An 81560-nucleotide genomic window follows, 5' to 3' on the forward strand; every position below is an offset into this window, starting at 1 on the left:
TTGAGTGGAAGCATGTGATGTAGGTCGTAGCCGGTTCGATCAGGATCACTTCAAGTGTGTCCGCCGCATCCTTGGCAATATATTTTGCCGCCGTCGCTCCACCGGCGCCACCGCCGACAACAACGATTTTGGCCTTCTTGTTGCCAAGCGCAACCGACGGAATACCGAACGCAGCAGCTACCGCCGCAGCTTGACCGAGCTTTGCGTTGAACTGACGACGTGTAAGAGACATGCGCGACGTCCTCCCTGCTATTTCAGCACTGTTGTTCTTGAGACGACGACGCCTGTAGGCATGGCGTCGATGTCGGAAGAGAGGAAAAATATTCGGTCAAAGCCAGCATCTCGTCCTCAGCGAGCCTCGCAGCGATGTTCTGCATTACTGGGCTCGCACGCTGGCCGCTTTTGAAAGCCCTCAATGCCTCGAGAAGATCGCTCCGGGATCGCCCCGCGAGCAGCGGCGGCCCACTGCCGGTGTTCGTTGAACGATGACAAGTGACGCACTCACCCGACAAGTAGGCGCCGTACTCGGTCATCTCATCGGCGACAACATTCGAAGGTGGTGTCGCTGCTATAGAGCCCAAAAGAAGCGTCGCAAAAGCGGGGCGCCTGATCATGTCCTGCAACCTCGCTCAATCCACACTCGGAGCCGATTTCGAATCAGGTGTAACGTCGAGGATCGCTGCCTCCGCCGTCACTGCGACGGCACTCTTGCAGTTCGTCATGCACGCTTGCGCGCTCCAGAACTTACGCTCCGTTGTTTCCCGGTCATCGTCGTAGAAGCCATCCGCATTCGGCATCTTGATCGTCGTGAAGTTGTCTTGGTTGAGCTCGAACTCAGGGTCCTTGATCACGTCATTCATGTTGAGGAGAAACGCTGTCAGCGCATAGAGATCGTCGTGACTTAGCGATTGCGCATTCCCGAAAGGCATCGCCCGCCGCACGTAGTCGAAAATCGTCGATGCAGACTCCCAATAGGAGCCAATAGTTTTTTCCGGTCTGTCCGCCTTGAGTGAGCCGTGCCCGCCGGTGAGAACCGGCCACCGGTCGCGACCCTCCGCGAAATCCCCGTGACACGCGGCACATTGCTCGAGAAAAATGGCTTCGCCTTCGGACGCCGTGCCCTTGCCAAGCGGCAGCCCCTTGCCGTCGGGACGCACATCGATATCCCAACCTTCGATCTGCTCTGGCGTCGCCGTTGTCCCGAGCCCCAACGGTTTGCCTGCCTGCGCAGTCGTAGCCGTGTGAACCGTGAGCAAGAGCGCGCCAAGCGCTACTTTCAGGACCAGGATCCGCACCTCAGGAGATCTCCACATTCTCTGTTTCCCCATTGGCGCGCACCAACCAGGTTTGGATTCCGTTGTTGTGGTAGATCGAGTTCACGCCACGTATGGCTCGCAACTCGTTCTTTGTGGGCTGCAGATATCCCGTCGAGTCGTGACAGCGCGATTGGATGAGGAGCTCCTCGCCCTGCCAATCGAAGTCGACGTAGAAGCGCGTGACCGAACGCTCTAACACCGGGCCGTCTATACGGGCTTCTCGCCAGTTCCGGCCGCCGTCCAAGGTTACATCCACCCGGGTGATTGCACCGCGTCCCGACCAAGCAATGCCTGTCAGCACGTTCTGTCCTCGGAACCGCAACGGCGCCTGGGGCGACGGATTCGTAATGACCGACTTGGCGTCCATCACGAACGTAAAGCGACGCGCGCGCCCGTCCGCCATCAAATCCGTGTATTTCGACGTCTCCTCGCGCGCGAGCCAGGGTTTGTCGCCAACCTCGATGCGACGAAGCCATTTGACCCAGATGTTGCCTTCCCAGCCCGGCACGACGAGACGGAGCGGATAGCCCTGCTCCGGTCGCAACGCCTCTCCGTTCATCTTGAAGGCGAGCAAGCAGTCATCAAGCGCCTTCTCCATCGGAAGCGAACGGTTCATACCCGCCGCATCACCGCCTTCAACGAGCAGCCACTTGGCGTTGGGCTTGAGCCCCACCTCGTTGAGCACCACCTTCAGCGGTACCCCCGTGTACATCACGTTGTGAATCATGCCGTGGGTGAACTGGCAGCCATTGAGCTGCGGTCCGCGCCATTCCATCCCACTGTTGGCCGCGCATTCGAGAAAGAACACGCGATTAACACGCGGCATGCGGAGGATGTCGCTCATTGAGAAAATGAGTGGCTTGTCCACCAAGCCATGGATCATGAGGCGGTGGTCGGCGGGGCTGATATCTGGAGCGCCACCGTGATGACGCTCAAAGCAAAGGCCGTTGGGCGTAATGATGCCGTCCAGCTCGTGCCACGGCGTAAAGTTGACTGAACTCTGTCGCGTCGCCGTCAGCCATTCGACGTCGCGACGCACGACATGCGCTTCGAACTTGGACGGTTTTCCGTATGGCCGGTCGGCTACGCCCTGTCCCGGATACTTTGACCAATCCGCTACATGCGGCGGCAGATTTTCAGGGTTCGACTCGGCGTTGGCCGCTTGCGACCAAGCCGATCTCGCCCCTGCTGCCATGACCGCACCAGTCAATCCTGCCGACTTGAGAAATTGACGACGGGAACTGGACCTTGTCTCTGGCGCGCCTTTTTTGCTCATATCTTTCCCCACCGCTCACGCGCCTTTGACGTTGACTGCCGTGCTGGTGCGGGCACTCACGACTTTCTTGCTCGAGATGTAGTCGGACACGACGTCCCAGATCGGGGGACCTTCGGTCCCTTCGTTGACGCTCGCCCACCCCCCAACGGTGTAGGACTTTGACGCGTCAAGCGGCTCTCCGGTCCTCAGCAGGGTCAGGTTCGAGATACGGCGGCCGATGGGTTGGGCGATATCGATCGTGTAGCCAAGCCCGCCACAGCGAACCATGTCGCCACCCTGCTGAAGATATGGATCCGGGTTGAAGATATTGTCGGCGACATCCTCAAAGACCTCCTTGAGCCGCGCACCGGTCATTGTCATTCGGTAGCAAGCCGGATAGCTCATTGCGGTGGCGTTGGTGATGTCCTCGAACGTGATGGGGCTATCGGGCAGGAAGCTCGGCCCCCAACGTACGCCCGGAGACAATGAAATCTCCACGTCGCGCTGCTCGGAAATGGCATCGCAAATCAACGTGTCTAGTGTGCCGTCGAAGTTCCCGCGGCGATAGAACAGACCATCCGTATGGCCAAGCACCCGCGCGAGTTCGTTTGCGTACGGCGCTCTCGCGGCCTCGATATGCGCCTTCATCTCCGCATCCGGCGTTATGACATCGGCAAAGACGGGAATTAGCCGATAGCGGAATCCGGCGATGCGTTTCGACTGTACGTCGAGATCCAGGCGCGAGACGAATTTGCCGTTCGAACCGGACGCGACGAGAAGCGTTTTCCCAACGAGGGTGACTTCCGGCACTGCGTCATGCGTATGACCCGACAGAATGACGTCCAGTCCCTGCACGCGCTCCGCTAATTTCCGGTCGACATCGAAGCCGTTGTGGGAAAGGAGAACGACAAGATCGGCGCCCTGGGCGCGCAGCGATTCAATCTCGGACGCAAGCTCCTTCTCCCGAAGGCCAAACGTCCAGTCGGGGAACATCCAGCGCGGGTTTGAGATGGGGGTATAGGGAAACGATTGTCCAATAACGCCGATCTTTGCACCGCCCCGCTCGAAGATGCGCGATCCGTCGAAGACCTTTTCCTCGAACTCCTTTTCGCGCACATTCTGGGCCAGCAATGGATAATCGAGCCCACCTACGAGCTCTCGCACGCGCTCTGCGCCAAGCGTGAACTCCCAATGAGCGGTCATCGCATCCGGCTTCAGCAAAGCCATCGCCTCGACCACGTCCTGCCCTTTGGTTTTGAGCGACGTCCAGCTGTTGGTCCAAGTATCGCCACCATCAAGAAGCAGGACGCGATCGCCCCGCTCGGCTCGGATCGCCTTGATAACCGTCGCGACGCGATCGAGGCCGCCCATGGCGCCATACCCACGTGCAAGACCATCGAAGTCATCGGCGGTGAGCGCGTAGGCCATCGCCGATCCATCGCTCAGCTTGAACGCTTTCCGAAACTCTCCGCCCGTGAGATGCGGAACGCGCCCCTTCGAGTCGCCGACACCGAGATTGACGGATGGCTCCCGAAAATAGATCGGCACGAGCTGGGCGTGCAGGTCCGTGAGGTGGATCAGGGTGACATTGCCGGTAGCATCAAACGACAGGAGATTGTCCTGGGTCAGACGCCCCTCCGCCGCGAGACGCCCGAGCGGAACACCGCTACCCGCGAGCAACGCCGCCGTGGCCGAAGCCGCTGTCATGAATTCGCGTCGCGAGATCATCTAGGTGTTCTCTTGCATTCCGTGGCCCATCTCCGCTCACACATCAGGACACCGTGATCTGGTGCTCGGAGGTGTAGACGGAACCGTCGTCATCAAACCAACTGAAGACGAATTTTCCCGATTGCGTCGCCCGCACGGAAAACGACTGGTAGGGATTGGCGGAGATTGCCGGATGCCAATCGGCACTCAGAATTTCCTGACCGTTGAACGTCGCGGTGAACTTGTTGATGATGTGCCGTGGAATAATCTTGCCGGCGGCATCTTTGCGCTGACCACTTTCCATCTCGTGGCTGATCAGCGTTTTCACTTCAATGATTTCGCCCGTTTTCGCCGTAGCCGGCATCCGCACGCGCGGCGTAACCTTCGATGTCATGTGTAGGTATCCCTGGTCTACCGATCCGATCGCGAGTTCCTCGCCGAGCGCTAACCGCCGCAGCCGCCGATCGTGACCTTCACTTCTTTTTTGGTGGAAAACACTTCACCGCTGGACATGATTGCGAGCGCGGTGATGGTTTGCGTTTTCGCCAATCGAATTCTCAGTTGCGCCGCTGCCTTTGGGCTTAGGGGCGTAAAAGTGTAATCCGCCACCTGGGGATTTGGATTTCCGTCGGCGAAGAAATGAACGGATTTGACGTAGTCGTCCGCCGTCATCGGGCTTTCGACCGAGAAATTCAAAGGCACAACCAAACCGTTCTCGGCGATGCCGGGGAGATCCAGCGAAATTCGACCTTCGCTAATTTTCGAATCGCCCGCGACTTTTTTGATCAGAGCATCGACTTCGCCGCTTGCAGCCAAGCTCGGCGTCCACGGAAGCGCGGCGAGCGCTGCAGCCCCGGCACCAGCGACGAGAACTTCGCGACGCGTTCGCACAACTTGTTCAATCTGCATCCCAACAGCACCCCTTGGATTTCCCTTGCCCGGCTCTGACGCGTTGGCACGTCAATTTCCGCAGCATTTGTCGCGCCCGAAGAGGCCGGCCGACCCTTGGATCGGCACGACACAAACTCGTTGAAATGAGAGTTACCTTTCTAAGGCGCGTTACGAGAACATTAGCTGGAACGCACTGTTTCTTGATATTTTTATTGCGAATTTGTCAGGCAAAAATATTCAGCTCGCACAGCCATACATTCAAAATTTGAATGATTGAATAGACGCATCTCGCGCACAACGGAGCGCACGGCGCACCGCAAGCAGCGGGGCACCGTGCGCATGACACGTCCTTCCAGGAGGTGAGAGCGGGGCTTTCTACCGGTAGCCCGCGTGCTTCGCCTGGTCTTCTGGCGTCGTCAGAGATTTGAGAAAGGCGACAAGGTCTGCTTTTTCCTTGTCTGTCAGACCCAGCGGCTTGAGCACGCGCTCCCCGTCGTGTTCGATCCCACCTTTGTCGTAGAAGGCCACAACGTCTTCCAACGTCGAGAGGGAGCCGTCGTGCATGTAGGGATACGTCAGTTCAACGTTGCGCAACCCCGGCGTCTTGTATGCCCAGCGGTCTTTTGGATCCAGCGTGAGCGCAAAGCGACCAATATCGTTGATCCGGGGAGCGCTAAAGGACTTCATGTCCTCATGCTTCATTTCGATGAACTCACCCGGAGCAAGCTCCACTTTGGAAACCCGAGGCCCTGCTCCGATCGCGTTGTAATACCCGATGCCCGTGACATAGAAGTTGTCGTCTGTGAACAAGGCCGACTTTTCACCGACCGTGTGGCAGGTGGCGCAACTTCCTTTGCCCATGAAGACCTCGAAGCCGTGCTTCTCCTCGGGGCTCAGCGCATCCTGTTGCTTTCCATAGTACCAACGGTCGAAGCGTGAATTCCCGGATAGCAACGTGCGTTGATAGGAAGCCAGTGCATCGCCAATGGTCTGCATGGAAGCTTGATGACCACCAAAGGCTGCTTCGAAGAGTCCGGCGTAATCCTCAAGCGCGCGAATCTTGTCGACGACATGCCCGATGGATGGGTTGGCCATCTCGAGGGGCGACAACAACGGAGCCCAGGCTTGCTGCGCAAGATCGGACTCGCGGCCGTCGTGGAACAAGGATGTCTGATAGGCCACGTTGTAGAGGGCAGGTGCGTTGCGGCTCAGACTGCGCCCCTCCATGCCAATCGCCGTCGCGGATTGATTGGTGGTGAGACCCTGAGACTCGATGTGGCACATTGCACACGAGTTCGTATTGTTGAATGCGAGCCGGCGATCGAAGAAGAGTTTGCGTCCGAGCTCAACCTGGCTCTTCACCGGTCGCTGGTGAACTTCAAGGGGAGGTAGGCCAAGCGGAACGGGCGTTTCAGAGTCGCCCGACGCAGGAATTGACCAGAAGTGGCCAATCAGCAGAATGCCGAAAACAGAAGTGCATATGGGAACTGCAAGTGGGAGTCGTCGCTTTCTGCTCATTTCCATCCCTGTTAGGTTGTCACTCTTCTTCGAGCAGGAGTGTGCCTATGTCAGCCAGGATCACATCAGAATCCAGGAAGTTCGTCGTGTAGATTTCTCGCACCCATGACTCCTTGTCGATCAGAAACACCTTTACAAGGTGATTGATGACGTCAGTCGGCTTTCCAGCCTCATCGAACTCACGGGATGCGGGAACGTACATGTCGTTGAGAATTGGAGCGAGGTAGGACTCGGACCATGTCGTCAGGAACGACCACGGCGCTTCGGGCGTGCTTATCGAGCCTTTGAAGAACGACATCTGCTCCGGTGTGTCGGCCTTGGGATCAAGGCTTAGAAACACCAATCGCACCTTGTTGTGCAGCGCCGGATTCTTCTTCACCGCATCATGAACGGCGTAGAAGGCATCCCAAGCCTTCGGACAGCCCTCGGGATCCCGGCACGTGCCATAGAAGAACGAGAACAGCGTGATCTTGCCTTTGGTGTAGCTGGAAAGGCGGTGAGGAATCCACACGCTGTCTTCGAGGACCCAGCCGGACGTAGCCGGCTGGATCTTGTGCAGTTTGTAGGTTCCGGCCTTGGGATGCAGAGGACCGGCTATGCCTTGCTCATTCCCCGTGACGGAGACTGATGAAGCAAACAGAGAGATCAAGACACAGCCGGCCTGCACGCGGCGCGAACGCCGCAGGAGGAACTGCCAAACGTTGCTAAGGTGCAGCAACACTATTCTCCGAGCGCCGCAGCTTTGGTCTTGGCAGAGAACTTCATATGATGGGCCCGGCCCAGCTTCTCAGCATGGAAATCGACCGTGAACTTTTCGACGAGCTCCTTTCCATCCCAATCATAGGCCTTGAGCCACTGCTCATTGTCGTCGCCCTTCTTGTCCCAGTTTGCAAGCAACGACGTGGTGAAATACACCCGCTTGCCGTCGAAGCTCTGCGAAACCATGTTGACCTGGCTACCCATCTTCTTGGTGTAGACCTCCTTCGCCACCTCGGGGTTCGAGATATCGAAGTAGCGGGTTGTTCCGTCCAAGAAGGTGTTGACCCAAAGACCCTTCGCGTCTGCGGTGATCGAAATGTCAACCGGCAGCGGGATCTTCGAAGGGTCACCGATCGTGCCCGTCTCCTTGGCCACCCACTCGCCCTTCTCATCCTGCTTGATGAGCCAGAGCTTGGAGGTCAGCGCCGTCGCGGTATAGGCCCAGTTGTGCTCAGGCTTCAACGACCAGCGGATCTCGAGCGGCGCACCGGGCACCTCCATGGTCTTGATGGGCTTCATGGACTTGAAGTCCCACATGATCATGGACTTGCCGAATTTCTTCATGGCTTCGGGGTCTTTGACCATCTGACCCATGTCCATCATGTAGTTCGTCCAGCCTGTGAAGCTCGACGTCAACATGACGTTCTTGGCCGGATTGATGCCAATGTCGTAGCCGTAGCCGTCTCCACCGTTCTCGAGCGGCATCTTGTGCACTGAAACGAGATCGCCCGAGTTGTTGTAGACAACGATGCCAGTCTGCCCGTCGTGCGTATCCTTGTTGGACAGGGCCTGAATCATCATCCGACCAGGCGTCGCGTAAAACGTGTGCGGCCCGACAAAGCCGGTTTTGTCTGCGAAATCGGTGATGGTCTTCACGACCTTCGGCTTGGACGGATCGATGAGATCGAAGATGAAAATCTTATTGTCGTCGAGCCGACCAGCCCAGAGGAAGCGGCGATCGTCCGTGAAGCCAGTGTGGTGGGCCTCACCACGGCCGCCAACTGACACTGAGTGAATGACCTTGCCGTAATTCGAAGAATTTGGCTGAACGTCGATGGTGACGAGCTTGTCAGATTCATCGCCAACGCCAACTTCGCCGAGTGTCCAGACGTGCAGAAAGTCTTCCTGGCCCTTAATCAGAGCGGACGTGAACGGCGAGTTGCAGGTCTCGTCCGCGATAGAGAGCGACGGCCCCGCTGCAAGCATGGCCAATACACAGACGCTTGATTTAAGTAGCTTTTTCACTTCGTTTCCTCCTCGACCGTTGCTAGCGAACGGTTCCTGTCTTCAAACGTGGTCGAAGCTACCCTCGTGGCCCTGGTTAAGTGAAATTCTATTTGCCAATGTCGACCATTCAGCGGTTCTATAGATGGCCGCAACACAGGAACGTCGTACCGTTGCGAACCAAATACGTAGGTTTTCAATCCCCAAAAATGCGTGTATCGTAGCATATCCATCCGACGAAGGCAGGGGCGTTTCTATGAATCTTCAGCAACTTAGATATGTTCGCGCGCTTGTGGATGAAGGCTCGTTCGTTGCCGCAGCCTCCAGGTGCGCAGTCACACAACCGACCTTGTCGAATGGAATCGCCCAACTTGAGGCCGACCTCGGTCATCGCATCTTTCGGCGCACCACACGCAGCGTTGCGCTCACGGCGTACGGCGAACGCATGTTGCCCGCCATCCTCGAAGCCCTGAAGGCATTTGAACGCGTCCGTGATCTCGCAAAGCAGACCGGAAAAGCGCTCCACGTAAGCATCGGCATCTCGCCCTGTGTCGGAATCCGCATGGCCGAGATCGCGTTCGAGCTGGCCAAAACCCAGCGACCAGACATCGAAATCGTCTATCGCGAAAGCAACCTCACCGATCTCTGCGATCAGATGAAGCGTGCGCAAATCGATATCATTCTTGCGCCGCTGGACCTCCGATCTCACTCCCTCCCCGATTGCATGCTCCAACACATCTACAGCGAGCCTCTGCTTTTCGTTCCCAGAAAAGCAGATATTGCGCGATGGGCGCCTGCGAACCGAGTCACGGTGAGGGACATCGCGAGCGAGCAATTCGTTCTGGTTCCGAGCGGATGTGGGCTGGCGCAGGTCACCAAGCGGCTATTCGACGACAACGGGTGTGAGTTGAACAGGTACCTTGGCGAAGCGAGCAGCTATGCCGCCGTAGAGGATTGGGCCGATATGGGGCTCGGCTCCGGCATCCTGCCGGCTTCGAAAGTTTCCGATTTGGCGAGAAACATCGCTGTCCCCATTGTCGACAATGGTCAATCTGCCAAGATCGACTATTTCGCCATCGGCAAGCCTAATACGATCCCGTCAGCCGTCTTCACGGACATCTGGGAAACGTTGGAGGTTGGGAGCGTGCCGCCGGTTAGCACCGCGAGCGCGGATACGGCCTCGGCAGCGTACGATTGGTGCCTATAAGGAATGCGGCGGCGCCTCGAGCGCCGTCCATATTCCGAAAAGGCCAGTTAGGATGCAGCCGCGGAGCCTTTGGGCAAGCGCCACCTTACCGCTTGTGATTGGCGGGACGTCCAAAGCGCAAAAAGCTGTTTCGCATTACAGTGCGATACGTCAGCAAATCCTCGTCGCGCAGGGCGTATCGCGTCGTTGGACCCGCATCAGCACGTGGGTTGGCTCCCAACCCAATCGTCGCGCCCGCACCGGCATAAAGGCTATGATCGCCGAAACGCCTTAAGAGCGCAGCAAACGCGGGTTCTCCCGTGCAATGACCCGCTGCAATCCACGCAACGCCATAGGTCTTGCGCAACGCCTCAAGTTGGCGATCAATCTCCGCGTCCGGCGTGGTAACAAGGTGAAGTCCACCTGCGATGAGATGAATTCTCTGATCGATCGCCTTCGCCGCCTCGACGATGCGCTCAATGCCGGGGTGGGAGCAACCAACCACGACCACCACGCCCTCGGGCGTCTCGATCGCAAGCGACAACTCTCTCATTTCGAGGGTGCCGGGCTTGTCCGAAACCAGGGAGATCACGTGCACGCCGGGAGCGATTTGCATCGTTTGCTCCACCAACGTGAGTTTGGCACTCGGCCACGCCTTTCCAAACTTCAAAACGTCGGGAGGCGCCCCCCCGAAGTATCGCATGTCCTGCGGCAGGCTCTCATCCTTGCGGTAAAACGTTGAAGGCAGAGACGAACCGAACACACCGAAATTCTCCTTCGGCGCGTAGATCTGAACGTTCGGATTAACGGACAGCAGATACGACAAGCCTGTCGTGTGATCGCCGTGGCGATGCGACAAGACGACAAAATCCAACGTCGTCAAGTCGATGCCGAGGGCTTCGACGTTGTGCTTGAAGATTTCAGCATCGTTGCCGGTGTCAAAGAGAATTCTGCGTCCTGCAATCTCAATCAGCGCGGCGTAACCCCAGTCCTTCTTGAGGGCGGGATTTCTTCCGAAGGCGTCGAACAGGACAGTGAGCTGAGCAGGTTTGCGCACGCTCTCTACCATTCGTGTGCCAACTGCGTCAGAGGCCGCGGAAGCCGGAAGCTCAAAAGCAACAATGGCGATCAGCAGGATTGCAATTTGTCTCAGTGGCAGCATGGCGTTCCCAAACATGGTCGGACCTCCCAAGACGGCGCGGCACGCGCCGAGTTACAGACACTCCGCTGCCCGCTTCGGTATGATTTAATCGGTTGCGCTAGATTGGGCACATTCGCAGTGCGAATGATTTTCATTCGTCGATCCTATTTGTGCTGTGGCGCCTCGGACGATTAACTCGCGTGGTGGAACGTCGGTCGCTCGTGCGTGCACATTCCATGTAAGCAACCGCCCTCTATCATTCGAGTCGATAAAGCATGAAACGAAGCGTTGCCTCTGCTCTGGTCATGACACTTGGCGTGCTCTGTTGGGTAACCGGGGGGCTCAACGCGGCCGACCCCGAGGACGAAATTCGGCGATATCGGGAAATGATCGACGACCCGATGGCCAACCCGGCCTATCTGAATGTCGATCGCGGCGAAGCGCTATGGAACTTGCCGAGAGGTGAGAAGAATGCCTCGCTCGCAACCTGCGATCTCGGCAAGGGACCGGGAACGCTCGAAGGAGCCTACGCGGAGCTTCCTCGATACTTCGCCGACGCCGACAAAGTCATGGATCTCGAGCAGCGCCTGCTGTGGTGCATGGAGACCGTGCAAGCGCTCGACACGCATGACGTGTTGTCGCGAAAATTCGGAGCGCCAGGCTCGACGTCCGACATGGAAGACCTCGTTGCCTATATTGCGAACAAATCGAGCGGCATGACCTATCATATCCCGTTGGACGATGTGCAGGAACGGGATGCCTATGCCATCGGTGAGGAGCTGTTCTATCGGCGCGGATCGCTCCTCGACTTTTCATGCGCGACCTGCCACAGCGCAGATGGCGCTCGAATACGCACCACGCAGCTGCCCAACCTAACCAAACCCGGCGGTGACGCGCGCAACACCATGGGATCGTGGCCGACGTATCGCGTATCTCAGAGCCAGATGCGAACCATGCAGAACCGCCTCTGGGATTGCTATCGGCAAATGCGCATGCCGCCGCCGGACTACGGCTCAGCGGGGCTGACGGCCCTGATGATTTATTTGGCAAAGCAGGCCGATGGTGGATCGATCAATGTCCCTTCAATCAAACGCTAACAGACCCGCCCGATATGCTGCGATCATCGTGGCACTCGTCGCCGCGACATCTGCACTTGCAGAGAGCGCAACACCGAAGGGGCCGGCCGAGGGCACCGCTGGTGTCGAACGATACGTGCGCGAAATGTGGGCCAGTTCCGATGCCAAATGGAAGGATCGCCTGAAGCAGGACGAGACGCAGGTCCTGTGCTCGCGATTCCGCAACAATCCGCCTGAGCCTTTGGCTCAATCCATTCAAACACGAGAAGCCGCAACCATCGTCTTTCCCAAGGACAATCAAGTGCTGGGACGCTGGCAGGAGGGTGAGAAACTCGCGCAAAACGGACGCGGCGGTCAGTTCAGCGACGCCCCGGATACCGTGAACGGTGGCAACTGTTACGCCTGCCATCAAATGGCCAAGTCCGAGCTTTCGTTCGGCACGCTGGGGCCCAGCCTGTCGGAGTACGGAAAGATTCGCAACTTCAGCGCCGAAGCCGCCAGGGATACGTTCGCAAAGATCTACAATTCACAAGCCACATTGGCGTGTTCGAGCATGCCGCGGTTTGGCGCTCACGGCTTCTTGACCGAACAACAAATCAAAGACGTCGTGGCCTATTTGTTTGACCCGGATAGTCCCATAAACAAATGAGGCTGGAGTGCATACTTCTCGTTTGCAGGGCCGTGCTCGCTGCAACACTCTCACGCCAACGACCCGTCGCCGCAGCGCTCGTGATGCTCATGGTCACAAACAGCGCGGGCGCAGCCGAACTCATCATGGTCCGGCAAGCCGGATGCCCATGGTGCACTCTCTGGGATCGTGAGATCGGCTCTGTTTATCCGAAATCAGATGAAGGCCGCTTCGCTCCTCTCAGACACCTTGATATCCGCGCGCCGTTGCCGGCGTTCGTGAAGGAACCCGTTACCGTCACGCCAACGTTCATTCTCGTCGAAGGCAGCCGCGAGGTCGGGAGAATAACAGGATACCCTGGTGAGAGCTTCTTCTGGGAAATGCTTTCCGAAATCCTCGTACTCTCATCGTTCACGCGTGGGCATCCGCCCTGACGGGCGTTGTTCGCGCTAGTCGACCATCTGTGTCAATTGCGCGAGGTTGGCCTTGCGCTCGATCTCATCCAAGCGGAACTCCAGAGCATCGCGCATACTGATTACGCCAGCCAAGCGCCCGGCGTCTTGCACCGGAATGTGGCGAATGTGGTGCACCTTCATCAGCTCCATCACATAAGACATGGTGTCTTGCGGCGAACAGGTGATGACACGGCGAACCATCAATGCAGACACTGGAAGCAAATGCAGTTCCCCGCGACGCTCGGCCAAACTATAGGCGATATCGCGCTCCGAAATGATGCCGTCGATAGCGTGCCCGTTGTCGCTCACCACCATGACGCCAATCCGATGCCTCTGAAGTTGCCGAGCTAGATATCCGATCGACTCCGAGGTTTTGACGGTAAACACGCGCCGCCCGCGCTTTTCAAGAAACTCAACTACCCTCATGAACGCCTCCTAGATTGCGCAGCTCTTCTGTTCCCGGGCTTAGCGTGATCGGTGATAATCACAGAGTGCCAGCCGAGAGCCTTGCGCGAGCAAAATCGATCCTTCGGCGCCAATGAAAACATCGGTGATCAAGCGCGAGGAGCTGCAGACATGTCGCGCGGCATCTTGGATGCGCACGTTGCGCGCCGTTCTGGCGCCGGCTATTTGCCACAAGTGTCACCGGAACAATCGGTCCAACTTGGGAGGTGGCGTAGCGCTTCTCGACACGGCGTCGATCAACGATCCAGCACTGGCTCGCGCCTCATTCCGCCAAGCGGGCGCCAGATTTAACTCATCGAGCATCGTCGCAACGTCGCCGCTCAATTCTCTATGGAATGATGTCAGTGCGTGGCACATCGAATCTGTGACTGGGCTTGCTTGGGTGGCCCAAGACAATCAATTGGTTCACGTCGCTCAGCTTTTTCTCTAGAAGCGCCCGAATTGCGTTGGCGATACGCTGACGTTCGCTCGGCGCGCGCGCCACGCTGATACGATTGGACCAACTCGATAGTTTGTTCCGTCGAGTTTCCAATGTTCGAGCGATGTCGCACTGCCTGATCCCTGAGTTTAGGGCAATGTCGAGAAGCATATGGAAGTCTTGCGCGCTGTTGATGTCCGCGTCTGAAAGCTGCTCAAGCAACGACTTCAGATGCCCAGCACGCATCTCGAGAACGGCACGCATAAATGCTGTTGGGCGGCGACTGGGCATTATCGTCATGTAGGGCGCTTGATCCTGCAGCCATAGCTCGTATCGAGTTGCCCGCCCCGCCACGCGGGGAGATGCAGCTAGAGGCTAACATCACCGTTTCCCGGCCATAAATTGCTATTTCCGATCAGACCTATCGGGAAAATCCATTGGTTCACATCACGCCCGAACGCATTGGGCGTAGTAGGCGAGCATGAAACCAACCCGGTTCCGGCGGATACCGGTTGAGGCCCTACCTTGTAGTAGGTCGGAATACATCAGGCTCTCCGTCACGCTTGCTTAGGACACAGAAAAAGAGCTTGGGCCCATGGTTTGAGCCTCTCGAACCTTAGTCGCGCTCAGCATCCAAGATCTCTCGCGTTCCGTGACGGCGGTTTGATTTGGCGATCCCATCAAGGTTCACCATTCCGGGACAAACTTCGCTGCTGCGCGGTCATTGGCGTTCTCGCTCGCCGCTAAGCCTTCGATGACGCCAGCCCGATCGGCAGCACTTCGATTTTGGCTCATCTTACGCTTGCTGTCGAAGCGCGATATCGGCATGCGCAGTCCCACAATGCCCTTGAGCTGAGACTTGATGAAGTCCGCAGGTGCATCATCGACAGCCCAAGGATTGGCGCGCTCGCGCTCATGCACGTTCGTCAATCTGGTGATGACGTCGAGCAGGCGACTATCGTCATCGAAGAACTCGACGTTGCCATAGGCGTGGATCGCTATGTAGTTCCAGGTCGGAACGACCTTCCCGGTTTCCTGCTTGGTCGCGTACCAGCTGGGCGTGATGTAGGCGTCCGGCCCCATGAATATCGCCATGCCCTCCCCAACAGGCGGGTTCTTCCATTGCGAGTTGGCGCGCGCGACATGCGCATACAGCGTTCCGAATTCTCCTTCTTGTTCGGCAAGGAACATCGGCAACGGCGTGGCAATCAGGCCCTCGGCGGTGGCGGTGACCAGGCTGGCGAGCCGAGCCGCTTTGACCGTCGCAATGATGTTGGTGATGTCGTCGTCGCGAAAAGCTGGCGGAATATACATTGTGAAAGCTCGTCCATTCGTTATCGCTGCACCAGCACAACGCCGACAACCAGCAATAGCGCTCCAAGAATTCGCGCCGAACTAGCCGTGTGTTGTTGGACGCCAAGAAGGCTGAATTGTCTAGGGCCACAGCACCCAACATCTTTCCAAGAACGGCGAAAGCTGATGTCGTGGCGTATCCGCGACGACGCCCCTTCAAAATCGACCGGAGGAGGGATAGGCCACGTCCCCTGTTCATCGCGGGTAAAGTCTTTGCAGACTAGCCCGCTGGGGAAGCAGCCTATCCATTCCATTCGCAGAAGAAGTGAGACAGGAACACATTCGACTTCTGCTTCGGGATCACCTTGCGGTCCGTCAGCCGACCCTGACGCTCATTCCTCCGTCCGCCATCACCACAGACCCGACGATGAAGCTAGCCCTGTCAGACGCCAAAAAGGCCACGATCTCTGCAATCTCTTCAGGCTCTGCTGCGCGACCGATTGGAGCTTTCCGGGCATGATCAGCCAGGAACTCCCGGCCTTGGTCCATTTTTCCAACCCAGATGTTCGTCACTACATCGCCCGACCCGACGGCATTGACACGAATACCGTGCTCGATGCCCTCGAGTGCAAGCGTACGCGTCAATTGCACAAGCGCGCCCTTTGAAGCGGTGTAAGCGGCGATGCCTGGAAAAGCGAAATAGGCTGCGTACGAGGCGATGTTGACGATTGCACCTGACCTCCGAGGGATCATTGCCTTCATCGCCTCGCGTGAGTGAAGGAATGCACCCGTTGCATTCACCGACAATATGGATTGCCAGTCGGCAAGCGTCATCTCGACGACTGGCTTGCTCAGGATGCGCGCCGCATTGTTGACGAGGATATCGAGGTGTCCGAATTCCTTCAGCGCGAGTTGCACCGCGCGTTCTGCGCTGCCTTCTTCGGAGATATCCGCCACGAGGGTCGAAACTCCGCGTTTGGCGAGCCCCTTCACTTCAGGATTGATATCCTCGGCGACGACGTGAGCGCCGCGCGCGTGGAACAGCTCGACAATCGAACGGCCGATGCCACTCGCCGCTCCGGTAACGAGCGCAACCTTCCCTTCCATTTCTCTAGTCATAGTGGTGTCTCTCCAAGGTTGGTGGCCCAGCGGGTGCCTCGCTGGGCCCAGAGGTCAAAACTGGCTTGTCGTCGGGCGCACAATGATTTCATTGACGTCGACGTCATCGGGCTGCTCCACCGCGTAGGCGATGGCCCGAGCGATTGCATCGGGTGTGAATGCCGCCTTGCGAAGACCGGTGAGGAACTCCTTGGCGTTCGCGTCTGAGATGTCGTCGCCGAGTTCCGTCGCGACGACGCCGGGCGATATGATCGTCACGCGGAGATCAGGGTTCTCCTGGCGCAGGCCTTCCGAGATCGCCCACACGGCATATTTCGTCGCGCAATAGACTGCTCCGGTCGGCACCACGACGTGCGCACCGATGGACGCGACGTTGACAATCTGACCTGAACCACGCGCCTTCATCTCCGGCAGAACGGCTGCAACACCGTTCAACACGCCGCGAATGTTGACGTCGATCATTCGGTCCCACTCGTCGACTTTCAGTTCAGCCATCGGCGAAAGGGGCATGACGCCCGCATTGTTCACGATGACATCAACGCGACCGAATTCGGCGCGGGCGAAGTCGATGAAGGACCGGACATCCTGACGATTGGCGACGTCGACGGCGCGGGCCTTCGCGGCGCCGCCCTCTGCCACGATGCCGTCCACGAGTGACTTCAGGCGGTCGGTCCTGCGCGCGCCAACCACGACCTTGGCACCGCGCGCGGCCAGGAGTTTCGCTGTTGCTTCGCCGATGCCGCTCGACGCGCCGGTGATGGCGATGACTTTGCCTTCGATGCTGCTCACGATCATTCTCCCTGTATCACCCGGCGCGACTGTCGCTTGGGTGCGGGAGGAACATGGGCCAGGCGGCCTCTGGAGCGGTAGACCGCGACTCCGCGCTTCTTGCCTAATTGTCCAATCCGTCTGGAGAGGGGTCGGCAGCGGCGCAGACTTCAGCTAATCTGGCGCTAATGATCACGGGATTTTTGGATGCAAATCAATGACTGCCATGGAAGAGCTGGCCGACCTGATTGACCAATACTCCGGGGAAGACGGCGCCCACGCGACGGCGATTCCGCGCGTTTTTCTGCATCGGGCGTCGCACGTGAGTCTGCCGCTCCATACCGTCTACGAGCCGGCCGTCTGCTTCGTCGCCCGAGGCAGAAAACAGGCGATGGCTGGCGACAAGCTCTACACCTACAGCCAAGGCGACTACCTCATCGTGTCCGTCGATGTTCCCATCGTCAGCCAGATTCTGGACGCTAGCACCAAGGACCCATTTCTGTGTCTCCGTCTCGACCTCGATCCGGGAGCCATTGGCGCCCTGATGCTGGAAAGCGATGCGGAGCGTGCCGCCCGGGAACCGCCGGTATCATCGCTCTCCGTGAGCCCCATGGGCGACAAACTGATCGATGCAGCGGTTCGGCTGCTGAGATTGCTCGGGACCCCGGGCGACATCCCGATCCTGGCGCCTCTTGCCGAGCGTGAGATTTTGTACCGGCTTTTGCGCGGACAACAGAGCTCGCGCATGAGCCAGATCGCCTTTGCCGAAAGCAAATTGCAGCAAGTGAACCGGGCGATTGGCTGGATCAAGACATACTACCGGGACCCTTTCAGCGTCGAGACGCTGGCCGCCGAGGCACGCATGAGCACGTCGGCCCTGCATCAGCATTTCAAGACCGTCACGGGCATGAGCCCGCTCCAATACCAGAAACAACTTCGTCTGCAGGAAGCGCGTCGGCTGATCCTGACACAATCCATCGACTCGGCCTCAGCCGGCCATACTGTCGGCTACGACAGCCCTTCGCAATTCAGTCGCGAGTACCGGCGGTTGTTCGGCGCGCCTCCGGGCCGCGACATTGCGCGACTTCGCGCTTCCGCAATCGGTACCTCGGTTGCATGAGAGGAGGTTCGCGACCGAAGGGCCGTGTCTGCAGTGCTGGATGACGGATTGTGTTCCAGCTCAGCCCAGACTTCCCGCGAAGCGCTCCGCCAGGCGATCGCGGCGAAAGCCATCAATGACAAAGTCGACGAAGGCGCGGGTCTTGGCGGGAAGCAATGTTCGAGTGGGATAATAGATCGAGATCGATCCTGCATCCGCGTACCACTGTGGTACCAATCGTACGAGTGCGCGCTTTTCGAGGTGCGGCAGAGCGTGGGGCACGGCGATGAGCGTCACGCCGAGATCCAGCAATGCTGCCCGACACATCGCTTCCGGGTCGTCGAGGACGATCGTCTCCTTCAGTGTCGCAGCGACCTCCGCGCCGGCGGCGTTGCGCATGATGCGCTCGCGGATTCGCCCCGTCCGTGTGGAGCGCATGACAATTCCGTCGTAGGCGGTCAGCCCCGAAGGATCAACCGGCCGCCTCTTTCCTTTCAGATAGGCTGGTGAGGCGACGGCGATGATGTGCAAGGGAGCAAGCGTGCGTGTCACCAAACCTGGAGCCAACTCGATACCGCCACCGATCGCCGCATCATACCCCTCTGCAATCAGATCGACTTGCCGGCTCTCAAACCGCCAGTCCGGGCGAATGTCGGGATAGCGCGCGAGGAAGGCAGGCAACATTGGCAGGATGTAATCGGCGCCAAACGTCAGCCCCATGCTGACTTTGAGCACGCCGGCGGGCTCACCGCGATCGCTGGCAGCGTCCGCGATCGCCGCCTGTAGTCCCTGCATGTGATCCTGCATTGCGAGCAAGAAGCGCTCTCCGGCCTCGGTCAGAGTCAACTTCCGGGTCGTTCGCTGAAAGAGCCGGACTCCGAGATTGCGTTCCAGCATCGCTACGTTTCGGCTGACCGCCGCCGGGGTGAGGGAAAGCCTGCGCGCTGCAACGGAGAAGCTGCCGGCTTCCGCGCTGCGGGCGAAGGATTCGAGGTTGGCCAGAGTCTCCATAGACCTTCTTTCAAGTGATGCTTGTAAGCATTACCAATCATTGCCCTCTAATTTTAGACCAATAAACGGCCGATAGGTAGGTGACGGAGCACACCTAGCCATCGGAGCCTGTCATGACCGGAAAAAGCCCAAGCGAAGCCGCAAAAGCAGTCATTCGCCGTAACACCGAAGAAGTTCAGGGTGGCGGCAATTTCGCGGTGTTCGATGAACTGTTCGCCGATGACTTCGTCGACCACACACCGCAACCGGGCCGCACGCCCGACAAGGCCGGTGCGAGAGAACTGTACGAAGTTCTCCGCGCCGCTTTCCCCGACTTCCACGCCGAAATCCATTGGCAGATTGCCGATGGCGACCGGGTGACGACCTACAAGACTTACCACGGGACGCATCTGGGAGAATTTTTCGGCGTCGCGCCGACGGGCCGAAAGATCCAATTCGAGACCGTCGACGTCATGCGCGTGCGTGACGGGCAGATCGCCGAGCACTGGGGCGTCGCCAATCTCTTCTCCCTGATGCAGCAGCTCGGTGCCGAACCAATCAACTGAAATCCACTGAGAGCAAGCGCCGGTACGTTCAACCGCGTCCAGGCTCCGACCTTGAAAGGACCATCGCATGACCATCGGTATCATTGGCTCGGGCGCGATCGGCACCGCTTTCGCCCGCACGCTCGGCCGGGCGGGTGTCGAGGCGACCATCTCAAACAGCCGTGGCCCGGAGTCACTCAACGATCTGGTCCGCGATCTTGGGCCATCCATCAAGGCTGGCACCCGCGAGGAAGCGGCACGCGCAGACATCGTCTTCGTGGCCGTGAATTGGACAAAGCTCCCGGCCGCGATGGCAGGCCTTCCAGATTGGAACGGGCGCATTGTCATCGATGCCAACAATCCGGTCGAGGCACCACTGTTCAAGCCCGCAGACCTCGGTGGCCGCGTGTCGAGCGCGGTGTTTGGTGATCTCGTGCCCGGAGCCCGCGTCGTGAAGGCTTTCAATCACCTTCGCGCAGACGTCCTGGCCAGCGATCCGAGCGGGGACGGCGGACGGCGCGTGCTGTTCTATTCCGGCGAGGACGCTGCAGCCAAGGGGACGATCGCCACGCTTATCGAGCGCATTGGTTTCGCCGGCATCGATCTTGGATCGCTGGAAGTCGGCGGCAAGCTTGCGCAGTTTCCCGGTGGACCACTCCCGAACCAGAACCTCGTTAGGATTTCCTGAGCTTCTTGCGGCGACGCCGCACAGGCATCATTGCCGCATACGGACAATAAATAATGCACTGATATTACAGCGCTCTATTCTCTGGTTTGGAGACATACCGCCCTCCACTTTTCTCGGCTCATTTTTCCGGGTTGGTGATCGGCCAGCGGGCGGAATCGGGCAACGGCTTCACCCATGCTAGTCTTCACAAATCGAGTCGGGGCTGTAGGGCGTCGACGGCTCATGTTCGCAGGCCGCGGGGTGGCTGATGAACGAGCGCGTGAAGGCAATCCTGGTGACGGCTTTGAAGCTCTCGCCCGACGAGCGGGCTGAGCTTGCGCAAACACTGATGGACACGCTCGGCACGGCCGAAGCCGAAGCCGATCATATTCTGGCGGACGACGCGTCAGGCAGCGCGGACGAAGGCGCGCCGCAGCGGCCCACCTCCGACGTTCTCGCCAAGTACCTCGACATCTGACGGCAGGTGCACAGGCGGCAACGGAGGCGTTGCAGTCACCTTCGCGAGAGCATTCTCGGCGATCAACACACGAAGCTGCTCCATCTCATATTCGACGGAGGCCAGCGTCTCTTCGCTGGTCGCAAGCCCGGCGCGGGCGCGGCCGATGTCGGCCGTGAACTCGTCGAGCGCCTGCTGGATGACCGTGAAGGCAATATCTGCGTCCATGGAGTTATCCCCCTAATCCACAGATCTCGGCGTAACCGATTCCTTGGGCGCAATCGGCGCACGGCAAGGTTTTGCGCAACTTTACGAGTTGCACCGGCCAATTTCCGTGAACGGAATTAAAGGTTTAACCTGCGCGCGGCACGGCTCAGCCGAGAAGCGCCTGCGCCTCGGCTGCGTCGCCGTACATGGTCATCATCGGCTCGTCGTCGAGGATGGCTTCCTCATACTTGCCGTAGCCGTTGAAGTCGCCCGCGATGGCACGGCCATAGGCGCCGACGTTGCCGATCTCGAGATAGTCGCCTTCCTTGACGCACGACGGCAGCAGGAAGGGCCCCTTCATGTGATCGATCGAGTCACACGTGGGACCCCACAGCTCGTACGGGATCAGGGCGTCGGCCTTGGCCGCCACGCGGCCGATGAGGCGCGCTGGATATATCCAGCCGAGATGCGCAGCGTCGAACAGTACGCCGTAGCCGCCGTCGTTTATGAAGAGGTCGTTTCCGCGACGCGCTTCGACGCGCACGATAAGCGTCTCGGCCTCGGCAACGAGCGCGCGACCCGGCTCGCACATGAGGCGCACGTTCTCGCGCACCGGCAGCTTGTTCACGCCTTCCTCGATGGCTGCGATGAAACGCTTGAGAGGCGCGGGCTGCATGCCGGGGTAGATCGACGGGAAGCCGCCGCCGACATCGAGCCGATCTACAACAACGCCCGCCTTGCCGATCAGGCGCTGCACTTCGGCGAGCGCGTTGACGTAGGCGTCCGGCGTCATGGTCTGGGACCCGACGTGGAAGGTAATGCCGAGCTCGGCCGCCACCTGCCGTGCCTTGACGAGCAGGCGCGCGGCTTTCTGGCCGGTCGTGCCGAACTTGCGCTCGAGCGGAATGCGGCTGTTGATCGCCGGAACGACGATGCGAACGAACAGCACGAGGTCGCGCGCAACGCCTTCGGGTCCGCGGGTCTCCTCGAGGATTTTTTTCAGCTCGTCCTCTGTATCGAGGGAGAAGCTGCGAATCCCATGCTCGTGATAGGCGCGATTGATCGCCTCGCGCGACTTCACCGGATGCATGAAATGCAGATGCGCGCCGGGAATGGTGGCCGCATCCTCGATCTCGGGCAACGAAGCGACATCGAAATGGCGGATGCCCGCGCCGAACAGCGCGCCGATCAGGAAGACCGAGCTGTTCGCCTTGTAAGCGTAGGCGACGTCGCCAGGAAAATTGTCGATGAACCAGCGTGCAGCGCGAGCGGCTGCGTGCGGACGGGCGCAAACGACTGGCCGTTCGGGCTTGCGGGCGGCGACAAGTTCAGCCGCTGAGGCATAACGCTCCATTTCAACGGACCTCCACCAACAATGGGTTGGACAAGAAGCGCCGTGCGAAGCGAAACCGCCGCCGTGCGTGGGCTGCATTTAGGGCCTGACGGCCGCGATGTAAAGACCCTTCCCGGCAAATGGGTTAGATCATTTCCACGCGGCCGGTTTGTGACGGAAATTTGAACCCGGTTCGGTGCCTTTGAGCCATACCCAATTCGCGGTTGGGAATCGTGGCTACTTCCGCTCCTGAGCGCGGCGTAGCGCGGCGGCCAAAGCGCTTTCGCCGGCGGGCTCGGGGCCCTTTTTCGGAGGCGGCGCATAGTTGCGGCTCTGCTGCTGCGATCCTCCCGACGGGCGCGCGGACGGCCCCGGCGCGCTGCGCTCGATGGCACCTGAGCGCATGGTCAGCGCGATGCGCTTGCGCTCGGCGTCGACCTCCTTCACGCGGACGTTCACGACATCACCCACCTTCACCACCTCGCGGGGATCCTTCACGAAGCGGTCCGCCAACTCGGAGATGTGGACGAGACCGTCCTGATGAACGCCGACATCGACGAAGGCGCCGAAGGCCGCCACGTTGGTCACCGTGCCTTCGAGTTGCATGCCGATCTTTAGGTCGGAGATCTTCTCGACGCCCTCGGTGAAGGTGGCGGTCTTGAACTCGGGACGCGGGTCGCGGCCCGGCTTCTCTAATTCGGCGATGATGTCGGTGACGGTTGGGATGCCGAAGTTGGTATCCGCGAATTCGGCGGGCCGCAGCGCCTTCAGGAAGGTGCGGTCACCGATCATGGACTTCAGAGGCCGGCTGGTTTTCTCAGAGATGCGCTCGACGACCTCGTAGGCTTCGGGATGGACGGCCGAGGCATCGAGCGGGTTGGTGCCGTTCATGATGCGCAGGAAGCCGGCCGCCTGCTCGAAGGCCTTCGGCCCGAGGCGCGGCACCTTTTTCAGGGAGGCGCGCGTCTTGAAGGCGCCGTTCTCGTTGCGGAAGGCGACGATGTTGGAGGCGAGCGTCTGGTTCAGACCCGACACGCGGGTCAGCAGTGGCACGGATGCCGTGTTCACGTCGACGCCGACGGAGTTCACGCAATCCTCGACGACGGCATCGAGTGAGCGGGCGAGCCCGGTCTGGTCGACGTCGTGCTGGTACTGGCCAACGCCGATCGCTTTCGGCTCGATCTTGACCAGCTCGGCGAGCGGATCCTGGAGGCGGCGTGCAATCGAGACGGCGCCGCGCAGCGAAACGTCAAGCTCTGGGAACTCCTTCGCGGCTAGCTCGGACGCGGAATAGACCGAAGCACCGGCCTCCGAGACCATGACCTTGGTGAGCTTGAGCTGAGGCATCTTGCTCATCAACTCGGCGACGAGCTTGTCCGTCTCTCGGCTGCCGGTGCCGTTGCCAACACTAACGAGATCGACCTTGTGCTTTGCCGCGAGCATGGCGAGCGCGGCCAGCGAGCCCTGCCAATCGCGTTTCGGCTCGTGCGGGTAGATCGTGCTCGTGTCGACCAGCTTGCCGGTGGCATCGACGACGGCGACCTTGACGCCGGTGCGCAAACCGGGATCGAGCCCCATGGTTACGCGCGGGCCAGCGGGTGCAGCAAGCAGCAGATCCTTGAGGTTCGACGAGAAGACCGTGATGGCCTCGGTGTCGGCACGCTCCTTCAGGCGCGTCAGCAGATCGGACGTGATGGTCGTCGCGAGCCGCGCCTTCCAGGCGAGACGCACAGTCTCTCCGAGCCAGGCGTCGGCCGCGCGGCCCTTATCGGCGATGCCGAACGCGGCGCGGATTTTTGCTTCAGCTGGGTGTGCTTTGGTCTCGTCGCGCTCGACGTCGAGATCGATATCGAGCACGCCTTCGTTGACGCCGCGCAGCAATGCCAACGCGCGATGGCTCGGCATGTCCTTGATTGCCTGTCCGAAGTCGAAATAGTCGGAGAACTTGGCGCCCTCCGCTTCCTTCCCCTTCTTGACCTTGGAGGACAGGCGGCCTTCGCTCCATTCCCATTCGCGAAGGTTCTGCACCACCTCGGCGCGTTCGGAGATGCGCTCAATCAGGATGTGGCGCGCGCCTTCGAGGGCCACCTTCTGATCAGCGACGCCCTTGTCGGCTGAGACGAACTTCTCAGCCTCGGCGGCCGGATCGAGTGCGGGATTGGCAAGCAGCGCATCGGCGAGCGGCTCGAGCCCAGCTTCGCGCGCGATTTGCGCCTTCGTGCGGCGCTTCGGCTTATAGGGGGCGTAGAGGTCTTCCAGCTCGACCTTCGTCCCGGCTGCATTGAGCGAGCGGGCCAGCTCCGGCGTGAGCTTCCCTTGCTCATCGACACTCTTCAATATCGACGCGCGGCGATCTTCTAGCTCGCGCAGGTAGACGAGACGCTCAGCCAGCGTGCGAAGCTGCGTATCGTCGAGCCCGCCCGTCTTCTCCTTGCGGTAGCGCGCGATGAACGGCACCGTCGCGCCTTCGTCGAGAAGCCCTACGGCTGCTGCCACCTGGCCAGACGCCACGCGCAGTTCATCGGCAATACGCTGATTGATCTTGTCCATGGAAGTGCCTTCGGTTTTAGGAGGCGCGCGACGTCAATTGCGCGGCCGCTGGGGCGCCCTGGGGCGCTGTTTCATCCTCGAGATCGAGGGCTGTCAAGCGTTCGCCGCGCACGCCGATGCGGGACGCGGACGTCTGGACCTTTTGCAACGCCTTGCCGGACAAGCCGAAATGGCGTTCGAGATCGGTGACATGCTCGACAAGGCGCGTCACCTCGCCAAGGAGCAATCCTACCTCGCGCTGGATGAGCCCAGCCTGATCGCGCATCTTGGCATCCTTGATGACGGCCTGGACTGTCTGCACGGCGAGCATCAGGATATTCGGCGCCACAATCACCACGCGGGAGCGATGCGCGCGCTGCACCAGATCCGCGAAGTGCTCATGCAGGTCGCCGTAAACAGATTCCGAGGGGACGAACATCAGCGCCGTGTCCTGGGTCTCGCCTGGGATCAGATATTTCTCGGCGATATCGTCGATATGGTGGCCGACTGCAGTGCGGATCGCGTCACGGGCCGCCTTGACCTCGTCGGACGCGCGGGCCGTGCGCAGGGCCTCGAACCCTTCGAGGGGAAACTTGGAATCGACGACCAGGGCTGCCGGGGTGTTCGGCAACCGGATTACGCAATCCGGGCGCTTGCCGTTCGACAGCGTAGGCTGGAACTCATAGGTGCCCGCGGGAAGCGCATCTCGAATAATGGCTTCCATGCGCACTTGCCCGAAGGCACCGCGCGCCTGCTTGTTGGCCAGCACGCCCGAGAGCGATGTTACCTCGGTGGAAAGATCGGCGAGGCTTTGCTTTGCCTCTGCAATGACGGCGAGGCGCTCGTTCAAATTCGAGAGGCTTTCCGTCGTGCGGCGTCCCGCTTCAGCGAGATTGTCGCCGAGGCGCGTCGAGACGGTATCGAGGCTCGCCGACATATGGCGCGCGAGCGTGTCGACGCGTTCGGCCAGCCGCGCGACCGTATCGCCGCTCTGTCGCTGCGTTTCGGAGAGGCTTTCGGACAGGCGCCGGCTCACACCGTCGAGCGCCGTGTTCAGGCGGGCCGAGACCTGCTCGACGCGCTCATCCAAAGCGCGCGCTTCCTCGGACTGGCGGCGCACCGTCATCTCGCTCATGGCGGTGAGGCGGCCCTTGATTTCGGCGAACTCCGCCGCCGCCGCAGCCTCGCGATCCCGCGTACCGGACTTGCTGCGCAAGCCCAGCGCAATTAGCGGTAGAAGCACCAAAAACCCAACGACCGCGGCGACCAGCAACGGGTCCAGGCCGCTCACGGCGGCGCTCAGCGCCTCGCGCGGTGCGGCGAGCCATTGGGAGAGGCGATCGGGGGCTTGTTCGATCATGTCCCTGCGATACCCGATTCGAGCGCCCAAAATTCGTCAGGAATGGGAGGATCTCTGAACAAGCCGGGCAGTCATCCAGGAGCTTCAGCGTGCGCGCCCTATTCGCAGCCCTTTTCCTGCTCGTGAGCCCAGTGGCCGTTGCCGAGGAGCCTCACGCCAAATCCGACGAGACCGCCATCCGCGAGGTGATCGCCACTTGGTATGGCGAGTTGCAGCAGCGCGGGACGGCGCCGACGACGCTAGGCCGGCACGGCTACAGGAACCTCTACGCGCCAGGAGCCATCGACGGCGGCCCACACGACACAGAGACCAATCCGAAAAGTGCAAGGCTGAGCCCGACGATCTCGCATGAGCTTGCGGCGCAGGCGTTGAAGTTCTCCTACGAGATCGACGTCCTCAAGATCGATGCGCGTTTCGCGAAAGCCATCGTGTGGGAGCGAGGCTATTTCTATGCCTGGGCTGCTCAGCAAACTTATGAGACCGCAGCTTCCGCCCTTTTCATCTTTGAAAGGCAGCCGGAGGGGCATTGGCTGATCCTCGCCCACGAGGCGAACTCACAGGGAATTCCGCCGACAAAGCGCACCGATCCGATGCCCGACCTCCGCGAGCTATTCTACGCAACGCAGGGCAAGGAGCGTGATCCGGAAACCGACACTCTCAACAAGCAGAAGTTCTGATCTAGGGCCCTCCCGCGGGATCTATCGGCACCACGATGGCAGCGCGCCCCTCGACAGCTGGACCATTCGGGTCAATGGCGGCTGGCCCGACTGGCGGAGACGGGCGCTCGCCCCTGCGCTTGCGACGGGCCACCTCGGCCTCCTCACGTGCGCGAGCCTCCTGCTCCCGCAGCGAAGCGGTTCTGAGAAACGTGCGCCAGTCTCCCAGTATCTCGAAACGTTGTTTTTCGTAGTCGTAGTCGATCCCGTCGGGATGGCGTGACGTTCGCTGGCAGATGGCAACGATCTGCTCTTCGCCGCTGCGGTCGAAGCGGAACTGATAACTCGCGTCCGTACCCGGCACACGGATCGTCACGCCCGGAGCGACCAGATTGTCCTGGTCGATATCATTGGGAAACAGAACGACTGCTTTTCCATCGCGGTCGACGTTGATCAGCGTCAAGTGGCAGGCCTTGCTGACGGACGCATGGATCGTGACGAGATCGCGCGGCCAATACCGGGGCTTATCTGTCCAGAGTATGACCTCGATCTCGGTGTCGGGGATGGTGCGCTTCGCAGGAGGTGTGTCCAGCGTGTCGTCATCGAGCGCGCGCGATAGTGCATCCCACTCTGCGCGGCTCAGCGCGCCATGTATCAGCTTTCGAGCCGCGTAGAGCGCGTCGCCGTCAACCGCCGAGAGCCGATCGGCCAACGCGCGTGCCGTGATGCCCCGTTCCGCCGCCGCGCGCACCAAGTCGACATCCTTCGTCCACGATCTGGCGAGAGCAGATACGACCCTTTGCGCAGCACCGTCCAGGTCGACGGGAATGGCGCGTTCTCCGCTCCCTTCTTTTGGGCGCGAAAGCGCAAGAAACTGGGCTGCGAACCAGTCTACCGGGATCGCTTCGGTTCCCCCAACGGCGGGCGCCGAATCCGTCAGAAGCTCCTCCTCCCCTTCTGGGCTTTGAAGGTCGCCTTCCCGGAAAGCGAGAATGGCGCTCTCATCGCCAAGGGTCTGCAGGGCAATCGGCTCGCTCCGGCGAGCCAAGGCGGTCAGCAGAATTGCCGCTGCCTCTCGGTACTCTTTCAGGCGGGCCGGAGAGGCGCACGCGTTCCAAAGATGGACCAGTGAAACGAAGCGTGTGTCGGCCGCCTCCGAAGGCCCCACCATTTCCGCCCAATGATCGATTTGCGCTTCGACAGTTTCCGGCGTGATGCGGGCACGATCGCGACACTCCGCGTCGCGTGCGGGCAGGCTCTCGATCCAGTCGCGCACCGTTTCGATTTCCGCGGGTGTCGGGGCGGACGGTGCAGGACTGGTCCTGAGCAGCATCTGGTAGATGCGAGATGCGTCAGGGCGCTTGGGCACGACGAGAGCGGGATCGTCTGCGACGGTATCGAGATCTACGGCGCCCCCATTGCTCCGGCATTCGGTGCAATGGGTTTCCAACGCTGCCCGCGCGCGCTCCGGCAACGGCACAGGTGGGGACACGCCGGCAACGGTTTGCGCCAACGCAACGGCGGCGCTGCCCAGCGCTGCCGTCAGGATGCTCAGCGCTATAGCGCACACGCGCCGTCCTGCTCTTCTCATCGACCCCGCCTTCAGCCCTCAGCCCGGCCAAGACTACCGGTTATTCCCATCTCCGGACTAGCGGCCCTTGCGCCACCGGTAGCCAAAATCCATTTCGCGATCAGCCAATGCAATCCGCACCAATCCTTAACCACCGTATCAGGCCCCCGAAAGTAGCCTTGGGACGCAGGCTATCCTATCTGTGCTACAGCCTTTGCAACCTCGGCTCATCGCGAGCCACATCAATGGACCGACAAGACCCTCATGGCGCACGGTGGAAAGCTCCTGATCGATCAGCTTGCTGCACATGGCGTGCCGCGCATCTTCGAGGTCCCAGGAGAGAGTTTCCTCGCCGCGCTCGACGGGCTTTATGACACGACCGCGATGCGAACCATCGTGTGCCGTCATGAGGGCGGTGCGGCGATGATGGCGGAGGCGACCGGCAAGCTTTTGGGGCGGCCGGGCGTGGCCTTCGCGACGCGCGGACCCGGCGTCGTCAACGCCGTATCCGGCGTGTACGTCGCGCAGCAAGACGCGACACCGATGATCCTGTTCGTTGGCCTGCCGACGACCCCGCTCGATGAGCGCGCGCCATTTCAGGAAATCAACATCGAGGCGCTGTTCGCCTCGGTCGCGAAGTGGACGGCCGTCGTCCGTTCGGCAGACCGTATTCCCGAATACGTCGCGCGCGCCGTTCGCGTTGCCATGTCAGGCCGGCCCGGCCCAGTGGTGATTGGTTTGCCGGAGAACGTGCTGTCGGCTCAGACTTCGGCTTCCGTCGTCGTGCCAGCGACGCTCGCGGGGGCTGCCCCGACAGCGCGTGACATGAGCGATCTCGCGCAGCGTCTCAGCGCAGCAGAACGCCCCCTGATCGTGGTGGGCGGGCCGGGCTGGACCCAATCCGTCAAAGACGCGGTTGAAGATCTGGCGCGCACCTTCGATCTTCCCGTTGCGTCCTCTTTCCGATGCCAGGACTACGTCGACAACCGGCATGACTGCTACGTCGGCCATCTCGGCTTCACGACCGACAAAAAGCTCAAGGCAGGCCTCAAGGCGGCCGATCTCGTCATCGCAATCGGTGCGGAAATTGCTGATATCGCAACCGACGGCTATGCCCTGCTGGGTGGCGAAAACCAGACGTTCGTTCAGGTCCATCCCGAACCCAGCGCAATTCTTGGCTTCCGCGAGGCGTCGCTGTCCATCGCCGCCAATTCGGAAGCCTTCGCCGAAGCGCTTGCGGATTTCGCGCCCAATCTGCGCGGCGCTACAAAAAAGGGCCGTCCTGCGGAGCGCCCGTGGAGCCGCTACAGGCACGACCTCCGCGAAGCCTACGAGGCGACGCTCGTCCCGCGCGCAACACCCGGCGCTGTCCGCATGGAGGATGTGGTCTCGACCGTCTCGGCCGTGCTGCCGGAAGACGGATTGATCACCAATGGTGCGGGCAACTATTCGCAGTGGGTGCACCGCTACTTTCAATTCAAGCGTTTCCGGAGCGGTCTCGCGCCGACGTCCGGCTCGATGGGATATGGGTTACCGGCGGCCATTGCAGCGAAGCTCGCGAATCCGAGATCGCCCGTCGTCTGCTTCGCGGGTGACGGATGCTTCGCGATGACATCGAACGAGCTCGGCACTGCGGTTCAATATGGGCTCGCGATGCCGATCCTCATTGCCAACAATGGCATGTTCGGCACCATCCGCATGCACCAGGAACGCAACTATCCCGGGCGGACCAGCGGAACGAGCCTCGTCAATCCTGACTTCGCCGCGCTCGCAAGGGCGCACGGCGCGGACGGCGCGGTGGTAACTCGGAGCGAGGATTTCGAGGCCGTCTTCAGGGAGGCTCTTGCGGCCGACGTGCCATTCGTGATCGACCTCCGGACCGATCCCGAGGCCATCACACCGATGGAGACGCTTTCGGGGGTGCGCCAGTCAGCGGCGCCGAAGGCCCGCAAATAGCTCAGCTCACTTCCAGAGCCGATCGTAGAGACCGAGCACCACTTCGAGCAGGATCAGCGCGATGATGTACCATTCTAGGCGGTGGCTCGTTCGCGTGCTCACGAGGTCAGTGAGGGTGGCCGACGTCTCCTGAATAGCTTCGAGCTTGCGCGCGATGGCCCGGCTTCTGACAGTGAGATCGTATTCATCGACGAGGCGAGTCCACAGCCGCTCCAGCTCCGGATGATCCCAAAGCACGTCTGGCTTCTCGTCGAGATCGACACGTCCTGCGAGCCGCTGCTGGATCAGAAGTGCGTCTCCGATCTGACCCAACAGTTCCGCCTGTGGCTGTTCCGGCAAGCGCCCGCCCTTCAAACGTTCGGCCAGGGGCGCGATGCGCTCGAAGGCCTGGGCGATACGCCGTTCGTCGAAAGCCATGGCCACACTCGTGGCAAGCGCCTGCGCGACCAGCACGATGCGGTTCGGATCCAGGCTCTTCACGTGGAGGGTACCGGCGGGGCCTGCAAGATCATCCGCTTCCGGCTTGACCACCAAGTAAGCCATTTCGCTTTCCCGCTCGCTCGCTTCCAGCGGCTGCACAATGCGCCCGGCTAAGCTCGCGATCAGGGCGTCCTCTGCAACGGGGGTAAGCCCTATGAAAGCGGCGCTCCCGCTCTTGAACAGGACGACCGCCCCGCCCTCAGGCGTACGGAACCCCAGCGGGCTTGTCGAGAACATGTCCTCGCGCTCAAGGCCCCTGAGATCGATCCGCTCGCCGAGTTGTAGGGCGCGGACGGTGACAGGCTTTTCCATCGGGGTCCCTGCGGAGTTATTGCGTCAGCGGCCTGCGCCGGATCTGGGTCTGCTGGTCAGGCGCAGCGCCGTGAGGACCGCGAACACGATGCCGAGGCCCAGGCCAACTGCGGGACCAATGACAAGGCCATAGGCCATAGCGCCGCCACCGTCCTGGTCGTGAGCCCCGAACAACTCGGTTTGCACGATGTAGGCCCCCATTGCGAGGCCCCATCCCACCACAGCGCCAACGACAAAGGCGAGCACTACCAAGGCTAAGATGCGCATTCCGTGGTCCCCATCAGTCCGTCAGCAAGCTTACGATGCGCCCCTCCCTCGGGAAAGAGTTGCCGATTTTGGCCTTGGCACAGGATGCGCACGGTAGCGGCGCGCCGCGGGAGCGACGCTTTCGCCCACCATATCCTGTCATAAATCGACATTAGCGTTCGGACGTCATCAAAACGCGCGGTCAGCTTCCCATGTCCATTCGCCTTCAGCACGCGATCGCAGCCGGATTGCTGCTAGCCCTGCCTTCGCCCGCTAGATCGGAAACATCGCCCGACGACCTGATGGCTGCTACTCTTGCCTACGCCTACGCCCATCGTCGCGCCTGACCGTTTGGCGCCAAAAGCTTGCCAATCCTAGGATTTGCAGTTAGACAGCGCCCATCTCACACGCGCGCCTCATGCGCCCGGCGGATTAAAAGCCCCGCCAGGTCGCTCCGGTGGATGAGCTAACCTCCTCAAAAGACTAGCTTTTCTTCTCAAGGTGCGCGGAGGATTAACCGGAAAAGGATAGATACGCACATGTCCGTGCCGCAATTCAACATGCGCCAGCTCCTGGAAGCAGGCGTGCACTTCGGTCACCAGTCGCACCGCTGGAACCCCAAGATGGCGCCCTTCATCTACGGCGCCCGCAACAACATCCACATTCTCGACCTGACCCAGACCGTGCCGATGTTGCATCAGGCGCTCAACAAGGTCTCCGATACCGTCGCCGGCGGCGGCCGCGTGCTGTTCGTCGCCACGAAGCGCCAGGCTTCGGACTCGATCGCCGAAGCCGCCAAGCGCTCGGCCCAGTACTTCATCAACCATCGCTGGCTCGGCGGCACGCTGACCAACTGGAAGACGATCTCGACCTCGATCCGCCGTCTGCGCCAGCTCGACGACATTCTCGCCGACCCGCAGGGCCGCACGAAGAAGGAAGTTCTCAACATCCAGCGCGAGCGCGACAAGCTCAACCAGGCGCTCGGCGGCATCAAGGACATGGGCGGCGTGCCGGACCTCCTGTTCGTCATCGACACGAACAAGGAAGGCATCGCCATCAAGGAAGCCCGCAAGCTCGGCATTCCGATCGTCGCCATCGTCGACACGAACTGCGATCCGGACGGCATCGACTTCCCGGTTCCGGGCAATGACGACGCTGGCCGCGCCATCACGCTTTACTGCGATCTCATTGCACGCGCGGCTCTCGACGGCCTTGAGCGCGGCCAGGGTCTCTCCGGCGTCGACGTCGGCGCTTCGGCTGAGCCGCCGGCCGAGAACCTGCCCGAGGTCAAGGTCTTCAAGGGCATTGATGGACCGCGCGGCGATGCTGACGATCTCAAGCGGATCACCGGAATCACCGTCAAGCTCGAGCAGAAGCTCAACGACGCCGGCGTGTTCCATTTCTGGCAGATTGCCGACCTCGACGCCGACAACCTCGCTTCGCTCGACCGCAAGCTCAAGCTCAAGGGCCAGATCGCGCAGGAGAACTGGGTCGCCCAGGCCAAGAAGCTGGTCGACGCGTCAGCGGCCTGATCCAACACGCGGTGCCTTGACACACCGCGCCGCTAGATAACGCACGTGCGGGCCTTACAAACGGCCCGCACTTTGCCATTTCAAAATCGGCACTTCTCCCCCAGATGCTGGGGACCTAGTGCGAAAGGAGCAGTCATGAGCACGATTTCCGCCGCAACCGTCAAAGAGCTGCGCGACAAGACTGGCGCCGGCATGATGGACTGCAAGCAGGCACTGCAGGAGACCAACGGCGACATGGAAGCCGCCGTCGACCTTCTGCGCAAAAAGGGCCTGTCGAAGGCCGCGAAGAAGTCAGACCGTGTTGCGGCCCAGGGCCTCGTCGGTGTCGTCTCGCAGGTCAAGTCCGGCGCTGCTATCGAGGTCAACTCGGAGACGGACTTCGTCGCGCGCAATCCGCAGTTCCAGGAGATGGTCCAGAAGATCACCTCGCTCGCTCTTGCAGCCGGTGGCGACCTCTCGAAGCTGCTCGCAGCCAGCTATCCCGGCACGGGCAACACCGTCGAAGCGCAAATCAAGGATGCGGTCGCCACAATCGGCGAGAACATGGGCCTGCGCCGCACGGCTGCTCTTTCCGTCAAGGAAGGTGTGGTTGCCGACTACGTGCACAACAAGGCCGCCGATGGCCTCGGCAAGATCGGCGTGCTCGTCGCGCTCGAGAGCGCCGGCGATACGGACTCGCTGATGACGCTTGGCCGACAGCTGGCCATGCACATCGCCGCCTCAAACCCGCAGGTCGTGAACGTCGAGGATCTCTCCAAGGAGGCAATCGACCGCGAGCGTGCGATCTATCTCGAGCAGGCGAAGGCCGAGCCGAAGAACGCCGGCAAGTCGGACGAAATCCTGCTCAAGGCGGGCGAGGGACGCCTGCAGAAGGAGTTCGTCAGCCAGGCCGTTCTCCTGAAGCAGGTGTTCGTCATTGACGGCAAGGCAACGGTCGCCGAGATCCTGAAGCAGGCCGAGAAGGACGTCGGTGCGCCGGTCAAGGTTGCGGGCTTCGTCCGCTACCAGCTCGGCGAGGGCATCGAAAAGAAGGTCGAAGACTTCGCCGCTGAGGTGGCGAAGACGGTCGGAGCGGCCCAAAAGAGCTAATCAAACCGGAAAAGCCGGCGAAACTGCCGGCTTTTTTTTGCCCGAACGCATCTCCGGCCCGATTGTTTTTGCTCTGCTCTGCGTCTTGAATGAGATCAAATGATTCATGCTCGAACTGACAGGGAGACCGGCATGACGACGGACGGTGGATCGCTCAAGTACAAGCGGCTGCTCGTCAAACTGTCAGGCGAAGCCCTGATGGGCCGGAACGGCTACGGCATCGACAACAGCGTCGTAGAGCGCCTGGCTGCCGATCTCGCAGAGGCACGGGCTGCCGGATGCGCGATTTCCGTCGTGGTCGGCGGCGGCAACATTTTCCGTGGGCTCCAGGGCGCCGCCAAGGGCATGGACCGCGCGACGGCCGACTATATGGGCATGCTGGCGACGGTCATGAACGCGCTGGCGCTGCAAAGTGCCCTCGAAGCCGCCAAAGCGCCGGCCCGCGTGCTCTCGGCCATTCCGATGCCGACCGTGTGCGAGCCCTACGTCCGCCATCGCGCTCTTTATCATCTTGAACGCGAGCGGATCGTCATTTTCGCGGCGGGCACAGGCAACCCCTTCTTTACCACGGACACGGCGGCCACGCTGCGCGCCGTCGAGATGGGTTGCGATGCCGTTGCCAAGGCGACGCAGGTCGACGGCGTCTACTCGGCGGACCCGAAGAAGGATCCCTCAGCGCAGCGCTTCGACCAGCTCACCTACTCGGAAGTTCTGGCGCGTGACCTCCGGGTCATGGACGGTGCGGCGATCGCCCTTGCCCGCGACAATCATCTTCCGGTAATTGTGTTTTCTATCGACGAGCCGGGCAATGTGATCAAGCTTCTCACCGGATCCGCCCGCGCCACGGTCATTCACGGCTAATCCGCACGGTCCGGCCTATCGCAACGCGGAGGCTCAAGCCGTATTGGACCAGCGGAGAAAAAGGAGAAAAGCCCGGTGTCCCTCACGACGTTCGATCTCAAGGAAATCGAGAACCGCATGCGCGCTTCGCTCGATGCGCTGAAGCGCGAGCTCGCCGGCCTGCGGACGGGACGCGCGAGCGCCCACCTTCTGGATCCCGTCCAGGTCAACGTTTACGGCGCGCGTATGCCCATCAACCAAGTGGCGACGGTCACCGTCCCCGAGCCCCGCATGATCTCGGTGCAGGTCTGGGACAAAGGCAACGTCCAGTCCGTCGACAAGGCTATCCGCGAAGCCAACCTCGGTGTGAACCCTGTCGTGGACGGAACGATGATCCGCCTGCCGATCCCGGCTCCCACGGCGGAGCGCCGTCAGGAGCTTGCAAAGCAGGCCCACAAGTATGCCGAAGCTCATCGTATTGCGGTACGCAACGTTCGTCGCGACGGCATGGACCTTCTCAAGAAACTCGAGAAGGACGGCAAGATGAGCGAAGACGATCACCACAAGAACTCGGCCAAGGTCCAGGAGCTGACCGACAAGCTGATCAAGGAGATTGATCAGACGCTCGCGACCAAAGAAGCTGAGATTCACAAGGTGTAAGAGCGCGATCGTCTTTGGTGAGATCAATCAAAGATGTGACTCGCGCTTAGAATCTCATGTTTTGAGCGCCATTGGCGTGCGAGACTGGGGGAATACGGTACGAAACTAGCCTGACGCGCGGACCGAAACTCGCTTTCGGCTCGCGCGTTCGCCCAACAAAAGCCCACGACGACCCGACATTTCCATCACGCCAACCGCAGCAAAGCTCGAAGCCCGTGGCAGACAGATCGAAATCCTCGGAGGGCGCACACGGCGCCGAGATCATGCCGCGTCACGTCGCCATTATCATGGACGGCAACGGCCGATGGGCTGCGGAACGCGGATTGCCGAGGGCTCTCGGACACCGCTCGGGCGTCGAAGCGGTGCGGCGCACCGTTCAGGCCGCAATCGACCTGTCGATCCCTTATCTCACGCTCTACAGCTTCTCGTCGGAAAACTGGTCGCGTCCGCAAGACGAGATCGACGACCTGATGGGACTCATGAAGCGGTTCATCCGCCGCGATCTCGCCGAGCTGCATCAAAACAACGTTCGCGTCATGGTCATCGGAGAACGCGACAACGTCGACCACGAACTGCAAGTCCTGATCGACGAGGCTTGCGAGCTGACCCGCGAAAATACGCGTCTCAACCTTGTCATTGCCTTCAACTATGGCTCCCGCAGCGAGATCACGCGTGCGGCGCGGCGGCTCGCCGAAGAGGTCGCGGCAGGGCGCCTCTCGTCGGCGGACATCACCACCGATCTCATGACGCGCGCGCTCGATACCAAAGGCGTTCCGGATCCGGATGTGCTGATCCGGACCAGTGGAGAGTGTCGTCTTTCCAACTTCCTCCTCTGGCAATGCGCCTACACGGAGTTTGTCTTTCTCGACGCCTACTGGCCGGACTTCGGCCGCGAGCTGCTTCTGGAAGCGATCACCCAGTTCAGGGGGCGCGAGCGCCGGTTTGGCGGCCTGTCGTGCCGTTCGACCGCCTGAGGATGACGCCGATGGAGGAGAACCCAACGCTCGCCCCGCCACCTGTGCCTGCGCCGCCGTCGCCGTCGCTTGCATCGAACGTCTGGCTTCGCATTCTCTCGGCAGCCGGCCTCGCCGCCGTTTCGTTCGCCCTCGCGTGGGCCGGCGTGCTTCCGTTCGCAGTCCTCGTCTTGCTCATCGCGCTGGTCATGAGCTGGGAATGGTCCAGGGTCGTTCGTGGCGAGGGCATAGACCTGTCCTTGCTCGTGCACGGTGTGTCGGTCTTCGCCGCAGTCGCTCTCGCGGCGTTCGGATTTGCAGCGCTCGGCGTAGCGGTTCTGATCATTGGCACTATTATCGTCCTGGCGCTCGAGTTCGGGGCGCACCCGATGCTTTCGAGCGCAGGGGTGCTCTATGCGGGTCTTCCCGCCGTCGCTTTGCTCTGGCTGCGCGGCAATGAACCTTCCGGTTTTCATGCGGTGCTTTTCATCGTCCTCGTCGTAGCGGCGACGGACACGGCTGCTTTCGCCGCAGGGCGACTGATCGGAGGACCGCGGTTGGCGCCGCGGATTTCTCCGAACAAGACTTGGAGTGGGCTCCTCGGTGGCCTCGCCGCAGCCGGTCTCGTTGCAGCGGCTTTCGCCTACGCGATCCAAGCGCCGCCCATCGCCCTTGCAATCACGGGCGTCCTGATGGGCGTGATCGCACAAGCCGGCGACCTGGCGGAGTCGGCGCTGAAGCGGGCTTTCGACGTCAAGGACGTCAGCCAGCTCTTGCCCGGACACGGCGGCTTCATGGACCGGATGGATGGGATCGTCGCGGTGGCCGTAGCGGTCGCATTGTTTGCGCTGTTTCTCGATCCGCAGGCCCCGGCCGAAGCGCTTCTTGCCGGAATGCCCGGCGCAGGGCCTTAAAGCGCAATCGCAACTGGCGCAGTGAGCCGAGGGGGCGCATAAAGGCCCTCCAGGCTTGGGGCCTTTTGGGGCACCACGCACATTGGATGGAGAACAGTTTACTATGGCGCAGGCGGTTAGCGTATCGAACGACGCGGAGCGCCCGAGCGACATACGTCACGAAACTCCCAACCACGCGCTCGATCCAACAGGCAAACCGCTGCGTCTCTCGGTTCTAGGCGCCACCGGATCGATCGGCACCAGCACACTCGACCTCGTCGCCCGCAATCCAGAGCGCTTCGAGATCGTCGCCGTCACCGCTCAATGCAATGCCAAACGCCTCGCGGAGCTGGCCTTGCGCCATCGTGCGCGGCTCGCCGTGATCGGGGAAGCGGTCCATTACGAGGAGCTAAAGACCCTTCTGGCCGGGTCGGGCATTCGGGTCGCAGCGGGGCCCGAGGCCATCGAAGCTGCCGCAGAAGAGCCTGCCGACTGCGTCATGGCTGCGATCGTCGGTGCCGCAGGATTAAGACCGACTTTTGCGGCTGCTCGCCAAGGTTGCCGGGTGGCTTTGGCAAACAAGGAATGCCTCGTCTCGGCTGGCGAAGTTTTCGTGAAGCATGTCGGACAGAGTGGCGCCGAACTTCTCCCGGTCGACAGCGAGCACTCCGCCGCCTTCCAGGCCATTGGCCAAACGCCCGCCCGTTCCATCGAGAAGATCATCCTCACGGCTTCGGGGGGACCCTTTCGCACGTTCGACAAGGACCGGCTGCAACGCGTCACGCCGGAAGAGGCGCTCAAGCACCCGAATTGGTCGATGGGCGCGAAGGTGACGATCGATTCCGCGACGCTGATGAACAAAGGGCTCGAGCTGATTGAAGCGTTTCATCTTTTTCCGGTGGAGGCGCATCAGCTCGACGCCATCGTGCATCCTCAGTCCGTAGTGCACTGCCTGGTGATGCTGGAGGACGGATCGGTGATGGCGCAGATGTCGCAGCCGGACATGCGCACGCCGATCGCCCTGGCCCTCGCGTGGCCCCAGCGCCTTCCGACGCCGGTGAAGCGGCTTGACCTCCTGGCTCTCAAGACCCTGTCCTTTGAAGCCCCTGATTATGAACGGTTTCCGGCGCTCAAAATCGCGATCGACGCGCTTCATCGCGGGGGCGCCGCGCCTGCTGTCCTGAACGCGGCCAACGAAGTTGCCGTTCAAGCCTTCCTCGACCGGCGGATTGGGTTTGCGGATATCGCGCGCACTGTCGCTTCGTGTCTTGAAATCGCCGAAGGTCGGGGCCTTCTTAACCGTGTCAGCTCGCTGGACGACGTGCTCGCCGTCGATAGCGAAGCGCGAAGCGTGGCACGAATGATGCTTCCGGGCTAGAATTGCCGGACAGCGCTGCCCGTTCCCAATCTCCTCTACCGAGCTCTCAGTCGACAGGATTTATTCAGAATGTTCGAAGGGTTACTCAGTCAGGTGTTCTCGTGGACCCTCTCGGGCCTCGCCTTCCTGTTCGTGCTCAGCGTGGTCGTGTTTTTCCATGAGCTGGGACACTTTCTGGTGGCCCGCTGGTGCGGGGTTACGGTTACCACCTTCTCGATCGGTTTCGGCCGCGAGCTGGGCGGCTTCTATGACCGGCATGGTACCCGCTGGCGGATCGCTGCGATCCCGCTCGGCGGCTACGTCAAATTCCTCGACGATGCGAACGCGGCGAGTGCCCCCGGTACGGCTGAGCCCCTCCCCCCTGAAAAGGCCGCTGGGGCGTTTCATACGAAGCCCGTCTGGCAGCGCGCGCTCGTCGTCGCGGCGGGTCCGCTGGCCAACTTCCTTGTCGCCGCCCTCATCTACACGGCCGTGAACGCAACCTACGGTGTCTCGATGGTCACCGCCCGCGTGGACGAGGTCGTGCCCGGAATGGCCGCCGAGAAGGCCGGTATCAAACCGGGCGATCTCATCACCGAGATCGACGGCTGGTCGATCGAGACGCTGGATGACGTGGTCCGCATCGTGACCGCCAGCAGCGGCCGCACCCTCAAGATCACTGTCGATCGGAATGGGCAGGCGCAAACGTTCTCGGTCAATCCGGACATGAGAGATCACAAGGATGATCTAGGGGTTACGGTCCGCCTCGGAGACATCGGCATTCGCAGGTCGCTGCCGGCCCGGATTGGCGCGATCATGCCGGACTCACCGGCGGCGAAAGCAGGTTTCAAGCCCGGCGACGTCATCACGGCCATCAACGGTGCGCGCGTCGGTTCCTTCGACGATGTTATCGCCATGGTCGGGCCAGCCGCGGGCAAAACTCTGGCGATCACAGTCGACCGCAAGGGCGGGCAACAGACGATCGACGTCGTTCCCGAGGCAAAAAGCGCCGCCAATCCGGACGGCACGACGGTCGAGAAAGGACGCATCGGCGTCGCACCGGATCGTCCGGAGCCGGTTTCCGTATCCCTGCTCGAAGCTGCCCGGCTCGGCGCGCGCGAAACTTACGCGAATATCGTTCAGACGATCACGGGCATCACGGATATCGTGACCCAGCGCCAGTCGGCCGATCAAGTTGGTGGGCCAATTCTGATGGCCGAGGTGACCGCCCGCGTTGTCGAGATGGGCTGGGAGCCGCTTCTGCGCTGGACCGCCCTGATCTCCGCCAACATTGGCCTATTGAATTTGCTACCGATTCCGGTGCTCGACGGCGGCCATCTGGTTTTCTACGCGATCGAGGCCATACGGCGCCGGCCGCTGAGTCAGCGGATGCAGGAAATCGGCTTCCAGGTGGGCATCGCGCTGGTGCTGATGCTGGTCGTATTCGTGAACCTCAACGACCTGCTGCGCGTGGGAAAACGACTTTTTGGTGGCGGCTAGAATCCCTCTTGGGTGACGTAAACTTGCCACTTCCCAATGCCTTACCCAGAAGTTAAGAATGGCCGAAGTGAGCGGTACTGGCCGGCGCGATTCGAGGCAGGGGGCTTCGGATTGGTTGTTTTTTGCGCTGAATCAGGGCCTTCATGAGGGGGAGTTCCACCTCGAGTTTCGAATAAAAAGACGACGGCTCGGGATCCTTGCCGACAGGTCCTAAGAGCCGAGGGGGATCGGCACAAATAAGGCGAGGCAGATCCGCACATGGTGCAGTTTCGGATCATGTCGACTAGGGGGATACGTCTGCTGATGTGGCTCGTTGCAGCGGTTCCCGCTGTATACGCCGCGCAGCTCGTGACTCTACCCGCTCAAGCTCAGAGCGTCGTTCGCGACATTCGCGTTGAAGGTAACCGGCGCGTCGAGCCGGAAACCGTGCGCTCCTATCTCCAATTCTCGGTCGGTCAGCCGTACGACGCGGGCAAGGTGGACGCCTCGCTCCAGGCGTTGTTCGCGACAGGCCTCTTCGCCGACGTCTCGATCGATCAGGATGGACAGGCCGTCGTCGTCCACGTGGTCGAGAACCCGGTGATCAACCAGGTGGCCTTCGAGGGCAACAGCGAGGTCGACACCGACACGCTCAAGGCCGAAGTCCAGCTGAAGCCGCGCTCCGTCTACACCCGCGCTCGCGTGCAGGGTGACGTGCAGCGCATCCTCGACGTTTACCGCCGCCAGGGCCGTTACGCGGCAACGGTTGAGCCCAAGATCATCGAGCTCGAGCAGAGCCGCGTGAACCTCGTCTTCGAAATCAACGAAGGCGGTGCGACCAAGGTTCAGGGCATCAACTTTACGGGTAACCACGCCTTCTCGGACGCCCAGCTCCGCGACATCATCTCGACCACCCAGAGCGGCTGGTTCGACTTCCTCAAGGGAACCGCCTTCTACGATCCGGACCGCATGAATCTCGACCGCGAGCTTCTGCGTCAGTTCTACCTCAAGAACGGCTATGCCGACGTGCGCGTCGTCGCGGCGAACGCAGAGCTCAATCGCGAAGGTTCCGGTTTCTATGTGAACTTCGCCATCGACGAGGGTGAGCTTTACACCTTCGGCGCGGTGACGATTGAAAGCTCGCTCCCTGGTGCCGATCCGCAGAGCCTCGTCGGTGAGATCCTCACCCACCAGGGTGACACCTACAATGGCAACGACGTCGAAAAGAGCACCGAGAAGCTGACGCTGCTCACTGCCGAGCAGGGCTTCGCCTTCGCCCGCGTGCGTCCGCGCGCCGTGCCCGATCCGGTCAACCGGACGATGTCACTCACCTACCTTATCGACGAAGGTCCGCGCATTTACATCGAGCGCATCAACGTCAGCGGCAACCTGCGTACGAAGGACTACGTCATTCGCCGCGAGTTCCGCTTGGCCGAAGGCGACGCCTATAATCCGCTGCTCGTCGATCGCGCAAAGAAGCGCCTCCAGAGCCTCGGCTTCTTCAAATCCGTCGACATCAAGCGCCGTCCGGGTTCGTCTCAGGATCGTGTCGTGCTTGACGTGGATCTCGTCGAACAGTCGACCGGCGAGCTGTCGTTCGGTGCCGGCTACTCGACCTCTGAAGGCGTCATCGGTGACGTGAGCATCACGGAACGCAACCTGCTCGGTAACGGCCAGTTCTTGCGCCTCAAGTTCGCCGGCTCGTTCGAGCGCATGCAGGTGGATCTGTCGTTCACCGAGCCGCGCTTCCTCGATCAGAACCTGGCTGCCGGCTTCGACCTCTTCCACAAGGAGGTCGACCAGACGGAAGAGTCCGGCTTCAACTCGACGCGTACGGGTGGCACAGCCCGCCTCGGCTTCCCGCTCTCCGAGAGCCTCTGGATGCAGACGGGCTACACGCTCGAGTACACGACGATGGACGTCGAGAGCAAATACATGCAGCGTGTCTCGAACTTGGTGAAGGAGGACATCGCAATAAACGGCGACGCCTCGCTCGCCTCGTCGATCGGCACCTCTCTCACCTACGACAAACGCAACATTCCCAAGAACCCGACCAGCGGTTACTACCTGCAGCTCTCGACCGATATGGCTGGCTTGGGTGGCGACGTGCAGTACGTTCGCGTCAACGGCGAAGGCCGCGCCTACTACCCGATCACGGAGAAGATCACCTTTGTTGGCCGCGCCATCGGCGGTCATATCGAAGGCTGGGGCGGCGACGACATTCGTCTGACGGACCTCTACTATCGTGGCGGCGAGACGATCCGTGGCTTCGACCGCGGCGGCTTCGGACCGCGCGATCTTACGCCCGGCGGGCGTAAGGATGCGGTGGGCGGCAAGAGCTACTGGGCGACCACAGCGGAAATTCGCTTCCCGCTGCCGTTCGTGCCGGATGACCTTGGCCTCTCGGGTGCGGTGTTCGCAGATGCCGGTTCGCTGTGGGATGCCAACGATCTCGCGAAGAGCCTTAACGGGAAAACAAACGGCATCATACTCGTGGGGGATGACGCCTCGGTCCGCGCGTCGATTGGCGCCAGCATCATGTGGAACTCGCCGGTCGGTCCGATCCGCATGGACTTCGCCAAAGCGATCGCCAAAGAGAAGTTCGACGAGGAGCAGTTCTTCCGCTTCGGTGCTTCGACCAAGTTCTAAGTTTTCGACCTCAAATGAGAGCCCGGCAGACCCTTCTGCCGGGCTTTTTCATTTCTCCCGCCAGATCAACGGCAAGGCACTGCCTGACTGGAAGTGGATTTGTCAGTCGATCAGCTGGACCGCCCGTGCGTCTGGTCTTAAGAAAAGGACAGGCGACCTTACGCGGAAGCTCGTTTCGGCGGGCAAATGCGGAACGAAGGCACGCCGCGCCCAGCGCTTCGCCGTCACGGCTCAGCAGGATTTCGAAAGCACGCTCTCATGAACCATCCCGGTTTCTTCAACACCGCCGGGCCCTTCGCGCTCGCTGAGGTGGCGGCCGCGACCGAGTCTGAAGTTCGGGGTGACGCAGGCCGTAAAGTCAATGGCGTGCAGCCCTTGTCGGAGGCGACGCCGCTACACCTCTCCTTCTTCGACAACCGCAAGTACCTGCCGCAACTTCTCAGTACGCGGGCGGGGGCTTGTCTGGTTGCGGCCCAATTTGCAGATCGCGTGCCCGAGGGCACCGTGGCGCTCGTCACCAAGGCCCCGTACCGCGCCTTCGCCCAGGCCCTTGCGCTGTTCTATCCCGAAGGAATGCGCAGCAAGGCGGCCGAGGCGGGATCGGATCATCGGATCTCTCCTTCGGCCATCATTGAGGAAGGCGCCGAGATCGAGCCAGGTGCCATTATCGGGCCAGAAGCGCGCATTGGCGCCGGGACGCGTATCGCCGCTGGGGCCGTGATCGGCTACCGGTGCAGCATCGGCCGGGGCTGCTATATCGGCCCCCTCTGCTCGGTCGTGCACGCTTTGATCGGCGACCGGGTCATCCTGCATGCCGGAGTGCGCATCGGTCAGGATGGGTTCGGTTTCGCCATGGGGCGCCAGGGCCACCTCAAAGTGCCGCAGATCGGCCGCGTTATCATCCAGGACGACGTGGAAATCGGGGCAAACTCAACCGTCGATCGAGGGGCGCTTAAGGATACCATCATCGGCGAGGGCACAAAAATTGATAATCTCGTCCAGATCGGGCACAACGTGGTGATCGGACGGCACTGCGTCATCGTTGGCCAGGTGGGCATTTCCGGCTCGACCGAGCTCGGTGACCATGTGGTCATGGGCGGCCAATCAGGCGCCGTCGGGCACATCAAGATCGGCAACGGAGCGCAGATTGCAGGCGGCTCCCACCCGAAGGATGACGTTCCGCCGGGAGCTGTGCTCGCAGGTACTCCTGCGCGACCTTTCAAGCAGTGGGCGCGCGAAGTCGCCGCCGTGACACGGCTGGCGCGCCGTGGTGGCGACCGCCCCGAAGACGAATGAGGCTGAGCCTCAACATTAGAACAATGCCCGAGGCGGATTCTGCCGGGCGAAATGGAGTGTGATCGGGATGGACGACACGACGAAGAAGGTTTCGGCGACGACGGCAGATATCGCGACGATCCTGAGGCTGCTGCCCCATCGCTACCCCTTCCTCCTGCTCGACCGCATCTATGACATCAACGGGGACGAGACCTGTGTTGGTGTCAAGAACGTGACAATCAACGAGCCGTTCTTCCAGGGCCACTTTCCGCAGTACCCGGTCATGCCCGGCGTCCTGATCATCGAAGGGCTGGCACAAACGGCCGGCGCGCTCTGCGTGCACAGCCTTGGCGAAGACTACAAGACCGAGCTCGTCTACTTCATGGCGATCGACAAGGCGAAGTTCCGCAAGCCGGTGCTGCCGGGCGACCAGCTCCACTATCACGTGCGCAAGATCCGGAACCGCGGACGCGTCTGGCGCTTCTATGGAGAAGCGAAGGTCGATGGAAAGACCGTCGCCGAGGCCGAGATCAGTGCGATGCTCGCCGATACCGCAGAAGCTCGGGCATTTGCGGCTAGCAACAAGAATGGCTAATCCTAAAATTCACCCGACCGCCATCATCGAGGACGGCGCCAAGCTTTCAGATGGCGTGACGGTTGGCCCCTACTCCATCGTTGGCGCCTACGCCACGCTTGGCGAGGGCGTGGAGCTCGCCAGCCATGTGGTCGTGACGGGGCGGACCACTGTTGGAGCGCGCACGCGGATCTTCCCGTTCGCCTCCATCGGCCATCAGCCCCAGGACCTCAAGTACAAGGGCGAGCCGTCGACACTCGATATCGGCTCCGATTGCCTGATCCGCGAAGGTGTGACGATCAATCCCGGCACGGAGGGCGGCGGGATGCGGACCACCATCGGCAACGGGTGCGCCTTTCTCGCCAATTCTCACGTTGGCCACGACTGCCATGTCGGCAACAACGTCATCTTTTCCAACAACGTCATGCTGGCGGGCCATTGCGAGGTTGGCGATTTCGTCATTATCGGCGGCGGGGCCGCGGTCATTCAGTTCGCGCGCGTTGGATCACACGCTTTCCTTGGCGGCATGAGCGGCCTCGAGCAGGACCTCATTCCCTACGGCATGGCGCTCGGCAACCGCGCCTATCTCTCCGGCCTCAACATCGTCGGCCTGCAGCGCCGCGGGTTCTCTCGCAACGAGATCCACGACCTGCGCCGGGCCTACCGCGCGCTCTTCGCACAGGAAGGAACGCTTCTCGAACGCGTCGCCGACGTCACCGAGGAGTTCAAGGATCATCCGACGGTTATGGAGATCGTGGCCTTCATCAAGGCCGGGGGTAAGCGCTCGATGTGCACCCCAAAGAACGGCGACGAGGCGTAGGCAGCCTCGCGGCTGCTATTGCCCTTCGGATCCGCCGTTCGCTCCGCTGCCCGTATCGGAGAACTTGGTCTTCGTCGAAGCGTGCTTCGAGATCATGTCGAAATAGGCCGTGTCGTCACCGATGGTCAGCGTCGGCGAGCAGTTCGGCGTGCAGCTATAGGACTGACGCAGGCCGCCCTTGGTCAGGTTCACCGTGCGAACCTCATCGCGTTGCACGACGACACGCTGATCCTGGATGATGTTGCGCTCCGCATCGAGCGCAATGATGTTGGTCACCCCGAATGTCTTGCCCGTCACGACAAGCAGGTTGCCACCCTGAATGGCCACGTCCGCTATCGAGGGATTGCCGATGATCACACTCGCGGCAGGACGCGGCAGGCGCAGAAGCTGCGACTGGTCATAGGCGACCACGAGATCAGCGGCTCTGACCTTTCCGCAGAAGAGAAGCGCGAGCGCGACGACAAGGCTCGCCATGACCATAGCGGCACGATTGACCGCCTCGTTCTTCGCGGCTGAGCGCGCGGCAACGGCTGCTTTCGAGGCCATGAGCCAATCTCCTGACTTTGTAGGTCTTAGCCATTTGGCGCCGATTGCGTAAATGAATCCCTAACGGAGCACCTCTCCGCTATTGCCGGGGCCGGAACTTCGCGTGCGTATCGCGCGTTCTACGCCCATTCGGTTTTCAGGAATTGAACGGAGTTCTCTGATGACACGCGGCACGCTGCTCGTGATTATTGCTGCTTTCGTTCTCGTGGGCGGCGCCGTACTTCTTGCGCAAAACGCCGGTACGAAAACTTACGGTATCGCTGACGACGAAACACGCATTGAGGCGCCGGGCACGCGCATCGAGAGCGACAACGACAAAACTCGCATCCAAGCACCGGGCGTCGACATCACCGTCCCGCGAGGTAAAGACGGCGATTGATAAGCGCGTATTGTCCGTTTCTCTGTCGCGCGAATTGACATATCGTCATCTACAATACTTTCTCGTTGGAGATTTGGCGCGGTGAACTCCCTCGAATTGCTCTCTCCAACAGGCTCGCTCGCCCATTTCGAGGTGATGTTGCGTCTTGTGATGGCGGTGGCACTCGCAGGGCTGCTCGGCTGGGACCGTGAAGAGAAGAACCTGCCCGCCGGATTGCGCACCTATATGCTCGTGGCGCTCGCGGCAGCCGTTTTCACAGTGCTGACATTCGAGATTTTTGAGACGGTCAGGCAATCCTCTGGGGGAAATGCCGATCCTATCCGCATTATCGAAGCTGTGACCGCGGGCGTGGCCTTTCTAGCTGCCGGCACCATTATTCAAGGTCGCGATTCCGTGCGCGGCCTTACGACGGGTGCTGGCATGTGGATGGCCGGTGCGCTCGGAGTTGCCGCTGGCGCGGGGCACTATCTGCTCGCGATTTTCGCAGCGCTGCTGTCTTTTGCCATCCTGCGCTTGGTGAACATGTTGGCGCAGAGCAGTTCGCAGAGTTCGACTAGGTCGGTCCTTATCGACGAGACTGAAGCAGACGAAGGCAGCGGCTAGCCGCCGTAAACTCCGCCAAGCGCAGAGCTGCCTGCGCTTCAGCTTCCGCGTCCCTACCCCATTGCTCCTTCTGCCAGGTTTCGTCGACTGTGGCGGCGTTCCAGGCCTCTTCCACCGATAGATGTCCCCGGTGATGCGCGAGCGCCAGCAGCGCGGAGCCACTGATCGTCGTCAGCACGTGGAGGGCGGAAAGGCTCAGGGGGTCGAGATCGGCCAGCGCACGCCTCATGGCGTCGAGCGTCTCCGGGGGCTGTTCGATGGGCATGAGACCCTCGCGCAGGCGGAAGTCCGCACCGAGATCACGTTTGGCCCAAACCAGGACCGGGTCCCAGGCGTCCGCTTGCCTGCGCACCAGCCCCTCAGGCGCTTCGGCGCGGTAGCAGAGCAGATCGCTGCCGGAAAAGGCGGCGATGTCATCGGCGACTTCCTGCATGCGGCTGGATACGGCGTCGATCGCCGAGTTCGCGAGCTTCGTCAGCGGCATTGTCGCCGGGTCGATGAACTCGCCCTGAGCTTCCCATTCGGCAGCGATGGCATCCGCCAGCTCGCGGACGGGCAGGATCAAATCCTGCTTCGCGGGCGTTTTGATCCCACGCCCATCCAGCAGGACCCTGTACCCGCCATCGCGCGGCTCGACCGTTGCCGCCTTGTAGAAGCGCTTTGGGAGCGGCGGACGCAACGAGTCCTTGGGCGGGACTTTCAGTCCTCCCTGTCCGTTGCCATTGCCCGAGGTGGTGTCGTCATCGCTCATCCGCTTCACTTCCGAAACATGATCTGATCAAGCGTCTGCTCGAGTTCGGCACAATCGGCTGCCACATGGTGGGCCCCCGCCGCGTGGAGCGCTTCTGCCGGATGATAACCCCAACTCACCCCGATTGCGGTCGTCCCAGCGCCGCGCGCCATCTCGATGTCGAATGTCGTATCGCCGATCATCGCCGTGTCGGCAGCTTCCGCCGCCGTTTCGCTCATGGCGCTCAAGATCATCGACGGGTGCGGCTTCGAGGGGTGAGTGTCCGCAGTCTGGATGGTCGCGAACAGATCGTTCCAGCCCTCGCGCTCCAGCACGGCGTTGACCCCGCGGCGTGATTTGCCGGTCGCAATACCGAGGACCACGTCGTCACGTGCCGAGAGTTTCGCTAGCGCTTCGCGAACACCCGGATAAAGCGGCTCTGCGTGGTCCGGCCGACGGCGACGCTCCGCGAATGCGGCCTTGTAAGCTTCGGTCAGGCGGTCGACCTGGTCGAGGTCGGCGCCATCCGGCACAAGCCGCGCAACAGCAATTCCGAGCGACAGACCGACAACACCGATCACGCGCTCGCGCTCCGGCGTAACGAGCCCTTCCGATTGAAAGGCGTCGCTCATGGCGGCAACGATCACATGCTGGCTGTCGACCAGCGTGCCATCGCAATCGAATATGACGAGCTTTACCGGTGTCATCCTGTCAGCCGTCATCCTTGTCGAACCGGCGGGGGTCGAGACCCAGCAGGTCCCACGTTCCGAGCATGTGCGCCGGAAGGGGCGCCGAAACGTCGATCTTCGCTTTGCCCGCCGGGTGCGGGATGATCAGCCTGCGCGCGTGGAGATGCAGCTTCGGCTCGATGTTCTCCGCGGGCAGTTCCATGCCGCCGTCGTACTTGTTGTCGCCGACAATGGGGTGGCCAATCATTTCCATGTGCGCGCGCAGCTGGTGCTGGCGGCCCGTGACCGGTTTCAGCGAGACCCACGCCGCCTTGTGCGCGACGCGATCCACCACGGAATAATGGGTGGTCGCATGCATTGCCTCCTTCTGCTCGCCAGGGCGAGCCTTGCGGATGCGATCTCCCTCCGGGCCCGACGCCTTGACGAGCGCGGCCTCGATCTTTCCTTGCGGCGGCTTCGGCACACCTCTGACTAGCGCCCAGTATGTTTTCGCCGCAGAGCGCGTCTGGAAAATACGGCCGAGCTTGGCGGCTGCGCTGCGATGCTTGGCGACGAGCAAGACGCCTGTCGTGTCGCGGTCAAGACGGTGCACGAGACGCGGACGGTCGCCGAAGCGATCGACCATGCCCGCGAGGATGCCGTCGATGTGGCGGCGTGTTCCCGTGCCGCCTTGGACGGCGATCCCGAACGGCTTGTTGAGTACGAGAACGTCGTCGTCCTCGAACAGGATCATGCTCTCGATGAGTTCGCGGTCCGCCTTCGAAGCCGACGGCGTCGCGGCTGTCTTTGCTGCAGGGCTCCCTTCGCGCGGAGTGCGCGCTGCTTTGGGAACGCGAATCTTGGCGCCCGCTTCCAGGCGCTCCTTGGCTTCGACACGGCGCGCGTCCACCCTCACCTGCCCGGAGCGGAGCAGCTTCTGCAGATAGCCGTGGTTGATCTCGGGAAAATGCACGCGGAACCAACGGTCGAGGCGCATGCCGGCTTCGCGCTCGGCAACCTCAATGGTCTCCACGCGCTCTTGTGCGCGGTCAGTCATTTGTCATCACGGGGTTCGGTTCACGCCGGATCGCCAGCGCGGACATTGGCAATTCAGTTGGGACGGGCGCCGCCACGGAGCGGGCCGCCGATCACCCATCCGATGGTCCAGCCGACGATGAGGCCGGCCAGATTTACGACCATAAACGCAAGCTGGTTGATATTCTCGGCTTCGTCGGAACTCTCGAACTTGAACTGAAGCGCTGCCCAGTTTGCGACCGGGCCGCTCAGGAAGTGCATGGCCAGCGCGGCACCGACGATGGCGAAAACGATCGCAACGAGATAGCGCATTCTATCCTCCGGCAGCCTTTCGGGCGCTCTATGACGTCTCGTCCGAAGCAGGTGGACTTCGGCTTCTATTTCACTTCCCAGAACCAGATTTCTCCGGCGTTGGCATAGTTCGAGTAGTAGCCGAGCCAGGAGAACCACTCCATGAGCCATTTTGCCGACGAGCGATAGCCGTTCCAGACGTCGATGTGATCACCGGTCGGACGGCCGCTGTCCGACGAGCGGCGCCAGTAATCCTGGATGTATATGATGCCAGTGCGCCCAAAGATCTTCGGATAGAACTCGGCCGCGTCGGCACCGATGAACTTCTCTGTCGGTCCGATGCCCGCGATGTTGGCGCGTGCGATGCCGTTGGCAAGCTGGCTCGCGTTGATGAAGTGCATCTCGTCACGGGGATGCACCGAGCAATGGGAAATTCCGGACAGCTGGGATGGCTGAACGCCGGCGCGCCGGAGGGCGACGCCCATGCGGATGGCACACTGGTTGGAGAAGACCGGGAACCCCATGAGCACGGTGTTGCCCTCGAGGTTGGTCAGGTTGTGGGGGGCAATGCAGGGCGTCTGGACGCTTTCATTGATCGGATGCCCGCGCCATAGATCTTTGAATTCAATCATGAAACGCTTCCCTACTACGATCCGCCCGTAAGCGCCGGCCAAGCCCCGTAAACCCGCCGTCTGTCGCGCGAGCGGACTATAGGATGCCGGACGAAAGTTGGCCAGATGGCCGGGGTGCCCGGCGCTACGGCCCCAATAGTTAAGGCCGCGGGTGTGGCTCAGCGCTTCTTGCGCAGACCGTCCCAGTACGCGAGCCGCTTGGCCAGCTCCCGCTCGAACCCGCGCTCGGGCGGGTCGTAGAACTTGGGTCGTGTCCTCATCTCGTCGGGGAAGTAGTTCTGGCCGGAGAAGGCATCCGGCTGGTCGTGATCGTAGAGGTAGCCGTCGCCGTAGCCTTCCTCCTCCATGAGCTTGGTGGGCGCGTTGAGGATAACCTTCGGCGGCGAGAGCGAGCCATGTTCCTTGGCGGCGCGCATGGCTGCCTTGTAGGCCACATAGTTGGCGTTCGATTTCGGTGCCGTGGCGACGTAGATCACGGCTTCCGCCAGCGCCAATTCTCCTTCGGGGCTACCGAGAAAATCGAACGCTTCTTTCGCGGCATTGGCGATCACAAGCGCCTGGGGATCGGCCAAGCCGATGTCTTCCACCGCCATGCGGACGATGCGGCGCGCAATGAAGAGCCGATCCTCGCCGCCATCCAGCATGCGGCAGAAGTAGTAGAGCGCCGCATCCGGATCGGAGCCCCGTACGGCCTTGTGCAAGGCAGAGATGAGGTTGTAGTGCCCGTCGCGGCCCTTGTCGTAGAGCGGCGCGCGGCGCTGCACGAGCTTCACGAGCGCGGCGCGATCCAACGGCTTTGCGCCAGGCTTCACCGTGGCGAAGACTTCCTCGGCGAGATTGATGACGGCGCGGCCGTCTCCGTCGGCCATGGACTTCAGGGCTTCGCGCGCGTCTGTATCGAGAGGCAGCGGCCTGCCGTCCTCGGATTCGGCGCGCTTCAGGAGATCTTCGAGCGCGTCATCGTCGAGACGATTCAGCGTCAGCACGCTTGCGCGCGACAGGACGGCGGCGTTGATCTCGAATGACGGGTTTTCCGTCGTGGCGCCGACCAGCGTGATCGTCCCGTCCTCCATGTACGGAAGGAAGCTATCCTGCTGGGAGCGGTTGAAGCGGTGGATCTCGTCGATGAAAAGCAGCGTGCCCCGCCCCTGCTCGCGACGGGCCTTGGCACGATCGAACGCCTTCCTCAACTCAGCGACGCCGGAGAAAATCGCGGACAGCTGCTCGAACTCGAGCTTCGTCTCGTGGGCCAGCAAGCGCGCTATCGTGGTCTTGCCGCAGCCTGGAGGGCCCCAGAGGACGAGGCTCGGCAGGCGACCGCTGGCGAGAAAACGCGTCAGAGTTCCGTCAGGACCAACAAGATGCGGCTGCCCCGCGACCTCCGATAGCGTCTTCGGACGCAGTCGGTCAGCCAACGGACGCGGCGCGCCCTTCTCCAATCCAGCGGCTTCAAAAAGATTGCTCATCGGGGGATGTTAGCGTGGGAGATCACTCCCGTCCTCCTATCCGGGGACTTGCAGGTTGAAAACCTTGTCACCGCGGCGCACGGCCACGAGCCACATACGTTGGCGCGTGCCCAACAGGCCTTCCAGATCGCGCACGCTGGCGACCTTCGTTCCGCCGATCTCGGCGATGACGTCGCCCGGCAGGAAGCCGAGGCGTGCGGCGGTCGACGACCGGCGAACGGAGACGACGACCACACCATCGGTTTCATCGATGCCGAGCTCGTCCGCGACGGCCGGACCGATGTTCGACACGCGCGCGCCGTCGAGGGGATGCTGGCCGGCAAGATTGCGGACGTCGTCGCGGCCGGGCTTCGGCGCGCCAACGAGGGTGAGATCCACCGTGACCGGCTGTCCCTTGCGGATAACTCCGATCTTCACCGTACTGCCGATGCCGCGCGTCGTGAGACGATACTGAACCCCGCGCGCGTCTGCGACCTCGAAGCCATCGATGTTTACGACAACGTCACCGGCGGTCAGTCCTGCGCCTGCCGCGGGGCCGCTGTTCGAGACCCGCGCCACGACAGCTCCCGCGACGCGATCGAGCCCAAGGGCCTCGGCGGTATCACGGGTCACGGTTTCGAGCCGTGCGCCGAGCCATGGCCGTTCGACCTTCCGGCCCTCCGCGGCGCCCTGCACGTAGAGCCGCACAAGATTGGAGGGGATCGCAAATCCGATGCCCTGCGAGCCGCCAGACTGCGAGAAGATCATCGTGTTGATGCCGACCAGCTTTCCGGACATGTCGACGAGCGCGCCGCCGGAGTTGCCGGGGTTGATCGCTGCGTCGGTCTGAACGAACACTTGCGAATCCGAATTGCCGATCTCGCTGCGGGCCAAAGCCGAGACGATGCCGCTGGTCACGGTCTGGCCGACGCCGAATGGGTTGCCGATGGCCAGCACCATATCCCCCACCTCGAGGGTATCGGAGTCTTCAAGCTCAAGCGTCGGAAAACGCTGATCGTTGCTCTCGATCTTGAGAATGGCGATATCCGTCTTGTCGTCCTGGGTCAGCACCTTGGCGTCGAATTCGCGTTTGTCGGCGAGGGCGATGCGGATCTCCGTTTCGCCGCGGCCTCGGATGACGTGCGTGTTGGTGACCACGATGCCTTCCGGACTCACAATGACGCCGGAGCCGAGAGAGCTCTGGATACGCTCGGAGGGCTGGCCGAACGCGTCGCCGAAGAACTGGCGGAAGAAGGGATCGTTGGCGAAGGGCGACGAAAATGTCTGCACGCGACGCTGGACGTAGACGTTGACGACTGCCGGAGCCGCCCGGCGCACGATCGGCGAGAACGAATACTGAGCGACCTCGCGCGACGGCGGGACCACGCGGGCGGCTGGCGCGTTATCCTGCGCGGTTGCCTGACGGCGCTCTACCGCTGACGACACCAGAACGCCGAGCAAGCCGGCGACCGCCAACGCGGCGAACTCCTTGACGTAACGAGGCATGAACTGGATCCCTGTCCCTAGTCACGCGGGAGGATATAGGACAGGGCGCGAGCGGGCGGAAGGGCGTCACAGACGCCCCTTCCGGCTGAGGGGACCGGATTCGCGCTTAGCGGGAAGTCTGGCCCTTCCTGTAAGCATCCGGCGACCAAGCTGCTGCGTCATAGCGCGCGTCCGCGTAGTTTTGGCGGGCCGGCTGCGGAGGGCGGTAAGGTTCCGGCATTGGTTGGCGCTCGACCGATGCGACCGGGCCCGGGTTGCCACGCGGACGCCAATCCTGGGGCGGCCCCGGCTGCCTGCCGTAGGGTGCCCATTCCTGCATCGACTCCGTGCGTTCGAGCGCCACGATATCCGCTCCGCCGGTCCAAGGCCGGCTGGCCAAGAATTGACGCTCGCGGCGGTCATTTCCGTCGATAGGCGCAGGGCCGGCGTAGCGAACGCGGACCTTGCCGGTGCCGCCCGACAGGAGCCCCAACGAGCGGGCAGACTCTTTCGAAAGGTCGACCATGCGCTCGCCCACGTAGGGCCCGCGATCGTTGACGCGCACGAGAATGGTGCGGTTGTTCGAGAGGTTCGTTACGTACGCATAGCTCGGAAGCGGCAGCGTCGGATGGGCGGCCGTCAATGCATTCATGTCGAACACTTCGCCGTTGGCAGTGTGGCGGCCGTGAAAATCGCTGCCATACCAAGAGGCGACGCCAACCCGGTCGTATTCGGGCTGCTCGCGCGGGTTGTACCAGCGTCCACCGACCTGGTAGGGCTCGCCGACCTTGTAGGTGCCGCCGCCCTTCGGAATGCGCTCGTCATGGCTGGCCACGCGCCGACTCGCCGACACGCCCCACTTGGATTCTGGGAACATCGGTTCGCGGGCTGAGGACTCTTTCGAGGACGAAAGACCCGAAACGACGCTTTGGCTGCTGGCACAACCGCCCAAAGCGGCGGTTGCAATAGCGATCAAGGGCAGCGTGCCCCGCGCGCCGCGCGTTCCGATACGGAATTTCGATTGCCGCGGTGCATCTGCGCCCGCGCCACACATACGCATTACCATAAACGCCATCCCACGGCCCCTTACGGGGCCTTCCTGCCTAGCCGCTCGCGGGCGCCGCTGTTTGGTGCGGTCTTCACCGATGAGCCTTGGCAGCATGGCAGAAGGCGATTGCGATCCCGTTAAGCGCGGCGTTCCGCCCTTAACCGGTTCTTGAGGGTGAGGCGCGGACTGTGTAGGTTCCAGCGCTTCTCCGCTTCGCGCGGAGGCTTTCCGGAGAGATGGTCGAGTGGTTTAAGGCACCGGTCTTGAAAACCGGCGTGGGTGCAAGCCCACCGTGGGTTCGAATCCCACTCTCTCCGCCACTTCGGTATAAAACCGGGAACGCCGATTTCCGCCGTTTTCCCTCCCTTAGTGGCTACCAGCGTCCTCAACAGGGTGCTTTTGCTGCCTTTGATGTAGATTGCGTCGTCCGCGACCTCGACGTGCTGGGCGAAGGCCCGGACGTGTTCCCGCCGATAGCCGCCCTTTCCAAGCCGGAGTCGGGTGCGGGCTTCACTCGCCAGTTCCCGCACGGCTGCCCCTGTGAGGCCCTGATGGGCCGAGCTTTTCAGCATGGCCTCGGTTCTTTCGGCGTCGGCGCGTGCCTGATCCCGTAGCGCGGTAAGGCCCGCTATCCGCTCGCCGAGGGCGGCTTCGGCCGGGTCGAGCGAACCAGCCTCGATAGCGTCGTAAAGCCGCTTGAGGCGCATGTCGGCCTCGGCCGCGCGCTGGTTCAGCTCTGCAATGTGCTGGCTGCGCCGCTCGACGCTCTCCTGCCGGCGGTCGAGCAGCGAGGCGAGCACATCTTCGATCCTCTCGGGGTCCAGCACCCTTTCCTCGATATGGCTGACCACTATGCGATCGAGCTTGTCCATGGGGATCGCGCGGCCTTTGCAGCCGGTCTCGCCCTGCCGCGCCCGGATCGAGCAGGCATAATAGCGATAACGGCCGTTCTTGCCGGTGCGCAGCGTCATCGCACCTCCGCAATTGCCGCAATGGCAAATGCCGGTCAGCAGATTTGGGCCGCTGACCACGCGCGGCGGCGTCACCTTCGGATTATTGACCTGCAAGCGCCTCTGCACCGCCTCGAAGGTCTCAAGGTCGATCAGCGGTGGCACCGCGACGGTGACGATTTCCTCCTCGGGCTTCACGTCACCCTTTTTGGAACGGCGATTGAACCGATGCTCGCCGATATAGGTGCGCCGGGTCAGGATACGGTGGAGCTGGCCGATGCCCCAACGCCCGCCGCTGCGGGTGAACATGTGGTTCCTGTTGAGGTAGCTGACGATGTTCTTGACGCCCATGGGGCCGGACGTGCCGTCGCCTTCCGTTGCAAGGCGGAAGATCAGCCGCACGGTGTCGGCGTGCAGCGGGTCGATTTCCAGCTTCTTCTTCATCTTCGCGCCGCGCTGCTCGGCATCGACGACGCGGTAGCCGATGGGCGGAAGCGAACCGTTCCAGAAGCCTTGGCGGGCGTTCTCCTTCAAGGCGCGCAGGACGTGCTTGGCGTTCTCCTTCGACTGGTATTCGTCGAACAGCGCCATGATCTGCCGCATCATGACGTGCATGGGGTCGTCGCCCATTTCCTGTGTGATGGACACCAGCCGGACGCCATTCTTGGCGAGCTTCCTGACGTTGAACTCCAGCTCGAAGTGATCGCGGAAGAAACGCGAGAAGCTGTGAACCACCACCAGGTCGAACGGCGCGGGCTTGCTGGTGCCGGCCTCGATCATCCGTTGGAACTCGGGGCGACGGTCGTTGGTCGCCGATGCTCCGGCCTCGACGAAGGTTTCGACAAGCTGGTAGCCGCGCGAAGCGCAATAGGCTTCGCCCTGTTTGCGCTGGTCGGGGATCGACACGTCATGCTCGGCCTGCCGGGCGGTCGAGACGCGCAGATAGAGCGCGGCGCGCAGGGCGACGTGTGGGGACTGAATGCTCATCATTGGCCTCCTTTCGCCGCGCGGCGTTCGAGCAAGGGCAACGCCAGCTCCACGCGATCATGCAGCACCTTGGGCACGAGCTTCTGGCCCTCGCCGGGGTCCATGCGGATCAGGCCGTAGCGCGCCATTTTCTTGAGGGTTCGGGACAGGTTGGGCTTCGCCCGCCCCGTGATCCGCGACAGTTCCTCCAGCGAGCCGGGCGACTGCTCGTCGATGACGCGCAGCAGCTCGCGGTTCCCGCTGGAAAGGAGCTGCGCGAAGGATTCCATGGATGTGAACCACACCTTCGGATCGTCGGCCGCCGGCTTTTCTTCGCCGCGCGCGATCCGCATGGTGCGGGCCTTCATCTCATCGTAGCCGGCAATCCCGACTTTCAATGTGGTCATAGCACGCCTCGCTCCTTCAACACCGCGTCCACCGCCTGCCAGAAGTCGGCCAGCAGCGTGGCCGCATCCTCGTAGGCGTAAGGCTTCACGGTCTGGAGACGGTGCCGATGGTCCATCGGCCCGCCACGCCTGCCCCGGCCGACCGGATGGGCGTTGTCGAAGCCGACCAGCCGCTCGCCCGAAGGCCCGTGAAGCGTGAGCGAGTAATCGAGGCCGTGCGGCTTCTCCGGCGAGACCGGAACGCGGGTGACGACGAACTTTACCCAATGGCCGCTCTCGGGATCGACAACGAGCACCTGACCGTCGAGGTCCAGAAGCGTGTCGAGGCTCGGGTCACGATCCTCGCTCATGACTTACTGTTATCATCAGAGGATAACGATTTCAAGCCCTGATTGTCAGGATCGTCGATGGGGCCGAACAGCCGGTCGAGCACGTCGCCGAAATACCGCTCGAAGATTTGCAGTTCTTCCTCGGTGACCGGCACCTTCTCGGGCCAGTCGTCGAAGACAGGCAACGACTCCACATCGACGATGCGAAGCGGCGACCTTCGGCGCTCCCGCCCGTCCGACGTGGGTTCGTCGGCATAGTCGAAAAGATCGTCGGGAAGTGTCTCGGGAACCGGCTGTCGCGGTCGCCCTTTGCGGGCGCGGCGGCGCTCTGCGCACATGGAATCCTCCTTGGCTCTGGTGGATTCCGGGGCACTCACGGTCCCGGAATTAAGCGAACCATGGAGGGCAGTCGGCGGCCTGTAGCGTGCCGCATTTGCGCCTATGCGCTGGCGGCACCCCTGCGTCAGTTGCAGAGACACTAGCGGATAACCAGCAACATCCGGGGCCGCGTTGCGGCCCCGGATGCCTCTTGGCTTAGAACGTCAGCCTACATGCCTGACGGATGGCGATCTGGACCGGCGATGGAGGTAGCGCCGGATCAAACTCGTCCTTCGGCAGCAGCGGCGGCTGTGCCATGAAACGCGGCTGCTCCCCTCGATGAGGTTGCGCCGCATGGACGATGAATGGGTGACATAGGTAGACGGTGCCCGCCGCACCTGTTGCCAACGCAACATCGCAACCTTCCGTAGAGGCGTAGCCATTCTCGGAAAGTTGCCTGAGTGTCGCGCCTGCATTGCCGTAGGGCAGCAACTCACGTGCAATCGCCGCATGTGACCCTTTTCGTATTTTCGTAGGCGCGTCATTGGGACCAACATCCGAAAACAGAAACAGCATCAACAAGGCGCGTCCGCTACTCTTAACGTTGGCCCGCCACTCCATGAAATCTGGATTGTCGGTGCCAAAGCTCACGTCCACATGCCAGCCGTCGTCACCGGGAGATTCTGGTGACGGAAAGCGGATGGGAAAGGTTCCAACACCTTTGGGGGCAAGCCATCGGCCTTCCCCAACGAGTTGGTCGTAGGCTTTGTGCAGTTGCGGCGTGTTAGCAGCTTCGATGAAGGGGGGCGACGACTTGAACCCCACTCGAACAACGGGTTGAGTCCAGTTTTCAGGTTCGTCCGGTGACAGACCTATATCCGCCCACAACTCGTCCCTCCCTTGCTTTGCAAGGTTGGCGCTGAAGGCATTTTCGATTTTGACAAACCCATCGTCAATGAAGCTCTGGACCTGACCAGAAGTCAGGCCGACATGCTTAGATTTAGGCATTACAAACACATTCTCCGTTCGGCCTCCGCGTCAGCAGGGCCGTCTTAATCTGAACGGCGCAGGTGCGCCGGCACGACTTTCAGTCGTTCAGATCAGCGGGAAGAATGTGGAAATGAACATCATGGGTGTAACGTATGCTCCGTAGCGGATGGTTTCAAGGGCGCATGACGAAGCACATGCCGCGTCGCAGGATGCTTGATGGTTAGCATATCCCCGTCATGGAAAACAGGTAGCTGCGTACAATTTTTTGCTCTTGCCACGCACATATACCAACTCAAGCTCATGTTTTTATGGTCTGTCCTGCTTCCCGCCGTGCCTTTGCGAAACCGCGATCCGTGGCGATGAACCGCTCCAGCATGGGCACGATCAGCCTGACGGGATCGGCGGCGGACTGGCCGCTCTCGCGGGCCAGCACCTCGGCATAGGCGACCAGATCGCGGTGAAGCGGCGCGGGCAGCTCTACCGTCACCTTGACGGGCTTGTCGTCGGGCAGCGGGCCGAGTTTCAGCTTGGTCATTGTCAACCTCCTGCCGGCTCGAACACAAGGTCGCGGGTGACGATGATCCTGACCGGGAAGCCGGGCCGGATGGTGAGCGTCGGCGCGACCTGCAACTGGCGCTGAACGATCTGCTGGCCCGCCTGATTGACGGTATCCTGCGCACCGTCGCGGATGGCCCGGATAAGCCGGTCCTCGTCGCTGGTCGCCAACTCCGTCCCGACCGCGAGCAGCGTGGACAGTCCGGCCGCCTTCATCAGATCCCACCAATGATAATCGACGCCATCCTCAAGGCCGGCGTAACCGCTGGCGTCCGCGCCCGGCAGGCGCTCAAGGACGATGGAACGGCCGCCCGGCAGGATCAGGCGATTCCAGACAAGCAGGACGCGGCGCTGGCCGAAGGTCACGCCGTCATCGTATTGGCCGATGATGCGCGTGCCCTGCGGGATCAGGAGCAGCGAGCCGGTCGGGCTGTCATAGACGTTCTCGGTGACTTGCGCCGTGATCTGGCCGGGAAGGTCTGAACGGATGCCCGTTATCAAAGCGGCCGGGATCACGGCCCCGGCCTGAAGGATATAGGGCGATGCCGGCGGCGCGACACGATCCGGCGCGACGGTCTGCCGGTCCACGGGTCCATTGAGGAAAGCCGTGTGCCGATCCTGCGTCGCAGGCTGTCCACCAAGGCCAAGACCGGCAAGGCCGGGCATGGCCGTTCCTGCTGGTGCTCCCGTGCGCGGGCCGGACTGGAAAAACAGGTTGCTCAAGCGCGCGGCTTCTTCCTCGGCGCGGCGGCGTTCTTCCTCTGGATCGACGGCGGGCGTCGCCATGACGGGCGGTGCAACCGGCTGGCCCCTGTTCTGCGCATCGAGGATGGGGCGGCCCAAATCTCCGGGCAGCGCGGGGCCGAGAACCGGGCCGGTATAGTCGCGCGGCAAGCCCGACAGGCCGTCCGCCGTGGGCCGGTTCTCGGTAGAATAGAGTTCCTCGCCGCCCGGTCCTGCATCGCGGGTCTGGAGAGCGTAGATGAGCGCCCCGCCGATGCCGAGCAAGGCGACGGCACCGACGCCTGCCAGCATCTTGCGGGACAGGCGGGTGACGCGGGGCGTTTCGGCGCGTAGCCGCATGGGCGCGGCGGTGTCGGTGATAGTGGTGTCTGTCATGACGGGGAGTCTCCGGTCGCGCTGGCGGGCTGCGCGGCGGCGGCCTGCGGCGGGTTGATGCGGACGATCCTGACCGTCTGCTGGCGGCTGCCGCTGCCAAGGCGCAGCTCGGCCGCGCCGAACAGGCGGTCCACGATCAGGATGTTCTGATGGACGCGGCTGTTGACGATCTGCGGCTCGCCATCGGAGCCGAGCACGAAGATCGGCGGCATCTCGCCCTGCACGATCCCGGCCGGGAAGACGACATAGACGCGGCGGCCATCGTCGAAGACGGAGATGGGTCGCCATGGCGGGCTATCGCCTGTCAGGCCGTAGCGGTAGTTCCTCGCAGCCTCGGCCGGGATGATCGGCGCGGCCGGGACGGTCTGGCGCTGGCCTGCTGGCGGTGTGGGATAGGCCCATGCCACGGCCGGCATGTAGAGCGTTTCCCGCGCGCGCAGCTCGATCATGTAAGTGCGCCGGTCGGTGGTGACGACAAGGTTGGTGGAAATGTCCGTGCGTGTCGGCTTCACAAGGATATGGACGCGGCGGTTCGCACCGCTGCCGCTCTCGGTGTCGCCGATGATCCAACGCGCGGTGTCGCCGGCCGCGATCGGCCCCGCGCCGGTCAGGCTCTCGCCCGGCTCCAGCGCAATGGTCGTGATCTGCCCAACTGCGGCATAGACCTGATAGAGCGCGCCTTCGCTCCACGGATAAATCTGGATCGCGTTGTAGTAGCCTTCGCGGCGCGGCTCGACGCGGGCGGCGGCGTTGGCATTCTCGACGCGGCCGGTCGGCGTGCCGGCAGCCTCGCCGCCCCGCGCCACGGTCCATGCCGGCGGGACATGCAGCGGCCGGGGCGTGTCGTTGGTGACGGCCGCCTGCACGGTCGGCAGCGGCGGCACGGTATCGTCATAGCTCCATTGCTGGGCGCGATTGGTGGCGCAGCCCGCAAGCATGGTGGCCGAAAGCAGCATGGCGGCAACGGCCGGGGTGCGGGTGATCGTCCTCATTGGCTCATCTCCCGCGACCATGAAATTGCGTTGACGTAGATTCCGAGCGGATTGGCGCGCAGGCGCTCGGCATTGCGCGGTGGCTGGATCACGATGGTCAGGATCGCGGTCCAGCGTTCGGTCGTGGCGAGCTGGCCGCTCTCGAAATGGCGTTCGGTCCACGCTACCCGAAAGCTGTTGGGGGATGCGCGGATGACGCTCGAGACCTCGACGGCGACCTGCTGACGGCCGACCTTGGCAAAGGGATCATTGGCGCGGGCGTAGTCGTTCAAGGCAGCCGCGCCGCGATCCGTGGTCCACTCATAAGCCCGAAGCCAATTCTGGCGGACGATGATGGCGTCGGCCGGGATCGCGCGGACCTGCTCGATGAAGCGGCCGAGATGGAAAGCGATCTGCGGGTCAGTCGGGCGATAATCCGCGTTCGCGGGCGCGACGGTCTGCGCCTGTCCGAGATTATCGACCTGCACCACCCAAGGCACCACGGTCCCCCGTGCGGATTGCCAGACCAGCGCCGAGGCGAAGCCGGCGGAAAGGATCAGAGAACCGAAGGCCATGAGCCGCCAGTTCCTCGCCTGCACGCGGGCCGAGCCGATACGCTCGTCCCACGCCTGCGCGGCCTTCTGATATGGCGTCTCGGGTTCGGGTGATTTGCCGTAATGGGTTGCGGGTCGTTTGAAGATGCTCATGAGCGGTCACTTTCGGAAAGGTTGACGGAGGAACCGGAGCCGTGGCTGTCGCCGGAGCGAACGGCATGTGCTGACATGGTGGTGCCGTGATTGAGGGCCTGCCGGCGCTGCATCCGCTGCGCCCAAGCCGGAGGACCAGCGGGGGAAGTCGGCGGCGCGGCTGCCGCAGTGGCGCTGGCGCTGGCGCTGCCTACCGTGCCCATGGAGGACGCGCCGCCCGTCGCACCGAAACCGGCGCGCACGCCATCGGCGAAGCTGGACTTGACGCTTTCGCTTACTTGGGATGTTGCATTAGAGGCAGCGCGTTTTAGCGGCGAGATGGCGGCCGAGCCTGCGGCGCGTGCAACACCGCCGAGGCCGGAAGCAACGCCTGCCGCTCCGGTCTGGCCGAGTGAGCCTAGGCTATATGCAGCGGTCGCCGCTCCCGCGGCCGTCGCGCCGCCGCGAACGGCCGCGGCCCCACCGGACAGGGCAGCAGCGCCGCCCTTCGCGGCCAGCATGGCCCCGCCGCCAGCCGCCGCGCCGCCCGCAAGCACCATGCCGCCGGCAGCGAGGCCCGTGCCTACGGCAGCACCCGCCCCGAGCTGCGGGCCGCCCGAGACGATGCCGTTGGCGATGCCGGGGCCGAAGATGCCGAGGCCGAGCAGCGACAGCGCGGCGAGCACAATCGCCATGGCGTCGTCGATACTCGGGGTCTGGCCACCGAAACCGGCCGTGAACTGCGAAAACAAGGTGCTGCCGATACCGATGATAACGGCGAGCACCAGAACCTTGATGCCGGAGGACACCACGTTGCCCAAGACCTTCTCGGCCATGAAGGCGGTCTTGCCGAACAGGCCGAAGGGGATGAGGACGAAGCCGGCAAGCGTGGTCAGCTTGAACTCGATGAGGGTCACGAAAAGCTGGATGGCGAGGATGAAGAAGGCCAACACCACGAGCGCCCATGCGAACAGCAGGCACGCGATCTGGATGAAGTTCTCAAAGAAGGCGATCCAGCCCATCAGGTCGGAAATGGAATCGAGCAGCGGGCGGCCGGCGTCGAGGCCGGTCTGCGCCACGCGGCCCGGCCGCATCAGGTCCGCAACCGAAAAGCTGGTGCCCGACGCCAGGAGGCCGAGGCCGGCGAAGCTCTCGAAGACGATGCGCGCGAGATTGTTCCAGTTGGAAATGATGTAGGCGAATACCCCGACAAACAGGGTCTTCCTGACCAAGCGCGCGATGATGTCGTCATCCGCGCCCCATGCCCAAAAGAGCGCGGCGAGCGTCACGTCGATGACAATGAGCGTCGTGGCGATGAAGGCGACCTCGCCGCCGAGCAGGCCGAAACCGCTGTCGATGTAGGAGGTGAATACGCCGAGGAAATTGTCGATGACGCCCGTGTTGCCCATGGTCAGCGCGCCTCGCTGCGATCACGGCCGAGGAAGCGGTCGCGGGATTCAGCCCATGCGGCGAGGCAGCCGGCGTCACTTGCCGCCGCCTCGCCGAGCTGCTGGCAGTGGCGCAGGGTTTCGCGCAACGGGTCGGCCGGGGGCTGGAAGGCCGGCGCAGGGGGTGGCGCGGAAGGTTCATCCTTCCGCGCCATGTCGATTGCGGTCGCCGTGACGGCGATGGCGATGAACACCACGGCCCCGAGCCGGGCCAGCATCTTGCCGTCCATGGCGAGCCTCCCGGTCAGTTGTTGCCGTTGTTGAACATCTGCGCGTTGCCCGGCTGGTAGCCGGTGCCGGGCGTGAGGAAGCGACGGCGCTGCTCGCGGCCTTGTTCGGCGGCGGTCGCACGCTCGGCCTCGGTCAGCGCGTCGGCCCGCCCGTTCGCCGAGATGAGCGCGATCAGGTCGGAAAGCTGCAGCGACTGGAGGGCAAGGAGCTGGTTGCCGGCCTGCGTGGCTTGCAGCGCGCCGGTCGCGCCTTGGCTCTGGCCGACAAGCGCGGCCATCTCGGCGCGATTGCTGTCGATGTTGCCGACGACGCCAGCCTGCACGCGCATGGCGTCCTGCAAACCGCCAACCGTATTTTCCCAACGGCCGCGCGCATCGGCGACAAGCTGGGCGTCGGTCGCGGACAGCGAGACATTGCCGTATTGGCTCTGGAACGCTTGGTCGATCTGGCCGACCTCGAACGCGAGATTTTGAGCCTGCCCGAGAAGCTGCTGCGTGCGCTGGACGTTCTGCTGGAGCTGCTGGAGCGAGCTATGCGGCAGGCTCGCAAGGTTGCGGGCCTGATTGATGAGCATCTGCGCCTCGTTCTGGAGGCTCTGAATCTGGTTGTTGATCTGCTCCAGCGTGCGCGCGGCCGTGAGCACGTTCTGCGCATAGTTGGACGGGTCATAGACGATCCGGCCGAAAAGCTGGGCATGGGCCGGGCTTGCCAGCATGGGCGAAAGCGTGACGGGCACGGCGAGCGCCAGCGCGAGGGCCGAGGCCCCGACGATCTTGGGATAGGTCATGGAAGAATCTCCTGTGTGGGGTGGGTATCGAGCCGGGCCGGCGCGGCGGATTCCGGCCGGTCGGCAAGATTGGTGAGGTTCGGGATCAGGTCGGCCGCCCAATCGACGCCGCGCTCGCGCAGCCATGCGGCGAGGAAGCCGTCGCGTCCGTGCTCGGCGAGGATTTGTGCAATGAGCGTCTGGTCGGATTTGGCGGATGCGGCGCAAAGCGCGAGGCCGACTTCGGACAGGCCAAGCTCGAACAGGCGATTGCCCCTGCGGCTTTGGCAGTAATAATCCCGCTTGGGCGTGGCCCTTGCGAGGATTTCTATCTGGCGGTCATTGAGGCCGAAGCGGCGATAGATGGCTGTAATCTGCGGCTCGATGGCGCGCTCGTTCGGCAGCAAGAGCCGCGTCGGGCAGCTCTCGATGATGGCGGGCGCGATGTTGCTCCCATCAATGTCGGACAGGCTTTGCGTGGCGAAAATGACGCTAGCGTTTTTCTTGCGGAGCGTTTTCAGCCATTCGCGGAGCTGGCCGGCGAATGCCTCATCGTCCAGCGCAAGCCAGCCCTCGTCGATGATGAGCAGCGTGGGCCGCCCGTCGAGCCGGTCACCGATGCGATGGAACAGATAGGCGAGCACGGCGGGGGCCGCGCCGGTCCCGACAAGGCCCTCGATCTCGAAGGCTTGCACATCGGCCGAGCCGAGATGTTCCGCCTCGGCGTCGAGCAGCCGGCCATAGGCACCTCCGACGCAGAACGGGCGCAATGCCTGCTTCAAGTCGTTCGACTGGAGCAGCACGGCAAGGCCGGTGATGGTGCGTTCTTCAACCGGCGCGGACGCAAGCGAAGTCAGCGCCGTCCAAAGATACTCTTTGACCTCGGGTGTGATGGCGACGCCCGCGCGTATGAGGATGGCGGCAATCCAGTCCGCCGCCCATGCGCGTTCATAGGTGTCGTGGATGCGGGCGAGCGGCTGGAGCGAGACGGACGCCTCGGCCCCTTCTGTCAGCCCGCCGCCGAGGTCGTGCCAGTCGCCGCCCATGGCGAGCGACGCGGCCCGGATCGAACCGCCGAAGTCAAAGGCGAAGACCTGCGATCCTGCATAGCGGCGGAACTGCAAGGCCATGAGCGCGAGCAGGACGGACTTCCCCGCGCCGGTCGGGCCAACGACAAGGGTGTGTCCTACGTCGCCGACATGGAGACTTAGCCGGAACGGGGTTGAGCCTTCAGTCTTTCCAAAGAGCAAAGGGGGTGCACCGAAATGCTCGTCCCGTTCCGGCCCCGCCCACACCGCTGAAAGCGGGATCATGTGGGCGAGATTCAAAGTGCTGATGGGCGGCTGGCGGACATTGGCGTAGGCGTGTCCGGGCAGACTGCCGAGCCATGCGTCAACCGCGTTGACGCTCTCGGGCATGACGGTGAAGTCACGGCCCTGAACGATCTTCTCGACCAGGCGCAGCTTCTCTTGCGCCACGCGCGGGTCGGCATCCCATACGGTGACGGTCGCCGTGACGTAGGCCATGCCCGCCACGTCTGCCCCAAGCTCCTGCAACGCCATGTCGGCGTCGAGCGCCTTGTTCGCCGCGTCGGTGTCCACAAGGGCGGACGCCTCGTTGGTCATCACCTCTTTCAAGATCGCCGCGATGCTCTTGCGCTTAGCGAACCATTGGCGACGGATGCGGGTCAGCAACCGGGTCGCATCGGTCTTGTCGAGCAGGATCGCGCGCGTGCCCCACCTGTAGGGGAACGGCAGCCGGTTCATCTCGTCGAGCAGGCCCGGCATCGTTGCGGTCGGGAATCCCACGATGGTCAGGACGCGCAGATGTGTGTCGCCAAGGCGCGGCTCCAGCCCGCCAGTCAACGGCTGGTCGGCGAGCAGCGCGTCGAGGTGCATCGGCACCTCGGGCACGCGCACGCGATGGCGGTTGGTTGAGATGGTGGAATGGAGGTAGGTCAGCGTTGCGCCGTCATCCATCCAACGGCACTCGGGCATGAAGCCGTCGAGCAGCGCCAGCACGCGGTCGGTGCGGTCGATGAAGCCGCGCATCAGCTCCCACGGGTCCACGCCGGTTTTCTCGCGGCCCTCATAGAGCCATGCCTCAGTGCGGGCGGCTTCCTCGGCCGGGGGCAGCCAGAGGAAGGTGAGGAAGTAGCCGGACACGAAATGCGCGTCCGCTTCCTCGAAATCAGCCTTCCGTTCCGCATCGACCAGCGCCGACGCGGGATCAGGAAAGATGCTATCGGGATAGGTCGCCGCCTCGCTGCGCTGTGCCTCGACGAAGATGCTCCAGCCGGAGCCGAGACGGCGCACGGCGTTGTTGATGCGGCCGGCGACGGCGACCAGCTCGGCCGCGACGGCGGAATCCAGATCGGGGCCGCGAAACTTCGCGGTCCTCTGAAAACTCCCATCCTTGTTCAAGACGACGCCGGAGCCGACCAGTGCCGCCCATGGCAGATAGTCGGCGAGTCGGGTGGCGGTGCTGCGGTATTCGGCAAGGTTCATCATCGACGCGCCTCCCTCACACCGCCAGATGGCCGGGGATGCGCAGATGCCGCCGCCCGACCTCGACAAAGAGGGGATCGCGCTTTGCCGCCCACACGGCCGCGAAATGACCGATGGCCCAGATGGCGATGCCGACCAGCCAGAGGCGCAGGCCGAGGCCCACGGCCCCGGCCAGCGTGCCGTTCAGAATCGCGATGGAGCGCGGTGCGCCGCCGAGCAAAATATGCTCGGTCAGCGCCCGATGGACCGGGACCGTGAACCCCGGCACCGCGTCGAGCTGTTCGAGGCCGCCCGCCATCAGATGAGCGCCCCGCCGCCGAACGAGAAGAACGACAGGAAGAAGCTCGACGCCGCGAAGGCGATGGACAGGCCGAACACGATCTGGATCAGCTTGCGAAAGCCGCCGCCCGTATCGCCGAAGGCCAAAGTCAGGCCGGTCACGATGATGATGATGACGGCGATGATCTTGGCGACCGGCCCTTCGATGGACTGGAGGATGCTTTGGAGCGGTGCTTCCCACGGCATCGACGAACCGGACGCATGGGCGGCCGGGGCGAGCATGAAGCTGATGACAAGGGTGGATGCGGCGGTCGCGGCGAAGCGATAGCCGCGCGAAATCGTGCGGATCATGAAGATTCTCCTGTGCTGGTGGGGATTGCCAAAGGGATGGGATGCGTGATGCGGTAGTCGCCGTCCGGTCCCAGCCCTTCGACGCGGGCGAGTTCGGCCAGCCGGCGCGCGGAACCGCGCCCGGAAAGGACGGCAACGAGGTCGATTGTCTCGGCGATCAGGGCGCGCTGGACGGTGACGACAGCCTCTTGGATGAGCTGTTCAAGGCGGCGCAGCGCGCCGATGCCGGTGCCTGCATGAATGGTGCCGATCCCGCCCGGATGGCCCGTGCCCCATGCTTTGAGCAGGTCGAGGGCTTCCGATCCGCGCACCTCGCCGATAGGGATGCGGTCGGGGCGCAGGCGCAGCGAGGACCGGACCAGATCGGAAAGCGTCGCCACGCCGTCTTTCGTCCGCATGGCGACAAGGTTGGGCGCGGCGCATTGCAGCTCGCGCGTGTCCTCGATGATGACGACGCGATCCGCCGTCTTCGCCACCTCGGCGAGCAGCGCATTGGTCAGCGTGGTTTTGCCGGTGCTGGTGCCGCCCGCTACCAAGATATTGGCGCGGGATGCGACGGCTTCGCGCAGCGTTTCCGCCTGATCGGTGGACATGATGCCCGCCGCCACATAGTCGTCGAGCGTGAACACCGCGACGGCGGGCTTGCGGATGGCGAAGGTCGGGGCAGCGACCACGGGCGGCAATAGCCCTTCAAACCGCTCCCCGCTCTCGGGCAGTTCGGCCGAGACGCGGGGGCTGCGGGCATGAACCTCCGCGCCGACATGATGCGCGACTAGCCGAACGATGCGTTCGCCATCGGCGGCGGACAGTCGCTCGCCCGTGTCGGAAAGCCCTTCGGATAGCCGGTCCACCCAAAGGCGACCGTCCGGGTTCAGCATCACCTCGACGACGGCCGGGTCTTCGAGCAGCCGGGCAATGGCGGGGCCGAGCGCGGTGCGCAACATGCGCGCGCCGCGCGCGATGGATTCCGGTTTTTGGTGGTTGGTGGTCATGTCGGCCCCGTTTCTTCATGGGGCGCGACAGGCAATCCCCAGATCGGGGTCGATTAAGAGAGACCGAAATGCGGCCGGTTCAACAAGTATCTATGAGGCGGCGGTGATCGGCGGCGAACGGCGGTAAATAGGATGGGTCCGAATACTCATTCTTGATCGCCGTTGCTCTCGGACTCGTCCGGCAACTGATCGTCGGGAAGTGAGTCGAGGTCACGCGACAGCTCCTTGAGGAACCTGTCGCCCGTCGCCAGACGCCGGCCGAGATTTTGCATGAAGCCCTCGAACCGCTCCGCGCCTTTCGCTCGGGCAGCGGATTGTGCGGCTCCCGTAAGCGGCGGTGTGATGGTCATCCAGAAATGGATGAACTGCGCGACCGTCTCGCCGAGGACGGCGAGATCCAGGTCGAGCGTGTCGATCTGGCGGCCGAGCTTGTCCATGCGGCGCGACATGGCGGCTTCAAGCTGGTCGTCGGCATCGCCGGACAGGTAAGATATGACCGCCGCCTCCACGATGGCGGATTTTGAGACATTACGGCGCAGCGCCACCGAGCGGCGCAGCGCCATCGCTTCGATCTGCGGAATGAGCGCGGGGTCGAAATAGAGATTCAGGCGGGTTCTGGTTGCCATGGTCGTGTCCTCAAAGGTCGATTCCGTCATCGGGGTTCAATGCGACCTGCCGCGCGACCATCCTCATACGTTGGCGCATGGCGCGGGCCTTGGCCGCGTCAACGTCCGGCTCGTCGTCCACAAACTCGAACTCCTGTTCGGGTGATGGCGGCGGGGCGACGATTTCCTCATGCTCAGGCAGCTCCGGCTCGCGGCGGATGCCAGCATTGGCCGGATCGCCCTCGGCCCCGTGTGCGGCGTCGGTCGCGGAATGGCTTTCCGCCGCGACCACACGGCCGGACCAATCATCGGCGGATGGACTGGGCGCCAGCGGAGCGGCGACCAGATCGGGCGGGGTCAGGATGCGTTCCTGCAACCGCGCGTCCTCGAAATAGCGGGCCTTGGTCGCGCGGATCGGCGGTGTGCCCGCGACCATCACGATTTCATCGGTGGGCGGAAGCTGCATGATTTCGCCCGGCGTGAGTAGCGGGCGGGCCGTCTCCTGCCGTGAAACCATGAGATGCCCAAGCCACGGGGCCAATCTGTGCCCGGCGTAGTTGGTGGAGTCGCGCAGTTCGGTCGCGGTGCCGAGTGCGTCGCTCACCCGCTTGGCCGTCCTTTCGTCGTTCGTGGCGAAGCTGACGCGCACATGGCAGTTGTCGAGGATCGCGTTGTTCGGGCCATAGGCGCGCTCGATCTGGTTGAGGCTCTGCGCGATCAGGAAGCCTTTGATTCCATACCCCGCCATGAAGGCGAGCGCCGATTCAAAGAAGTCGAGCCGGCCGAGCGCCGGAAACTCGTCCAGCATCAACAGCAGCCGATGGCGCTTGCCGGAGGTGGTCAGTTCCTCGGTCAACCGCCTGCCGATCTGGTTGAGGATCAGGCGAATGAGCGGCTTGGTGCGGTTTATGTCGGATGGCGGCACGACCAGATAGAGCGTGACGGGCTGGCGGCTGCCGACCAGGTCGGCAATGCGCCAGTCGCACCGCGCCGTCACCCGCGCCACCACGGGATCGCGGTAGAGGCCGAGAAACGACATGGCGGTGGAGAGCACGCCCGACCGCTCGTTCTCGGATTTGTTCAACAGTTCGCGGGCGGACGACGCGATGACGGGATGAGCGCCTGCTTCGCCGAGATGCGGCGTGTCCATCATCGCGCGCAAGGTTGCCTCGACCGGGCGGCGGGGATCGGACAGGAAGTTGGCGACGCCCGCCAAGGTCTTGTCCTTCTCCGCATAGAGAACATGCAGGATCGCGCCGACCAGCAAGCTATGGCTGGTCTTTTCCCAATGGTTGCGCTTGTCGAGACTGCCTTCGGGATCGACCAGAATATCCGCGATATTCTGCACGTCGCGGACTTCCCATTCGCCTTGCCGGACTTCGAGCAACGGATTGTAGGCGGACGATCTGGCGTTCGTGGGATCGAACAGCAGCACACGGCCATGCTTCGCGCGAAAGCCCGCTGTCAGGGTCCAGTTCTCGCCCTTTATGTCGTGAACGATGGCGGATGCCGGCCATGTCAGCAGCGTCGGCACCACCAGCCCGACACCTTTGCCGCTGCGCGTCGGGGCGAAGCATAGGACATGCTCAGGACCATCATGGCGCAGATAGTCCCGGTCGTATCGGCCGAGCAGGACGCCATCGGGGCCGAGCAATCCGGCCGCATGGATTTCCTTGCCCTCGGCCCATCGCGCCGATCCATAGGTGGCGACGTTGCGCGCTTCCCGCGCCCGGATGATCGACATGAAGATGGCGGCGGCGATGGCGAGGAAGCCGCCCGATACCGCGATGATGCCGCCCTCGACGAAGATCGCGGGCGCGTAGGCGTCGAACGAAAACCACCACCAGAAGAAGGCGGGCGGATAATAGACCGGCAGGCCCGCCAGCTCGAACCATGGTGCTCCAAGCTGCGGCTGGAAGCCGAGGCGGAACGCCGTCCATTGCGTCGCTGCCCACACCATCACCAGAACGATGGTGAAGACGGCACCAATCTGCCCCCAAAGGATTCGGCCTCCGCGCATACAGGCTCCAGTCGGCAAAAAAAGACGGAGCCGATCAGAGAGTAGGCAAAATCGGGACGGGCAACAGGAAAGAGGATGCCGGAGGGCTGCCGGATACTATCGGCGGCAAATAGGACGGGTCGCCTTTGCCGTTATCGTGCCGGTCGAGTGCCATCTAGGAAACGATTGGGCGAATCGCCGTCACGCTTCATTTTGCCTGCGAGGTTGAGTAGATTTTTCAGTGCGGAGCTGCGATTGAACGGCGACCAGACGGCTGTAAAGGCAACCGGCTCCGGTTCATCGAGGAAGGGCAGGAAGACGATGCCGGTCGTCGGCAATAATGACGTGGCCTCGCCGACGATAGTGATGCCGAAGCCTTGTCCGACCATAGATAGCAGCGTGCCGCGCCCCACATCAAAGCGCAGGATCGACGGTGCGGGCCAACGCCCGGCAAGGCGCAGCACGATATGGTCATGGACCTGCGGGCCGGTGCCACCATAGCGAACAATGAAAGTCTCGCCGACCAGATCGGACCAAGTGATTGCGGACTGCCCGGCGAGGCGATGCCCATCCGATAGCACCACCACCAGCGGTTCGGTCCAGATCGGTCGGGTATGGCAGTCGGGCATCTCGGGCTTGCCCGCGACGAACGCCACGTCGAGCTGGTCAGCACGAAGCTGCATCACCGCATCGCGGGCCGTGCCTTCGGTTATCTCGACCTCAATGCCGGTATGGGCTTCCCGATAATGACGGATCAGCTCCGTGAGAAAGCTGCGTGGGATCAAGGCATGGATGCCGATGCGAAGCCGGCCACATTCTCCTTGAGCTGTCATGCCGGCGGTCTTCACCGCGTGATCGAGTTGATCGACACCCGCCGTGACACGCTCCATGAAGTGCCTGCCTGCGTCTGTTAGCCGAACGCCCCGCGCATGGCGCTCAAACAGCAGGATACCAAGGTTATCCTCCAGCGCTTTCACACGCGCGCTGACGCTCGACTGGCTGACGCCGAGTGCCTTGGCCGCATGCCGAAAATTCAGATGCTCGGCGACGGCGATGAACTGAACAAGGGAAATGAGCGGTATCCTGCCAGACAGGATACCGCCATTCACGAGGTTTCGATGGTTAGTGCGCCGCATCGGAGCGGGCCTGCCACCAGTCGTCGGTTAGACGACTGGCGACTTCTCGGTGGCAGTCCCACGGAGCCGAAGGAGCGCCAGCCCCAACGACACCAGCACTGCCATCGCCGTGGCGAAACAGATCACCGGCCACGCTGTGTCACCGTTTAACAGCGTCACCGCCAATGTCCCGACAATGCTGACTATCAGGCTTTGAACGCAGAAGTAGAACGCGACCGCTGATCCTGCGATGTCGTCGAACTCTGCCAAAGCGCCGTTCGCGGTAACGGACACAGTGAAGACAATGGCGACCGCCATGAGCCACATCGGCACGATGAAGGTGAGGAATGACGGCGAACCGAAGAGTTCGCCGATCCCCAACAGGACCGCCCCGAAAACGAGCAACGCCATTCCACGCGCTACGCATCCCGCGATGCCCCATCTGGTGACAAAGGACTTCGCGAAACGAGTTGTCACGATCATTACAAGCGCGACAGTGGCGAAGGCAAAGCTGAATCCGATCTCGGAATATTCCGCTTGGCCTATGAGCACACGGGGAGCCGTCGAGAAGAAGACGAAGAAGGTGCCCATACCGGCGCTAAAGCCGATGGTGTAAACCCAAAAAGCCGGACTCGCGAAGATCGGCAAAACAGATCGGCGCGTCTTCGCTTGATCCAGAGGGCGGGTTTCGTGCCACCTGAAACCCGCATTTAGGAGTGCGAGCATCGCCAGTATAGCCAAAGCAATGAATATCGCCTGCCATCCCAAGAACTCGCCGATCAACGCTCCGGCGATAGGGCCGAGCGCAGGTACGAACGCCAGCATCGAACTGAAAAGGCCGTAGATGACGACACCCTCAGGACGACTGGCATAAACGTCGCGAACCGTCGCGAACGTCGCCACCAGCATGGCCGACGCGCCGACTGCTTGAAGCAGACGGAAAGCGACAAAGGCTGGTGCAGTTGAAGACCAAGCTGCTCCCAGAGACGCAATGACGAAAGCCGTTGCGCCCGCAAGTAGAATTGGCCGTCGCCCGATGCGGTCTGAGAGCGGACCAAAAATCACCTGGCCCACACCGAGCATCACAATATAGAGGCTCAACGTGAGTTGGATCATGGCGGGCGTCGTGTTCAGGATGCCGGGCATCGCTGGAACGACGGGGAGATAAATATCCATCGCCAGTGAAGCGAGGATGTCGAAGGGAGCCATCAGCAGTAGGGCTGCCGGCAGCGTATAGGCCCATGCAGGGCGTGTGATGGTCATGATAAGTCAACCGCTCGATTAAGAAATCTCGGGCGGCGTCTGCACATCAGCAATCACATGGGATTGGTCTCACAGAGCGCCGCAACAACAATTTTGCTGTTGCGGCTTACTTGTCTGCTGACTTTGGATTTCCCATGCTGACCACTCCACGATCACAAATTTGACTAGCTATCACTTATACGATCAGCTGTTGCCTCGCAATGCCGTATCGCTGGCTCGTAGCCACCCAATCCCCCGCTGTTGACGTTCCCGTCATTCTTGGCCGTATGAAACCCCTATGCCTTGCTTTGGCGGTTGGCTGGAACGGCAGAGGTTCAGTCGACGCGGATCAGCCGACCCATTTCTTTTGCGAGAGAGAGCAGATCACGGAGCGCGGCGCTTCGATTGAACGGCGACCAGACGGCGGTAAAGGCAACCGGCTCTGGCTCATCGGCGAAAGGCAGGAAGGTGATGCCGGCAGTCGGCAGCAGTGCCGTCGCTGCCCCGACGATGGTAATGCCGAATCCCTGTCCGACCATGGATAGTAGCGTGCCACGTCCTACGTCGAAGCGCAGTATCGAAGGCGCGGGCCAGCGCCCGGCAAGGCGCAGCACGATATGGTCATGAACCTGCGGGCCAGTGCCACCATAGCGGACAAGGAAGGTTTCGCCGACCAGATCGGCCCAAGTGATTGCCGGCTGCCCGGCAAGACGATGCCTATCCGGTAGCACCGCTACCAGCGATTCAGTCCAGACCGGCCGTGTATGGCAGTCGGGCAGCTCTGGTGTGCCAGCGACGAACGCCACGTCCAGCCGGTCGGCACGAAGCTGCATGACCGCATCGCGGGCCGTGCCTTCGGTGATTTCGACCTCGATGCCGGGATGGTTTTCCCGATACTGCCCGATCAGATCGGCGAGGAAGCTGCGCGGAATCAAGGCATGGACGCCGATGCGCAGGCGGCCCCATTCCCCCGTCGCCGCCATGCCTGCGGTCTTCACCGCATGGTCGAGTTGATCGACGCCGGCTGCGATCCGCTCGACGAAGTGGCGTCCGGCTTCGGTCAACCGAACGCCACGCGCACGACGCTCGAACAGGAGGATGCCAAGGTCTTCTTCCAGCGCCTTCACGCGGGCGCTGACGCTGGATTGTGCAACCCCGAGTGCGTTCGCTGCGTGGCGGAAGTTGAGATATTCAGCGACCGCAAGCGTCTGGATCAGCGACAAGAGAGGTATGCGCGACCCGAGCAGCGTTTCACTTGATCGGAAGGCATCGTTCGCATGTCTTTTCGAACGCCGCATCCTATGCTCCCGCTAGGCGGCCTTTTTTGTGGCTCCGCGTTTTTCGACCGGGATTCCGCGCAGATCGCGCAACCAGAGCTGACCGCATGCCGCCGAAATATCCCGCCCCTGTGTATCCCGCACCACGACCGGCACACCGGCGCGATCCAGCACTTCACGGAAAAGTCCGAGGCTGCGGTCGCCGGTTCGATCAAGCGCGATGCCATCGACAGGATTCCAGCGCATAAGGTTCACACGCGCCCTTCGCTTGTTCATGAGACCGGCAAGCCGTTTCGCATCAGCAAGCGTGTCGTTGATGCCGGGGAGGACCAGATAGACAAAGGTGACGATCCGGTTGTGCCGTTCCGCCCATGACGAAGCGCGCGCGATGACCTCCTTGATGTCGTGCTTACGCGATCCGGGGATGAGACGGTCGCGAACTTCCTGCGTCGTCGCATGCAGCGATATAGTCAGATTGATCGCCAGATGCTCTTCTCGCAATTGCGCTAGAGCCTTCGGTATGCCGATGGTCGAAAGCGTGATTCCCGTGGTGGGAAAATTCATCCCTCGCCGGTCGCGCAGGATACGAATCGCCTTCATCACCTGCTCGTAGTTGTTCAAAGGCTCGCCGATGCCCATGAACACGATCCGGTTGACCTTCGGCCCGAGTTGAACGACCTGTTCGACAATCTCGCCCGCCGAAAGGTTGCGCTTGAGGCCGGCTTGGCCGGAAGCGCAGAACTGGCAGGCGAAGGCACATCCAACCTGTGACGAAATACAGGCGGTGTGTCCGTCGTGACGACGGATCAGAACGCTTTCAACGGCATAACCGTCATGAAGGCCGAAAAGCACCTTCTGCGACCGACCGCCGCGCTCATGCGTGATTTTGCGAAGGCTCCGCAACTGGACGCCCCGAGCCTCTGACCAGTTCCGCAAGGCGCGCGGCAGGTCCATGTGTGGGCAGAACAGGTCGCGATAGGCGATTTGCGGCCCGCTGCTCGCGTTCAACGCATCGAACTCGTCGGCCATGAGGTTCAGCGCCAAGGTTGGCGCAGGCAGTGCTTTTTGTCGTTCGGCCCCCAACGGGCTGGGTTCTTGTATAGGCATGATAGTCGTTCCGGGTTTCCGTGCCCGGCGATACCGTGGCGCATGCCTTATAAATAATCGACACGACTGTTATAAACAACCCTCCAGATGGTGTTACCCGAACACATGGTCGGGATAGAGGACGGACAGAAGCATGTGGGTGCGCTTGGTCATGAAAGCCGCTAGCTCGCCTTCCGGCTCAACGAGCCATTGCATGCAAGACCCCTGAATGACCGTCTGAATCAAGCCGGCGGTATGCTCGGGTGGGCGCGGCCCGGCGGGCAGTCGTGCCTCGATAGCTTTCAGGACCAGTCTGTTCCGCTCCGCCGCAAGGGCGCGAAGCGACGGCTCCTGAACGTCTCCCCACAATAGAAGAAGGTAGCCTTCCGTTCCGGCACCGTCACCCATACCGGCGATGAGGTCCTTGAGCATCGCCCACAGCGGATCGAGGCCCTTTTCGGGACTCGCACCCGCGAAATAGTCGCGCACCTCCTGCGTGTTGCGCTCCATGACCTTTAGATGCAGCGTCGCCTTGTCTTTGAACCGCTGGATCAGTGCAGCCCGCGAGATGCCGACCGCTTCCGCAACATCGGAGAGGGTGAAGGCCGATGGACCTTTCTGAAGAAGGATGCCTAGCGCGGTATCTAGAATGAACTCATCGCTATGAAGTTTCGGTCTCGGCATATCTTCTTTTCTACTGCTCGCTTGAATGATGGCCCCTACAATAGCCGGCATCCAGCGTGAGATACACGGGGCATGATAGATACCGGATGAAACACGCGTATGTGCTAAAGGCCAAGGTCATGCCTTCGCCCCAACTGCCACGACACCGATCCGCCCTGCACGACGCCAGTGATCTCGCGGCCGAGCTGGCGGTCGATCACCGGCCGCCACGGGACAAGCGTGAACTCATGGCTCTTTTCCACCACGGCGAACTTGCCGCTCGATAGCTGAACGGTCCCGGTGAACTTGCCGCTGACGTTCTCGCCGTCCGTGGCGGCACGGAACGGCAACCCCTTGCCCTCGGCCATCTCCGCGCCAATGCGGGCAACCTCCCGCTCGCGCAAGGTGGCGAGAAGGCTGCGCCGGTAGAAGATGCGGCCGTTCCGTGCTCGGGTGGCATCGCCCTGTTCGATGTGATGCTCGCGCCGCTGGTCCATCGCCTCACGCACCTGCTGGCCGAAGCCGGCCGGCGCAAGGTCGGCCGTTTCGCCATGGACCAATCGCCGGTCCAGCCATGTCGTGCCGTCCGATCCGATCTGCTTGCCTAGATCGACCGGGGAAAGGATGCGAACGCTGGCCTGCCGGTCACGGCCGGCGTCATAGGCGGCGGCGCGGCTGACCAGATCATCGGGGATGCGCCATTGGTCGGCGTCGATCCTCTCGACGATCCCGGCGCGGCGCAATGCCTCCAGTCGCCGGACATGGGCATCGACATAGCCCTCATAATCGCCGCCCGGAACGCGGCCCTCGAACTTCGCCTGCTCCAGATGGCGGCTCGGACGATAGATGCCGTCCTCGGTGATGGCGGCAATGGCGCGTTCGGACGGTCGGGCGGTCGCCTCGGCCGGGCCGATCTGGACGACGCTGCAAACGCGGGCGTCCTCCAGCCGCTCGGGCGCGATGCCTGCGATGTGGTGCGTCCTGCCGTCGATCCCGTCCACCACAATGGTCAGGTTCTCGCCCAGCTCGTCCGACAGGTGCTTGTCCACGACGCGGCCGACGATGGGTGTCTCTGGCGCTCCGTCATGGATTTGAAAGCTCATGGGATCGCGTTCGCCTCCCTGCGGGCCGAGCGCCTTCTGCATGGTGCGGATAATGTCGCCGCGCTCGCCCAACTCGCGCAGGGCCGGCTCCATGTCCTTGCTCAACTCCCAAACGCCGGGCGCGTGCTCGGTCGCCAGTCCCATCTTCTCCAGCTTGGCGAGACGGCGCAGGCGTAAGGTGCGCTCGAACTGGCGGCGCGGTGCGGCCGGTTCATGGCGCAGGTCGAGGAACCGGGCATCGGCTTCCTCGGCCATGGCGCGGTCAATCCGGGTGAAGCGGTCCTGGTCTATCTCGGCCGACAGCTTGCGGGTCTGCTCGATTTCGGTGACGGGGCCGAGTTCCAGACTGGCAAGCTCGCTGGCGCGCTCCCGTAGGCCGTTGGCGAGGTAGTCGCCATTGATGATTAGATCCTCGCCCATCTCGTCGCGGCCGTTGACGATGACATGCACATGGGGATGGCCGGTGTTGTAGTGGTTGACGGCGACCCAATCGAGTTTCGTGCCGAGGTCGGCTTCCACCTGCTTCATGAAATCGCGGGTGTAGGCCGTGAGGTCCGATAGCTCCGCGCCATCCTCGGGCGAGACGATGAATCTGAACTGGTGGCGGTCGTCCTTGCCGCGATCAAGGAAGGCGTCGCCATCGGCGCGGTCCTCGGTCGCCGAATAGAGCCGGCCCCGCTCGCCGTCGCGTGACGTGCCGTCGCGCTGGACATAGCGCAGATGCGCGCGGGCGCGTGCGCCCTTCCACGCGGCCCGAACGCTGCGCTGCTTGACGATCACGCGGCGGCTGCCGGGCTGGCGATGATGCCATTGGCCGGAGATGTTCCGAGCGCGCACGAAGCTCGCGCCCCGGCCGCGCTTCACGCCCTTGCCGCTGGCGACCACGGCACGGGACCGCCCCGGCGATGACGGGCGAGCGGATGACGGCATGGAAGGATCGCGGGAGGCTGCTGCCTGATGCTGCCGGGTGATCTTCTTGACCTGCGTGAAAAAGCTCTTGGTCTTGCCGGCCTTCGGTGTGTCGGATCGGATACGGCCCGGCTTCGGACGGAAGCGGTTTTCATCGTCGGCGCTCATGGGCGCGACTCCTGATAAAACCACCGAAAAACGGCTGATATGGGCCTATGGTGCCGCTCGAAACCCAGCAAAGCCAAGGCTTTGTGCGAAATCGCGGCACGCGACCCCTCAAAACCATGGTGCCGGAACCGGCCACCTAACCAGTGTGCAGACAACAACAATTTCCAGAAGCGGCCCGATATGGTGCCGTCTTCTTTAATCTTGCCCTCCGCCCTTTCTGCCTTTTCTGCCCCTCCTGCCGGGAATCCAGCCGGGCAAAAACCTGCCTGACTGGACACCGGAATGAGCGCCGCCGAGCGCGGGAACGCCGCCCTCATGGCGTTCCCGAACCGCTCGCGTCGGCGACGAAAATGCTGTCGCCCTGCGACTCTGCATCGGCGGGATCGCGCGCCGGAACGGTCGCGCGGGCGTCGCCGGATTGTGCGTCGGACGGCGGCGCGGCGACGGCCCGCGTGTCGCCCGGACGCATGACGAACAGCGGTGCCTCGCGCCAATCAGGCGGCGGTGGCGGTGCCGATGACGGCGGTTCGGTTGCAGCCGCGCCGCCGAGGATCGGCGCGAGCGCGGCGACATAGGCCCGCGTTTCGGCCGGCAGGGTGCGGCCGGTCGCAAGGTATTCGTCATAGCGGCCGGGGCCGGCGTTATATGCCGCGAGCATCGCCGCGACATTGCCGTAGCGATCCCACATTTCGCGCAGGTAGGCCGTGCCAGCCATTATGTTGTCGCGCGAGTCGTAGGGGTCGCGGCCGAGGCCGTAGCGGATGCGCAGGCCCGTCCATGTGTCGGGCATCACCTGCATCAATCCCATCGCGCCGGCCGACGAAACCGCACGCACGTCGCCCGCGCTTTCGGCGCGCAGCACGGCACGAATCCATTGCTCGGGGATGCCGAAACGCTGCGACGCCTCGGCGATGTGGACCGCATAAGGATGGGCGGCGGCCGGGCGCTCGACGGGCGCGGATTGTGCAACCGCGACGCCCGATCCCGCGCAAACGGAAAGCGCGTCGGCCAGTATCAGGACGGCATAGTGCCATGCAGTCCTGTCTCCGCTTCGACACCAGCCTGCCAGCGTGCGCGCTGCGGTCAAGGGCAAGGCGCTAGCGCCGGCCGATGGCCGCCCCTGACCTTCGCTGTGCGCGCCGGCCGTCCGGTGGCCGAGCGGGACGAAGGGATGAGACGGCTTTTCCGCGAACAAAGGGATGACGATCCTGGACCGGATGGCGGGCCGGACGCGCGCGGCCGTCATTCCTCGTCCTCGACTTTCCGGGGGTGCTTCCAACGCAGCGTCCAGACCGAAGGATCGTCGTTGGACTGGAACAGCTTGGCGCGGATCGGGAACGGGAAGATCGGTCCCTCCAGCCTCATCGACACGAAGTCGCCGGCATTTTCGCTGGCGTCCTTCCATGTCGGGCCGGCGTCCGGGCCGTCCTCGCTATCGAGGCGCACGCGATAGTCGGGCGCGTTTTTCACGTCGCTTGGCTTGGCCGGGACTATGAACAGCTTTTCGTGCAGGCCGAACGAATGAAGCTCCCCGGCATAGCCGGTTTCGGTGCGGGTGAAGGTGCCTATTTCTGCCATGGGAAATCTCCTGCGGTTGGCTTTCGGGGGATGGTTTCAATGCGTCGGTGCGCGCCACTCGTAGCGGCCGACGCCTTCCTCATCGGTCCAGAGCGGGACCGCTCGGCCGATGACGGAAGCTGCGGGGGTGGGTCCGAAATAGCGGCCGTCGAGGCTGTCGCGGACTTCCCAATTCATGAGGAAAAGCTGGCCGTCGCCGATCACTCGGCAGCCCCGCCAGACGGGCAGATCACGGCCGAGGCTGTCGCGCTCCAGCGCCTCGCCCATCTCGATCCCGTTCACCGTGATCGTGCGGCCGGTGCGGCAAACCCGCTGTCCCGGCAAGCCCAAGACGCGCTTCAACAGCGGGACGCCGCGCGTGATATAGCCGCGCTCGGCCATGAAGGCGGCGAGCGGTTCGGGCGGCATGACGGCGACCATCTCGGGCACCTCGATCCGCTCGGCCGGTGCGATGGTGTAGAAGCCGATGGGTGCGCTGGCCGTCGCGTTCCAGATGAGTTTCACGGGCCAATCGACGGCGCTGGCGGCGGCGATGCCGATGGCGGCGAGCGCCGTCACCGTGAGGGTGCGGCGGCGCGTCATGGGTCGATCCTTCGGCGATGAAGCCAAGCGGCATGTCGCTCGGGGGTGTAGGCGTGCGGCTCCAGATTGGCGGTCAAACGGTTATGGACGTGCCGCCAATGCTCCGGTGAGGCGTCGGCCGGATCGAGGCCGAGCGCATCCACGGCGTCGATAGCGACAAGCGCACGCTGCACCTTCGGCCAGCCGTCGAGGCGCAACAGGATTTCGCCGCCGGGACGCACGAACGGCAATGTCTGGAACGGCTCGCCCCGGCCGATGGCGCGCACAATGTCGATGCGGGAAACGACAGTGCCGTGCTCGCCCTTCGCCCATCGCACGAAGGCAAAGACGCTGCCCGGCGCGAAACCGACGACGCTGCGGCGGCGGTCGATGATCTGCTTGTAGCTCTTGCGGCCGAAGCGTATCCAGTGCTCGACCTTGCGTTTCTCGAAGGTCAGCTCGACCAATGTTGTGAAGGGCGCAGGCCCGTCCGGCAGCGGACGGCCGTGCGCGCTGCGGTGGGCGCGACGGGTCATTGTTTGTCTCCGGTGATGTGCTGGGGGCTGCGCGGGCGCAGCGCGTCGAGCGCGGCCGTCATGGCTCGCCCCTTCGGGCAGAACCGGCACCACGCTTCGGGTGCGCGCGCGTCAAAGAAAAAGAGTTAGCTGGGGTAACTGTTTCTGTTCTCGTCGCGTGTGGAGAAAGCGCCTCTTGCCATACCGTAAACGGTGATCTGGCTGGCTTATGCCGGTCCACCATCAACCGGAATGGAGAGAGACC

Annotated in this window: 83 protein-coding genes, 1 tRNA gene and 2 pseudogenes (1 of these 86 running past the window's edge); 25 read left to right on the forward strand and 61 right to left on the reverse strand. The window is 62.5% G+C overall.

What is annotated here, in order from left to right:
• The 9 genes from VHO05_RS08245 to VHO05_RS08285 all read right to left on the reverse strand — a co-directional run.
• Positions 1 to 232, reverse strand: partial view of an NAD(P)/FAD-dependent oxidoreductase gene (locus VHO05_RS08245; RefSeq protein WP_329646122.1) — the 5' portion only. The gene continues 1052 nt to the left of window position 1, outside the view; the window shows 232 of its 1284 coding nt (coding positions 1-232); it begins with the start codon at positions 230 to 232; its stop codon lies beyond the left edge, outside the window.
• A 397-nt stretch (positions 233 to 629) separates the two neighbouring features.
• Positions 630 to 1313 (reverse strand): cytochrome c, encoded by a 684-nt coding sequence (locus tag VHO05_RS08250; RefSeq protein WP_329646123.1) that lies wholly within the window; start codon positions 1311 to 1313, stop codon positions 630 to 632.
• Entirely contained in the window at positions 1297 to 2592 is a 1296-nt protein-coding gene (gene soxC / locus VHO05_RS08255) for a sulfite dehydrogenase (RefSeq protein WP_329646124.1), read from the reverse strand. The genes VHO05_RS08250 and soxC overlap by 17 nt, the downstream gene beginning before the upstream one ends.
• Positions 2593 to 2607: 15 nt before the next feature.
• The gene (soxB, locus tag VHO05_RS08260) at positions 2608 to 4299 is read right to left on the reverse strand and encodes a thiosulfohydrolase SoxB (RefSeq protein WP_329646125.1); all 1692 of its coding nucleotides are present in this window, start codon (positions 4297 to 4299) and stop codon (positions 2608 to 2610) included.
• Between the two features lie 43 nt (positions 4300 to 4342).
• Positions 4343 to 4672, reverse strand: a complete 330-nt coding sequence (soxZ, locus tag VHO05_RS08265) for a thiosulfate oxidation carrier complex protein SoxZ (protein ID WP_329646126.1) — start codon at positions 4670 to 4672, stop codon at positions 4343 to 4345.
• Between the two features lie 50 nt (positions 4673 to 4722).
• Positions 4723 to 5187, reverse strand: a complete 465-nt coding sequence (gene soxY / locus VHO05_RS08270; protein WP_329646127.1) for a thiosulfate oxidation carrier protein SoxY — start codon at positions 5185 to 5187, stop codon at positions 4723 to 4725.
• 357 nt (positions 5188 to 5544) lie between these two features.
• A complete protein-coding gene (locus VHO05_RS08275; RefSeq protein WP_329646128.1) occupies positions 5545 to 6531 on the reverse strand; it encodes a cytochrome-c peroxidase in 987 nt (328 codons plus the stop codon).
• A 175-nt stretch (positions 6532 to 6706) separates the two neighbouring features.
• Entirely contained in the window at positions 6707 to 7405 is a 699-nt protein-coding gene (locus VHO05_RS08280; protein ID WP_329646129.1) for an SCO family protein, read from the reverse strand.
• Positions 7406 to 7407: 2 nt separating this feature from the next.
• Complete coding sequence (locus VHO05_RS08285; RefSeq protein WP_329646130.1) at positions 7408 to 8691, reverse strand: selenium-binding protein SBP56-related protein; 1284 nt, start codon at positions 8689 to 8691, stop codon at positions 7408 to 7410.
• A 235-nt stretch (positions 8692 to 8926) separates the two neighbouring features.
• Here VHO05_RS08285 and VHO05_RS08290 point away from each other — a divergent pair, with 235 nt between their 5' ends.
• A complete protein-coding gene (locus tag VHO05_RS08290) occupies positions 8927 to 9877 on the forward strand; it encodes a LysR family transcriptional regulator (RefSeq protein WP_329646131.1) in 951 nt (316 codons plus the stop codon).
• Positions 9878 to 9962: 85 nt separating this feature from the next.
• On the opposite strand, the gene VHO05_RS08295 is transcribed toward VHO05_RS08290, so the two are convergent.
• Entirely contained in the window at positions 9963 to 11033 is a 1071-nt protein-coding gene (locus VHO05_RS08295; protein ID WP_329646132.1) for an MBL fold metallo-hydrolase, read from the reverse strand.
• Between the two features lie 269 nt (positions 11034 to 11302).
• Between VHO05_RS08295 and soxA the strand changes: the two genes are divergently transcribed.
• From soxA to VHO05_RS08310, 3 genes are all read left to right on the forward strand, one after another.
• The gene (gene soxA / locus VHO05_RS08300; protein WP_329646190.1) at positions 11303 to 12094 is read left to right on the forward strand and encodes a sulfur oxidation c-type cytochrome SoxA; all 792 of its coding nucleotides are present in this window, start codon (positions 11303 to 11305) and stop codon (positions 12092 to 12094) included.
• On the forward strand, positions 12072 to 12722 hold the full coding sequence (gene soxX, locus VHO05_RS08305; protein WP_329646133.1) for a sulfur oxidation c-type cytochrome SoxX: 651 nt from the start codon (positions 12072 to 12074) through the stop codon (positions 12720 to 12722). The genes soxA and soxX overlap by 23 nt, the downstream gene beginning before the upstream one ends.
• Positions 12723 to 12811: 89 nt before the next feature.
• The gene (locus tag VHO05_RS08310; protein ID WP_329646134.1) at positions 12812 to 13135 is read left to right on the forward strand and encodes a thioredoxin; all 324 of its coding nucleotides are present in this window, start codon (positions 12812 to 12814) and stop codon (positions 13133 to 13135) included.
• 15 nt (positions 13136 to 13150) lie between these two features.
• Here the strand turns inward: VHO05_RS08310 and VHO05_RS08315 are convergent, their stop codons facing one another.
• The 5 genes from VHO05_RS08315 to VHO05_RS08335 form a co-directional block, all read right to left on the reverse strand.
• Complete coding sequence (locus VHO05_RS08315) at positions 13151 to 13582, reverse strand: CBS domain-containing protein (protein WP_329646135.1); 432 nt, start codon at positions 13580 to 13582, stop codon at positions 13151 to 13153.
• Between the two features lie 367 nt (positions 13583 to 13949).
• Complete coding sequence (locus VHO05_RS08320) at positions 13950 to 14339, reverse strand: hypothetical protein (protein WP_329646136.1); 390 nt, start codon at positions 14337 to 14339, stop codon at positions 13950 to 13952.
• A gap of 387 nt (positions 14340 to 14726) precedes the next feature.
• A complete protein-coding gene (locus tag VHO05_RS08325; protein ID WP_329646137.1) occupies positions 14727 to 15353 on the reverse strand; it encodes an FMN-binding negative transcriptional regulator in 627 nt (208 codons plus the stop codon).
• A 354-nt stretch (positions 15354 to 15707) separates the two neighbouring features.
• The gene (locus tag VHO05_RS08330) at positions 15708 to 16451 is read right to left on the reverse strand and encodes an SDR family oxidoreductase (RefSeq protein WP_329646138.1); all 744 of its coding nucleotides are present in this window, start codon (positions 16449 to 16451) and stop codon (positions 15708 to 15710) included.
• 54 nt (positions 16452 to 16505) lie between these two features.
• On the reverse strand, positions 16506 to 17240 hold the full coding sequence (locus VHO05_RS08335; protein WP_329646139.1) for an SDR family oxidoreductase: 735 nt from the start codon (positions 17238 to 17240) through the stop codon (positions 16506 to 16508).
• Positions 17241 to 17436: 196 nt separating this feature from the next.
• Here VHO05_RS08335 and VHO05_RS08340 point away from each other — a divergent pair, with 196 nt between their 5' ends.
• Positions 17437 to 18339: an AraC family transcriptional regulator gene (locus VHO05_RS08340; RefSeq protein ID WP_329646140.1), complete on the forward strand. Its 903-nt coding sequence runs from the start codon at positions 17437 to 17439 to the stop codon at positions 18337 to 18339.
• A 60-nt stretch (positions 18340 to 18399) separates the two neighbouring features.
• Here VHO05_RS08340 and VHO05_RS08345 read toward each other — a convergent pair whose 3' ends face one another.
• Positions 18400 to 19329 carry a LysR family transcriptional regulator gene (locus tag VHO05_RS08345; RefSeq protein ID WP_329646141.1) on the reverse strand — a complete coding sequence of 310 codons (930 nt, stop codon included), beginning with the start codon at positions 19327 to 19329 and terminating at the stop codon, positions 18400 to 18402.
• Between the two features lie 113 nt (positions 19330 to 19442).
• Between VHO05_RS08345 and VHO05_RS08350 the strand changes: the two genes are divergently transcribed.
• The 3 genes from VHO05_RS08350 (at position 19443) to VHO05_RS08360 (ending at position 20998) form a co-directional block, all read left to right on the forward strand.
• The gene (locus VHO05_RS08350; protein ID WP_329646142.1) at positions 19443 to 19874 is read left to right on the forward strand and encodes an ester cyclase; all 432 of its coding nucleotides are present in this window, start codon (positions 19443 to 19445) and stop codon (positions 19872 to 19874) included.
• Positions 19875 to 19941: 67 nt separating this feature from the next.
• Positions 19942 to 20541, forward strand: a complete 600-nt coding sequence (locus VHO05_RS08355) for an NADPH-dependent F420 reductase (protein ID WP_329646143.1) — start codon at positions 19942 to 19944, stop codon at positions 20539 to 20541.
• A gap of 247 nt (positions 20542 to 20788) precedes the next feature.
• Complete coding sequence (locus tag VHO05_RS08360; protein ID WP_329646144.1) at positions 20789 to 20998, forward strand: hypothetical protein; 210 nt, start codon at positions 20789 to 20791, stop codon at positions 20996 to 20998.
• On the opposite strand, the gene VHO05_RS08365 is transcribed toward VHO05_RS08360, so the two are convergent.
• The 4 genes from VHO05_RS08365 to VHO05_RS08380 all read right to left on the reverse strand — a co-directional run bounded on the left by VHO05_RS08365 (position 20927) and on the right by VHO05_RS08380 (position 26406).
• Positions 20927 to 21205 (reverse strand): hypothetical protein, encoded by a 279-nt coding sequence (locus VHO05_RS08365; protein WP_329646145.1) that lies wholly within the window; start codon positions 21203 to 21205, stop codon positions 20927 to 20929. The genes VHO05_RS08360 and VHO05_RS08365 overlap by 72 nt on opposite strands.
• Before the next feature lie 145 nt (positions 21206 to 21350).
• The gene (locus tag VHO05_RS08370; protein WP_329646146.1) at positions 21351 to 22538 is read right to left on the reverse strand and encodes a type III PLP-dependent enzyme; all 1188 of its coding nucleotides are present in this window, start codon (positions 22536 to 22538) and stop codon (positions 21351 to 21353) included.
• Positions 22539 to 22754: 216 nt separating this feature from the next.
• On the reverse strand, positions 22755 to 25067 hold the full coding sequence (locus tag VHO05_RS08375; RefSeq protein ID WP_329646147.1) for a Tex family protein: 2313 nt from the start codon (positions 25065 to 25067) through the stop codon (positions 22755 to 22757).
• A 16-nt stretch (positions 25068 to 25083) separates the two neighbouring features.
• Complete coding sequence (locus tag VHO05_RS08380) at positions 25084 to 26406, reverse strand: DNA recombination protein RmuC (RefSeq protein WP_329646148.1); 1323 nt, start codon at positions 26404 to 26406, stop codon at positions 25084 to 25086.
• Positions 26407 to 26495: 89 nt separating this feature from the next.
• On the opposite strand from VHO05_RS08380, the gene VHO05_RS08385 reads away from it, so the two are divergent.
• Positions 26496 to 27083, forward strand: a complete 588-nt coding sequence (locus VHO05_RS08385) for a hypothetical protein (protein WP_329646149.1) — start codon at positions 26496 to 26498, stop codon at positions 27081 to 27083.
• 1 nt (position 27084) lies between these two features.
• On the opposite strand, the gene VHO05_RS08390 is transcribed toward VHO05_RS08385, so the two are convergent.
• Positions 27085 to 28653: a DUF4384 domain-containing protein gene (locus tag VHO05_RS08390; protein WP_329646150.1), complete on the reverse strand. Its 1569-nt coding sequence runs from the start codon at positions 28651 to 28653 to the stop codon at positions 27085 to 27087.
• 243 nt (positions 28654 to 28896) lie between these two features.
• Between VHO05_RS08390 and VHO05_RS08395 the strand changes: the two genes are divergently transcribed.
• A complete protein-coding gene (locus tag VHO05_RS08395; RefSeq protein ID WP_329646151.1) occupies positions 28897 to 30588 on the forward strand; it encodes a thiamine pyrophosphate-dependent enzyme in 1692 nt (563 codons plus the stop codon).
• A 6-nt stretch (positions 30589 to 30594) separates the two neighbouring features.
• Here VHO05_RS08395 and VHO05_RS08400 read toward each other — a convergent pair whose 3' ends face one another.
• Both VHO05_RS08400 and VHO05_RS08405 read right to left on the reverse strand, forming a co-directional pair.
• Positions 30595 to 31380 carry an RMD1 family protein gene (locus VHO05_RS08400; RefSeq protein ID WP_329646152.1) on the reverse strand — a complete coding sequence of 262 codons (786 nt, stop codon included), beginning with the start codon at positions 31378 to 31380 and terminating at the stop codon, positions 30595 to 30597.
• A 24-nt stretch (positions 31381 to 31404) separates the two neighbouring features.
• A complete protein-coding gene (locus VHO05_RS08405; RefSeq protein WP_329646153.1) occupies positions 31405 to 31647 on the reverse strand; it encodes a hypothetical protein in 243 nt (80 codons plus the stop codon).
• Between the two features lie 518 nt (positions 31648 to 32165).
• On the opposite strand from VHO05_RS08405, the gene VHO05_RS08410 reads away from it, so the two are divergent.
• The 12 genes from VHO05_RS08410 (at position 32166) to lpxA (ending at position 45747) form a co-directional block, all read left to right on the forward strand.
• Complete coding sequence (locus VHO05_RS08410) at positions 32166 to 33158, forward strand: 30S ribosomal protein S2 (RefSeq protein ID WP_329646154.1); 993 nt, start codon at positions 32166 to 32168, stop codon at positions 33156 to 33158.
• A gap of 135 nt (positions 33159 to 33293) precedes the next feature.
• Complete coding sequence (gene tsf / locus VHO05_RS08415; RefSeq protein ID WP_329646155.1) at positions 33294 to 34247, forward strand: translation elongation factor Ts; 954 nt, start codon at positions 33294 to 33296, stop codon at positions 34245 to 34247.
• A 132-nt stretch (positions 34248 to 34379) separates the two neighbouring features.
• A complete protein-coding gene (pyrH, locus tag VHO05_RS08420; protein WP_329646156.1) occupies positions 34380 to 35108 on the forward strand; it encodes a UMP kinase in 729 nt (242 codons plus the stop codon).
• Positions 35109 to 35183: 75 nt separating this feature from the next.
• Positions 35184 to 35747 (forward strand): ribosome recycling factor, encoded by a 564-nt coding sequence (gene frr, locus VHO05_RS08425; protein WP_329646157.1) that lies wholly within the window; start codon positions 35184 to 35186, stop codon positions 35745 to 35747.
• A gap of 215 nt (positions 35748 to 35962) precedes the next feature.
• Positions 35963 to 36721 (forward strand): isoprenyl transferase, encoded by a 759-nt coding sequence (locus VHO05_RS08430; RefSeq protein ID WP_329646158.1) that lies wholly within the window; start codon positions 35963 to 35965, stop codon positions 36719 to 36721.
• An 11-nt stretch (positions 36722 to 36732) separates the two neighbouring features.
• Positions 36733 to 37614 carry a phosphatidate cytidylyltransferase gene (locus VHO05_RS08435; protein ID WP_329646159.1) on the forward strand — a complete coding sequence of 294 codons (882 nt, stop codon included), beginning with the start codon at positions 36733 to 36735 and terminating at the stop codon, positions 37612 to 37614.
• Positions 37615 to 37717: 103 nt separating this feature from the next.
• Positions 37718 to 38971: a 1-deoxy-D-xylulose-5-phosphate reductoisomerase gene (locus VHO05_RS08440; protein ID WP_329646160.1), complete on the forward strand. Its 1254-nt coding sequence runs from the start codon at positions 37718 to 37720 to the stop codon at positions 38969 to 38971.
• A 69-nt stretch (positions 38972 to 39040) separates the two neighbouring features.
• On the forward strand, positions 39041 to 40450 hold the full coding sequence (gene rseP / locus VHO05_RS08445; protein ID WP_329646161.1) for an RIP metalloprotease RseP: 1410 nt from the start codon (positions 39041 to 39043) through the stop codon (positions 40448 to 40450).
• A gap of 303 nt (positions 40451 to 40753) precedes the next feature.
• Complete coding sequence (gene bamA / locus VHO05_RS08450) at positions 40754 to 43078, forward strand: outer membrane protein assembly factor BamA (RefSeq protein ID WP_329646162.1); 2325 nt, start codon at positions 40754 to 40756, stop codon at positions 43076 to 43078.
• Between the two features lie 258 nt (positions 43079 to 43336).
• Positions 43337 to 44374 carry a UDP-3-O-(3-hydroxymyristoyl)glucosamine N-acyltransferase gene (gene lpxD / locus VHO05_RS08455; protein WP_329646163.1) on the forward strand — a complete coding sequence of 346 codons (1038 nt, stop codon included), beginning with the start codon at positions 43337 to 43339 and terminating at the stop codon, positions 44372 to 44374.
• A 67-nt stretch (positions 44375 to 44441) separates the two neighbouring features.
• Positions 44442 to 44948, forward strand: coding sequence for a 3-hydroxyacyl-ACP dehydratase FabZ (gene fabZ / locus VHO05_RS08460; protein WP_329646164.1), 507 nt, complete (start codon positions 44442 to 44444; stop codon positions 44946 to 44948).
• Positions 44941 to 45747 carry an acyl-ACP--UDP-N-acetylglucosamine O-acyltransferase gene (gene lpxA, locus VHO05_RS08465; RefSeq protein WP_329646165.1) on the forward strand — a complete coding sequence of 269 codons (807 nt, stop codon included), beginning with the start codon at positions 44941 to 44943 and terminating at the stop codon, positions 45745 to 45747. The genes fabZ and lpxA overlap by 8 nt, the downstream gene beginning before the upstream one ends.
• A 15-nt stretch (positions 45748 to 45762) precedes the next feature.
• Here lpxA and VHO05_RS08470 read toward each other — a convergent pair whose 3' ends face one another.
• Positions 45763 to 46293: a pilus assembly protein N-terminal domain-containing protein gene (locus VHO05_RS08470; protein ID WP_329646166.1), complete on the reverse strand. Its 531-nt coding sequence runs from the start codon at positions 46291 to 46293 to the stop codon at positions 45763 to 45765.
• A gap of 160 nt (positions 46294 to 46453) precedes the next feature.
• Here VHO05_RS08470 and VHO05_RS08475 point away from each other — a divergent pair, with 160 nt between their 5' ends.
• Both VHO05_RS08475 and VHO05_RS08480 read left to right on the forward strand, forming a co-directional pair.
• A complete protein-coding gene (locus VHO05_RS08475; RefSeq protein ID WP_329646167.1) occupies positions 46454 to 46672 on the forward strand; it encodes a hypothetical protein in 219 nt (72 codons plus the stop codon).
• Positions 46673 to 46753: 81 nt separating this feature from the next.
• Positions 46754 to 47275, forward strand: a complete 522-nt coding sequence (locus tag VHO05_RS08480; protein ID WP_329646168.1) for an MgtC/SapB family protein — start codon at positions 46754 to 46756, stop codon at positions 47273 to 47275.
• Here VHO05_RS08480 and VHO05_RS08485 read toward each other — a convergent pair.
• The 8 genes from VHO05_RS08485 to VHO05_RS08520 all read right to left on the reverse strand — a co-directional run bounded on the left by VHO05_RS08485 (position 47238) and on the right by VHO05_RS08520 (position 54396).
• Complete coding sequence (locus VHO05_RS08485; RefSeq protein WP_329646169.1) at positions 47238 to 48026, reverse strand: ATP12 family chaperone protein; 789 nt, start codon at positions 48024 to 48026, stop codon at positions 47238 to 47240. The genes VHO05_RS08480 and VHO05_RS08485 overlap by 38 nt on opposite strands.
• Positions 48027 to 48031: 5 nt before the next feature.
• Positions 48032 to 48727, reverse strand: a complete 696-nt coding sequence (locus VHO05_RS08490; protein ID WP_329646170.1) for an HAD-IA family hydrolase — start codon at positions 48725 to 48727, stop codon at positions 48032 to 48034.
• Positions 48717 to 49730: an RluA family pseudouridine synthase gene (locus VHO05_RS08495; RefSeq protein WP_329646171.1), complete on the reverse strand. Its 1014-nt coding sequence runs from the start codon at positions 49728 to 49730 to the stop codon at positions 48717 to 48719. The genes VHO05_RS08490 and VHO05_RS08495 overlap by 11 nt, the downstream gene beginning before the upstream one ends.
• A gap of 53 nt (positions 49731 to 49783) precedes the next feature.
• A complete protein-coding gene (locus tag VHO05_RS08500; protein ID WP_329646172.1) occupies positions 49784 to 50020 on the reverse strand; it encodes a hypothetical protein in 237 nt (78 codons plus the stop codon).
• Positions 50021 to 50085: 65 nt separating this feature from the next.
• On the reverse strand, positions 50086 to 50631 hold the full coding sequence (locus VHO05_RS08505; RefSeq protein WP_329646173.1) for a type VI secretion system amidase effector protein Tae4: 546 nt from the start codon (positions 50629 to 50631) through the stop codon (positions 50086 to 50088).
• Positions 50632 to 50789: 158 nt separating this feature from the next.
• Complete coding sequence (locus VHO05_RS08510) at positions 50790 to 52097, reverse strand: replication-associated recombination protein A (RefSeq protein WP_329646174.1); 1308 nt, start codon at positions 52095 to 52097, stop codon at positions 50790 to 50792.
• A gap of 36 nt (positions 52098 to 52133) precedes the next feature.
• The gene (locus tag VHO05_RS08515) at positions 52134 to 53582 is read right to left on the reverse strand and encodes a Do family serine endopeptidase (RefSeq protein ID WP_329646175.1); all 1449 of its coding nucleotides are present in this window, start codon (positions 53580 to 53582) and stop codon (positions 52134 to 52136) included.
• A 106-nt stretch (positions 53583 to 53688) separates the two neighbouring features.
• Complete coding sequence (locus VHO05_RS08520) at positions 53689 to 54396, reverse strand: septal ring lytic transglycosylase RlpA family protein (RefSeq protein WP_329646176.1); 708 nt, start codon at positions 54394 to 54396, stop codon at positions 53689 to 53691.
• 443 nt (positions 54397 to 54839) lie between these two features.
• On the opposite strand from VHO05_RS08520, the gene VHO05_RS08525 reads away from it, so the two are divergent.
• A tRNA-Ser gene (locus VHO05_RS08525) sits at positions 54840 to 54929 on the forward strand.
• A 576-nt stretch (positions 54930 to 55505) separates the two neighbouring features.
• Here the strand turns inward: VHO05_RS08525 and VHO05_RS08530 are convergent.
• The 29 genes and pseudogenes from VHO05_RS08530 to VHO05_RS08665 form a co-directional block, all read right to left on the reverse strand.
• Positions 55506 to 56549, reverse strand: a pseudogene (locus VHO05_RS08530) (recombinase family protein); the annotation flags it as partial.
• Positions 56546 to 56932 (reverse strand): winged helix DNA-binding protein, encoded by a 387-nt coding sequence (locus VHO05_RS08535; protein ID WP_099547435.1) that lies wholly within the window; start codon positions 56930 to 56932, stop codon positions 56546 to 56548. The pseudogene VHO05_RS08530 and the gene VHO05_RS08535, both read right to left, overlap by 4 nt.
• Entirely contained in the window at positions 56929 to 57282 is a 354-nt protein-coding gene (locus VHO05_RS08540; protein ID WP_099547434.1) for a toxin-antitoxin system TumE family protein, read from the reverse strand. The genes VHO05_RS08535 and VHO05_RS08540 overlap by 4 nt, the downstream gene beginning before the upstream one ends.
• Complete coding sequence (locus VHO05_RS08545) at positions 57279 to 57599, reverse strand: hypothetical protein (RefSeq protein ID WP_099547433.1); 321 nt, start codon at positions 57597 to 57599, stop codon at positions 57279 to 57281. Before VHO05_RS08545 ends, VHO05_RS08540 begins: the two co-directional genes overlap by 4 nt.
• A gap of 196 nt (positions 57600 to 57795) precedes the next feature.
• Positions 57796 to 58587 carry a phytanoyl-CoA dioxygenase family protein gene (locus VHO05_RS08550; protein WP_099547432.1) on the reverse strand — a complete coding sequence of 264 codons (792 nt, stop codon included), beginning with the start codon at positions 58585 to 58587 and terminating at the stop codon, positions 57796 to 57798.
• A gap of 280 nt (positions 58588 to 58867) precedes the next feature.
• Positions 58868 to 59104, reverse strand: coding sequence for a DUF2274 domain-containing protein (locus VHO05_RS08555; RefSeq protein ID WP_099547431.1), 237 nt, complete (start codon positions 59102 to 59104; stop codon positions 58868 to 58870).
• A 2-nt stretch (positions 59105 to 59106) separates the two neighbouring features.
• Positions 59107 to 60243 (reverse strand): TrbI/VirB10 family protein, encoded by a 1137-nt coding sequence (locus VHO05_RS08560; protein ID WP_099547430.1) that lies wholly within the window; start codon positions 60241 to 60243, stop codon positions 59107 to 59109.
• Positions 60240 to 61235: a P-type conjugative transfer protein TrbG gene (gene trbG, locus VHO05_RS08565; RefSeq protein ID WP_199122726.1), complete on the reverse strand. Its 996-nt coding sequence runs from the start codon at positions 61233 to 61235 to the stop codon at positions 60240 to 60242. Before trbG ends, VHO05_RS08560 begins: the two co-directional genes overlap by 4 nt.
• Positions 61232 to 61921 (reverse strand): conjugal transfer protein TrbF, encoded by a 690-nt coding sequence (gene trbF, locus VHO05_RS08570; protein WP_099547428.1) that lies wholly within the window; start codon positions 61919 to 61921, stop codon positions 61232 to 61234. The genes trbG and trbF overlap by 4 nt, the downstream gene beginning before the upstream one ends.
• On the reverse strand, positions 61918 to 63309 hold the full coding sequence (trbL, locus tag VHO05_RS08575; RefSeq protein ID WP_292258817.1) for a P-type conjugative transfer protein TrbL: 1392 nt from the start codon (positions 63307 to 63309) through the stop codon (positions 61918 to 61920). The genes trbF and trbL overlap by 4 nt, the downstream gene beginning before the upstream one ends.
• A gap of 2 nt (positions 63310 to 63311) precedes the next feature.
• Positions 63312 to 63578 carry a putative entry exclusion protein TrbK-alt gene (trbK-alt, locus tag VHO05_RS08580; protein WP_099547426.1) on the reverse strand — a complete coding sequence of 89 codons (267 nt, stop codon included), beginning with the start codon at positions 63576 to 63578 and terminating at the stop codon, positions 63312 to 63314.
• Between the two features lie 14 nt (positions 63579 to 63592).
• Positions 63593 to 64366, reverse strand: coding sequence for a P-type conjugative transfer protein TrbJ (gene trbJ / locus VHO05_RS08585; RefSeq protein WP_099547425.1), 774 nt, complete (start codon positions 64364 to 64366; stop codon positions 63593 to 63595).
• Complete coding sequence (gene trbE / locus VHO05_RS08590; RefSeq protein WP_292258818.1) at positions 64363 to 66855, reverse strand: conjugal transfer protein TrbE; 2493 nt, start codon at positions 66853 to 66855, stop codon at positions 64363 to 64365. Before trbE ends, trbJ begins: the two co-directional genes overlap by 4 nt.
• A gap of 13 nt (positions 66856 to 66868) precedes the next feature.
• Positions 66869 to 67150: a VirB3 family type IV secretion system protein gene (locus tag VHO05_RS08595; protein WP_029074213.1), complete on the reverse strand. Its 282-nt coding sequence runs from the start codon at positions 67148 to 67150 to the stop codon at positions 66869 to 66871.
• Complete coding sequence (locus VHO05_RS08600) at positions 67150 to 67482, reverse strand: TrbC/VirB2 family protein (protein WP_029074212.1); 333 nt, start codon at positions 67480 to 67482, stop codon at positions 67150 to 67152. The genes VHO05_RS08595 and VHO05_RS08600 overlap by 1 nt, the downstream gene beginning before the upstream one ends.
• Positions 67479 to 68474: a P-type conjugative transfer ATPase TrbB gene (gene trbB, locus VHO05_RS08605; RefSeq protein WP_099547423.1), complete on the reverse strand. Its 996-nt coding sequence runs from the start codon at positions 68472 to 68474 to the stop codon at positions 67479 to 67481. The genes VHO05_RS08600 and trbB overlap by 4 nt, the downstream gene beginning before the upstream one ends.
• A gap of 146 nt (positions 68475 to 68620) precedes the next feature.
• Positions 68621 to 69100 (reverse strand): hypothetical protein, encoded by a 480-nt coding sequence (locus VHO05_RS08610; RefSeq protein WP_029074210.1) that lies wholly within the window; start codon positions 69098 to 69100, stop codon positions 68621 to 68623.
• Positions 69101 to 69110: 10 nt separating this feature from the next.
• The gene (locus tag VHO05_RS08615; RefSeq protein ID WP_099547422.1) at positions 69111 to 71099 is read right to left on the reverse strand and encodes a conjugal transfer protein TraG; all 1989 of its coding nucleotides are present in this window, start codon (positions 71097 to 71099) and stop codon (positions 69111 to 69113) included.
• Positions 71100 to 71230: 131 nt separating this feature from the next.
• Complete coding sequence (locus VHO05_RS08620) at positions 71231 to 72187, reverse strand: LysR family transcriptional regulator (RefSeq protein ID WP_035830405.1); 957 nt, start codon at positions 72185 to 72187, stop codon at positions 71231 to 71233.
• Between the two features lie 54 nt (positions 72188 to 72241).
• Entirely contained in the window at positions 72242 to 73456 is a 1215-nt protein-coding gene (gene floR / locus VHO05_RS08625) for a chloramphenicol/florfenicol efflux MFS transporter FloR (RefSeq protein ID WP_329646177.1), read from the reverse strand.
• Positions 73457 to 73770: 314 nt separating this feature from the next.
• Positions 73771 to 74733: a LysR family transcriptional regulator gene (locus VHO05_RS08630; RefSeq protein WP_029074207.1), complete on the reverse strand. Its 963-nt coding sequence runs from the start codon at positions 74731 to 74733 to the stop codon at positions 73771 to 73773.
• Between the two features lie 12 nt (positions 74734 to 74745).
• Positions 74746 to 75819 (reverse strand): 23S rRNA (adenine(2503)-C(2))-methyltransferase RlmN, encoded by a 1074-nt coding sequence (gene rlmN / locus VHO05_RS08635; protein WP_207588930.1) that lies wholly within the window; start codon positions 75817 to 75819, stop codon positions 74746 to 74748.
• Between the two features lie 93 nt (positions 75820 to 75912).
• Complete coding sequence (locus VHO05_RS08640) at positions 75913 to 76482, reverse strand: TetR/AcrR family transcriptional regulator (protein ID WP_029074205.1); 570 nt, start codon at positions 76480 to 76482, stop codon at positions 75913 to 75915.
• A gap of 104 nt (positions 76483 to 76586) precedes the next feature.
• The gene (locus VHO05_RS08645) at positions 76587 to 77984 is read right to left on the reverse strand and encodes a DUF3363 domain-containing protein (protein ID WP_371413031.1); all 1398 of its coding nucleotides are present in this window, start codon (positions 77982 to 77984) and stop codon (positions 76587 to 76589) included.
• 9 nt (positions 77985 to 77993) lie between these two features.
• Positions 77994 to 78641 (reverse strand): annotated as a pseudogene (locus tag VHO05_RS20230) (relaxase/mobilization nuclease domain-containing protein); the annotation flags it as partial.
• A 313-nt stretch (positions 78642 to 78954) separates the two neighbouring features.
• Positions 78955 to 79887 (reverse strand): lytic transglycosylase domain-containing protein, encoded by a 933-nt coding sequence (locus VHO05_RS08650; protein ID WP_329646178.1) that lies wholly within the window; start codon positions 79885 to 79887, stop codon positions 78955 to 78957.
• Positions 79884 to 80219: a DUF736 domain-containing protein gene (locus VHO05_RS08655; protein ID WP_207588934.1), complete on the reverse strand. Its 336-nt coding sequence runs from the start codon at positions 80217 to 80219 to the stop codon at positions 79884 to 79886. Before VHO05_RS08655 ends, VHO05_RS08650 begins: the two co-directional genes overlap by 4 nt.
• 36 nt (positions 80220 to 80255) lie before the next feature.
• Positions 80256 to 80801: a S26 family signal peptidase gene (locus tag VHO05_RS08660; RefSeq protein WP_207588936.1), complete on the reverse strand. Its 546-nt coding sequence runs from the start codon at positions 80799 to 80801 to the stop codon at positions 80256 to 80258.
• Positions 80798 to 81316: a DUF2840 domain-containing protein gene (locus tag VHO05_RS08665; RefSeq protein ID WP_207588938.1), complete on the reverse strand. Its 519-nt coding sequence runs from the start codon at positions 81314 to 81316 to the stop codon at positions 80798 to 80800. Before VHO05_RS08665 ends, VHO05_RS08660 begins: the two co-directional genes overlap by 4 nt.
• Positions 81317 to 81560 lie beyond the last annotated feature (244 nt).

It is taken from the genome of Hyphomicrobium sp., from assembly GCF_036262015.1.
GTDB lineage: Bacteria > Pseudomonadota > Alphaproteobacteria > Rhizobiales > Hyphomicrobiaceae > Hyphomicrobium_C.

What these genes read in the sequence shown, in the direction of transcription:
- bamA (WP_329646162.1), top strand. Translation starts at nt 40,754, where the DNA reads ATGTGGCTCGTTGCAGCGGTTCCCGCTGTATACGCCGCGCAGCTCGTG.
- VHO05_RS08495 (WP_329646171.1), bottom strand. Translation starts at nt 49,730, where the DNA reads ATGACTGACCGCGCACAAGAGCGCGTGGAGACCATTGAGGTTGCCGAG.
- VHO05_RS08485 (WP_329646169.1), bottom strand. Translation starts at nt 48,026, where the DNA reads ATGAGCGATGACGACACCACCTCGGGCAATGGCAACGGACAGGGAGGA.
- VHO05_RS08350 (WP_329646142.1), top strand. Translation starts at nt 19,443, where the DNA reads ATGACCGGAAAAAGCCCAAGCGAAGCCGCAAAAGCAGTCATTCGCCGT.
- VHO05_RS08295 (WP_329646132.1), bottom strand. Translation starts at nt 11,033, where the DNA reads ATGTTTGGGAACGCCATGCTGCCACTGAGACAAATTGCAATCCTGCTG.
- trbF (WP_099547428.1), bottom strand. Translation starts at nt 61,921, where the DNA reads ATGAGCATCTTCAAACGACCCGCAACCCATTACGGCAAATCACCCGAA.
- VHO05_RS08340 (WP_329646140.1), top strand. Translation starts at nt 17,437, where the DNA reads ATGACTGCCATGGAAGAGCTGGCCGACCTGATTGACCAATACTCCGGG.
- VHO05_RS08380 (WP_329646148.1), bottom strand. Translation starts at nt 26,406, where the DNA reads ATGATCGAACAAGCCCCCGATCGCCTCTCCCAATGGCTCGCCGCACCG.
- trbJ (WP_099547425.1), bottom strand. Translation starts at nt 64,366, where the DNA reads ATGACCTATCCCAAGATCGTCGGGGCCTCGGCCCTCGCGCTGGCGCTC.
- soxX (WP_329646133.1), top strand. Translation starts at nt 12,072, where the DNA reads ATGTCCCTTCAATCAAACGCTAACAGACCCGCCCGATATGCTGCGATC.
- VHO05_RS08510 (WP_329646174.1), bottom strand. Translation starts at nt 52,097, where the DNA reads ATGAGCAATCTTTTTGAAGCCGCTGGATTGGAGAAGGGCGCGCCGCGT.
- VHO05_RS08330 (WP_329646138.1), bottom strand. Translation starts at nt 16,451, where the DNA reads ATGACTAGAGAAATGGAAGGGAAGGTTGCGCTCGTTACCGGAGCGGCG.
- VHO05_RS08505 (WP_329646173.1), bottom strand. Translation starts at nt 50,631, where the DNA reads ATGATTGAATTCAAAGATCTATGGCGCGGGCATCCGATCAATGAAAGC.
- VHO05_RS08545 (WP_099547433.1), bottom strand. Translation starts at nt 57,599, where the DNA reads ATGTGCGCAGAGCGCCGCCGCGCCCGCAAAGGGCGACCGCGACAGCCG.
- rlmN (WP_207588930.1), bottom strand. Translation starts at nt 75,819, where the DNA reads ATGCCTATACAAGAACCCAGCCCGTTGGGGGCCGAACGACAAAAAGCA.
- VHO05_RS08650 (WP_329646178.1), bottom strand. Translation starts at nt 79,887, where the DNA reads ATGACGGCCGCGCGCGTCCGGCCCGCCATCCGGTCCAGGATCGTCATC.
- lpxA (WP_329646165.1), top strand. Translation starts at nt 44,941, where the DNA reads ATGGCTAATCCTAAAATTCACCCGACCGCCATCATCGAGGACGGCGCC.
- VHO05_RS08365 (WP_329646145.1), bottom strand. Translation starts at nt 21,205, where the DNA reads ATGGACGCAGATATTGCCTTCACGGTCATCCAGCAGGCGCTCGACGAG.
- VHO05_RS08395 (WP_329646151.1), top strand. Translation starts at nt 28,897, where the DNA reads ATGGCGCACGGTGGAAAGCTCCTGATCGATCAGCTTGCTGCACATGGC.
- VHO05_RS08345 (WP_329646141.1), bottom strand. Translation starts at nt 19,329, where the DNA reads ATGGAGACTCTGGCCAACCTCGAATCCTTCGCCCGCAGCGCGGAAGCC.
- VHO05_RS08475 (WP_329646167.1), top strand. Translation starts at nt 46,454, where the DNA reads ATGACACGCGGCACGCTGCTCGTGATTATTGCTGCTTTCGTTCTCGTG.
- VHO05_RS08665 (WP_207588938.1), bottom strand. Translation starts at nt 81,316, where the DNA reads ATGACCCGTCGCGCCCACCGCAGCGCGCACGGCCGTCCGCTGCCGGAC.
- VHO05_RS08355 (WP_329646143.1), top strand. Translation starts at nt 19,942, where the DNA reads ATGACCATCGGTATCATTGGCTCGGGCGCGATCGGCACCGCTTTCGCC.
- VHO05_RS08515 (WP_329646175.1), bottom strand. Translation starts at nt 53,582, where the DNA reads ATGCCTCGTTACGTCAAGGAGTTCGCCGCGTTGGCGGTCGCCGGCTTG.
- soxA (WP_329646190.1), top strand. Translation starts at nt 11,303, where the DNA reads ATGACACTTGGCGTGCTCTGTTGGGTAACCGGGGGGCTCAACGCGGCC.
- VHO05_RS08440 (WP_329646160.1), top strand. Translation starts at nt 37,718, where the DNA reads ATGGCGCAGGCGGTTAGCGTATCGAACGACGCGGAGCGCCCGAGCGAC.
- VHO05_RS08390 (WP_329646150.1), bottom strand. Translation starts at nt 28,653, where the DNA reads ATGAGAAGAGCAGGACGGCGCGTGTGCGCTATAGCGCTGAGCATCCTG.
- VHO05_RS08435 (WP_329646159.1), top strand. Translation starts at nt 36,733, where the DNA reads ATGGAGGAGAACCCAACGCTCGCCCCGCCACCTGTGCCTGCGCCGCCG.
- VHO05_RS08405 (WP_329646153.1), bottom strand. Translation starts at nt 31,647, where the DNA reads ATGCGCATCTTAGCCTTGGTAGTGCTCGCCTTTGTCGTTGGCGCTGTG.
- VHO05_RS08315 (WP_329646135.1), bottom strand. Translation starts at nt 13,582, where the DNA reads ATGAGGGTAGTTGAGTTTCTTGAAAAGCGCGGGCGGCGCGTGTTTACC.
- VHO05_RS08535 (WP_099547435.1), bottom strand. Translation starts at nt 56,932, where the DNA reads ATGACCACATTGAAAGTCGGGATTGCCGGCTACGATGAGATGAAGGCC.
- VHO05_RS08325 (WP_329646137.1), bottom strand. Translation starts at nt 15,353, where the DNA reads ATGTATATTCCGCCAGCTTTTCGCGACGACGACATCACCAACATCATT.
- VHO05_RS08500 (WP_329646172.1), bottom strand. Translation starts at nt 50,020, where the DNA reads ATGCGCTATCTCGTTGCGATCGTTTTCGCCATCGTCGGTGCCGCGCTG.
- soxB (WP_329646125.1), bottom strand. Translation starts at nt 4,299, where the DNA reads ATGATCTCGCGACGCGAATTCATGACAGCGGCTTCGGCCACGGCGGCG.
- VHO05_RS08375 (WP_329646147.1), bottom strand. Translation starts at nt 25,067, where the DNA reads ATGGACAAGATCAATCAGCGTATTGCCGATGAACTGCGCGTGGCGTCT.
- trbB (WP_099547423.1), bottom strand. Translation starts at nt 68,474, where the DNA reads ATGACCACCAACCACCAAAAACCGGAATCCATCGCGCGCGGCGCGCGC.
- VHO05_RS08360 (WP_329646144.1), top strand. Translation starts at nt 20,789, where the DNA reads ATGAACGAGCGCGTGAAGGCAATCCTGGTGACGGCTTTGAAGCTCTCG.
- VHO05_RS08490 (WP_329646170.1), bottom strand. Translation starts at nt 48,727, where the DNA reads ATGACGGCTGACAGGATGACACCGGTAAAGCTCGTCATATTCGATTGC.
- VHO05_RS08615 (WP_099547422.1), bottom strand. Translation starts at nt 71,099, where the DNA reads ATGCGCGGAGGCCGAATCCTTTGGGGGCAGATTGGTGCCGTCTTCACC.
- tsf (WP_329646155.1), top strand. Translation starts at nt 33,294, where the DNA reads ATGAGCACGATTTCCGCCGCAACCGTCAAAGAGCTGCGCGACAAGACT.
- trbK-alt (WP_099547426.1), bottom strand. Translation starts at nt 63,578, where the DNA reads ATGGACGGCAAGATGCTGGCCCGGCTCGGGGCCGTGGTGTTCATCGCC.
- VHO05_RS08370 (WP_329646146.1), bottom strand. Translation starts at nt 22,538, where the DNA reads ATGGAGCGTTATGCCTCAGCGGCTGAACTTGTCGCCGCCCGCAAGCCC.
- VHO05_RS08560 (WP_099547430.1), bottom strand. Translation starts at nt 60,243, where the DNA reads ATGACAGACACCACTATCACCGACACCGCCGCGCCCATGCGGCTACGC.
- VHO05_RS08645 (WP_371413031.1), bottom strand. Translation starts at nt 77,984, where the DNA reads ATGGGCGAGGATCTAATCATCAATGGCGACTACCTCGCCAACGGCCTA.
- trbL (WP_292258817.1), bottom strand. Translation starts at nt 63,309, where the DNA reads ATGGGCAACACGGGCGTCATCGACAATTTCCTCGGCGTATTCACCTCC.
- floR (WP_329646177.1), bottom strand. Translation starts at nt 73,456, where the DNA reads ATGACCATCACACGCCCTGCATGGGCCTATACGCTGCCGGCAGCCCTA.
- VHO05_RS08290 (WP_329646131.1), top strand. Translation starts at nt 8,927, where the DNA reads ATGAATCTTCAGCAACTTAGATATGTTCGCGCGCTTGTGGATGAAGGC.
- VHO05_RS08655 (WP_207588934.1), bottom strand. Translation starts at nt 80,219, where the DNA reads ATGGCAGAAATAGGCACCTTCACCCGCACCGAAACCGGCTATGCCGGG.
- pyrH (WP_329646156.1), top strand. Translation starts at nt 34,380, where the DNA reads ATGACGACGGACGGTGGATCGCTCAAGTACAAGCGGCTGCTCGTCAAA.
- VHO05_RS08555 (WP_099547431.1), bottom strand. Translation starts at nt 59,104, where the DNA reads ATGACCAAGCTGAAACTCGGCCCGCTGCCCGACGACAAGCCCGTCAAG.
- VHO05_RS08660 (WP_207588936.1), bottom strand. Translation starts at nt 80,801, where the DNA reads ATGACGCGCCGCCGCACCCTCACGGTGACGGCGCTCGCCGCCATCGGC.
- trbE (WP_292258818.1), bottom strand. Translation starts at nt 66,855, where the DNA reads ATGATGAACCTTGCCGAATACCGCAGCACCGCCACCCGACTCGCCGAC.
- soxC (WP_329646124.1), bottom strand. Translation starts at nt 2,592, where the DNA reads ATGAGCAAAAAAGGCGCGCCAGAGACAAGGTCCAGTTCCCGTCGTCAA.
- VHO05_RS08470 (WP_329646166.1), bottom strand. Translation starts at nt 46,293, where the DNA reads ATGGCCTCGAAAGCAGCCGTTGCCGCGCGCTCAGCCGCGAAGAACGAG.
- lpxD (WP_329646163.1), top strand. Translation starts at nt 43,337, where the DNA reads ATGAACCATCCCGGTTTCTTCAACACCGCCGGGCCCTTCGCGCTCGCT.
- soxZ (WP_329646126.1), bottom strand. Translation starts at nt 4,672, where the DNA reads ATGACATCGAAGGTTACGCCGCGCGTGCGGATGCCGGCTACGGCGAAA.
- rseP (WP_329646161.1), top strand. Translation starts at nt 39,041, where the DNA reads ATGTTCGAAGGGTTACTCAGTCAGGTGTTCTCGTGGACCCTCTCGGGC.
- VHO05_RS08600 (WP_029074212.1), bottom strand. Translation starts at nt 67,482, where the DNA reads ATGATCCGCACGATTTCGCGCGGCTATCGCTTCGCCGCGACCGCCGCA.
- fabZ (WP_329646164.1), top strand. Translation starts at nt 44,442, where the DNA reads ATGGACGACACGACGAAGAAGGTTTCGGCGACGACGGCAGATATCGCG.
- VHO05_RS08400 (WP_329646152.1), bottom strand. Translation starts at nt 31,380, where the DNA reads ATGGAAAAGCCTGTCACCGTCCGCGCCCTACAACTCGGCGAGCGGATC.
- VHO05_RS08640 (WP_029074205.1), bottom strand. Translation starts at nt 76,482, where the DNA reads ATGCCGAGACCGAAACTTCATAGCGATGAGTTCATTCTAGATACCGCG.
- trbG (WP_199122726.1), bottom strand. Translation starts at nt 61,235, where the DNA reads ATGAGGACGATCACCCGCACCCCGGCCGTTGCCGCCATGCTGCTTTCG.
- VHO05_RS08320 (WP_329646136.1), bottom strand. Translation starts at nt 14,339, where the DNA reads ATGACGATAATGCCCAGTCGCCGCCCAACAGCATTTATGCGTGCCGTT.
- VHO05_RS08550 (WP_099547432.1), bottom strand. Translation starts at nt 58,587, where the DNA reads ATGCCTAAATCTAAGCATGTCGGCCTGACTTCTGGTCAGGTCCAGAGC.
- VHO05_RS08595 (WP_029074213.1), bottom strand. Translation starts at nt 67,150, where the DNA reads ATGGCGGGCGGCCTCGAACAGCTCGACGCGGTGCCGGGGTTCACGGTC.
- VHO05_RS08410 (WP_329646154.1), top strand. Translation starts at nt 32,166, where the DNA reads ATGTCCGTGCCGCAATTCAACATGCGCCAGCTCCTGGAAGCAGGCGTG.
- VHO05_RS08630 (WP_029074207.1), bottom strand. Translation starts at nt 74,733, where the DNA reads ATGCGGCGTTCGAAAAGACATGCGAACGATGCCTTCCGATCAAGTGAA.
- VHO05_RS08610 (WP_029074210.1), bottom strand. Translation starts at nt 69,100, where the DNA reads ATGGCAACCAGAACCCGCCTGAATCTCTATTTCGACCCCGCGCTCATT.
- soxY (WP_329646127.1), bottom strand. Translation starts at nt 5,187, where the DNA reads ATGCAGATTGAACAAGTTGTGCGAACGCGTCGCGAAGTTCTCGTCGCT.
- VHO05_RS08310 (WP_329646134.1), top strand. Translation starts at nt 12,812, where the DNA reads ATGGTCACAAACAGCGCGGGCGCAGCCGAACTCATCATGGTCCGGCAA.
- VHO05_RS08540 (WP_099547434.1), bottom strand. Translation starts at nt 57,282, where the DNA reads ATGAGCGAGGATCGTGACCCGAGCCTCGACACGCTTCTGGACCTCGAC.
- VHO05_RS08250 (WP_329646123.1), bottom strand. Translation starts at nt 1,313, where the DNA reads ATGTGGAGATCTCCTGAGGTGCGGATCCTGGTCCTGAAAGTAGCGCTT.